This window comes from Colwellia sp. 5_MG-2023, from assembly GCF_030547795.1.
Classification (GTDB): domain Bacteria; phylum Pseudomonadota; class Gammaproteobacteria; order Enterobacterales; family Alteromonadaceae; genus Colwellia.
Genome location: NZ_JAUOPW010000016.1, coordinates 1 through 89,003, shown reverse-complemented (window position 1 = coordinate 89,003; position 89,003 = coordinate 1). Strand labels below are relative to the sequence as shown.

Annotated in this window: 80 protein-coding genes; 44 read left to right on the top strand and 36 right to left on the bottom strand. The window is 36.2% G+C overall.

Annotation, left to right across the window (positions count from 1 at the left end):
• Nucleotides 1-251: 251 nt before the first annotated feature.
• Both Q4496_RS11805 and yegQ read right to left on the bottom strand, forming a co-directional pair.
• Nucleotides 252-500: a YfhL family 4Fe-4S dicluster ferredoxin gene (locus Q4496_RS11805; protein WP_215971964.1), complete on the bottom strand. Its 249-nt coding sequence runs from the start codon at nucleotides 498-500 to the stop codon at nucleotides 252-254.
• A 3-nt stretch (nucleotides 501-503) separates the two neighbouring features.
• On the bottom strand, nucleotides 504-1,910 hold the full coding sequence (gene yegQ, locus Q4496_RS11800; protein WP_303602621.1) for a tRNA 5-hydroxyuridine modification protein YegQ: 1,407 nt from the start codon (nucleotides 1,908-1,910) through the stop codon (nucleotides 504-506).
• Nucleotides 1,911-2,156: 246 nt separating this feature from the next.
• Between yegQ and Q4496_RS11795 the strand changes: the two genes are divergently transcribed.
• The 3 genes from Q4496_RS11795 (at nucleotide 2,157) to Q4496_RS11785 (ending at nucleotide 6,424) form a co-directional block, all read left to right on the top strand.
• Nucleotides 2,157-2,999 carry an HDOD domain-containing protein gene (locus tag Q4496_RS11795; RefSeq protein WP_215971966.1) on the top strand — a complete coding sequence of 281 codons (843 nt, stop codon included), beginning with the start codon at nucleotides 2,157-2,159 and terminating at the stop codon, nucleotides 2,997-2,999.
• 255 nt (nucleotides 3,000-3,254) lie between these two features.
• The gene (locus Q4496_RS11790) at nucleotides 3,255-5,465 is read left to right on the top strand and encodes a patatin-like phospholipase family protein (protein ID WP_215971967.1); all 2,211 of its coding nucleotides are present in this window, start codon (nucleotides 3,255-3,257) and stop codon (nucleotides 5,463-5,465) included.
• Nucleotides 5,466-5,545: 80 nt separating this feature from the next.
• The gene (locus Q4496_RS11785) at nucleotides 5,546-6,424 is read left to right on the top strand and encodes a D-hexose-6-phosphate mutarotase (protein WP_303610494.1); all 879 of its coding nucleotides are present in this window, start codon (nucleotides 5,546-5,548) and stop codon (nucleotides 6,422-6,424) included.
• Between the two features lie 269 nt (nucleotides 6,425-6,693).
• On the opposite strand, the gene mutH is transcribed toward Q4496_RS11785, so the two are convergent.
• Complete coding sequence (gene mutH, locus Q4496_RS11780) at nucleotides 6,694-7,383, bottom strand: DNA mismatch repair endonuclease MutH (RefSeq protein WP_303610493.1); 690 nt, start codon at nucleotides 7,381-7,383, stop codon at nucleotides 6,694-6,696.
• A 138-nt stretch (nucleotides 7,384-7,521) separates the two neighbouring features.
• On the opposite strand from mutH, the gene rppH reads away from it, so the two are divergent.
• The 5 genes from rppH (at nucleotide 7,522) to Q4496_RS11755 (ending at nucleotide 12,990) form a co-directional block, all read left to right on the top strand.
• On the top strand, nucleotides 7,522-8,049 hold the full coding sequence (gene rppH, locus Q4496_RS11775; RefSeq protein WP_215971970.1) for an RNA pyrophosphohydrolase: 528 nt from the start codon (nucleotides 7,522-7,524) through the stop codon (nucleotides 8,047-8,049).
• 78 nt (nucleotides 8,050-8,127) lie between these two features.
• Nucleotides 8,128-10,446 (top strand): phosphoenolpyruvate--protein phosphotransferase, encoded by a 2,319-nt coding sequence (gene ptsP, locus Q4496_RS11770; RefSeq protein ID WP_215971971.1) that lies wholly within the window; start codon nucleotides 8,128-8,130, stop codon nucleotides 10,444-10,446.
• Nucleotides 10,446-11,237: a sulfite exporter TauE/SafE family protein gene (locus Q4496_RS11765; RefSeq protein WP_215971972.1), complete on the top strand. Its 792-nt coding sequence runs from the start codon at nucleotides 10,446-10,448 to the stop codon at nucleotides 11,235-11,237. Before ptsP ends, Q4496_RS11765 begins: the two co-directional genes overlap by 1 nt.
• 41 nt (nucleotides 11,238-11,278) lie before the next feature.
• Nucleotides 11,279-12,139 (top strand): prolipoprotein diacylglyceryl transferase, encoded by an 861-nt coding sequence (lgt, locus tag Q4496_RS11760; RefSeq protein WP_215971973.1) that lies wholly within the window; start codon nucleotides 11,279-11,281, stop codon nucleotides 12,137-12,139.
• Nucleotides 12,139-12,990 (top strand): thymidylate synthase, encoded by an 852-nt coding sequence (locus tag Q4496_RS11755; RefSeq protein ID WP_215971974.1) that lies wholly within the window; start codon nucleotides 12,139-12,141, stop codon nucleotides 12,988-12,990. Before lgt ends, Q4496_RS11755 begins: the two co-directional genes overlap by 1 nt.
• Before the next feature lie 150 nt (nucleotides 12,991-13,140).
• On the opposite strand, the gene nagB is transcribed toward Q4496_RS11755, so the two are convergent.
• Entirely contained in the window at nucleotides 13,141-13,947 is an 807-nt protein-coding gene (gene nagB, locus Q4496_RS11750) for a glucosamine-6-phosphate deaminase (protein WP_215971975.1), read from the bottom strand.
• Between the two features lie 336 nt (nucleotides 13,948-14,283).
• Between nagB and Q4496_RS11745 the strand changes: the two genes are divergently transcribed.
• The 5 genes from Q4496_RS11745 to Q4496_RS11725 all read left to right on the top strand — a co-directional run bounded on the left by Q4496_RS11745 (nucleotide 14,284) and on the right by Q4496_RS11725 (nucleotide 18,495).
• Complete coding sequence (locus tag Q4496_RS11745; RefSeq protein ID WP_303602627.1) at nucleotides 14,284-15,093, top strand: crotonase/enoyl-CoA hydratase family protein; 810 nt, start codon at nucleotides 14,284-14,286, stop codon at nucleotides 15,091-15,093.
• A 268-nt stretch (nucleotides 15,094-15,361) separates the two neighbouring features.
• Nucleotides 15,362-15,859: a YcxB family protein gene (locus tag Q4496_RS11740; RefSeq protein WP_303610492.1), complete on the top strand. Its 498-nt coding sequence runs from the start codon at nucleotides 15,362-15,364 to the stop codon at nucleotides 15,857-15,859.
• 428 nt (nucleotides 15,860-16,287) lie between these two features.
• Complete coding sequence (locus tag Q4496_RS11735; protein ID WP_252727368.1) at nucleotides 16,288-16,878, top strand: 1-acylglycerol-3-phosphate O-acyltransferase; 591 nt, start codon at nucleotides 16,288-16,290, stop codon at nucleotides 16,876-16,878.
• Nucleotide 16,879: 1 nt separating this feature from the next.
• Nucleotides 16,880-17,230, top strand: coding sequence for a ribonuclease E inhibitor RraB (gene rraB / locus Q4496_RS11730; RefSeq protein WP_303610491.1), 351 nt, complete (start codon nucleotides 16,880-16,882; stop codon nucleotides 17,228-17,230).
• Nucleotides 17,231-17,376: 146 nt separating this feature from the next.
• Nucleotides 17,377-18,495, top strand: a complete 1,119-nt coding sequence (locus Q4496_RS11725) for a beta-ketoacyl-ACP synthase III (RefSeq protein WP_215971979.1) — start codon at nucleotides 17,377-17,379, stop codon at nucleotides 18,493-18,495.
• A gap of 94 nt (nucleotides 18,496-18,589) precedes the next feature.
• On the opposite strand, the gene Q4496_RS11720 is transcribed toward Q4496_RS11725, so the two are convergent.
• The 10 genes from Q4496_RS11720 to leuS all read right to left on the bottom strand — a co-directional run bounded on the left by Q4496_RS11720 (nucleotide 18,590) and on the right by leuS (nucleotide 30,086).
• Nucleotides 18,590-19,786 carry a serine hydrolase gene (locus Q4496_RS11720; protein WP_215971980.1) on the bottom strand — a complete coding sequence of 399 codons (1,197 nt, stop codon included), beginning with the start codon at nucleotides 19,784-19,786 and terminating at the stop codon, nucleotides 18,590-18,592.
• A 158-nt stretch (nucleotides 19,787-19,944) separates the two neighbouring features.
• Complete coding sequence (locus Q4496_RS11715) at nucleotides 19,945-20,793, bottom strand: septal ring lytic transglycosylase RlpA family protein (protein WP_252727369.1); 849 nt, start codon at nucleotides 20,791-20,793, stop codon at nucleotides 19,945-19,947.
• A gap of 131 nt (nucleotides 20,794-20,924) precedes the next feature.
• Entirely contained in the window at nucleotides 20,925-22,040 is a 1,116-nt protein-coding gene (gene rodA / locus Q4496_RS11710) for a rod shape-determining protein RodA (RefSeq protein WP_215971982.1), read from the bottom strand.
• Nucleotides 22,030-24,003, bottom strand: a complete 1,974-nt coding sequence (gene mrdA, locus Q4496_RS11705; protein ID WP_215971983.1) for a penicillin-binding protein 2 — start codon at nucleotides 24,001-24,003, stop codon at nucleotides 22,030-22,032. Before mrdA ends, rodA begins: the two co-directional genes overlap by 11 nt.
• Before the next feature lie 114 nt (nucleotides 24,004-24,117).
• The gene (gene rlmH, locus Q4496_RS11700) at nucleotides 24,118-24,588 is read right to left on the bottom strand and encodes a 23S rRNA (pseudouridine(1915)-N(3))-methyltransferase RlmH (RefSeq protein WP_215971984.1); all 471 of its coding nucleotides are present in this window, start codon (nucleotides 24,586-24,588) and stop codon (nucleotides 24,118-24,120) included.
• Between the two features lie 17 nt (nucleotides 24,589-24,605).
• Nucleotides 24,606-24,929, bottom strand: coding sequence for a ribosome silencing factor (gene rsfS / locus Q4496_RS11695; RefSeq protein ID WP_303610490.1), 324 nt, complete (start codon nucleotides 24,927-24,929; stop codon nucleotides 24,606-24,608).
• A 116-nt stretch (nucleotides 24,930-25,045) separates the two neighbouring features.
• The gene (nadD, locus tag Q4496_RS11690; protein WP_215971986.1) at nucleotides 25,046-25,717 is read right to left on the bottom strand and encodes a nicotinate-nucleotide adenylyltransferase; all 672 of its coding nucleotides are present in this window, start codon (nucleotides 25,715-25,717) and stop codon (nucleotides 25,046-25,048) included.
• Nucleotides 25,718-25,792: 75 nt separating this feature from the next.
• Nucleotides 25,793-26,857 carry a DNA polymerase III subunit delta gene (gene holA / locus Q4496_RS11685; protein WP_215971987.1) on the bottom strand — a complete coding sequence of 355 codons (1,065 nt, stop codon included), beginning with the start codon at nucleotides 26,855-26,857 and terminating at the stop codon, nucleotides 25,793-25,795.
• Between the two features lie 36 nt (nucleotides 26,858-26,893).
• Nucleotides 26,894-27,442, bottom strand: a complete 549-nt coding sequence (gene lptE, locus Q4496_RS11680; RefSeq protein ID WP_252727370.1) for an LPS assembly lipoprotein LptE — start codon at nucleotides 27,440-27,442, stop codon at nucleotides 26,894-26,896.
• Between the two features lies 1 nt (nucleotide 27,443).
• Nucleotides 27,444-30,086 (bottom strand): leucine--tRNA ligase, encoded by a 2,643-nt coding sequence (gene leuS / locus Q4496_RS11675; protein ID WP_215971988.1) that lies wholly within the window; start codon nucleotides 30,084-30,086, stop codon nucleotides 27,444-27,446.
• 212 nt (nucleotides 30,087-30,298) lie between these two features.
• On the opposite strand from leuS, the gene Q4496_RS11670 reads away from it, so the two are divergent.
• The 14 genes from Q4496_RS11670 to Q4496_RS11605 all read left to right on the top strand — a co-directional run bounded on the left by Q4496_RS11670 (nucleotide 30,299) and on the right by Q4496_RS11605 (nucleotide 46,950).
• Nucleotides 30,299-30,784 carry a hypothetical protein gene (locus Q4496_RS11670; protein ID WP_303610489.1) on the top strand — a complete coding sequence of 162 codons (486 nt, stop codon included), beginning with the start codon at nucleotides 30,299-30,301 and terminating at the stop codon, nucleotides 30,782-30,784.
• Between the two features lie 118 nt (nucleotides 30,785-30,902).
• Nucleotides 30,903-33,296 carry a Lon protease family protein gene (locus tag Q4496_RS11665; protein WP_215971990.1) on the top strand — a complete coding sequence of 798 codons (2,394 nt, stop codon included), beginning with the start codon at nucleotides 30,903-30,905 and terminating at the stop codon, nucleotides 33,294-33,296.
• Nucleotides 33,297-33,542: 246 nt separating this feature from the next.
• Nucleotides 33,543-34,001, top strand: a complete 459-nt coding sequence (locus tag Q4496_RS11660; RefSeq protein ID WP_215971991.1) for a thioredoxin family protein — start codon at nucleotides 33,543-33,545, stop codon at nucleotides 33,999-34,001.
• Nucleotides 34,002-34,591: 590 nt separating this feature from the next.
• The gene (gene xdhA / locus Q4496_RS11655; protein ID WP_215971992.1) at nucleotides 34,592-36,052 is read left to right on the top strand and encodes a xanthine dehydrogenase small subunit; all 1,461 of its coding nucleotides are present in this window, start codon (nucleotides 34,592-34,594) and stop codon (nucleotides 36,050-36,052) included.
• Nucleotides 36,045-38,441, top strand: coding sequence for a xanthine dehydrogenase molybdopterin binding subunit (xdhB, locus tag Q4496_RS11650; RefSeq protein WP_303610488.1), 2,397 nt, complete (start codon nucleotides 36,045-36,047; stop codon nucleotides 38,439-38,441). The genes xdhA and xdhB overlap by 8 nt, the downstream gene beginning before the upstream one ends.
• Nucleotides 38,442-38,485: 44 nt before the next feature.
• The gene (xdhC, locus tag Q4496_RS11645) at nucleotides 38,486-39,376 is read left to right on the top strand and encodes a xanthine dehydrogenase accessory protein XdhC (protein WP_215971994.1); all 891 of its coding nucleotides are present in this window, start codon (nucleotides 38,486-38,488) and stop codon (nucleotides 39,374-39,376) included.
• Between the two features lie 70 nt (nucleotides 39,377-39,446).
• A complete protein-coding gene (allB, locus tag Q4496_RS11640; RefSeq protein ID WP_215971995.1) occupies nucleotides 39,447-40,817 on the top strand; it encodes an allantoinase AllB in 1,371 nt (456 codons plus the stop codon).
• 85 nt (nucleotides 40,818-40,902) lie between these two features.
• The gene (gene alc / locus Q4496_RS11635; protein ID WP_303610487.1) at nucleotides 40,903-41,955 is read left to right on the top strand and encodes an allantoicase; all 1,053 of its coding nucleotides are present in this window, start codon (nucleotides 40,903-40,905) and stop codon (nucleotides 41,953-41,955) included.
• A gap of 19 nt (nucleotides 41,956-41,974) precedes the next feature.
• The gene (gene uraD / locus Q4496_RS11630) at nucleotides 41,975-42,475 is read left to right on the top strand and encodes a 2-oxo-4-hydroxy-4-carboxy-5-ureidoimidazoline decarboxylase (RefSeq protein WP_215971996.1); all 501 of its coding nucleotides are present in this window, start codon (nucleotides 41,975-41,977) and stop codon (nucleotides 42,473-42,475) included.
• Nucleotides 42,476-42,482: 7 nt separating this feature from the next.
• Nucleotides 42,483-42,827, top strand: a complete 345-nt coding sequence (gene uraH / locus Q4496_RS11625; RefSeq protein ID WP_303610486.1) for a hydroxyisourate hydrolase — start codon at nucleotides 42,483-42,485, stop codon at nucleotides 42,825-42,827.
• Between the two features lie 5 nt (nucleotides 42,828-42,832).
• The gene (locus tag Q4496_RS11620; RefSeq protein ID WP_303610485.1) at nucleotides 42,833-43,339 is read left to right on the top strand and encodes an ureidoglycolate lyase; all 507 of its coding nucleotides are present in this window, start codon (nucleotides 42,833-42,835) and stop codon (nucleotides 43,337-43,339) included.
• 54 nt (nucleotides 43,340-43,393) lie between these two features.
• On the top strand, nucleotides 43,394-44,680 hold the full coding sequence (gene guaD, locus Q4496_RS11615) for a guanine deaminase (protein WP_303610484.1): 1,287 nt from the start codon (nucleotides 43,394-43,396) through the stop codon (nucleotides 44,678-44,680).
• Nucleotides 44,681-44,862: 182 nt separating this feature from the next.
• Entirely contained in the window at nucleotides 44,863-46,050 is a 1,188-nt protein-coding gene (locus Q4496_RS11610) for a urate hydroxylase PuuD (protein WP_215971999.1), read from the top strand.
• 273 nt (nucleotides 46,051-46,323) lie between these two features.
• Nucleotides 46,324-46,950, top strand: coding sequence for a TetR/AcrR family transcriptional regulator (locus Q4496_RS11605; RefSeq protein WP_303602638.1), 627 nt, complete (start codon nucleotides 46,324-46,326; stop codon nucleotides 46,948-46,950).
• Between the two features lie 266 nt (nucleotides 46,951-47,216).
• Here Q4496_RS11605 and Q4496_RS11600 read toward each other — a convergent pair whose 3' ends face one another.
• The 6 genes from Q4496_RS11600 to Q4496_RS11575 all read right to left on the bottom strand — a co-directional run bounded on the left by Q4496_RS11600 (nucleotide 47,217) and on the right by Q4496_RS11575 (nucleotide 56,120).
• Nucleotides 47,217-48,518, bottom strand: a complete 1,302-nt coding sequence (locus tag Q4496_RS11600; protein ID WP_303610483.1) for a nucleobase:cation symporter-2 family protein — start codon at nucleotides 48,516-48,518, stop codon at nucleotides 47,217-47,219.
• Nucleotides 48,519-48,570: 52 nt separating this feature from the next.
• Nucleotides 48,571-49,446, bottom strand: a complete 876-nt coding sequence (locus Q4496_RS11595) for a 5'-methylthioadenosine/S-adenosylhomocysteine nucleosidase (RefSeq protein ID WP_303610482.1) — start codon at nucleotides 49,444-49,446, stop codon at nucleotides 48,571-48,573.
• A gap of 268 nt (nucleotides 49,447-49,714) precedes the next feature.
• Nucleotides 49,715-50,836 carry a purine nucleoside permease gene (locus tag Q4496_RS11590; RefSeq protein WP_303610481.1) on the bottom strand — a complete coding sequence of 374 codons (1,122 nt, stop codon included), beginning with the start codon at nucleotides 50,834-50,836 and terminating at the stop codon, nucleotides 49,715-49,717.
• A 121-nt stretch (nucleotides 50,837-50,957) separates the two neighbouring features.
• On the bottom strand, nucleotides 50,958-53,372 hold the full coding sequence (locus tag Q4496_RS11585; protein ID WP_303610480.1) for a TonB-dependent siderophore receptor: 2,415 nt from the start codon (nucleotides 53,370-53,372) through the stop codon (nucleotides 50,958-50,960).
• Between the two features lie 293 nt (nucleotides 53,373-53,665).
• Nucleotides 53,666-54,637, bottom strand: coding sequence for a hypothetical protein (locus Q4496_RS11580; RefSeq protein WP_303610479.1), 972 nt, complete (start codon nucleotides 54,635-54,637; stop codon nucleotides 53,666-53,668).
• 10 nt (nucleotides 54,638-54,647) lie between these two features.
• A complete protein-coding gene (locus tag Q4496_RS11575) occupies nucleotides 54,648-56,120 on the bottom strand; it encodes an adenosine deaminase (protein WP_215972006.1) in 1,473 nt (490 codons plus the stop codon).
• Nucleotides 56,121-56,689: 569 nt separating this feature from the next.
• On the opposite strand from Q4496_RS11575, the gene Q4496_RS11570 reads away from it, so the two are divergent.
• A complete protein-coding gene (locus tag Q4496_RS11570) occupies nucleotides 56,690-58,129 on the top strand; it encodes an NCS2 family permease (protein WP_215972007.1) in 1,440 nt (479 codons plus the stop codon).
• Between the two features lie 275 nt (nucleotides 58,130-58,404).
• Here Q4496_RS11570 and Q4496_RS11565 read toward each other — a convergent pair whose 3' ends face one another.
• Genes Q4496_RS11565 through ybeD form a run of 4 tightly spaced genes read right to left on the bottom strand, consistent with a single transcriptional unit; the run spans nucleotide 58,405 to nucleotide 61,717 of the window.
• The gene (locus tag Q4496_RS11565) at nucleotides 58,405-59,679 is read right to left on the bottom strand and encodes a sodium:proton antiporter (RefSeq protein ID WP_215972008.1); all 1,275 of its coding nucleotides are present in this window, start codon (nucleotides 59,677-59,679) and stop codon (nucleotides 58,405-58,407) included.
• Between the two features lie 45 nt (nucleotides 59,680-59,724).
• Nucleotides 59,725-60,744, bottom strand: coding sequence for a lipoyl synthase (gene lipA, locus Q4496_RS11560; RefSeq protein ID WP_215972009.1), 1,020 nt, complete (start codon nucleotides 60,742-60,744; stop codon nucleotides 59,725-59,727).
• Nucleotides 60,722-61,417 carry a lipoyl(octanoyl) transferase LipB gene (lipB, locus tag Q4496_RS11555; RefSeq protein ID WP_303495488.1) on the bottom strand — a complete coding sequence of 232 codons (696 nt, stop codon included), beginning with the start codon at nucleotides 61,415-61,417 and terminating at the stop codon, nucleotides 60,722-60,724. Before lipB ends, lipA begins: the two co-directional genes overlap by 23 nt.
• A 36-nt stretch (nucleotides 61,418-61,453) precedes the next feature.
• Nucleotides 61,454-61,717: a DUF493 family protein YbeD gene (gene ybeD, locus Q4496_RS11550; RefSeq protein ID WP_159821267.1), complete on the bottom strand. Its 264-nt coding sequence runs from the start codon at nucleotides 61,715-61,717 to the stop codon at nucleotides 61,454-61,456.
• Nucleotides 61,718-62,011: 294 nt separating this feature from the next.
• On the opposite strand from ybeD, the gene Q4496_RS11545 reads away from it, so the two are divergent.
• Nucleotides 62,012-63,325 carry a DNA recombination protein RmuC gene (locus tag Q4496_RS11545; protein WP_215972010.1) on the top strand — a complete coding sequence of 438 codons (1,314 nt, stop codon included), beginning with the start codon at nucleotides 62,012-62,014 and terminating at the stop codon, nucleotides 63,323-63,325.
• A gap of 51 nt (nucleotides 63,326-63,376) precedes the next feature.
• Here Q4496_RS11545 and Q4496_RS11540 read toward each other — a convergent pair whose 3' ends face one another.
• On the bottom strand, nucleotides 63,377-64,717 hold the full coding sequence (locus Q4496_RS11540) for a sodium-dependent transporter (RefSeq protein ID WP_215972011.1): 1,341 nt from the start codon (nucleotides 64,715-64,717) through the stop codon (nucleotides 63,377-63,379).
• 168 nt (nucleotides 64,718-64,885) lie between these two features.
• Between Q4496_RS11540 and Q4496_RS11535 the strand changes: the two genes are divergently transcribed.
• The gene (locus tag Q4496_RS11535) at nucleotides 64,886-65,542 is read left to right on the top strand and encodes an MBL fold metallo-hydrolase (RefSeq protein WP_215972012.1); all 657 of its coding nucleotides are present in this window, start codon (nucleotides 64,886-64,888) and stop codon (nucleotides 65,540-65,542) included.
• 1 nt (nucleotide 65,543) lies between these two features.
• Complete coding sequence (locus tag Q4496_RS11530; protein ID WP_215972013.1) at nucleotides 65,544-66,374, top strand: ion transporter; 831 nt, start codon at nucleotides 65,544-65,546, stop codon at nucleotides 66,372-66,374.
• On the opposite strand, the gene Q4496_RS11525 is transcribed toward Q4496_RS11530, so the two are convergent.
• Entirely contained in the window at nucleotides 66,375-67,250 is an 876-nt protein-coding gene (locus Q4496_RS11525; protein ID WP_303610478.1) for an MYG1 family protein, read from the bottom strand. It abuts the gene before it with no gap.
• Between the two features lie 164 nt (nucleotides 67,251-67,414).
• Here Q4496_RS11525 and Q4496_RS11520 point away from each other — a divergent pair, with 164 nt between their 5' ends.
• Nucleotides 67,415-67,966 carry a TrmH family RNA methyltransferase gene (locus tag Q4496_RS11520; protein WP_303610477.1) on the top strand — a complete coding sequence of 184 codons (552 nt, stop codon included), beginning with the start codon at nucleotides 67,415-67,417 and terminating at the stop codon, nucleotides 67,964-67,966.
• Nucleotides 67,967-67,985: 19 nt separating this feature from the next.
• On the opposite strand, the gene Q4496_RS11515 is transcribed toward Q4496_RS11520, so the two are convergent.
• Together Q4496_RS11515 and Q4496_RS11510 are read right to left on the bottom strand one after the other, a co-directional pair.
• Nucleotides 67,986-68,909 (bottom strand): hypothetical protein, encoded by a 924-nt coding sequence (locus tag Q4496_RS11515; protein WP_303610476.1) that lies wholly within the window; start codon nucleotides 68,907-68,909, stop codon nucleotides 67,986-67,988.
• Between the two features lie 186 nt (nucleotides 68,910-69,095).
• Nucleotides 69,096-69,551: a YaiI/YqxD family protein gene (locus tag Q4496_RS11510; protein WP_215972017.1), complete on the bottom strand. Its 456-nt coding sequence runs from the start codon at nucleotides 69,549-69,551 to the stop codon at nucleotides 69,096-69,098.
• A 115-nt stretch (nucleotides 69,552-69,666) separates the two neighbouring features.
• Here Q4496_RS11510 and Q4496_RS11505 point away from each other — a divergent pair, with 115 nt between their 5' ends.
• From Q4496_RS11505 to Q4496_RS11460, 10 genes are all read left to right on the top strand, one after another.
• A complete protein-coding gene (locus Q4496_RS11505) occupies nucleotides 69,667-70,035 on the top strand; it encodes an MGMT family protein (protein ID WP_215972018.1) in 369 nt (122 codons plus the stop codon).
• A 461-nt stretch (nucleotides 70,036-70,496) separates the two neighbouring features.
• Nucleotides 70,497-71,276, top strand: coding sequence for a DUF3450 domain-containing protein (locus Q4496_RS11500; RefSeq protein WP_215972019.1), 780 nt, complete (start codon nucleotides 70,497-70,499; stop codon nucleotides 71,274-71,276).
• A gap of 38 nt (nucleotides 71,277-71,314) precedes the next feature.
• A complete protein-coding gene (locus Q4496_RS11495) occupies nucleotides 71,315-72,625 on the top strand; it encodes a MotA/TolQ/ExbB proton channel family protein (protein ID WP_252727378.1) in 1,311 nt (436 codons plus the stop codon).
• Nucleotides 72,625-73,149 carry a MotA/TolQ/ExbB proton channel family protein gene (locus Q4496_RS11490; protein WP_215972021.1) on the top strand — a complete coding sequence of 175 codons (525 nt, stop codon included), beginning with the start codon at nucleotides 72,625-72,627 and terminating at the stop codon, nucleotides 73,147-73,149. The genes Q4496_RS11495 and Q4496_RS11490 overlap by 1 nt, the downstream gene beginning before the upstream one ends.
• A gap of 12 nt (nucleotides 73,150-73,161) precedes the next feature.
• Nucleotides 73,162-73,566 carry a biopolymer transporter ExbD gene (locus Q4496_RS11485; RefSeq protein WP_215972022.1) on the top strand — a complete coding sequence of 135 codons (405 nt, stop codon included), beginning with the start codon at nucleotides 73,162-73,164 and terminating at the stop codon, nucleotides 73,564-73,566.
• Nucleotides 73,567-73,569: 3 nt separating this feature from the next.
• Nucleotides 73,570-74,187, top strand: coding sequence for an energy transducer TonB (locus Q4496_RS11480; RefSeq protein WP_215972023.1), 618 nt, complete (start codon nucleotides 73,570-73,572; stop codon nucleotides 74,185-74,187).
• 2 nt (nucleotides 74,188-74,189) lie between these two features.
• Nucleotides 74,190-75,479, top strand: a complete 1,290-nt coding sequence (locus Q4496_RS11475; protein WP_215972024.1) for a hypothetical protein — start codon at nucleotides 74,190-74,192, stop codon at nucleotides 75,477-75,479.
• 422 nt (nucleotides 75,480-75,901) lie between these two features.
• Nucleotides 75,902-78,223 carry a PKD domain-containing protein gene (locus tag Q4496_RS11470; RefSeq protein ID WP_215972025.1) on the top strand — a complete coding sequence of 774 codons (2,322 nt, stop codon included), beginning with the start codon at nucleotides 75,902-75,904 and terminating at the stop codon, nucleotides 78,221-78,223.
• 179 nt (nucleotides 78,224-78,402) lie between these two features.
• The gene (locus tag Q4496_RS17990; RefSeq protein WP_215972026.1) at nucleotides 78,403-79,125 is read left to right on the top strand and encodes a DUF1456 family protein; all 723 of its coding nucleotides are present in this window, start codon (nucleotides 78,403-78,405) and stop codon (nucleotides 79,123-79,125) included.
• Nucleotides 79,126-79,557: 432 nt separating this feature from the next.
• Complete coding sequence (locus Q4496_RS11460) at nucleotides 79,558-79,965, top strand: putative zinc-binding protein (protein WP_215972027.1); 408 nt, start codon at nucleotides 79,558-79,560, stop codon at nucleotides 79,963-79,965.
• A 65-nt stretch (nucleotides 79,966-80,030) separates the two neighbouring features.
• Here Q4496_RS11460 and Q4496_RS11455 read toward each other — a convergent pair whose 3' ends face one another.
• The 3 genes from Q4496_RS11455 to Q4496_RS11445 are packed head-to-tail and all read right to left on the bottom strand — an operon-like array spanning nucleotide 80,031 to nucleotide 82,626.
• The gene (locus tag Q4496_RS11455; RefSeq protein ID WP_215972028.1) at nucleotides 80,031-81,179 is read right to left on the bottom strand and encodes a hypothetical protein; all 1,149 of its coding nucleotides are present in this window, start codon (nucleotides 81,177-81,179) and stop codon (nucleotides 80,031-80,033) included.
• Between the two features lie 47 nt (nucleotides 81,180-81,226).
• On the bottom strand, nucleotides 81,227-81,526 hold the full coding sequence (locus Q4496_RS11450; RefSeq protein ID WP_215972029.1) for a DUF3301 domain-containing protein: 300 nt from the start codon (nucleotides 81,524-81,526) through the stop codon (nucleotides 81,227-81,229).
• Between the two features lie 47 nt (nucleotides 81,527-81,573).
• Nucleotides 81,574-82,626: a DUF3549 family protein gene (locus tag Q4496_RS11445; RefSeq protein WP_215972030.1), complete on the bottom strand. Its 1,053-nt coding sequence runs from the start codon at nucleotides 82,624-82,626 to the stop codon at nucleotides 81,574-81,576.
• 92 nt (nucleotides 82,627-82,718) lie between these two features.
• Here Q4496_RS11445 and Q4496_RS11440 point away from each other — a divergent pair, with 92 nt between their 5' ends.
• Complete coding sequence (locus Q4496_RS11440) at nucleotides 82,719-83,558, top strand: pseudouridine synthase (protein WP_215972042.1); 840 nt, start codon at nucleotides 82,719-82,721, stop codon at nucleotides 83,556-83,558.
• Nucleotides 83,559-83,636: 78 nt separating this feature from the next.
• Here Q4496_RS11440 and Q4496_RS11435 read toward each other — a convergent pair whose 3' ends face one another.
• The 4 genes from Q4496_RS11435 to tal form a co-directional block, all read right to left on the bottom strand.
• Nucleotides 83,637-84,026, bottom strand: a complete 390-nt coding sequence (locus Q4496_RS11435; protein ID WP_215972031.1) for a hypothetical protein — start codon at nucleotides 84,024-84,026, stop codon at nucleotides 83,637-83,639.
• Between the two features lie 288 nt (nucleotides 84,027-84,314).
• Complete coding sequence (locus Q4496_RS11430; RefSeq protein WP_215972032.1) at nucleotides 84,315-85,124, bottom strand: alpha/beta fold hydrolase; 810 nt, start codon at nucleotides 85,122-85,124, stop codon at nucleotides 84,315-84,317.
• A 165-nt stretch (nucleotides 85,125-85,289) separates the two neighbouring features.
• Entirely contained in the window at nucleotides 85,290-85,463 is a 174-nt protein-coding gene (locus Q4496_RS11425) for a DUF3545 family protein (RefSeq protein WP_215972033.1), read from the bottom strand.
• A 157-nt stretch (nucleotides 85,464-85,620) separates the two neighbouring features.
• Nucleotides 85,621-86,589, bottom strand: coding sequence for a transaldolase (gene tal / locus Q4496_RS11420; protein ID WP_215972034.1), 969 nt, complete (start codon nucleotides 86,587-86,589; stop codon nucleotides 85,621-85,623).
• Between the two features lie 231 nt (nucleotides 86,590-86,820).
• On the opposite strand from tal, the gene yaaA reads away from it, so the two are divergent.
• Nucleotides 86,821-87,594: a peroxide stress protein YaaA gene (gene yaaA, locus Q4496_RS11415; RefSeq protein ID WP_215972035.1), complete on the top strand. Its 774-nt coding sequence runs from the start codon at nucleotides 86,821-86,823 to the stop codon at nucleotides 87,592-87,594.
• Between the two features lie 14 nt (nucleotides 87,595-87,608).
• Here the strand turns inward: yaaA and Q4496_RS11410 are convergent, their stop codons facing one another.
• Entirely contained in the window at nucleotides 87,609-88,373 is a 765-nt protein-coding gene (locus Q4496_RS11410) for a hypothetical protein (protein ID WP_303610475.1), read from the bottom strand.
• Nucleotides 88,374-89,003: the final 630 nt, after the last annotated feature.

Sequence of the window (89,003 nt, the reverse complement as noted above, 5' to 3'; positions counted from 1 at the left end):
CTATGTTATTGAGGTGTATTGTGAACAGGCGACTGAAGTCGCCCCTACTACAAAACACCCAATGCAAGAATCGGTTATCATCACCGTAGGGGCGAATTTATTCGCCAAATACAGAAAACGTCCTACGCAAGAATTGATTACCATCACCGTAGGGGCGAATTTATTCGCCTAATAATGAGGTGTAATATAATACCTATGTTATTGAGGTGTGTTGTGTTCAGGCGACTAAAGTCGCTTAATTAACAATAAAATTAAGCAACATGCATCTTGATAAATTTAGCTAATAACGCGTCTTCGCTTTCAACGTGATTAGGATCAGGCTTTACACAATCTATAGGGCAAACACTGACACAGGTTGGCTTATCATAATGACCTACGCACTCTGTACATTTATCAGTATCAATTTCATATATGTGTTCACCTAATGTTATTGCTTCATTAGGGCATTCAGGGTCACACATATCACAATTGATACAACTGTCTTCAATATATAATGCCACTATTTATTCACTTACTTGGTTTTGGGCGAAAGGATGTCTTGTTGTACCACCATCAGTTAAGTAGCGCATAATAATGCCAAAGGTTAAATCTAATTCGGTATTTAGTGCAATAGCTACTTTATGACCTGAGCCTTTTGCATCGGTTATTACCTCACCTGTTTTACTGTTTATCATGTTCGTTAAAGTAAAATTGATATTACCCTTTGGTGTCATTAATTCTAACTTATCGCCGATGAGAAATTTATTTTTAACGTCAATTTCAATTAATCCTGAATCTTCGTTTCTTCCTAATACTTCGCCAACAAATTGTTGTGTATCACTTTTTGAATACCCATAGTCATAATTTTGTGTGTCTGAGGGACGGTGACGTTTTAAAAAGCCTTCGGTATAACCTCGATGAGCTAAATGTTCTAACTCAGAATTTAAATTAGTATCAAAAGGCTTGTTGGCCATAGCATCATTAATAGCTTGGTTATAAACTTGAGCAGTTTTAGCACAATAGTAAAACGACTTAGTTCTACCTTCTATTTTTAATGAATGTATTCCCATTTTTACTAAACGCTCGACATGCTCAACAGCGCGTAAGTCTTTTGAATTCATAATATATGTGCCGTGCTCATCTTCAAATGCCGGCATATATTCACCAGGACGGCCTTCCTCTTGAAGTAATACTAGGTCGTCGACTGGCTGATTTTGAGCATGTCCTTGCTCAAGTGTAATAATATTATTGTTTGGTGTGTATATTTCTGGCGAAGGAGCTACTGCAATAATGTCACCTGTTTCAGTTTCTTTTGCTTTATGTGTGTCATATTTCCATCGACATGAATTGGTGCAGGTGCCTTGGTTTGGATCACGTTTGTTAATATAACCCGATAATAAACAACGGCCAGAATAAGCCATACATAAGGCGCCATGCACAAAAACTTCAAGCTCCATTTCAGGACAGTGTAGGCGGATATCTTCAATTTCATCAAGCGACAACTCACGCGATAGTATTACCCGTTCAACCCCTTGTTGGTGCCAAAACTTTACAGTAGCCCAATTTACCGCATTCGCTTGGACAGACAAATGAATAGGCATGTCTGGAAAGTTTTCACGTACCATCATTATTAAACCTGGATCTGACATGATCAAAGCGTCTGGCTTCATTGCAATGACAGGAGAGATATCTTTTAAAAAAGTTTTTAATTTACCATTGTGAGGCGCAATGTTATTAACCAAATAAAACTTTTTGCCTAATGCGTGTGCTTCATTAATGCCTATTTGAATGTTTTCGAGAGAGAACTCATTATTTCGAACTCGAAGAGAGTAACGTGGCTGTCCAGCGTAAACAGCGTCAGCGCCATAAGCAAAAGCATATCGCATATTTTTTAAACTACCCGCAGGGGAAAGCAATTCAGGTCTTAGCATAAAATTTAATTAGTTTGATTTATGTACAGAATAAATGGGGGCGCATTATAAAAAAAAGTGTGAATACGGACAATCCAAAACAGGGATAAGTATGTTCTAGAACAAAGAAAATGGTTAAATACTTATTAATTGACCTATCGACTATTATAAGTGAAAAATATTTAGTCAAAAAAAGTAAATAATCCATTGAGTTAAAGAAAATTGTGCTATGTTAAAATGATAGTGTAAATATAAAGAGGATTTCTTATGGCGGCTGAAAGTGCGTTATACACGATTTTAACGGAAAAAATCAATCAAGAGGCGTTGGTATTACCTACATTGCCAGAGGTTGCATTTAAAGTCAGACAGGCGGCTGACGATCCTGATGTTAATTTACATTACATGAGTGACATTATCGCGAAAGATCCTGCGCTTTCTTTAGGCTTAATAAAAGTAGCTAATAGCGCGTTATTAGGAAGAACGGTTAAGGTTGAGAGTGTGTCTCAAGCCGTAACTCGTATTGGGCTGCGTCAAATTAAGGGTATTGCTACGGCGATGGCACTTGAACAAGTGTTTGTTTCTAAAAATGAAGTTGTAGCTACTTACATGAAAAAGTCTTGGGAAAAAACAGTTGATGTCGCTTCTGTATCAATTAGTTTAATGGGAATTTATCTTGAAAATAATAAGCATACGGCATTAAATTTAGATACGCTTACCTTAGGCTCTTTAGTACATAATATTGGTGTTTTACCTATTTTAACTGAAGCTGAGCAATATCCAGATACCTTTGCTAATCCGACATTTTTACAGCAAGCTATTACTAAGCTTTCAGGTAAAATTGGTGGAGAAGTCACACGTGCATGGGGATTTTCTGCAGAGTTAACTGAATTAGCGGAAAGTTGGGGGGATTTAACTATTTTACCAACCGAGATTCATTATCTAGATTTTATTCGAGCTGGTGCTATTTATCACAATATTTTTAAGAATAAAGCAACGCAAGAAGTCTTATTAACGAGTTATGTGAAAAAAGGTATTTTACCTGATATTGCGTTTATGGATACTGAAGACTTTAAAGCAAGGTGTGCCGACGTTAAATCAATGTTTATCTAACGTTATTGATTATTTATTGTCATCAAGCCTGACTTTTCATGCAGGGTTTATTATTGCTCATTCTATAATAAACCTTCTATTGTTCAACAGTAAGTTCTTGCCTATAGCGGTGAGTTATATTTCACATTGAATTTAACTCGCGCTTAGTTTACCAATATTAGCTTAATTTTAATCCTACTTTTAATTAAAGGTGAACAGAAAGAAATAACACTGTATATTTGTAACGTCTCCATTCCTCATAACCTTTTTAACTTTATGCGACTTACTTTTCTTTTTCTAATTTTCTGTATTACGTTAACAAGCCCATTACTTTATGCAGAATCACGTCCTAAAATTGGTTTAGTTCTCAGTGGGGGCGGTGCTAAGGGAGCTGCTCATATTGGCGTGCTAAAGGTTATTGAGAAAAATAACATTCCTATTGACTATGTTGTTGGTACCAGTATTGGTGCTTATGTTGGCGGCTTATATGCACTAGGTTATAGCGTTGATGAAATCGAAAATACTATGCTCAACCTGCCTTGGGAGCGGAGCTATTCTGATTATATTCCTCGAGCGTTTTTATCATTTGAAAATAAAAACTTAAGAGATAAATATAATATTCCCATGCGAATAGGGATTCGTGATGGGCAATTAAAGTCATCCAATGGTTTTTTGCTAGGGCAATCAGCAGATAGTTTATTGAAATTGTCAACTAATGTAGTTGCGAAATTTGCGAGCTTTGATCATTTGGCTATTCCTTATCGTGCCATTGCTTCAGACTTAGTAACAGCTAGAGCGGTGGTGATTAATAAGGGAAGTATTACAAAGGCGATGCGAGCATCTGCCGCTGTTCCTGGTGTCGTAGAGCCAGTAACTATTGATGGTAGATTATTAGTTGATGGTGGTATTGCTAATAATATGCCTATTGATGTTATCAAAGCGATGGGGGCTGATATTGTTATCGCCGTAGATATTGGTTCAGCGTTATTTCCAAAAGAAAATATTAATAGCACGTTTGATGTATTTAACCAGTTATCAACCATTATCACGAATAATACCACTCAGGCTCAAATGCGGTATTTATCGACTAGCGATATATTAATCCGTCCAAAAATTGACTATTTAAGCACCACAGATTTTTCAATTATGACACAAGCGCTTGAGCTAGGTGAGCAAGCAGCATTACAAAGCGAAGCCGCGTTAAAACTGTTAGGTGTTAGTGAGCAAGAGTACTCAACGTATCAACAAGAAAAAAAGCAAAAAGCCCTTACTTGGTTTAATACTTTTACCCAACCTATTACGAGCATTGAATATCAGAATAACTCAACCGTGAGTCAGGCTATTATTGAGGAAAAGTTGGCGATTAATATCGGAGATATTGTTAGTAAAGAGCAGTTGCAATTAGCTATTGAACGAATTTATTCCTTAGATAAGTTTGAGTATGTTGATGCTGAATTTCTGGATCTAGCTGAAGGGAGGCAACTGATAGTGACCACCCGTGCTCAATCTTGGGGGCCTAATTACCTACACTTAGGTTTTAAATTAGAAAGTGATTTTAAACAAGGCTCTGTTATTGATCTTGATTTAGCTTATATTTTAAATGATGTGACGCCGTATGGCGGTATGTGGATTAATGAAATAAAGTTAGGTTGGGAGTCATTATTGGCAACAGAGCTTTATCAACCATTATCGGAAAACCAACATTATTTTGCTAGAACAAGAATCCAATATAGTCAGGATAAATGGGAAGCGACAGATGATAGAGTTGAGCTCATTAATAAAAATTATTTGGCTAAGTTAGGATTAGGTTTTGATTACTTAAATGATGGTGTTATAGAGCTTGGCTTCCTTGGCGAAACAGGAAAACTTGCGTTTGAAAATCATCAAGGAGGATCACTTGATTATGAATCTTATGGTGCTTACTTATCATTTAGTTATGACAGTTTAAATAGTATTAATTTCCCTACCCATGGTAATAAATTATCTGTGAATATGTTTTGGCGCAATGATCATTATCAAGACATTGAAGGGACTGAGCCTAAAGATACATCATTAGAAGTGCAGTTAGACTGGCGTGGTGCTTTTAACGTTAATAATCATTCTTTTGTTAGCATAGCGTCATTTGCAACGGTTAATAATGATAGTGACTTTACTGTGCATGTTACTGAATTAGGCGGTTTTTTGAATCTGTCTGGTTATCAAAAAGATGCCTTAATTGGGGCACACAAAGTTTTTGCTGCTGTTGTTTATCAGTATGATTTAGGGCGAGAACTTTTTGGAAAAGCAAGTTTACCGTTATATTTAGGCGCTAGTTTTGAAACCGGTAACGTGTGGGAAGTGAGTGAATCAATTGCCATGGACGACTTGGTACGTTCTGGTAGCTTATATTTGGGGACAGATACTGATTTTGGTCCCGCTGTTTTTGGTTTTGGCTTTGCTTCTGGTGGTGAAAATACGGTGTTTTTATCATTAGGTAAAAACTTTTAAGTTTACCTTCCGTTTATCGTTAGTTTTATTTTGGACGCGCTGACATATTAATATATAGAAAAAAATAAGGTATTTATATAGTGTTATTAGTTAAAAACGAATTTGGCCAAGTGCTTGAAACCAAGTTAGCTCAAGATTTATCTGTATTAGCTATTGAGCATACAGTCGTTAAAGCAAAGATTAGTTTATATGGTGGCCAAGTACTGAGCTGGCATCCTGATGGTGAAAAAGAAGTTTTTTGGCTATCAAAAGATTCCCTTTTTGAGCAAGGAAAAGCAATTCGTGGCGGTATACCTTTGTGTTGGCCTTGGTTTGGCGCGCATCCAAATGATAATGCTCACACTGCCGGTAATCATGGCTTTGTGCGAATGCAGCAATGGCAAGTCGTTAGTATTGATATTAGCGAGCAGGGGGTTGAAGTCACCTTGAGTTGGCAGGGAGAAGCAATGAACGAGCTATGGCCAAATGCTTGTCAATTAAAACAAGTATTGTTTTTTGGCCGTTCGTTTAAGCAAACGTTACAAATGACTAATCTTGGTGATGCCGATGCATACTACACTGGTGCTCTGCATAGTTATTTCCGGGTGAGTGCTCCTGCAGAAATAAAAATAGCGGCGCTAGGGCAAGCTGATTATTATGATAAGTTAACTGAACAGTTATGTAAGCCACAAGTGTTAAAAAATGGTGTAGGCCCTGTTGACCGTATTTACCATAGCAATAAAGATCTGAGTCTAGTGGATTATGCTTGGGGCCGAACGCTTGAGCTGAAATCACAAAATACAAAGCAGTGGGTTTTTTGGAATCCAGGTGTTGAGGCAGCTAATAAAATGGCCGACGTTCACCCTAATGGGGAACAGGAGTTTGTTTGCTTAGAAGCAGCAACCACTGAAATGCAATTGCTCCCAGCGGGGGGAAGTAAAACAATTACCCAAGAGATATCAATTGTAAACCATGAGTAATTATTGTTTTTATTGCTTGATACTTAATCATTCAATTGTTCATCAATCACTCATCCTTTGTTCGTGGTTTGTTCATTTTGTAGGTCACCAGTTCCGTCATTCCGTTGGTGTCTTAATACGGAATCCCATGCGTGTGGTTGAATAGTACTTAGAATACTGGATCATATAAACTACACAGCATAACGTTTGAGATTCTGAATCAAGTTCAGAATAACGTTGATTATTTAGGATGACGGTAGTTGCTCAGGATATAGCGCATTACACTAAAATCAAACATCAATATTGATACGTAAGTTTTTATTTAATAGCGCTTGAGTGAAAGGAATCTTTAAATAAAAGCCACGAGGTAAGGTCATAAATGGTTTGCCATGGCGATTATAAGCTTGTGTTTTCGCTTTAGCGTTGGCAGCTTTTGGTCTAAGTTGTAGTACTTGCCCATGTTTACCATGAATATTTTCAACATCGCCTAAAACGATCATATCGGTTAGCTCTTGCCAGTCCATTGCTAATAATTGTTCTTCTTCAGCAGAAGGCGACCAAAGGAAAGCGCTGCCAATTCGGCGCTCTGCTAAAGGAATTTTTTTGTTGTCAGGGGTGTCACAAATGATAGGAACCCATAGAACTTTTGATAATTTTTGCTTAAGCCAACAATTTTGCCAATTAACGCCGACTAAACCTGTTAAAGGCGCAACACAAACAAAAGTCGTTTCAAGTGGCTTACCTTGACAGTTTATAGGCAAGGTTTTCAATTCAATACCAAGTGTAGGAAAGTCAGGTTCAGGTTTTGAGCTTGCGCTGGCGCCAAGTACATGTTCAAGCAATAATCCTATCCAACCTTTGTTCCGTTTTAAATCTACAGGTATTTCAATTTTCGCATCATAAGCAACTTCTGCGAGGGTTAAGCCAGCTAAGTTATGCACTCTTTCAAGTAACTCTTGTTCAGAAGCGGGAATATTCATGTAGTATTAATCATTAATGCTTGGTAAATAAAAAGCCATTATCTTGCTATTAGGTAAAAAAATCAAAGTAATCATTTGCTCCATTGGCGTTATTATGGTTGAATCTACACAAGTATTTTTTAGTTTTCAGGAGTTCCTGTGATCGATGCCGAAGGCTACCGAGCCAATGTCGGCATAGTAATAATTAATAGCAGGGGACAAGTATTTTGGGCTAGAAGGTTTGGGCAACATTCATGGCAATATCCACAAGGTGGTGTTGATGAAGGTGAAACTGCTGAGCAAACCATGTTTCGAGAGTTATATGAAGAAGTAGGATTAAAACCAGAACATGTTAAAATTGTTGCTTCAACTAAACACTGGCTAAAGTATAAATTACCAAAACGTTATATAAGGCACGATAGTAAACCTGTTTGTATTGGGCAAAAACAGAAGTGGTTTTTATTAAAATTAACTGCACCTGAATCATCGGTCAATTTACTACATAGCTCTCATCCTGAATTTGATGATTGGCGTTGGGTGAGTTACTGGTATCCAGTTCGACAAGTAGTGTCATTTAAGCGCGATGTTTATCGTAAAGTTATGAAAGAGTTTGCCGTACAGGCTTTATCTTTTTCATATGAAAAAAGGCCTGATAGGCGGCCTAATCGAGGTAAACGCCAAGCGTAATTATTACTATGAGTTATTTTATTAAAAGCCTACTTACGTGGGCTTTTTTATTCATTTTATACGTTCAATAAGGAAATTATGTTAACCACGCTACGTCGTATTGTGCTTGAGTTTAGTCAAGAAATGCAGCTGCAAATAGCATTAGAGCGTATGGTTAGCCAAATCAAAAATTCACTAAATACTGACTGTTGCTCAATTTATTTAGCTGACCACGCTCAACAACACTTTTTATTAATGGCTTCCGATGGCTTAGCACAAAAGTCGTTTGGGCAAACCGCGATAAGGTTTTCTGAAGGCTTAGTTGGACTAGTAGGACAACGAGAAGAGCCAATAAATATTGCCGATGCGCGAAATCATCAACATTTTATGCATGCCCCCGAAGTTGAAGAAGATGATTTCAATGCTTTTCTAGGCACACCTATTATTCACCGACGTAAAGTGTTGGGGATCCTTTCTATTCAACAAAAGCATGCGAGGAACTTTACAGAAAATGAGGAAGCCTTTTTAGTTACGTTAGCCGCTCAATTAGCTAATGCGCTAGCGAGTGCTGAAGTGAAAAATCTATTTACGGAATCAGAAAAAAGTAAAGATGTAAAACAGTTGTTGGGTATTGCTGGTGCTCCAGGGATAGCACTGAGCGAGATTATTGTACATCAGCCTAAGGTTGAGCTTGCTACGCTAGCATTACAAAAAGTGAGTGTCGCTCAACAAAGTAAACAAGTGCTGCGTTTTACCACTGCGGTTAATAAAACCAAAGCTGACTTTGAACAGCTGAGTCAAAAATTAAGTAATATTATTACTAATGATAATTTAGCTATTTTTGATGTTTACATACAATTGCTTGACCAAGCTGATATTAGTCAGGGCGTGATAAAAAAAATCAATGAAGGCTGGCAAGCAGAAAGCGCTCTTAAGCTTATCATTGATCATTATGTGACTCAATTTGAAGCAATAGATGACAGTTATTTAAAAGAGCGAGCTACCGATATTCGAGATTTAGGTAATCGCTTATTACTGAATTTACAAAAGAAAAAATCATTAAAAGTAAAATTGCCTAAAGCCTTTATTTTGCTGGCGGAAGATGTAACGGCTTCTATGCTGGCTGAATATCAACATAAAGGTTTAAAAGGCATTGTATCTTTGTCTGGCTCAGCTAACTCTCATGCTGCTATTTTAGCGCATGCGCTTGAATTACCGGCAATAATGGGAATTACAAACATTCCAATTGCTCAGTTTAACCATCAACAAGCTATTGTTGATGGTTATAGTGGTGAATTGTTTATTAATCCTGATGATGCATTGATAAGTGAATATCGGCATTTAATTGCTCAAGAAAGTGAATTGATCAGTAAAATTCAGCAAGAGGTTCATCTACCAACTATCACGCAAGATGGTCAAGCTATAGAGCTACAATTAAATGCTGGTTTGTCTGCCGGTTTTGAACGACCAGAAAATTTAGGTAGCTTAGGTATAGGTTTATATCGAACAGAAATACCTTTTATGGATCGGCATTATTTTCCATCAGAGCAAGAACAAACGAATTTATATGAACAAACATTAAAAGAGTTTTCTCAAGCAACTGTTACCATGCGTACGTTAGATATAGGTGGAGATAAATCGTTACCTTACTTCCCTATTACCGAAGATAATCCTTTTCTAGGTTGGCGTGGGATCAGGATTACCTTAGATCACCCTGAAATATTTTTAGTTCAGGTGCGTGCCATGATTCGGGCTAATCATCAGTATAATAATTTAGCAATTATGCTACCGATGATTTCAAATGTTAATGAAGTAGATGACGCTATTCGTTTAATTAATCAAGCGCATTTAGAAGTGGGTATTGAGATAAATAGCGAGCGGCAAAGTGATATAACTTATAAACATGGCAACGACATGCAGATTAAGGAGCTTCCGCGTCCCAAAATAGGTATCATGTTAGAAGTGCCTTCTGTGATATTTCAACTTGAAGAGTTAGCTCAACGAGTTGACTTTTTCTCTGTTGGTAGTAATGATTTAACACAGTATTTACTTGCGGTAGATCGTAATAATGCTCAAGTGGCTGATTTACACGATGCTTATCACCCCGCGGTACTTAGAGCATTGTATACGATTGCCAAAGAGTCTAAAAAGTATTCAATACCGTTAAGTTTGTGTGGGGAGTTGGCTGGTGAACCTGCGGGTGCCTTGTTATTATTAGCAATGGGTTTTGATAAACTCAGTATGAATGGACATAATATAGCGCGTATTAAATGGGTTATTCGCCATGTTGATTTTCAAAGAGCAGAATTGATTTTATCTCACACCTTAAAATTGATTACTGCGAAGCAAGTGCATACATACTTAAATGAGCAACTTGAACAATTAGGTTTGGGCGGTTTTATTCGCGCTGGATTGTAATGTTTCTAATTTTTATTAGCTGTTTATTCCTTGGCGCTATTACCGGCTTTTTAGCTGGACTATTAGGTATTGGTGGCGGTTTAATTGTAGTGCCTGCTTTAGTTTACTTATTACCTCAACTAGGTATTAGTAATGAAGTGATCATGCCAATGGCGTTGGCAACCTCGTTATCGACAATTGTGATTACTTCATCTAGTGCCACATTGGCGCACCATAAAAATAGAAATATTCCTTGGAATATAACGAAACCACTGATGTTCATTGTCGCTTTTGGGGCCTTAGTAGGGGCTTTTATTGCTGATCATTTGTCAGCTCAAGCATTAACAAGCTTTTTTGCTATTGCGGTTGTAATACTTGCCTCCTATATGTTGCTATCTATTCGGTTGCAGCGCTATAAAGAAATGCCGTCAAAGATTAAGTTACAATTTATTAGTTTACTCACCGGTGTTGTTGCGAGTTTAATGGGCATGGCAGGTGGGGCTATTTTAGTGCCAATTTTAACGTACTTTGGCACGCCATTAAGACATTGTATCGGTATTGCTACTGTATGTGGCGTTATGGTGGCGTTATTTGGCTCTTTGGGGTATATCATTTCAGGATTTGGTAATGAATTATTGCCAGCTTGGAGTCTTGGTTATGTTTATTTACCTGCTTTGAGCGGAATCGCGCTAACATCTTCATTATTTGCGCCTGTTGGCGTAAAATATGCCGCTAAGGTGCCTGTACAAACTTTAAAAAAATTATTTGCCATTTTTCTTATTATTGTGGCAATGAAAATGATGTTAACTTAACTTTCTTCGCATTTTTAAGCGAAGCTTTATTTGGATAGAAAATGACAGACCAGTTTTTACAATTTCCCATTATTGACCCTATTATTTTTAGTATTGGGCCGGTTGCTCTTCGTTGGTACGGCATGATGTACTTAGTCGGGTTTTTGGGTGCAATGTTTATTGCAAATAAAGCCGCAGATAAAAGTGGTGGCGAGTGGACTCGTGAACAAGTAAGTGATTTATTATTTTATGGCTTTCTTGGTGTAATTTTAGGTGGGCGAATAGGCTATGTATTTTTCTATCAATTCGACTACTTTTTAGCCGAGCCATTGTACCTTTTCAAAATTTGGGCTGGCGGTATGTCATTCCATGGCGGATTGCTCGGTGTTATTGCTGCGGTGTACCTATTTGCACGTAAAACCAATAAAGCATTTTTAACCGTAGGTGATTTTGTTGCACCGCTTGTACCTATTGGTTTAGGTATGGGACGTTTAGGTAACTTTATTAATGCTGAATTATGGGGAAGACAAACTGATGTACCTTGGGCTATGGTGTTTCCAACCGACCCATTACAATTACCACGCCACCCATCACAATTGTATGAATTCTTCCTGGAAGGTGTTGTATTATTTGCTATTTTATACGTTATTACACGTAAGCCTAGAAGTTTAGGTTTAGCTTCAGGCGCTTTCTTAATTGGGTATGGTGTGTTTAGAACCATTATTGAATTCTTTAGAGAGCCAGACGCTCATTTAGGCTTATATTTTTCTTTTATTACTAAAGGGCAAATTTTAAGTCTACCGATGATTTTAGGTGGAGTTTTGATTATTTATTTGGGTTACTTAATTCAAGAAAAAGAAGCAATATCTAATACAAAGCGTACAGGAAGCAAAACAACATCTGCTAATAAAGGTAAAGTATAATGCGTGCATATTTAGATTTGTGTCAACGTATTGTTGACCAAGGTACTTGGGTTGAAAATAGTCGAACCGGGAAGCGTTGTTTAACCGTTATTAATGCTGATTTGGAATACAATGTTGCCGATAACGAATTTCCGATGATAACGACCCGAAAAAGTTTTTTTAAATCGGCTATTGCTGAATTTCTTGGCTATATTCGTGGCTATGATAATGCGGCTGACTTTAGAAAACTAGGTACAAAAACCTGGGATGCGAATGCTAATTTAAATGATGCTTGGTTAAACAATGTTCATCGTAAAGGTGAGGATGATATGGGGCGTGTTTATGGCGTTCAGGGGCGAGCTTGGGCTAAACCTGATGGTGGCACTATTGATCAGCTCCAAAAAATAGTTGATAACTTGAGTCAAGGTATCGACGACCGTGCTGAAATCCTGACGTTTTATAACCCTGGTGAATTTCATATGGGGTGTTTAAGGCCTTGCATGCATACTCACAATTTTTCAGTATTAGATGGCACACTTTATTTAACCAGTTTTCAACGTTCGTGTGATGTACCTCTAGGACTAAACTTCAACCAAGTACAGGTATTCTTTTTCTTGGCTATCATGGCGCAAATTACAGGATTAAAGCCTGGTATTGCTTATCATAAAATAGTAAATGCACATATTTATGAGGATCAATTAGCCTTGATGAAAGAGGTGCAGCTTAAACGTGAGCCGTTGCCGTTACCTAAATTGATTATAAATCCGGATATTAAATCGTTAAAAGACTTAGAAACCTGGGTCACAATGGATGATTTCTCAGTGGAAGGTTATCAGAGCCATGAAGCAATAAAATATCCGTTTGCTGTATAAGCGATATTTTTAACCTTAAGCTATTTTGTTCTCTATATAAAATTGTTTACTTAATTAAACAGGTATAAAAAAACCGACATAATGTCGGTTTTTATTGTTAATGTAGGTAATTATCTAAGCTAATATCATCTTAAATGAAAACTATCTAAACTAATAGTTGTGATATAAACCAAACTCTTCATTTACTTTAATATTTTGATTATTTGCCCAATGGTAATATTCTTGATCTTCTAGCTTACTTGCTGCCGCTTTATCTAATAATACAATGGCGTTTTCATGCATTTGCAAAGCTGAAGCTGGGCACATAGCTGAAAGTGGGCCAGCTACCATGTCTTTTACTGCCTGTGCTTTACTCTCACCTGTTGCCATTAACAGGACATATCTCGCATCTAAAATAGTTGCAATACCCATGGTCATAGCAAGTGTTGGTTGAAATTCATCTTTATCAAATAAACGAGAATTATCAGTAAGGGTTTGTTGTGTTAATGTTTTTATTCGTGTGCGTGACGCTAGACTTGATGTTGGCTCATTAAAACCAATATGTCCATTTGCACCAATGCCTAAGATTTGTAAATCAACACCATTAGCCTGTTTGATTTTTTCTTCATATGCTAAACCTTGCTCTCTAGGGTTTTCACCTTGGTTACAAGTAGGTAAAAAGGTATTGTCTATATTAATATCAACATGATTAAATAAATTTTGATTCATAAAGTGACGATAGCTTTGTGCATTATCAGCATCAATACCCAAATACTCATCTAAATTAAAACTTGTTGTATTTTTAAAACTTAACTCACCTGCTTTATATTTATTAACAAGTTGTTGATAAAGGCTAATCGGAGTGCTGCCTGTCGCTAGGCCTAACACAGGATTTTTTTTCTTAGTAAGTAATTCAGCTACCCATTCGGCAGCATTAACGGCAACTTGTTGTGCATCGTCAAAAATAATAACTTGCATGTTATTTCCTTAGAAAAATTAAACTATTATCCCTTAGAGGGTATACCAAGGGCAGACGTCTGAAATAGTAGACATCTGAAAGTATCAGTAATCATTGCATGTTATTTATTTTTAACATTATCAACCTGAGGCTGTTTTATTGTTGCAATGACATTAATCTAGGTGCGTTTAGTAACTTTACCACAAAATTATCCGATATATTGGTAAAGTTCAGGAAAAAAATGCACATTTTTGATCTGAAAATTACCACGTAAGGCTAAATAATCTTGCCTTGTGGTACTACCAGTTTAATTATGGCACACTCAAGAAAAGATTAACTTGGAGATGGTAAATTTTATGACTAATGCAAGAGTGAAATTTAACGTTGAGCAAAACATTGCTTATGTCACTTTAAATAGAGTGGATAAACATAATGGTTTAGATAAACCAATGATACTTGAACTAGTGCAAGTAGCGAAAAAAATTAATAAAGATCGTGCTATTCGTTGTGTCATTTTACAAGGTGCAGGTGCTTCATTTTGTGCTGGATTAGATTTTAATTATGTTGCTAAAAACCCGTCAATGATTGGTAAGTTCTTTTTCAAACTGCCTTGGCGCAAAGATAATATGTTTCAACGTGTAGCACACGTTTGGCGAGATTTATCAGTGCCTGTTATTGCGGTTGTGCATGGTAATTGTTTTGGGGCGGGGATGCAGATCATATTAGGTTGTGATTATCGTATAGCGACTCCTGATGCAAATCTATCGATTCTAGAAATGAAATGGGGATTAATTCCAGATATGAGTGGTATGGTCACGTTATCTCGATTAACTCGCCTAGATATAGCCCAAGAATTAACAATGACAGGACGATTTTTCTCAGGTGTTGAAGCCGAGCAATATGGTTTAGTTTCAAAAGTTAGTGAAACGCCTATCATTGAGGCGAAAGCGTTGGCTGAAAAAATTTGTCAACAAAGTCCTGATGCTATTGCTGCTGCAAAATATTTATTTAAAAAGACTTGGAAAAAAGATACCAGAGCGGCATTATTTTGGGAAAGAATAGTTCAGTTACGATTGTTAGGACGAAAAAACCAAAAGATAGCAATGAAGAATGGTTTATCTAAAAATGAAGAGCCAAAGCCATTTGTTGATCGTAGTAGTTTTTAACATTTTAGCTAAATATATAGTTTTGATGACACAGTATACATTAAAGGTCGTCTTTTGACGGCTTGCACAATACGCGCGTATATCATTGGTTCTATTGGCTTTGGAATGACTCTAAAGTAGCCCGCTGGCCTGGTTCTTGTACATTAACTATGCTCTTGAGTAGAGAATAGATTTAATCTAGTTGATATAACTATGAAACTTTAATTACCTTCATTACTTCGTGAAAAATTTCTGTTAGAATTATTTTTATTTATTGTTAGTTTTTTTAATGAAACCATTTCCTTCTTTTACAAGTAAATTTATATTAGATAAAGCATATTTTAATGAGTGCTATAGTGAGTCAAGCACATTAGAGCTTTCTGCTAAGACCTTTTTAAAATCAGGTGTTTTAATGTCATTTGGTTTAATTATTTTGATATTTACCCCAGTAAATGCGTATGCTGCTTGGTTTGTTGTAGCATTGGGGATACTTGAAGCGCTAAGTTTATACTATAGTCAACCTTGGTGGGTTGTTAGACAAATGCTTAGTAAAGCCTCTAACAGCGAAGTGACATTAACGGTTGATGAACAAGGTGTTCTTAGTGAGTCTTTTTATCATACCGGTCGAATATTATGGCAAGACGTTACTACCATAACAGAAACTGACTTAGGGTATGTTTTGCACTTTAAGGCAGGAAAAAATACAGGGAAAAGCTACTTATCTAAGTCTCATCTATCAAGTGATGCCCAATCTTATATTAAAATTAAAATGGCAGAAATTACTTAAATGCCACATTAGTTAACCTTAAGTTTATTAACTTAAGGTTAACTAATCTTAATCGTATTCTTTTCTCTCTAGTTATTTGCTCTCTAAAGCGATCCCTCCTAAGAGTGTTTTTTATGCGCTTATAGAAAGTGAACTTATTGCTATGCGCTAAAATTCTATCTTGTCTTTACTTTGTTTTTATTAATTTTATATTGGAAAATTACGTCTTTGATCGCTATCTTGAAGATAGTAATTGTTTTATTGAGTATGGCAACTTGCTATACTCGCCACCTCAAATTTTGCTAGGAATTCCTTTATTGTTAACTCTTTTTCGTTTTATTTTGATGGCTTTTATCTTTCTATTTATTTGCATTGTTTCTTGCTCGTATTGTTTGATAAGGCCTTTTCATCGAAATAATGTTTACCATACGTCTAAATATTTAGGCAAGATGAGTAAGTTATTAGGCTTTGATGTTGAAGTAAGAATTCCTGAGTCAGTTAAGGCTGTCGGCCCTGCTATTTATGTGGCTAATCATCAAGACAATTATGATATATTTACCGTCGCTAATGCAGTGCAACCAGGTACGGTCACGCTAGGTAAAAAAAGTTTAAAATGGATCCCTTTTTTTGGTCAAATGTACTGGCTAACAGGAAATATATTAATTGACCGTAAAAACTCGAATAAAGCGATGGGCACAATGAATGTTACCGTCAAAAAAATCATTCGAAATAAACTTTCTATTTTGATGTTTCCTGAAGGTACTCGGAGTAAAGGGCGAGGGCTTTTACCTTTCAAAACAGGGGCTTTTCGTACGGCAATGCAAGCTAATGTTCCTATCATCCCTATTTGTGTTAGCAATCAAATAGGAACAATTAAATTGGGCCGTTGGAATAATGGGAAAATTCTTATTGAGCTATTAGAGCCTATTGTTATTCCTAATGATGATAGCGTCAGTGCACGTAATATCGCTGAGCAAACACACGCATTAATGAAAGAAAAAATTAGTCAACTTGATAAAGAACTAGCAGAAGGTAAATAAAATGATTGATAAAGAATTAGAAGGTTGGTTGGAGCATACCGATGCACTTGTAGGTGAGTTACTATCAGATGGAACAAACGAAGAGGTATATCATACTATTGAGCATCATTTTGCTAGTGAGAATTTTGATTTACTTGAGAAAGCCGCGATAGCTGCATTTAAACTTGGATTAGAAATTGAAGAGCCAGAAGAAGCTGAGCTTGAAAATGGCGACAAAGTCTTTGCCTTTGATGTTGTAACCGAGCAAATGCTCAATGCTGAGTTACTACGAAAAGAAACCAAAGCGATGTTTGAATTAGCACAGAAATGCAACGTAGACTATGACGGCTGGGGCACTTACTTTGAAGAGTAAGCTTTTATTATCTAAGATAATTTATCTTTATATATAATTATCGCTATATCGGAAGAACTTTTTAATAAGTAGGCGAATAATCGACAAAACCTATCAAATAAAATACACTAGTGGTCATACCTTCTTTGTAAGTTTGAGAGAATTTTATGTCTGTTGTAATTAGTGGGACGGGGTTATTTACTCCTCCCGAAAGTATTTCCAATGATGAGTTAGTCACTTGTTTTAATCGTTATGTTGATCACTTTAATAGTAGTAATAAACAAGCTATTGAAAGCGGTGATATTACTGCGCTAGCTCATTCGAGTAGCGCTTTTATTGAAAAAGCTTCAGGTATCAAAAGCCGTTATGTTATGTCTAAGTCAGACATATTAAATATTGATGTTATGAGACCGACATTTGTTGAACGTCCCAATAACGAATTATCCTTACAAGCCGAAATTGGTGTTGCTGCAGCGAAACAGGCTATGGCTGCAGCCAATAAAACCGCGGCAGATATTGATCTTATTATTGTTGCTTGTGCTTATACACAGCGCTCTTACCCTGCTATGGCGATAGAAATACAGCAAGCGCTAGGCTGTTCAGGTTGGGGATTTGATATGTTGGTTGCTTGTTCTGCGGCAACCTTTGGGATTATCAATGCGGCTAATGCTATTCGTAGTGGTACAGCTAAAACCGTATTAGTGATTAACCCTGAAATACTGACACCACAAATTAACTATCGCGATAGAGATAGTCACTTTATTTTTGGTGATGTTGCTACTGCATCTATTGTTGAAGACTCTTCTACTGCGACAGGAGAGCATCAGTTTAAAATCATTGCAGAGCAGCCTATTACACAATTTTCAAATAATATTAGAAGTAATATTGGTTACATGAATCAATGTAGCCCTGACACTGAGAATGATGTGGATAAATATTTTATTCAGCAAGGTCGAAAAGTATTTAAAGAAGTACTGCCGATGGTATCGAACCTAATAGCATCTCAAATGGATAAGGTTGGCTTAGCACCAGAAAATATTAAGCGTCTTTATTTACACCAAGCTAATATTAATATGAATAACTTTATTGGTAAGAAGGTCTTAGGTCGCGATCCTACTCCTGAAGAAGCTCCTATTATTTTAGATGAGTATGCTAATACAAGTTCGGCAGGTTGTATTATTGCTTTGCATAAGCATCATGATGGTTTCAATTCTGGAGATAAAGCAGTGTTATGCTCTTTTGGTGCAGGTTATTCAGCGTGTTGTTTAATCTTAGAGTATGTTTAAAGACAGTGTAAAATGAAGTAGACATTAAAACAAAAAAACCACAGGTTATATATTACCTGTGGTTTTTTTTATGTAAATTATTTAAGTAACGTTTTTATTCAAAAAACTGTGCAAAGAATAATTTAATGTAATCAACAACTTTAGAAAAGAAACTACCTTCATTAACTTCTTGTAGCGTAACCAGTGGGTATTGTGCAATCTCTTCATTTCCTAACTGTAGGAACAATTTACCAACAACTGTGCCTTTAGCTATCGGCGCTTTCAATTGTTGATCTAATTCAAATGTTGCTTCTAAATTCTTACGTTGACCACGAGGGATAGTAATAGGAATATCCATGGTTATGCCTAAATCTACTTCTTTCTTGTCACCCATCCAAATACGGTTAGTGGCAAACACTTCACCAGCTTGATATGGCGTGAATGTTTCAAAGAAACGGAAACCATAATTAAGTAACTTTTTACTTTCTACTTTACGTGCACGCTCGCTTTCAGTACCCATTACTACGGTAATAAGACGCATGTTGCCTTTTGTTGCCGAGGTGACTAGGCTATAGCCAGCATTTGATGTGTGGCCTGTTTTCATGCCATCTACATTTAAGCTTTTATCCCATAACAATGAGTTACGGTTATATTGCTTGATATTGTTGTATGTAAAAGACTTTTGTTTATAAAGAGCATATTCATCAGGTACGTCACGAATGATTGCACCTGCTAAAGTTGCCATATCGCGAGGTGTAGTCATATGTGATGAGCTATCTAAACCATGACTATTCTCAAAAAATGAACTCGACATACCTAATTGCTCAGCATGAGCATTCATTAAATCGGCAAAAGCACCTTCACTACCGGCAATGTGCTCTGCCATAGCTACACAAGCATCATTACCTGAAGCAATAATAATCCCTTTATTCAACAGTTCAACTGAAACTTCTGTGCCGACCTCAATAAACATTTTTGATGAGTCAGGGAAGTTTTTTGCCCAAGCATTTTCGCTGATTGTTACCTTATCATCATTGGATATGTTACCGCTTTTTAACTCTTTTCCTATGATATAACTTGTCATCATTTTGGTTAAACTGGCAGGTGCTAGTTGCATATCAGCATTGCTTTGAGCAATAACTTTGCCTGTAGTGAAATCCATTAAAATATAGCCTTTAGCATTAATTTGTGGTGCTTCAGGAATAATTGTTATTGCATGACTTATCGATGAAAAAGCTAAAGTCGTTCCAAGTAAGGAAGTTGATATTACTTTGAAAAAATTACGTATGATATTTTTTGATTTTATAGGCATAATTATTTAATGTTAGGTTCGATAGAGTGATGAATTAATATAAAGCTAGAGGAAAGTATAACAGCTCTAATTTACATGGCTATGGTTGATATTAAGTAAATTGTAAAAATCGATTTACAATTAGTATTAATATCTTAACGGTTGCATTATTTTGTCTATTATAAAGCCTTTAAATAGGCATTTGGGTAGCTACCTTTTTTTAGTTCTAGCAAGAGGTTATTTAAGGTTGTTGTATTCGCTATAGGGCCTATTTGAATGCGATATATACCGTTTTCTTTAGGAAATTTAACTGTTTGAGAATATTTAGCTGAGATTTCTTTCGCTATTGTTTGTGCAAGTTCATGCTTACTCGTAGCAAAGACTTGAATATGATCTTTTTCTTTCGTTAGTGACTTTTCAAGTAAATGGTCAGCAATGGTTTTACTGACGACTGGCTTGGCTTCAGCTTCTTTTTTGGGGATAGGTGGGCTCATTGCTGTTACCTTCTCTCCAAATTCAGTAATCGCACTGATTTTTACTTCTGCAGTCCCACTTGTTAGCATATCAAGCTTATAGGCTGCACTGTAGGATAAATCAATAATACGATTTTGATGAAAAGGTCCACGATCATTGACACGAACAATAACTGATTTATTATTCGCAAGATTAGTGACTTTAAGATATGTCGGTAAAGGCAAATGTTTATGTGCTGCACTCATGGCATACATATCATAAATTTCGCCATTGGAGGTTAAATGACCATGAAATTTATTACCGTACCAAGAAGCGGTGCCGATTTGTTCAAAATTTTCTGCACTAGGTAATACTTTATAATTGATACCACGTACTTGATAGTCTTTATTCCCCCCTCTACTGTATGGCTCGGCACGTGCAATAGCATCTTGTTGTTCGCTTTGGTTTGGCAGTCGAGTTGGGATACTATCGTGTTTATCTTGATAACGGCCATTACTACAGGATGCGACGAGAAGCACCGAAATAATTAAGAAAAGTGTTTGTAGAATTCTCATGAATTGACTCATTGTATAAAACGTTTGATTGTTATAGTTGCAGTATATTTATTATGGTTTTAGTAAAAAGTAATATCTTATGTTCGCTGTTAAGCTATGTTGATAATAAATTAAGACGAAATAACTGAATATTATACATGAAATCGCCTATGTGTACTGATAGCCATAAGCATGCCAAAACCGGCGAGCAAAGTCACCATTGAAGTACCTCCAAAACTAACTAAGGGAAGTGGTACGCCAACCACTGGTAATAAGCCTGATACCATACCTATGTTTACAAAGACATAAACGAAGAAGGTTAAAGTTATGCTACCGGCTAATAACTTTGTAAATGCATCTTGAGCATGCGTAGCAATCCATAACCCGCGCATTACAATAAGTAAGTATACTGCGAGTAATATGCCGACGCCAACTAAACCAAACTCTTCGCTGAAAACGGCAAAAATAAAGTCGGTATGTCGTTCAGGTAAGAATTCGAGTTGTGACTGTGTACCTTGTAACCAGCCTTTACCGGTAACGCCGCCTGAGCCAATTGCTATTTTAGATTGAATAATATGGTAGCCTGAGCCAAGCGGGTCTTGTTCAGGGTTTAAAAAGGTCATTACGCGTTGTCTTTGATAATCTTTCATCAAAAACATCCATAAAATAGGAGCAAAAGCTGAGCCTAAACCAACACATACACCAATGAGTTTCCAGCTTGCACCAGCAAGGAATATGACAAAAATACCTGAGCTAGCGATTAATAATGATGTGCCTAAATCAGGCTGCTTAGCAATCAAAAGCGTTGGCATTAATACTAAAATAAAAGCGAAAAACATCGTGGTTTTTTTTACGGGAAGACTTTCTTGGCTAATAAACCAAGCAATCATAATAGGGACAATGAGCTTCATTATTTCAGATGGTTGAAACTTCATAAAACCTAAATCTAACCAACGCTGTGCCCCTTTACCTACATGGCCAAAAAGTAATACGGAAACGAGTAATAATATTCCTATTACAAAAACAGGTACTGCCCATTTTTTATAGGAGAGGGGAGGAATTTGAGCAACGGCTACCATAACAACTAAAGCAACGCCTAATCGAATCGCTTGACGGTAAACTATGTCTATATCTTGCCCGCCAGCACTGTAGACAATAAATAACCCTAGTGCCATAAGTGATAATATGCCGAGCAGTAAAACTAAATCGATATGCAATTTTTGCCATATACTATAGGTTTGTTCTTGCGCTTCGTTATTATTCCGCATGACTAGTGCTCAAATTGTGTTGTAATGGCGAGTGAGTATGGTGATGAGCAACATCATCTGTATCGATAGTTGAACTTCCATAGCTAGATGCAATTTCTCTGTTGCCAAAGTACTGATCCATAATTTGTCTTGCTACAGGGCCTGCATTGGTGCCACCGCCACCTTTTGAAACGTTTTCTATTGCCACTGATACGACTATTTCAGGTGCATTATAGGGAGCAAAAGCGATAAACATTGCGTTGTCTCGTTGATTTTCTTTTGTTTTTTCTGCATCATATTTTTCGTCTTGTTTAATACGCGCAACCTGTGCTGAACCGGTTTTTCCTGCGGCATCATATTTTGCACCTTTAAATGGTGCATGAGCTGTTGCGCTAATTTCTTGAACTGTTCGGTGCATAGCGTTAAGTATTAAGTCCCAATGCTTGTCATTTTTTAGTACTAAAGGTGCTTGCTCTTCATAAATGACTTCTTCTTCAATATCTGAGTCTCTGCTGCGTTCTTTAGTTGATTTAAGCAAGTGTGGTACTCTGCGTTTGCCGCGATTTACTAAGGTTGTTAATGCTTGGGTTAATTGTAATGGGGTAACGGTCCAATAACTTTGTCCAATACCAACCGACAAGGTTTCACCTGTATACCAAGCTTTATTGTAGCGAGCACGCTTCCATTCGACACTAGGCATGATACCGCTACTTTCTTCATGTATATCAATGCCAGTGTAATCTCCAAAACCAAAGCGTTCCATCATGGTACTAATTTTGGTGATACCGAGCTTAAAAGCTAAATCAAAAAAGTAGATATTACAGGATTGCTCAATTGCTTTATTTAAGTCAACCCAGCCATGGCCCCACTTTTTCCAATCACGGTATTTATTAGGTAAACCTTTAAGTTGATACCAGCCAGGATCCCAAACTCGGGTTTCAGGTGTAATAATACCTTCTTCTAACCCTGTTAATGCTAAGAAGGGTTTTACTGTTGATGCTGGCGGGTAACCTTGCACACTTCTATTAATTAGGGGTAAATCTTTTGAATTACGTATTTTATTCCAATCTTTAGTGCTAATACCATGGACAAATAAATTACCATCGTAACTAGGGTTAGAGTACATTGCTAAAATATCGCCTGTACGTGGATCCATCGCAACTACCGCACCACGTTTTCCTGCCAGAGCACGTTTAGCGATCATCTGTAACTCAATGTCGAGTGTTAACGTTAAGTCCTTACCTGGTGTTGGCGGTTTATAATCTAATGTTCGAATAACTCGACCTCGACTATTTACCTCAACTTCTTGATGGCCGATGGTACCGTGCAGTATATCTTCATAATATTTTTCAATACCTAGCTTCCCTATGCCATGCGTTGCTGCATAGTTTTCAGACTTGCCATCAATTTCAAGTTGATTAGCATCTTTACGATTTATGCGTGCTACATAACCTAAGTTATGTGTTGTTAACTTACCAAAAGGGTAATAACGTTTTAGCCGAGCATCGACAAAAACACCAGGGAATTTATGCTGATTTACGGAGAAAAGGGCAACTTGTTGCTCGCTTAAGCGAGGGTGTAACTCTATTTGTTTGAAGCGGCGTTTACGTTTAACCGATTTGAAAAAGCTTTTTTTTCTATCATCACTTATGTTAAGTAACGTACTAATTTCGTCGATACTCTCTTGTAAATTTTCAGTTTGCTCAGGTATAACTGCTAGGCTGTAAACTGGTTTGTTATCAGCAAGAATGACACCATTTCGATCATAAATTAGACCGCGATTCGGGGCAACAGGTAATAGTTTTATTCGATTAGAGTTAGAACGTGTTTGGTATTTTTCGAATGAATTTACTTGCAGTGAATAAATATTATTAAACAATATTAATATAAGTATTAATACACCCATAAATATAATAAAGGTACGGCGAGCAAATAAGTTTGCTTCTGCGCTATGATTACGCATCGTAATACGACGTTTAGCCACAATTATTTCCTTTAAGCCATACTATTTTAGCAGCGAATATATTTTTATTAGCACACTTATTGTAAATAATATTATAAAGAAAGCTTTGTTCAGCTATACAATAAGTCGTCACAGCTATTCTCTATGATAAGGGTGATTAGTATTAACGCTCCAAGCGCGATACAAGCTTTCAGCAATGAGAATTCTTACCATAGGGTGTGGTAAGGTTAATGACGATAAAGACCATTTTTGTTCACTGGCTTTGATGCAAGCAGGAGATAAGCCTTCTGGACCACCTACCAATAATGCGACATCTCTACCGTCAAACTGCCAACGTTCAAGTTGTTTGGCAAGTTGTGGCGTATCCCAAGGTTTACCTTCCACCTCTAAAGTGACTATTCGGTTTCCTTTGGGAATAGCGTTGAGTAACTGCTCACCTTCTTTTTCTAAAATACGGGCAATATCTGCATTTTTGCCACGCTTTCCTGCTGATATTTCGACTAACTCAAATGGTAAGTCACGAGGAAAGCGACGAGAATATTCGCTAAAGCCCTGAGTGACCCAACTAGGCATTTTGGTGCCGACGGCATATAAAGTTAGTTTCATTATTAAGCCCAGCTAAATTATTCTTCTGCCCATAACTGTTCTAAATTATATTTATCGCGTTCTTCATCTGTCATCACATGAACGATAATATCGCCTAAATCAACTAATGACCATTCACCAACATCGTTACCTTCTATTCCTCGAGGAGCATAGCCAGCAGCGCGACATTCCATTGCAACAGATTGGGCGATGGATTTTACGTGACGCTTTGAGTTACCTGAGCAGATAATCATATAGTCAGCAAAACTTGCTTTATTAGTAATATGAAGAGAAACAATATCTCTTCCTTTCATATCATCAAGTTTTTCTATAACAAATTTATTAAGTTCTTCAGTTTGCAAGGTTGTTCTTCCTAGAGTTAGGTTTATTGTTAAGCTCGGTATTAAAGCACCGATAATAGCTGCGTTAAAATACGCACCATATAAGTTGGTAATAGTAACACTTTTTGATGAAGCCGTTAACGATAAAGCATATTTTTGTTGATTAAATCTAATACTTTTGGATTTAATAACTTTTGGCAGCTCTGTTTATTAATTAAACGTTGTCTTATTTCACTAGAAGAAAGGTTGATATTTAAGTGTTTTTCATTGTTTGGTAGGCTGCAAGGGAGTAATAAAATACCGCCATATTTTTTTTGTTTCAATGCATGTACATCCGAAACTTGGTGTTCATTGAGTAGTATTTGAGTCGCGTGGTTGATGTTCTCTAGTTGATAGTTTGGTCGGGTATTTACCACTAAATGACAAAGCGATAATATTTCTTGATACTTATGCCATTGCGTAAAAGTTAATAAAGAGTCTAGGCCCATGATGAAATATAAACGTGAATTGGGATATGATAATGCTAATTCTTTTAAAGTATCGACAGTATAAGAATAGCCACTACGGTGTAATTCGCGTTCATCACAACTAAAGATAGATTCACTTTCACAGGCTAACTTTACCATGGTAGCTCGTTGTTTGGCGCTGACATTAGGCGTTGCTTTATGAGGGGGAATGCTTGCAGGAATAACTAGCACTTTATCTAATGACAAATGCTCCGCGACTGCCTTGGCGGGTAAAGTATGACCAAGATGAATGGGGTTAAAGGTACCACCTAAAATGCCAATATCATTCACTGTTCTTTGCACTCACATTTGCTGTATTTATCATCTTTTACTCTTTATCTTCTTTATTCTACTTAACTAGCTTAAGTTAAATGTAGATTAACCATATTCATAGTTCAGTGAAAAGTGCTGAGTAGTCTCGCCGTGATAAAGTGTGATACATAGATCTGCTAATAATATAAAAGCGTTAAATTCACTGCTTGTTTTACTGATTAAATCAATATCGGCCAGTCGTGACACCGCTCGTTTGGCATTTTTCAAGCTTATATGTGTTAGTGCATGCTGATATAAAGGTTTACGTTTATCCCAAATACGATATTCTTTATATAAGTCATTGAGTGGTGTTCCTTGTGCTAACTTACTTAGCATGGTGTATAACTGGCTAACTTCTTTGTGAAAGACCCAAATTATTTGTCCGGTAGCTGCGCCTTCCTGTTGTAACTGATCCAACATCACAACGCACTTTTTGCAATTACCTAGTAATAATGCATCAATAATTTGAAATGGATTAAACTTAGCCTGTTTGGTGACTAGTTTTTCTGCTTCATTTAAACTAATTAGTTGATTATTAGTCGGGAATAGTAGTGAAAGTTTCTGCAGCTCTTGTTCTAGAGCGGGTAAATTTCCCTCGCATAGCTCAATTAATAATGAGGATAACTCAGGAGCTAGGTTAATATTTAGATTTCTTGCTTGCTGTTGTAGCCATCGAGGTAGGCTTTTGGTATCAATATCATATATTGGCAGGTAGCAGCCTAGTTGGGTGAAGGTTTTAAACCATTTTTTATTCGCACTAGGTCCATCAAGTTTAGGGCCATGAAAAATAAACACGACATCTTGTAATGCGACATTTTTTTCAATCACTTCACTCAATGCAAGTAAGCTTTTATTACCATGATCTCCAATCTTAACCGTAGTTAACTCTACTTCAATAATACGTTGGTTAGAGAATAAGCTCATTGATTGATATTCATCAATAAGCTGCTGCCAATCAAAACTATTATCACTAGTAAAGCGAATTACTTCACTAAAACCTTGTTGCAAGGCATGATTTCTAATTGTTGCTAAGCTATCATTTTTTTGCCAAGGCTCATCCCCAAAAACCAACCACACCGGTTTAAAGCCTTGTGTTAGTGTTTGCTGTAGTTGGTTGTGGTAAATCTTCATGGATGCCTTGTTTTAAATTAGCGAAAATTGTCGATGCTATCGTTGAATTCTTGCCATATCTCGTAAAATTTTATCGGCAGCAGACTTTCTCATTTCGCTTAACAATAGTGATAACTCTCGAGATTTTGCTAATGCTAGATTAGGATCATCTTGGTAGTCTCGGTTTAATTCAAAGCTGAAGTTTTGAGGCTCTTCAGGTGCTTCACCATCTGCAGAGCCAAATTGTAACTGATAATGAACTGTGTAAATGAGTTCATATTCAGCTACTTGACCGTTTTGAAATACTGATAAGGTTCTTCTATCTAGCGTATCAGAGAGTATGCGCAGTTCAGGCTTTTGTGCACTTTTATATTTTAGTACATTAACCTGGTTGCGCGAAAGGTGTTGTTTTAACAAGCGGGTCAACTCCCCATGTACATCACTAGAGCTTACGTATAAGGTTTGCAATTCATCACTAAGCAAATAATCACCACGCAGATGGAAGCCACAAGCGCTTAAAAAGCTAGTGGACAATATTACAAGAAAAATACAACTCCGTTGCTTAATAGCCCGACGGCTTACATACTGCATTAGTGAAAAATTCATCTTAGTTAGCCACTATATTCAATAATTTACCAGGTATATAGATAACTTTGCGAATAGTGTTACCTTCAGTAAATTTCAGTACATGTTCATTGTTTAAGCCTAGTGCTTCAACGGTCTCTTTAGTCGCATCAGCAGCAACGGTAATTTTTGCACGTAATTTACCATTTACTTGAACAATAATTAATTTCTCATCTTCAACTAACGCGCTTTCATCAACTACAGGCCATTGTGCATTTTCAACCGCGTTGTTGTTATCAACCTCGGTTTGTTGCGTTAATTGGTTCCATAGGTAGTGACACATGTGTGGTGTAATAGGTGTTAACATAATAACTACCGCACGAAGCGCTTCAAGCATTACTGCTTTGTCTTCATCAGTGGTCATTGGTGCCTTAGTTAAATGGTTCATTAACTCCATTATGGCAGCTATTGCCGTATTGAAAGTATTACGACGACCTACATCATCCGTTACTTTAGCAATTGTTTTATGTAGTTCACGACGGAGTTTTTTCTGGTCAGCATTCAAGTTAATATTATCGACTGCTGTTGACTCTCCATTTATCTCAATGAAGTCATGTACCAGTTTATAAACACGCTTAACAAAACGGTGTGCTCCTTCAACGCCTGAATCAGACCATTCTAATGTTTGCTCTGGTGGTGAGGTAAACATAATAAATAAACGCACAGTATCTGCGCCGTATTTATTAATAACTTCTTGTGGGTCAATACCGTTATTTTTAGACTTTGACATTTTACTCATGCCAGCAGAAATAACGGGTTTTCCATCAATATTACTAATGGCAGAGGTTACTTGACCTTTTTCATCACGCTCAACGGTTACATCGGTAGGTGCAATCCATTCTTGTCCGCCATTATCAGCTTCTCGATAATATGTATCTGCTAGCACCATGCCTTGACATAATAATTTTTTGTAAGGTTCGTCGCAATCAACTAAACCAACATCGCGTAGCAATTTATGGAAAAAACGAGAATAAAGTAAATGTAAAATAGCGTGCTCAATACCACCAATATATTGATCAACTGGCAGCCAATAATTTGCTTTAGCTGGGTCGATCATTTGAGTATCATCATTTGGTGAGCAATAACGTGCGTAATACCATGAAGATTCCATAAAGGTATCGAAAGTATCAGTTTCGCGTAAAGCTGGTTCACCATTGAAGGTCGTTTTTGCCCATTCAGGATCATCTTTAATAGGTGATGTAACGCCATTCATAACTACATCTTCTGGTAAAACAACAGGTAATTCATTTTCAGGCACTGGCACTGACTCACCATTTGCAAGGTTAATCATTGGAATTGGTGTACCCCAATAACGTTGACGCGATACACCCCAATCACGTAGGCGGAAGTTAGTTGTTACTTTTCCTTTGTTTTCGCTAGCTAACTTCTCGCTTATTGCAGTAAATGCTTGTTCAAAATTCAGTCCATCAAACTCGCCAGAATTAATTAGAATCCCTTTTTCTGTAATCGCTGCTTTTTCTATATCGTCTTCCGCTTCTCCATTTTCTGCTGAAGTAGTCACCACCTGAATTATTTCAAGACCATACTTTTTAGCGAATTCATAATCACGTTGATCATGACCAGGAACCGACATTACCGCACCAGAGCCATAATCCATTAGAACAAAGTTAGCTGCCCAAACAGGGACTAATTTACCTGTAAGCGGGTGAATAGCTTTAAATCCAGTATCAACACCTTTCTTTTCCATCGCAGCCATGTCAGCTTCTGTGGTTTGGTTGCCTTTACATTCTTGAATAAAGTCTGCTAATGCTGTATTGCCTTTTTCTGCATTATTTTTTGCAGCAATTAGTGCTAATGGGTGCTCAGCAGCTAAGGCGACATAAGTAACGCCCATTAAGGTATCAGGACGTGTAGTGTAAATATCAAAGCTTTCTTGTTTACCTTCAACTAAGCCATCAACTTGAAAGGTCATATCAACGCCTTGTGAGCGACCAATCCAGTTACGCTGCATCGTTTTAACTTGCTCAGGCCATCCTGTTAGTTGATCTAAGTCATCAAGTAATTCTTGTGCGTAATCGGTAATTTTTATAAACCATTGAGGAATTTCTTTCTTTTCAACGATTGCGCCAGAGCGCCAACCGCGGCCGTCAATGACTTGTTCGTTTGCTAATACGGTTTGATCAACCGGATCCCAATTTACCGTGGCATTTTTCTTATAGACTAGGCCTTTTTCATACAGCTTAGTGAAAAACCATTGTTCCCAACGATAATAATCTTGTTTACAGGTTGCTAATTCTCGGCCCCAGTCATAGCCAAAACCTAAAGATTTTAGCTGGTTGCGCATATAGTCAATGTTTTGATAAGTCCATTTTCCTGGTGCGCTTTTATTTTTAATCGCGGCATTCTCAGCAGGTAAACCAAAAGCATCCCAACCCATAGGTTGCATTACATTTTTGCCTTGTAGGCGTTGATAGCGAGAAACTACGTCACCTAAGCTGTAATTACGTACATGTCCCATATGTAAACGGCCACTAGGGTATGGGAACATGGCAAGGCAATAGAACTTTTCTTTGCTGTCATCTTCAACAGCTTTAAATGTATCGTTTTCAGTCCAAAATTTTTGTACTGATGCTTCAATCAATTGGGGATTATAAATGGCTTCCATTAGGGGGTCTCTAACGCTATTTTAGATGTTATTGTAGGGTGTTTAATCTGCTTGGATTATAATAAAAAACAGGTGGAACACGCAATAAACTTGAGTTTAAATTATCGTGATAGAATACCTTATCTAGCGTGCTAACAACAAGCTTATATTGGCAATTTTGTCTATACTGTTAGTAAGTGTATTCATAAATATAATGAGAAAAGGAAAAGGTAATGGCAAATCAAAAAGACTATCTTGTAGAAATTTACCAAGATCTCAGCAATTGGCTGGAAGAAATGACTGAGTCACAAAAGCCAAAAGTTATCGAATTAGTGAAGCAAGCGAAATTATATGCCAAGGCAGCTGAAGAGATGTCAGAGGAAAAAGTAAATCAATTTACAGATAACTTAAAACACGATTTACATGATTTTTATTTGCAAAATCAATCAGAGGCTAAGGATTCTACTTATTTAGGATTACTCAATGAAACACTATGGTCGACGCTTGCTCAATTAACCGATAAGTCGCAAGTTGAATGGGCTGAATTAGTGGAAGATTTTGAGCATGATGGATTATACAAAGTGGGTGATTTTATTGGTTTTGGTGAATTGGCTTGCCAACAATGTGGTGATAAACAGCATATTGTGCATTTTAGTGAAGTGACGGAATGTGTTAAATGTGGTGGAGAAAGCTTTACCCGTTTACCATTAGATCCTTAAAGTATCTTTAAGCTAGAGTAAGCATTTATATTGTTAGCTAAGCGGTTAACTAGTACACTAACGCTATAGCTTTATCTCGCTTGCTCTATTTTAAAAAGTAATATTCTCAAGGACATACATGATAACAACACCTGCTTTGCAGTGTAAAATTACTGCTGAACAACTTAGCTCTACTCTATCTGCCAAACTTTTCTCTCAAAAAAAAGATGCTAGCGAAATAAAACAAATTTTTGTCGGCCACGAGCGGGCTAAAGAGGCATTAGATTTTGGTCTTTCAATGTCGTCTGTAGGCTTTAATGTGTTTGCTATGGGAGAACATGGCATAGGAAGACAAACATTAATTAAGCAGTTATTAGCTAAACTAGCAAAAGAACAAGCGACTCCAGTTGAGTGGTGTTACATCAATAATTTTGATGAAAGTCATGCACCTTATAAACTTTATGTTAACCCCGGTGATGGTAAACAGTTGTTGTCACGCATGAATAAGTTTATTGATGAATTAATGGATTTATTTCCTGAAATTTTTGATAACCCAGGCTATCAACGATATAAGTCTGCTATCGATCGTGATTTTAATAAAAAATATGATGAAGCTATTTCTACTGTTGAAAAAATAGCGCTGAAAAACAATGTTTCCTTATATGAAGAAAATGGCGAAGTAGGTTTTGCTCCTTTAGTTGATGGTAAGCCATTAAATGATAAAGAATTTGCTAATATTAATGAAACTGAAAGAGCTCAGTTTTATAAATTGCTGGGCGAATTAGAAATTGCACTGGCTGAACAATTAATTGAGTTGCCATTATGGAAACGTGAATCATCAGATTTATTACGTAAACTGAAAATTGAAACGGCAGAGCAAGCAATAAAACCCTATTTACAAGAACTAGAACAAGAGTTTAGTGAAAATGCAGGGATATTAAAATACCTCAGCAAGGTTAGTAATCATGTCGTTGATGTATCGTTAGAAATTCTAGTCAATAATGAAGATGATGCACCTAATGATAAAGAACTGCGTAAACTTATGGTTGAACGCTTTTTACCCAATTTATTAGTGCCTAGAAATGAAACTGATGGCGCACCTGTTGTCTATGAGCAAAACCCAACATATCAAAATTTATTTGGTCATGTAGATTATTCTAGCTTTCAAGGCAGTACTTATACTAGTTATCGATTAATTCGTCCTGGCGCATTACATAAAGCGAACGGTGGTTATTTATTACTTGATGCTGATAAGTTATTAACACAGCCTTTAGTATGGTCTCGTCTTAAGCTGGCGTTGAAAACTGGGCAAATAACAATAGAGAATCCTTACTCAGAGTTAAGCCAACCAGGTTCGTACAGTTTACAGCCTGAAAAAATACCGCTAAGTGTAAAGGTTATTTTATTAGGTGATGCTGAAATCTATTACACTCTGCAAGATTACGATCAAGAATTTACCGAATTATTCCGAGTATTAGCTGACTTTGATCGTCATTTAGAGAAAACAGATCATAACTTAATTGCTTTCGGTAATTTGATTCGTCAACGTGCATTTCAACACAATTATCCTGAAATTGATGATGAAGCAGTACTTGAGCTTGTTCGTTACTCGTTAAGACGAGCTGAGCACCAACATAAAATTTCTGCCAATATTGTGCAAGTAAATGACTTATTAGATGAAGCGAACTATTGGTGGAATAAAAGTGGTGCAAACGGTACTTTAAAGTCTGAGCATGTTGCTATGGCATTAGCAGCTAAAAAACGTCGTACAGGAAGATTAAGCGAAACTTGGCTTGATGAAATTAAAGAGCAACAAGTACTAATTAATACGGAAGGTGAGTTCATTGGAAAAGTAAATGGCTTAACAGTATTAGAAATTGGTGATAGTGTTTTTGGTACTCCTGCACGTATCACGGCAACCGTTTATGCTGGTAGCCAAGGTGTAACTGATATTGAGCGTGAAGTTGATTTAGGTAAATCTATTCACTCTAAAGGTGTTTTGTTGTTAACAGGGTATTTAGGGCATAAGTATGGTCAAAGTTTTCCTGTCGCTATTTCGGCTAATATTGCCATTGAACAATCTTATGGTCATATCGACGGGGATAGTGCCTCAATGGCAGAGCTGTGTGCATTGATTTCAGCGGTTACTTTATTACCAATCGATCAAAGCTTAGCGATTACGGGCTCTATTAACCAGCATGGCGAAGTGCAATCAATTGGCGGCGCTAATGAAAAAATAGAAGGTTTCTTTCAACTTTGTAAAGATAAAGGATTAACTGGCAAACAAGGCGTTATTATCCCCAAAACCAATGTTATTAACTTAATGTTAAATAACGAAGTTATACAAGCGGTTGAGCGTGGTGAGTTTTCAATTTATGCAGTAGAAACGATTGATCAAGCATTAGAGTTATTAATGAAAAACACGGCAGGCGTAATGAATAGTACAGGTCGTTATCCTCGACAATCAATTCATGGCTTAGCTTTAGAAAAGCTATCTCATTTTGCTCAACTGTTAGAAGGTGAAGAGGAATAACTTTTTCGTTATTTTAAAAGCCTAAAGTCGTCATCTTGAACTTGATTCAGGGTCTTAATTACGGTGTGTGTACTCTATGAGATTCTGTATTAAGTGATCTACGGAATGACGACTGATTTGTTATCTTAAAATTTGAACAACACATACTTTACAACTAATTTTTTTATAAGCGAGTATCCTTTCTTTATTCACACCGTACTAAATATTGGGTATAGTCGTTAAATTACTCATTTTAAAAGTAACCTTATGTTTAAAAAATTAATTTTATTGTGTGCTTTAAGTATGCCATTGCTAGGTTGTGTCGCTAATGCACCGTTTTCGGGCGGTATTACAACTGATGTACTGTTGAACGATTATGATAAATTTAGCGAGCAATACAAAGCGTTTACGCCAACAGCGCAAGATATAGCATTAATGCAAAAGTTAAAAGGCAAAGAGCTTATTGTATTATTTGGAACATGGTGCCACGACAGTGAGCGAGAAGTGCCAAAACTAATTAAGTTACTTGAAGAGTCTAAAGTAAAGCTTGCAAGTATTAACTATGTAGCTGTGGATTACGATAAACGTGATGCTGGCGGTATAGCAGAGGCGAACGATTTACAATACACCCCTACGTTTATTGTTAAACAAAATGGTAAAGAGCTAATTCGGGTAATTGAAAAGCCAACGGGGTCATTGGCGCAAGACTTAACTCAGAGCTTGTAAATGCTACTTGCTCATATCACTCCTGTAACTTTCTCGTGATCCTGAACTCTAAGTCGTCATTCTGAGCTTGATTCAGGATCCCAATCGTTATGCTGCGTAGTTGATGGATTCGTTATCCTAACTACTATTCAACCATACTATTAGGGTTCCGTATTAAGTGATCTACGGAATGATGACTGATTTGTCACCCTGAACTCTAAGTCGTCATTCTGAACTTGATTCAGGATCTTAATTACGCTGTGCTAACCTCATGGGATCCCGTATTAAGCGACTTACGGAATGACGATTTTTTTGTTCACCCTAAGCTTTAAAACCACCTTAATACCGACTATATTTTTATTATAGTGTCACTAAATTAACATAATCTTATTTTATAAATAACAATAAATATAGGTGCTACAAATGTGGTGTTTACTACTATTTGTATATTTTTCATTGTGTTAACTTTAATGAGAATAACAATAATAATAGTGTTTAACTAATTGATAGGGTATAAGTGAAAAATTGACACTTGTGTCAGTTTTTTACTCTGGTATATTTAGACCATTACCGCTTGTCTCGAAAAGTAACAAGGAATTACGGAAAAGATTATGATAAATAATACCGTTCGTTTTTTATTTAAAAATAACGTTGTCAGTATAGAGAATATAGACCCTAATATAACTGTTTTACAGTATCTACGTGAAATACAGTTTAGTACTGGTAGTAAAGAAGGTTGTGCTTCTGGAGACTGTGGTGCTTGTACTGTCGTTGTTGCTGAGTTAGATAGTGACAACACGGGGCAACTTCATTATAAATCAATTAATTCATGTATTACTTTTGTCGGTAATTTACATGGAAAACAATTGATTACGGTAGAAGATTTAAAAGAGAACAATAACTTACATCATGCTCAGCAAGCACTGGTTGATAATCATGGCTCTCAATGTGGCTTTTGTACACCCGGCTTTGTTATGTCTTCTTTTGCTTTACATAAGCATAATCAAACACCAAGTCGTGGGGAAGTACTAGAGGCGTTAGCGGGTAATTTATGCCGTTGCACTGGCTATCGTTCAATTATTGAAGCTGCTATTACCTCAAGTGTTGGTAGTGATGAAGACTCTTTCGCTAAACATTACCAAGAAACTGTTGCAACGCTTACTGAGCTACAAAAGTTACCAGCACCTAGCTTAGCGGGTAATGGTCATCAGTATATTTCTCCTTTAACTATCGATGAATTGGCATATGAGTTAACTGTAGAGCCCGAATCAACATTAGTGGCTGGTGGTACAGATTTAGCCCTTTCAGTGACTCAAAATTTAGCAACCATTAATAAGCTGGTTTATGTCGGTAATGTTGATGAATTGATGAACATAGAAGAAACAGAGTCTGAAATAGTGATTGGCTCAGCACTGCCATACAGTAAATTCATCGATACATTACACCATTATTATCCTGATTTAGGTGACATGATTGAGCGTATTGGCTCTAAGCAAATACGTAACACAGGTACATTAGGTGGCAATATTGGTAATGCATCACCTATTGGTGACATGCCACCAGCATTAATTGCTCTTGGTGCCACCATGACATTACATCTTAATGGTGTTGAACGCACAATACTGGTGGAAGATTATTTTGTTGATTACAAAAAAACAGTGCTTAAACCATCGGAATTTATCAAATCAATACAAATTCCTAAGCCTGCAGTAGGTCAAACTTTGAAGCTTTATAAAATATCTAAACGTATTGATGATGATATTTCAGCGGTACTAGCAGCCTTTTTTATTGAAGAGTCAGCGCAAAAAATCACTACTGTTCGCTTAGCTTTTGGTGGCATGGCTGCCACACCTAAACGAGCATCTTTGGCTGAAAAAGCACTATTAGGTAGCAGCTTTACTAAGGAATCTGTTGAACAAGCAAAAGCCGCATTATTAACTGATTTTAATCCAATGTCTGATGTACGCGCATCAGATAAGTATCGCATGAAAGTTGCGCAAAACCTGATTGAAAAGTGCTACCTAGAGCTGCAAAGTCATGTGATAGAAACACGGGTGGTGAATTATGCGTAGTCTTATTGATGTAGCAAAAGCGAATACAAACAAAGTACATAAAAATACTGATGCAAACCTTGTTAATGGACAAGAAAATGTTGGTTTAGGTGGTGTCGGTCGGTCTAAAAAGCATGAAAGCGCAGAGAAGCATGTTGCTGGTGAAGCTATTTATGTCGATGATCGACCTTCATTACGCGGTGAATTACATGCCGCGGTTGGTCAATCTACTCACGCTCATGCGAATATTCTTTCGATAGACTTATCTGCCGTAAAAAAAGCCGAAGGTGTGGTTGCGGTAATCACTGTTGACGACGTTCCTGGTCATACAGATATTGGTCCGGTATTTCCTGGTGATCCTGTTTTAGCTATTGGTAAAGTAGAGTTTGTTGGCCAACCTATTTTTGCGGTGGCGGCCACTAGTTATGACTTAGCACGTAAAGCGGTCAAGTTAGCAAAAATTGAATACCAAGCGCTTGAAGCCGTATTAACTGTAAAAGATGCTTTAGCAAAACAGAACTTTGTTCGCCCGCCATTTACGATGAAGCGGGGCGACTCTGACGTTGCTATTGCTGACGCGGAACATCAATTATCAGGCGAGATCGTTGTTGGTGGACAGGAGCATATGTACCTTGAAGGTCAAGTGTCTACTGCGGTACCAACAGAAGATGGTGGCATGGAAATATTTACTTCATCACAGCATCCTAGCGAAGTACAAAAATTAGTCGCTGAAGTGTTAGCTATTCCATTAAATAAAGTTTTAGTGGATATGCGCCGCATGGGTGGTGGTTTTGGTGGTAAAGAAACGCAAGCTGCACCTTGGGCATGTATTGCCGCCTTACTTGCCAATGAAACCAAACGACCTGTTAAATTCAAGTTAGGTCGTATGGATGACATGATCATGACGGGCAAGCGTCACCCCTTTGAAAATAACTACCGGGTTGGCTTTGACAACAATGGCCAAATTAAGGGAATTAATATTGAAGTGAATGGTAATTGTGGCTATTCACCTGATTTATCTGATGCAATTGTTGATAGAGCAATGTTTCATTCAGACAACGCTTACTTTTTAGATCAAGCAACCGTTACAGGTAATCGATGTAAATTAAACACGGTTTCTCATACCGCTTACCGTGGTTTTGGTGGGCCTCAGGGCATGATGACCATTGAAATGGTTATGGATGATATTGCTCGTCATCTAGGTAAAGACCCGTTAGAGATTCGAAAAGTAAATTTGTACGGTGATATTGAACGTAACATGACTCATTATCATCAAAAGGTAGAGCATAATAATTTATCTGAAATAATTGAGACACTTGAAGCAAGCTCTGACTATCAATTACGTCGTCAAGCCATTACAGCGTTTAATGCTAATAGTCCTATTTTGAAAAAAGGCATCGCCTTAACACCGGTAAAGTTTGGTATCTCATTTACAGTGCAGCATTTAAATCAGGCTGGCGCACTCGTACATATTTACACTGATGGTACTATCCACTTAAATCATGGCGGTAGTGAAATGGGGCAGGGTCTCAATACCAAAGTGGCACAAATTGTTGCCGAAGAGTTTAAAGTAAATGTGGATACTGTGGCTGTTTCTTCTGCCCGTACTGACAAAGTACCCAACACCTCTCCAACGGCAGCATCTTCGGGAACTGACTTAAATGGTAAAGCCGCAGAAGCTGCAGCTAAAATTATTAAACAACGTTTAATTGATTTTGCTTGTGAAAAATATCAAGTTTCAGCATCGCAAGTTATATTTGAAAACAATAATATTGTGGTAGGTGAGCAAACGTTTAGTTTTGCAGAGTTTTGTCAGATTGCTTATATGGGCCGAGTATCTTTATCTTCTACTGGATTCTATAAAACGCCTAAAATTCATTTTGATCGCGCCACAGCTAAAGGTCGTCCGTTCTTTTATTATGCAACCGGTGCGGCAGTATCTGAAGTGATAATCGATACGTTAACAGGTGAATATAAAACGTTACGTACCGATATATTGCAAGATGTAGGGCATTCAATTAACCCTGCTATTGATATTGGACAAATAGAAGGAGCGTTTATTCAAGGTATGGGGTGGTTAACCACTGAAGAGTTGATGTGGAATGAACAAGGTCGTTTGCTGTCAAATAATCCGGCTACTTACAAAATACCTGCGATTAATGACACACCGCAAGATTTCCGTGTGACCTTGATGCCTGACGCGCCTAATCGCGAGCATACTATTTATAACTCTAAAGCCGTAGGGGAGCCGCCGTTTATGTTGGGCATGTCGGTTTGGTGTGCATTGAAAGATGCTATTTCAAGTATTGCTGATTATAAAATTAGTCCTGAACTTGATACGCCAGCAACCCCAGAACGCGTACTTTGGGCTGTTGAAGCAGTAAAATCACAGTCGTCAGCAATAGCTTAACGTGTTGATAAACGTGATGATTAGCGAAGGACGAGAGACGTAGTATGACTATTTCCACCAGTAATAACTGGAACAATGCAGTATATCAATTGAGTAAACAAGGCCAAGCTTATGTTTTAGTAACCCTTGTCGGCGTATCAGGCTCAACACCGAGAAATAGTGGCACTAAAATGGTGATTAGCAAAGATGACATTTACGACACTATTGGTGGTGGGCATCTTGAGCATAAAACAATTAAGTATGCACAAAAAATGCTAGCTGTGGGTAAAAGTGGTCAACATTTAGAGCACTTTCAATTAGGTAGTAATTTAGGACAATGCTGTGGTGGTAATGCCAGTGTATTGTTCGAATGCTTTGCCGCTGTCGGCGTTAATATCATGCTGTTTGGTGCTGGTCACGTTGGAAAAGCGTTAATGCCAATACTGACGCAATTACCGTGTCATATCACCTGGGTTGATAGCCGCAATGAACAGTTTCCAAATAATATTGATACTTTTCAGAATGTAAGACAAGTGGTAAGTGAAGAGCCTGAACGTGAAGTGGCCAATATGCCAGAAAATAGTTATTACATTGTGATGACTCATAATCATCAAATGGACTTTGACATATCGCAAGCTATTTTAAAGCGAGCGGATTTTACCTATTTAGGGTTAATTGCTTCTGATACTAAGTGGCGTCGTTTTCAGCAACGTTATAAACACCGTGACATTGATCCAATACAAGTGGCGCGAATGAATTGCCCAATAGGATTGAAAGCAGTCAGTGGAAAGTTACCAATAGAAGTTGCTGTTTCTATCGCAGGCGAAATTATCAATACTTATCAAGCTCAAAAAGCGCATCAATTAAATGAAAATACATCAAAAAGTAGTAAGTCGCCATCAACACAGCAAGGTGTTCATTGGCAAGAAATTAAGCAGTTACTTACTGCGCAATAGTTACTTAGATTTACATAACAAGCAGTAATTTTTTATTAGTAATATGATCAGTTTAAACAGGAGTAGCAAAGTGTCTCATTTTGCCCTACAAAGTAAAAACGTAATAGTAAGCACTAACAATGGTGAATCTTCAATGATTCCTGCTTGTGTAGAAATTAAAAATGAGCATATTTATGCTATCCATCCGTATGGACAAACGTTACCGTGTGAAGTTTTAGATTATGCTGAATACGTTATTATGCCGGGGTTAGTTGACTCTCATGTACATATTAATGAACCCGGCCGTACAGAATGGGAAGGCTTTAATACGGCAACACAAGCGGCTGCCGCCGGCGGAATTACCGCGCTGGTTGATATGCCATTAAACTGTATACCTGTTACTACTACTAAGGCTGCCTTTCAAGAAAAACTCGACGCTGTTGAAGATAAATTATGGGTTGATTGTGGTTTTTGGGGCGGTGTGATTCCACAAAACATTGCTGATTTAGACGAATTGCTTAATGCTGGTGTATTGGGTGTTAAATCGTTTTTGATTGACTCGGGTATTGAAGAATTCCCTAATGTATCAGCAACAGATATTCGTGCTGCAATGCCTATTTTAGCAAAACATGATGTACCTTACTTAATTCATGCAGAGCTAGACTGTGGTGGTTTTAATGACGTTGAAATAACCAAGAAATATAATAGTTTTCTTGAGTCGCGCCCTAAAAAATGGGAAAACGATGCGATATCACTAATGGTAGATATGGCGCGTGAATCTAAGCAGAAAGGAGATAATTGTAAGGTACATATTGTGCATTTATCTTCGGATGAAGCGTTAGATACTATCGCGCAAGCTAAAAGTGAGGGCTTACGTTTTACAGCAGAAACCTGCCCACATTATTTAACCATTGCGTCTGAAAATATTCCTGATGGTAAAACCTTATTTAAATGTTGTCCTCCTATTCGTGAAAACCAAAACCGTGAACATTTATGGCAAGCAATTAGTGATGGTCGTTTAAGTTTTATTGTTTCTGATCACTCACCTTGCACACCTGAATTAAAGCATATTGATACCGGTGATATTGAAAAAGCATGGGGTGGTATTTCAGCGCTACAATTCGGTATTTCATTAATTTGGACTGAAGCCAAAGAACGTGGTTTTAGTTTAATTGATATTACTCGCTTGATGTCGACCGAAACGGCAAAATTTGCTGGTTTAGACTCAGTGAAAGGGGCAATAAAAGTAGGTAATCATGCCGATTTTTTAGTATTTGATCCCAATGTTGAATTCACTATTACTAACGAAATGATTAAGCATCGTCATAATATAACACCATACGCGGGTAGAAAAGTGACAGGTCAGGTACAGCATACCTTTGTACGTGGTCACCATGTTTATCAACAAGATCAATTTATCAACACACCCAAAGGCCGTCCGTTACTTAAAGGGAAACTTTAAGCTGGTAGCTAACTATACTAACGTCAGCAATTAACCTTGACGATACGTGTTAACGATTAAAAATTTTAAGTAGGAACAACAAGCAATGATGCTAGATATAAATACACAAGAGCAGAACAAATTAATAGGTGCTTCATTAGCATTAGTTACTCAGTTGAAAACTAACTGTGTTGACTTAGCCAGCGAACGGGTTGGCGGTGAAACATTATCGTGTAGCGATGACTTTTTTGCCGGCATGGAAAACTTGCTTAAACCGGGTCGAGGTATTTTTATCGATGGTAAGTTTACTGATCGTGGCAAGTGGATGGACGGTTGGGAATCTCGACGCAGCTATGGCCGTGACAATGGCAGAGAATTCGACTGGTGCATTATTCGTCTTGGTATCAAAGGAGTAATACGTGGTTTTGATATCGACACTAATTATTTTCGTGGTAACGCGCCTCAAACAGTGTCAGTAGAAGCTTGTGTAAGTGATGTTCAACCTAATGAAGATACGGTTTGGCAGACTATTTTAACTGAAGTAGCGGTAAATGCTCACAGTCAGAATATTTTTGAAATTAATAATAATACCGCTTGGACGCATGTGCGTTTAAATATGTTTCCTGATGGTGGTATTGCACGTTTTCGTGTTTATGGGGAAGCCGACGTTAACTGGAAAAATTTTGTTGATGGAGAGTTAATTGATTTAGCCTACATTAAAAATGGTGGCAAAGCGCTGCTTGTTAGTGACATGTTCTTTAGTGATAAAAATAATCTTATTATGCCTGGTCGTGGTAAAGATATGGGCGATGGTTGGGAAACTAAACGACGCCGTGATCCGGGGCCAGATTGGTCAATTGTAAAACTTGCGGCTAAGGGCAGTATTGAAAAAGTCATTGTAGATACCTGTCACTTTAAAGGTAACTTTCCGGATACCTTTACTTTAGAAGGCATGGTAACTGACAGTGATGATTTTACTGATGGTAAGCAAGCAGACAAATGGCAACCTATTATTGCTAAAACTAAATTGTACGCACATCGCGAACATCTGTTTTTAAATGAAATTATACCGGCAAACACTGAAAAGTTTACCCATGTACGTTTAAATATATTTCCTGACGGTGGTATTTCTCGTATGAGAGTGTTTGGGAAAATCTAACTTAGCGATAGGGTAAAATATGAATATAGAAGAATTAAATACCTTGTCTGTTGAGCAAGCAACGCATGCTTTTATGCAATGTTGCACAGCTTCTGCTTGGGTTGAAGCTATGGTGAAGGCAAGGCCTTTTAGCGACAGTAGAGCAATTGCGACGCAAGCAGATTTAGTATGGCAAAGGTTAGAAGAAAAAGATTATTTAGAAGCCTTTGAAGGTCATCCTCAAATCGGCAATGTGGCAACTTTGCGAGCGAAATACGCGAATACAAAAGAATTAGCCAGTGGTGAACAAAGTTCAGTAAATCAAGCAAGTGAGCAAGTGCTCGTTGATTTAGCCAAGGGTAATGCTGATTACTTAGATAAGTTTGGTTTTATTTTTATTGTTTGTGCTACAGGTAAAAGTGCTGCAGAAATGCTAGCTTTGTTACTCGAGCGCTTACCCAATAATAGAGCAACTGAATTAGCAAATGCAGCGGAAGAGCAGCGTAAAATTTTCCACCTTAGAATTGATAAACTACTATGAGTCAAAAATGATGAGCCAAATAACAACGCATGTTTTAGATACTACCCGCGGACTACCAGCACAAAAATTACCTATTAGCCTTTTTGCGCAAACACCAGATGGTTGGCAAGAGCTTGCTAAGGGAATAACAAATACCGATGGACGCATAACTGATTTATTAGCTAATGATGTTGTGCTTCCAGCGGGCGTTTATCGTATGCACTTTGCAACCAAAACTTATTTTGACATGAACAATGAACAAGGTTTTTACCCTTTTGTTGATATCGTTTTTGAGCTTGATGGTAGCAACACGCATTATCATATTCCATTGCTATTAACTGCGTTTGGTTATTCAACATACCGTGGTAGCTAAAACAAATGACTAACAATATAAAAATACTGACGCCACAACCATTAACAAAAGATGCTTTTACAGTGTTTGGTGATGTAATTGAAGCTAATTCAGAGGCAAATAACTTTGCTATTAATGATGGCTTTACTCAGCGTTATCATGATCTAGCAAAAATTGATGTAAATGATAATAACGGGCATCCACTAATCAATATTTTTCGTTCAACTCCTTTGGTGCAACCAATTGCTATCAAAATGATGGAACGCCACCCAAAAGGGAGTCAGGCATTTATTCCTATGGGAAGCAATGATTATTTAGTGGTTGTTGCACCAGCAGGAGAGTTTGATGTAAATAGCATGAAAGTTTTTCTTGCTAAATCTTATCAAGGCGTTAATTACCATAAAGGAACTTGGCACCATTTTTGTTTAGCATTAGGCGGAGAAAGTGACTTTTTAGTGGTTGATAGAGGCGGCGAAGGCGATAACTGCGATGTACTTGAACTCGATGGTTCATTGGTCATTGCCAATACATAAATACATAGTGTGACACACAAACAAGTAAGACGTTATAAATCAAGGTGAGAATAAATGTTAAAAGTATTTCGTGGAGAATTACTGCACTTTTTGGCTGATCCTGCCAAAGTCCCTCTACAAGAGAGCTATCAATATATAGAAGACGGATTACTAGTTATTGAAAATGGCTTGGTGGCAAAAATAGGTGAATTTGCTGAATTGTTTTCGACCTTGCCTGCTGATATTGAGATTACTCATTACCAAAAAGGGTTAATCATACCGGGCTTTATTGATACGCATGTGCATTATCCGCAAACCGAAATGATTGCGTCTTATGGTGAACAATTACTTGAGTGGCTAGAAAGTTATACTTTTCCATTTGAACGTCAATTTTCAGATCTTGAGCATGGTAAGAAAGTTGCGGAGTTCTTTTTAGATCAGCTGCTTGATGCAGGAACAACAACAGCTTTAGTATTTGGTACTGTGCATAAAGAGTCGGTTGAAGCCTTTTTTACCATTGCTCAGCAGAAAAAGCTGCGCATGATTTGTGGTAAGGTATTAATGGATCAAAATTGCCCTGATTATTTATCAGATACCGCACAAAGTGGCTATGATGACAGTAAGGCATTAATCGAAAAATGGCATAATACTGACCGCTTACAGTATGCCATCACTCCGCGCTTTGCTCCTACTTGCTCAACAGAGCAATTAAATAAAGCTGGGCAATTATTGGCTGAAAATCCGAGTGTTTATTTACACACTCATTTAAGTGAAAATAAAGCTGAAATTGCGTGGGTAAAAGATCTTTTTCCTGACAGTGATGGTTATTTAGATGTCTATGATCAAAGTAAATTATTAGGCCGTCGCAGTGTTTTTGCTCATGGTGTTCATTTACATGACAGTGAATGTCAGCGTTTAAGTGAAACAGATTCAGCAATTGCTTTTTGTCCTAGCTCGAACCTATTTTTAGGCAGTGGTTTATTTAATCTTAAGCAAGCACAAACGCATAATGTGAATGTTGGACTGGGCTCTGATATTGGTGCAGGAACAACCTTTTCTATGCTAAGTACAATAAATGAAGGGTATAAAACACAGCAACTACGTGGCGATAAACTTGGCCCATTTCAATCGTTTTATTTAGCAACATTAGGTGGCGCGATTGCCTTAGATCTTGAAGGCACTATTGGTAACTTTACTCCGGGGGCTGAAGCTGATTTTGTTGTGCTTGATTGTCATGCCACTCCCTTAATGGCTAGACGAATGAGCCATTGCAAAAACTTATCTGAAAAACTCTTTATTTTAAGTATGTTAGGTGATGAACGACACGTAAAAGCAACTTATATCATGGGGGAAAAAGTTTAATTATCGGTTTTAGTTATCATTACTCTTTATTATATTCCTATAAATTAGCGCTATCATAAGTTGATTATAAACCAAGTTTAAATGAAGAGATAAAAATACAAAGCAAGCGTTATATAACGCTCTGTTCACAATAAAAACACTTATTTTAATAAGAAGTGTTTACATAAAAAATGAGGAAGTTTATGGATCCGTATATTAATGAATGGTTAAACCTAATTATCAGGTTTGCTCATCTTATTACTGGTATCGCTTGGATAGGTGCCTCTTTCTATTTTGTTTGGTTAGACAATCATTTAGAAACACCCCCACAAGAAAAAATGGATAAGGGTATTGGCGGTGATTTATGGGCCATTCATGGCGGTGGTTTCTATGAAGTAGCTAAATATAAGCTTGCCCCACCTAAAATACCAACTACGTTACACTGGTTTAAATGGGAAGCCTATACTACGTGGATTACTGGTTTTTTATTATTGTCACTGATGTTTTATGTTGGTGCAGAATCATACTTAATTGACCGACGGGTTGCCGATTTAACACAATTACAAGCGATTGTATTAGGTCTTGGCTCTATTGTGGTTGGTGTCGGTATTTACGAATTTTTAGTACGTACTAAGTTAAGAAATCATGGCATTGTTTTAGGTTTGATTTTAATTGCCGTCGCAACGGCTTTATCTTATGGTTTAACGCAGATATTTAGTGCACGTGGTGCCTATATGCATATGGGGGCAATCATAGGCACTATTATGGCAGGTAATGTATTTTTCGGTATTATGCCGTCGCAACGAGCTTTAGTTAAAGCGGTTGAAGAAGGACGTGCACCAGATCCTAGCTATGGATTAAATGCCAAAGTTCGCTCAACACATAATACTTATACAACACTGCCTATCATTTTTATTATGATATCAAATCATTATCCGATGACTTATAACCATAGTGCTAATTGGCTGGTATTAATCGCGATTATTTTAATTACTGCCTCAGTGCGACAATATTTCGTATTACGTCATTTTGGTAAGCAAAAGCCCTTAGTGTTGGTTGGCTCTGTGGTCGCAACGATTGTTTTAGCTTTTCTAATCGCGCCTAAATCAGTTGAGTTAAACGAAGCACAAAAACAATTAACGGTAAGTGATACACAAGCAATGCAAATTATTGAACAACGTTGTAGCGCTTGTCATTCAAATAACAACACTGATGATATGTTTAAAACGGCACAAGCAGGAATTGTGTTTAATGATATTAATTCAATTAAACAATGGGCACCACGTATAAAAGCTCGGGTTATTGATGCTCAAGATATGCCTTTTATGAATAAAACTAACATGACAAAAGATGAGCGGACTCGTTTAGCTATTTGGTTAACTCAAAAATAAAGGAAGTTAAGCTAGGCAAGCTTTGAATAGTGAAAAAGTAAAATAATAACTGAAGTTGTTGATCTTGGTTGAAAAATACCAATATTTATTATCTAATAATTATTGGTTTGAACAGGTTATTTAAAGCTATTTAAATTATATTGTTTTTAACCAGTGATTATTTATAACAACTTATTTATAACCAATTGTTTATAAATAAAATTTACTAAAGTTGTGTGTTAGGACTCGTTTTTTTAACATTTGTTTACTCGCGATTTTTAAATAGGGATTTTTGTGAAAAAAGTGAAAGAAACAGAAGGGGCTATTCGACAAAAGAATAAAGCTCTTATATTTAAAGCTGCTAAAAAAGAGTTTGTTACTCATGGCTTTAAAGGTGCATCGATCAAGCGTATTGCAGAGCGGGCTGGGATTGCTCGTGCTAATATTCATTACTACTTTAAAGATAAAACCGATTTGTATCAGCAAATTTTAAGTAATATTATCGAAGTTTGGAACAGAGATTATGATACGTTAAATGCGAGTAGTGAGCCAAAAGCCGCGCTTAGTGCATATATTAGATCTAAAGTGATGCATTCTAAAAATGATCCCGATGCCTCTCGAATATTTGCTAGTGAATTAATTCACGGCGCACCAGTTCTACATGATTACCTGAATAATGATTTTAAAGTATGGTTGCACAGTAAAGTTGTCGTTATTGAGACTTGGATAAAAGAAGGTTTGATTGATGATGTTAACCCGCATCATTTGCTATTCTTAATTTGGAGTTCTACACAACATTATGCTGACTTTAATGTGCAAGTTGTTGCTGCACTTGATAAGCGTGTTATGGATGACGATGATTTTGAAGCCATTGTTGCTACATTAACGCATGTTATTCTTAAAGGTTGTGGCATCAGTTAATGTTGTTTTTTAAGCTGCTTAACTTCTAATGCTTCCTGTCCTTGCTTTATAAACTCAGCGATATTTAATCACTGAGTTTCCATTGAACAGTCGTTTTATACCAATCTCACTAACTATGTGATCATTTCTACTTGCTAAAATCACCAACTACATCGTTATTTATTTAATAATTAGCACAACTAGTTATTGAAATAAACGCCTTGTATTTGGCAATTTTTTCTACGTATAAATTTGTTCACTTAATTAATGAAACTGGTATTAGCTCACTATTCAGTATCCGTAATAATATCGGCATTTGGTAGTACTACATTCAACAATAAGGCAATAATTGAACCAGTCGTTATCCCTGAAGCTAAAATAACTTTGAGAAATTCAGGTAAGTGACTTAATAATTCAGGACGAACAGTGACTGCCATACCGGTAGCAATGCTGACAGCGATAATCATGCCATTTCGTTTCGTATGTTGAGTGGTAGATAAAATATTCACCCCTGCAGTAATAATCATGGCAAACATAACTAAGCCTGCACCACCTAATACAGGTAGAGGTATAGAGACAATCATAGCCCCTAAAACTGGGAATAAACCTGCCAGAACTAACATTGCACCTGTAATAGCAACCACATATCTACTGGCAACGCCTGTCATCCCAACAATACCAACATTTTGTGAAAAGGAAGAAAAAGGCGTCGTTGAAAATACCGATGCTAGCGCTGAACCTAATCCATCACATAAAATACCACTTGATAGTTTTTTTCCGGTTAATTTAGTTTTTGTTACGTTAGACAGTGCAAGAAAATCTCCGGTAGATTCCACTATTGTTACTAGGTAAGCGATAGACATTCCAATAATACCGCTAATTGGAAAGCTTAAACCAAAATGGAAAGGACTGGGTAAGGCAAATAATGGCGAACTTTGTACTGGCTTAAAGTCGATTACCCCTAAGGCTAAACAAACAAGGTAACCGACAAGCATGCCAATAACGACAGCAGCGGCAGATAAAATACCTTTACCAAAGATAGATAATGTAACCACGGTTGCTAAAACTAGCAAACCTATGGCTAAATTAGACAGCGAAGCATAGTCATCTTGGCCTACTTGACCACCAGCAAACCAATCAATTGCTACGGGTACTAATGATAGACCTATTAAAGTCACCACTGTGCCAGTAACAATAGGCGGGAAAAATTTTCTAATTATTGGCATAAAAAAACTGCCAATGATCATTACAAGTGACGCAACCAAAGCCGAGCCTAAAATGCCTTCCACACCATATTCAAAACCAATCGCGATAGAGACACCAACAAAGGTAAAACTCGTGCCCATAACACAAGGTAATCGAATACCAACAGGACCAAGCCCTTTACATTGAATAATAGTTACCACGCCCGAAATTAGCATTGCTGCGTTAACTAGGACAACAATATCCGCTACAGGAAGCTTTAACACTCCGCCAATAACTAGTGGGACTGTAATAATTGCACTTAGTGCAGCAAGTAAATGCTGTGCTGCGAGTAATATGGATGTCCCTAGTGGCGGTTTATCTTCAACGTTATATAAAATGTCCATAATGCCTACTTGAATTGTTATAAAATGAATGTTTTTTTATAGGATTTCCGTTTTATAGTGTTGCTATATAATGCTTTACTGTATTTAGAACGAATTGCTGACAATCTTGCGCGGTTGAAGGATCATACTTTCCGCCATTAGTTAGATTATTTGATAACACACGAATACTTAGCATTGGAATGTTATATTCACTGGCAATCATTGCAGCGGCAGCGCCTTCCATTTCTTCCGCGCTGGTACCGAAATTTTTATGGAACCAGAGAATTCTATCAATTTCATTATTCCAAAAGTTAGCTGAGCCGATTGTACCTTCGACAACCTTGCCTCTTTTATATAAGCCTTTGACGGCGATAGCTGAATTTAATAGTGTTGGGCTACCCGCATAAAAACGTATTTTCTCAGCATCTTGGGCACCAGAGTCCTCTCCAGCACTACCTTTTGATGCCATAATATCCATGGGTATCCACGAAAATGGATCTGAGCTTTGGCCGTTTTTTTTATGTGATGTTTTAAAGTTACCAATATTTACGGTTCTTTTACCTAACACTATATCTCCAACCATTAGCGCAGGATCATGTCCGCCTGATGTTCCTTGGTTAATGATGGCTAAAGGCCTGTATCTCTCTATGGCAATAGCTGTTGCTGCGGCAGTATTTTCTAGCCCTTTGCCTGTTTCTGCGACGATAACAGGGTAGTTATCTAATGTGCCAATATAAAAAGTAAAATAACCTGAGTATTCTATTCGAACATTTGACAGTCTTTTAGCTAGATACTCGGCTTCAATTGGCATTGGTGCTTCAATTAAAATTGGTTGTGGTGCTAACACTGCACTTTCTGTAATCGTACTTTTCATTGTTGTTGCGTTAGCATTCAGTTGAATGAATAGCGCTGTAAACAGTAATATGAATTGGGTAAGTAGTTTATTCATAGGGCAGTCCTTAATGGGGCGGTAGCATAATGCTTAAAAATAAATAAAGATGAACTATTTAAACTTTTAATTTATATCAAAGCACATTGCGCGACATGGTTTACGCTAATTTATGTCCAACTGATATTGTTGTACCGTTGAATAGTTGCATTGACGAATAATATAAAGACAGCAATAGTTAGACTTATTCATTGCTGTCTTTATTGTTGCATCAGGCGATAGAGTTTATTAATTACAGAATTTACTCATTAGCCTGAGCTTAGTTAGTCTATTTCGTTTGATAAGGAGGAGTCTCTTTATATACAGACCAATTAGCGACTATATTGTCAACGACTATACTGCCGACAGAATAAGCAGACTCTAAAGACGATAACATGCCAGCAAAACCCTCTTCACCACTTTCCATTGCTAAGTTTTCAGCAGCAGTTAAACTGTCTGGTGGCATACTGTAATTACTTGCCGTGCGAAGTACCATAAAGCGGTTTTTATCTGCCTTTCCGGCGCTATCTAAATAAGTTAATGCTTGGTAACTACCCGTATCTTCCATACCTGAAGTAACAAAGTTCGCTTGATCGTCACTCCAAAATTTTGTCCATGAATTAGCCCATTCATTAAGTAATTTACCATGCCAGAATGTAGAAGCAGCCATGTGATCACCTTTTAATACAAAGGGCGGTAATTGAGCTTTAGGGTAGTTAACATACTTAGCTCTTAATTTTTGCATTGCCGGGTAATCAGTCAGTGGAGTGTTTTTAGTTAGTTGATAGGCCCATTCAGCAAGCTCACCATTTATTTTATAGACTTCACCAGCAGGCTGATGTTTAGTGTCTGACACTGTTTCATCTTTATATGGCCCATGTGAAAAAAGAGGAAAGTATCCGGTAGCCCAGTCTTTAGGTGCTTCGCGAGCGTCTATTTGATGTGCTAAATCACCATCAACTAACCATGTTGCCCATACTGCAGAGCCAATGGAAGCATCATGAGGATCAACACCTGCAATACCAGCGACTAACCAATAGGCTTGAGTAAGGTCAAAGCGAGGGTCTAAGCCCAAAGCCATAATAGCAGCAGTTGCACGCGCTGTGCCCATGCCCGTTACCATACCTAAAACACCTGTTTCTTCATTTAAGTATAAGTCGTGAAATCCTTGTGGAAATTCTAATTTTGTATTTAACGCTTGTCCTTTTTTCCATAGCTGAAATTCACCGGCTTTATCGCCCGAATCTTCACCAATTTCAAACATGTTAACAACAACAACTTTTACTTGAATTGGCTTAGTTTCTTCTATGGTTTGCGTGGCAGAATTTTGTGTAGCTGTTTTTACTGCACTGCAGCTAGATAGGGTGAACATTAAACCGAGTAAGGTTATTGGAACTAATAAATACTTCATTGGGTCTCTCTATGATAAAGATAAAATAACAGGAATATGTTTGCTTTATATAAACTTAAAAAAGACTCATATTCATATACTGAGTATGAGTCTTTACGACATTTTTGTGAGCTAGCTAATTTTAGAACTTGTAGCTGAATTTTGCTTGAACATGTCGTGGAAGTTCAGGTAATACTACTTGTCCACCAAATAGATCTGGGAAGTTAGAACGGTAGTATTTTTCATCGGTTAAGTTTTTAACGGTAAAACTTGCAGTCCAAGTTTCGGCATCATAAAACACACCAGCATTCATTAATGTATATGAAGGTAGTTCTACTGCTTGTGAGAAACCTGAGTAAGTTGAGCTGGCATTAACCACACTAGCATTTGCGGCAAAGCCATTTTGGAAATCATAAGTTGCGGTCACGCTGTATATATCTTCAGGCATACCCGCTTTACGTCCGCCTTCTTCATCACCAACTAATGTTAAACCAATAACATTACCACCATAGATAAGAGCCGGATCACTTAAGTTAACTAAATCTTCAGCACCTAAGAAGCCAAACTGACCGCCATCTTGTATGGCTGTTAAGTTATAAACTTTAAGATTTGTATAACCTGCACTTAACACAAGTTGTTCGTTAAATACCCAGCGTAATTCAAATTCTGTTCCTTCATTACGCGTAGTGGCGTTAGTGGTTATTGACTGAGCATTAAAATCAGTACGTTCTTGCTCATAAAATGATAATGCAAAGTATAAGCTGTCATCTAAAAAGCTACCTTTTACACCATATTCAGTTAATTTTGAAACATCAAAAGCACCACTTTCTAACTGAGCAACACCAATTTCTGCCCCTTGACCTGCAACCAATGTTCCTTGTTCAGCTAAAGTAATATAAGGAACTAAGCCAAAGTCTGACTTATATGAAATACTGGTATTCCAAGATACACCATCTTCTGTTTTACTCGCGTCAGTAGTATTAGATGTATCGTATGAATCAGCAGAGCCTAATAATTTATAATCCAGTCTGGTTGTTTCAATATCTATAGTGTCGTAACGAAGACCTAATAAGACATTTAAGCCCCAATCCCAACTTAAATTTGACATAGCGGCAATACCGTAATCGGTATAACTTCCTATATCATAATTATCATAATCTTTATCAATTCTTGTCGCGAGTAAACGACGATCTAATGCAGTTGAAGGCATGGTTAGATCACGACGGTTAAAATACTCATTAGTAAAATCATCAGCATGTTTAAAGTTGGTGTATCGAACTGAAGGTGATATTTGTACTTGTGCGATCAATGAATCGAATTCATATTCATTTGAAAATACGAGTTTATTTTCGACAACATAACTATCATGTTTTTGAGCAAAGCCGTATGCGTTTTCATTGATATTGTCGTAGGCATCATAAAATAGTTGGTTTTTTATTTCCCAACCACTATCGGTGTAATAAAACATATCTAAGTATAATGTAGTAGCAATGTTCGCTAATTGATCATCAGCTGCAGTTAATACTTGGTTATGTGATAATGTTGCTGTACCTACATTCTCTAACATCATCGCTTCAGTTACTTCAGCGTCATTAAAAGAAGTTGCTGGTACATAAAAAAAGCTATTACCGGCTAAGTTAACAGCACCATATTCTTGGTGTGAAATAGAGCCATCACCATTAGTATCTAAAGGTTTCGATGTACCAGTAGTGTAAGTACCGTTATCAATAAGGTCTTGTGTTAAACGGTTCCAACCTGCAACTTGATTACCATCGTATTTATGGTACATGCCACCTACTTCAAAACGGAAATTATCGGTAATGTCGCCATTAAAAGAGGCTTGAAATATAGTTTGATCCGTACCCGAGTTATCATAGAAACTACCTGAGTTTTCAATTTCACCATACAGATAGAAGCCCATTTCTTTCCCTGCTATTTTGGCAGGGCCACCAACTTCAGCTGTTATGACACTTTTATCCCAGCTACCTGTTGTGATAGAAAATTCACCTTTATTCTCATCTAAGTATTGTCCGCCAGTGGCACGAGAAGACTTAGGGGTAAAGTTTAAATAACCACCAATTTTTGATGGGCCATGAATTGGAGAAGCAGGGCCTCTAACAATATCAACACTACTTGATGCACCAATAGGGGTCGGGAAGTTACCCGGGTTATCAAGACGTTTAACTCCTCTGAAGTAGTTTTCACCAGGTGTACCACGAACATCTAAAGAGCCAGCGACGCCAAAAAACGATTGTGTAAATGTACCAGGTGAAAATGCAACTAACTCATCAAGATCAGTGATAGCAAAACGTTCCATTTGCTGATTACTAATTGTTGATACCGAGCGTGGCGTTTCTAGTATTGATTCACCAAAACCAAAAACAGATTCAACTGCTTGGCCAGGTAAGCTTCCTAGGGAACCTCTTACTTCTATTTTTTCAATATTCTCATCAACTTTTTTAGTTTCTTCATCTGCTGCGAATACATTCGAAGTTAAGCTAAGACCTAATGCAATTGCAGAAGCAAGGTAAGTGGTTTTGTAGTTACGTAGTGTCATGTCAGAGTGTTTCCCTTAAAATTTGTTCAGAACGCTAATTCAATTATTAGCAGTATTTATTTTTTATTATTATATGAACTAATAAAGCAGAATTAATGCCAAGTAGTTGACTTAAGTGTCAGTTTTTTATCCCGCTTTAATCTATTGTTTTTATTGTGTTTTATTTTCTTTGTGAAATTTTTTATGGGTAATGAACAATTGAGGGAAATTTATACAGCACTAGATTGGAGCAATTGCACCAACTTATGCTGGTGCAATTGTTTTGATAACCGTTAATTTATAAAAGGGGATTACTATTTATAGTCGCCATTAAGGTAGCGATAAAAAGCAGGATTGACCCAAACATCCTCGCTTGAAAGCGAAACGTTCATTTTTGCTTGAGATAAGGTGTTATTAATTTTCTTAAGTACACTATCTACATTAGGGGGTAATACAAGTGTTGAAGCGATAAACCCATCGGCTTGCAGCGATATCCTTTTTACTGCAATAAAAGAGGCTTGTGGATGAAAAGTACGATAAAACGGTTGCCACCAAGCATCAATAATTAAGCCCGTTTGACCTTCACTATTTTTTTTGGCAAATTGATTGATTAGCGGCATGAAAGTATTTTGTTCAGCTTGATTAGCGAAGTTGAATCTTAAATCATACTCTTGCGCTGTTCTAATGTTTGATGTTTTTTCCTCTGTTTTAGTATCTTGCCAATTTTCACGAATGTTGAAGGCTGAACTTTTTGCGATTAATTGCCAGGTGAAGTCAACATTGTTAACGGTTAATAAACTAATGAGTTGCTTTGCATGCACCAAAGAACTATGACCGTAAAGGATTACATTGTCACCTGAGTCACTCGATGTCGCCATTGTTTGAGCTTTAATGTTATAACCTTCAACTATATTTTCAGCTAATAGCTGATTCAATAATGATGTCAGTGACGTAGGTACTGTTGGGTAATCAATTGTTAACGGCTTAAGAGCAGCACAATTTTCTAATGCAGTGCTTTGTTGTAATTGATTAACCTCTTTTTGGGGGAGACAACCTAGTTTAGATAATAATATAGCTGACTTTTCTTCTTCGCTATTATATTCAGTGCTGCCTGTTATTTTTTGTGATGCTTTATTTTCTTTAAGAGTAATGGTCTCAGATACTTCTGTTAATTTTGCTGCAGCCACTACCTGTGAATATGGTTGTTTGGCTTGTACAGTCGTAAATGAAAGTAAGGTAAAACATAAGCTAACAATTAGTTTGTTGTAGTGCAGTCTCTTGTACATATAAAAGATCCTAATTGATAGATTTGTTTAGTTGTGGGTATTGACGACGAATAAATTCATTTAAGACTGCTGGTTTAGTTAAACTATCAACACCATCCTTTTTAAAGCTTTGCTCAAACGATTTTATATTTTGGTTAAACTTATCACTAACTTGTTGCTTGTCTGCAATATTCAAAAAACTATATTCAAGCGAATTTTTACTCAATTTTAGAACTTCCTGCCAAGATAAATTAAACGATTTAACCGCAACAAAAAACTCATCAGTTAAGTTTGAATGAAACATACCTCTATCATCTGTTGATAAAGCAACCGGTATTCCAGTGCGCAAGTATTCAGGGAAGGGATGATTTTTAAAATCGTCAATATATTCTAATAATAAATTACTAATCAAATTAATTTCAATTAAGTAATGGTTATGACGCATTAACAGTAGCGTTTGGGGATCACCTAATAAATTAACACCATGGCCAATTCTATCTGCGCCCAATAGTAAGGTATCTCTAATATGGAAATTGGGTTCATCAACTTCGCCTGCATGAATGGTTAATGCAATGGCTGGATATTGTTGTCTTAATTCACGTAAAGTCGATAAAAACCTTAGTGGATGGCCTTTTCCATTATCTTCTCTGCCGACCATGTTAATACCAACATAAATGTCTCTATGTTTATCAACAAACTTATAAATATCGGTTAGTTGTTGTTCTGCAATAGGTGAAAATCGTAAAAGTTGATAGATCAATTTGACTGTGACACCTGTTTCCTTCGCATCTTTTTGAGCTAATCGTTGTTTAAGAATTGTTAGGGCTTTTTCTTGTGTTTGTGGCTTACCGTCAGGCGTCATAAAGGCAGATACATTGAATTGACTTTCAAGATAAATAACACCTTCATCAGAAAATGATTTCATATTACGAACAAACAATTCAGCAGCGATATATGGGTTACTGGTTAGCTCATTTAAGCGTTGCCAGTGAGCTTGAAAAAACTCATCACGTCCTTCAAAATCTTTATCTAACCATAAGCTTTGCTGCCATGCTTCTTTCTCGGAAGCTGTTAATGATGACAAAGCTTTATAATTTTTTTGCTCACATTTACTTAGCTGATGATACGTATGGGCACTTATATTAACGAACGTTAGCATAGGAGAGCTGAAACCAAATGCATTTTGACCATAACCTTGGCATAAATTTAATGCGACTTTGGTGTAATAACTGTAGCCACCATTAAGTTCACTATTGGTGGCGATTTCGTACCACCAACGAGGAAAGTTACTACCACTAGAGTGTTGATGTAAATCAGCCCCTTTAGGCATATTATATAGAAATTGATATAGTTGCTTATCTGTTGCTTTGCTTTTGAAGTCATCAAACCATTTATCATTATTTTGGTTTACTTCAGCCCATGATTTAGCTGAGCTTTCTTGACAAAGTATTAATTGTGCAGTGAATAATATTACGCTAGCTAATATTTTTAATGATGGATGCATATTTTTCCTTTAATTATTTTTTAAGGCACTATACCTTGGTTACTTACTTATATTGGGCACGGTATAGTATTTAATTTGCGAGCACCGGATAGTATTCGATAAGTTATCACGTGTATAAATGTTTATAGGTGATTTAATTTCATGCTACAAGTTAATATTATTCATTCGTTTGCGCGACAAAAATGTTGACATGTTTGTCAGATTTTGTGACTTTGTTGTGATTACTTAGTGGGATAAGCAATGGTTATGTCTTAAGTTGTGTCGATTACTACTCTCACAAGTAGATACTTCACCCGTCATGTTACATGAGTCATGAGCATTTATTAATAAGTAGTCATTGCTTAATCAGATTTTATTTCTTAGTGCCATCTGAATTGGTTTGCTATGTAGCACTTTAACGAGTATTTATAAATTATTGATTTTTATTTCGGTTACTAAGAAGATAGTTATACTCAGATTCATTTATATAATGATCCTAAACTAAAATTACTCTTTTATAATTATCCTTGCAATAAAAAATCACTTTAAAAATAAAATATTCTTTACAAATAAATAAGAGAATTGTAGTTATGGAAAAAGTTAGTAACACTAATGAAAAACAAGTAAAAAGTGTCGGTTTTTTAGAGCGATGGTTTAAATTATCTTCCCATAAAACTACAGTCAAAATAGAAGTTATGGCAGGTTTTACCACCTTCGTAACTATGTCTTATATTATGTTTTTAAACCCCATAATTATGTCTAAGTCTGGCATGCCCTTTGATGGGTTATTTTTAGCAACATGTCTTGGGGCTGCTATAGCGACAATCTTAATGGGGATGTACGCAAACTGGCCGGTAGGCCTTGCACCAGGTATGGGGTTGAATGCATTTTTTACCTTTACTGTCGTTGGTAGTATGGGATACAGCTGGGAAATTGCATTAGGAGCAGTGTTCCTTTCAGGTGTGCTCTTTGTGTTAATGAGTGTTACTCGGCTTAGAGAATGGATGCTAGAGAGTATCCCGATGAGCTTACGGTTGGCGATGACTGCTGGTGTTGGGCTCTTTCTTGGTTTTATTGGTTTACGTTTTACCGGCCTAGTTGTTGCTGATCCTGATAATATTGTAGCGATTGCAGACTTAACTCATTTTGGCTTTGGTGCTTTTGGGCCAGAAGCACCAGCATTAGGATTTTTAAGTTTTTTACTTATTTCTATTCTTAGTTATCGTAACGTTTTTGGTGCTGTATTAATTGGTATTGCCGTGACTACATTGGTTGCATTTATAATGACTTGGGTTTTACCAACAGACTTTTTTGTTGTTGCTGAAGCGGCTAAATCATTTGCTCCTACTTCAGGTTTTATGAGCTATAACGGCTTGTTAGCTATTCCTGATTTTGCAGCGCTTGAACCTATTTTGTGGAAAGCTGATATTGCTGGCGCTTTTCAAGTTGCGTTAATCCCTGTGATCGTTACCTTCTTATTTGTTAATATTTTTGATACAGCTGGAACTCTTATGGGGGTTGCTGAACGCGCCAATTTACAGGATGAAAACGGTAAAATCCAAGGATTGAATAAATCTTTAAAGGCTGATTCTATCTCATCAGTTATTGGTACTGCCTTTGGTTGTTCGCCAGTTACTTCTTATGTTGAATCGGCTGCGGGGGTTTCTGTTGGTGGTCGTACAGGGCTTACTGCAGTAACCATTGGTTTGCTATTTTTTGTCGGCATGTTTTTCTTACCACTTGCACAAATGCTACCGGGATTTGCTGTCGATGGTGCACTTATCTATGTCGCTATGTTGATGATGAGCTCTTTAAGAGGTCTAGATTGGGATGACTTAACAGAGTATGCCCCTGCCGTGTGTACAACAGTGATGATGGCATTTACCTTCTCTATTTCAAACGGTATCGCCTTTGGTTTTATTACTTATACAGTGCTTAAGTTGGGGGCAGGTAAGTCTAATGAAATATCGGGTGGGGTATGGGCGCTAACAGCATTGTTTGTAGCGAAGTTTATGTTTTTACAACACTAAATAAACCGATTTCCAGTTGATGTTTTATTTGAGAGTATTATTGTTTACATAATGTTAAAACGGTAGCGATATATTAAGTAGTCGCTACCGTTAGTTATATTAATTTACTTTTTCGTTAATCGCTTACTTATCAGCATGGCACTAAGTTTTATAATCTTCTAAACTAGGCTCATCGCTAATTTTTATCTAAAACTCTCTGTTTAATTATGTTGCTGTGTTATCAACAAAGCTACTTAAAGTAAAGCAGTGGTATGTGCTTTCTACATCTTCGAGTTTTATTCTTTTTCAGCTTTCTTTGCTCTATCAATCAAGGATGTAATTGTTGAGCCTTGAATAAGAATAGAAAATACAACAACAGAGTATGTCATCACCATAATAAGTTCTCTGACATCTATTTGTTTATCAGGAATAACTAATACACCTGGCGGGATAGAAAGTGCCATAGCTAATGCTAAACCACCTCTCAATCCACCCCAAGTGAGTATCCTTACTGACCAAGGGTTGTAGCTACGGTAACATTTAAAACCAATATAAGAAGTAAAAATACTAAGGTAGCGTGCGAGTAGTACTAAAGGAATGGCAATAGCCATTAAGATCCAATCTTCGGCATGAAATTTAAATAGCAGCATAGATAGACCAATTAGTAAGAATAGTACACCGTTTAAAAACTCATCCACTAGTTCCCAAAAATGATCCAGATGTTCCTCACTTTCTTTTGAAAAGCCAACAAATCTTGTCCAGTTACCTATCATAATACCCGATACAACCATTGCTAGTGGTCCTGATACATGAATAATATCGGCAAATACATAGCCAGCCGTAGGTACGCCAATTGTTAATAGTAATTCCATGGAGTGATCATTAGTCGCACTGATTAAATAATGAAAAAGTAAACCTAATAAAAATCCGTAAATAATGCCACCAAGCGCTTCTTGAGCAAACAATAGCGACACACTGCCTAATGTAGGTGTTTCTTGACCAAAAGCAATGGTGAATAGCGTGACAAAAATAACTAACCCAAAACCATCATTAAAGAGTGATTCTCCTTCAATTTGAGTGGCAATTCGTTTAGGAGCCGACAGTTTTTTTACGATGGCGAGCACAGCAATAGGGTCGGTCGGTGAAATCAATGAACCGAATAATAGGCAATATACCAAATCTAAATTAATACCGATTAATTGACAAATAGCATAGAGAGAAAAACCGATGAAAAAGGTAGAAAAAAGTGTTGCACCTAACGCTAATACGGTAATTTCCCATTTTTGATCTTTAAGGTTAGGCAATTTAATGCCTAACCCACCAGCAAACAATAGAAATCCGAGTATCCCTTTAAGTAAAAAATCTTCAAAGTTGATACTTGTCATCGTTTCAGTTGCTACTTGCTTTAGATTGAACCATTCATTTTGACCAAAAAATAGTATCAATAAGGACAAAATCATCGATCCTGCGGTAATAGCAATAGTCGTTTGCATTTTACCTATTTTACTATTGATGAAGGCGATGAGCATCGCTGCCGCCGCAAGAAAGCAAAGCGTATAGTAGACAGACATAGTGTTCTCGTTATGGTGCTATAAGATAAAAGTCTAAATTAATATTTATTTAACTTCTTCACCGGCTGCTTGTTTATCAGCATGATATGAAGAGCGAACCAGTGGGCCACATGCGGCATGAACAAAACCCATTTTTTTAGCTTCACGTTCAAACATGGCAAAATCATCCGGATGCACATAACGCTCAACGGCTAAATGATCTTTACTTGGTTGTAGGTATTGTCCAATGGTTAACATGGTTACACCGTGATCACGTAAATCTTGCATAACCGCTAAAATTTCTTCATTAGTTTCACCTAAACCCACCATTAAGCCAGATTTAGTAGCAACAGTAGGATTAGCTTCACCAAAACGTTTAAGCAGATCTAAAGACCACTGGTAGTTAGCGCCGGGACGAACTTTAGTATAAAGACGTGGCACATTTTCCATATTGTGGTTAAATACATGAGGAGGGTGCTGATTTAATATTTCGAGTGCCTTGTCCATTCTGCCGCGAAAATCAGGTACTAATATTTCAACTTTAGTCTCTGGCGCTTGCTCACCGATTTCTTTTACACAATCAGCAAATTGTTGAGCACCGCCATCACGTAAGTCATCTCTATCAACAGAGGTGATAACGACATATTTTAAGCCCATATCTTTAAGGCTATTAGCTAGTTTCTTAGGCTCATCACTATTAGGTGCTAATGGGCGACCGTGACCAACATCACAAAATGGGCAACGACGTGTGCAAATATCACCCAAAATCATAAAGGTTGCTGTGCCGTGGTTAAAACATTCCGATAAATTAGGACACGAGGCTTCTTCACAGACTGAATGAAGGTTATTTTTACGTAAATTAGCTTTAATACTATCGATACGTTCACTTGAACGTGGTAATTTAATACGTAACCAACTCGGCTTACGCAGCATAGTTTCTTTAGTTGAACTAACAACTTGGATAGGGATATGCGCTAACTTATCAGCATCACGTAGCTTTGTACCAGGCGCCATTCTTGATGATTTTTTTACCGCAGTGTTAACTTCTATTATTTTGCTGTCGCTAGTTGGCATGTTGTTGCTCATAATTGCTCGGTAATCCTGTTTGGTAACTTACTTCGTCAGTTTCTAACAAAGCGATTAAATGTTTAACTAATGCATTACAAGCATCAGTCATGTTTTGTGGACCTTCAATGTCAGATGTTTGGATCATTTCAAGGCCAGCATAACCGCATGGGTTTATACGTAAAAAAGGTGATAGATCCATGTTCACATTGAGTGCTAAGCCATGAAAAGAGCAACCTTTTCTAACCCTTAATCCAAGAGAAGCTATTTTTTTATCATTGACGTAGACACCCGGTGCGTCAGGCTTTGGATATGCTTTGATATCAAAGTCGTTAAGTGAAGCAACGATTCCGTTTTCAATTAACGTGACTAATTGCCTAACGCCTATTTTTCTACGGCGTAAATTTATCATAAAATAAATAACTTGCTGTCCTGGGCCGTGGTAAGTCACTTGACCACCTCGGTCAACTTTGACAACTTCGATATCGCCAGGCATTAGCAAATGTTCTTCTTTTCCTGCCTGTCCTTGTGTGAAAACTGGGGGATGCTCGACCAGCCAAAGTTCATCACTTGTTTGGTCATCACGATTATCAGTAAAATTTTGCATAGCATGCCAAACTTTACTGTAATCCATAGTATTTAATTGTCGAACAATTAAGTTATTTTTGTTTACTGTTACGGTAGAGTCGGACACGACAAATCTCACAGAAAGTTAAAGTACTTTGTACTTTTATAAAACGTAACGCACTTGCTCTATTGCATTTAACGTTTCGTAAATTTTTTCAATATGTTCTTTACTGGTAACTCTTACCGGAAGAGATACAGCATGATAATTGCCTTTAGAGCTTGGGGTTATTCTAGTGGTATAGTCACCAGGAGTATGCTTCTGTAATTCTGCAATAATTAAATCGGGCAGTTCGTCACAGGCAACACCCATTACTTTAAAGTTCAATACTGTGGGAAAATCTAATAATTCGTCGAAATGGGTTTTCATGTTTTTCTCTACAAAAGGTAATAGGATCAATTAGTAACTTGAGTTGTATTCGTTGTTACTTTGCTACTTAATAATAATTGCAATATTTTATCATTAATTGAGGTAAAAGTGCTATTAGCGTTTATGCTTTATTATAGCGATGTGTAATATCTTGTTTACTGCAAACATGACTTCATTCTGATCTGCTTTATTCAATACTTAAGATATACCAAAAAGGATCAATATAAATAACTAGCAGCTAAGTAAAACTTATGCTTAAATGACTGTTTATATTTACAGTGCACAAGGTTTTTAATGTTATTATTTTTGCAGCAAGCAGAAATTGCAGAGCTTGCTATTTATCTCACACTTATTGTTTTGCTTTTATCGTTACTGTTTGTTTTTAGACAAAATTTAAAACAAAATCATCAAATTTCCCAAATAAGTGCCATGCTTGAATTAGCTTCATCTTCACAAAATAGCGCGCTTATACAACTTTTCGACAAACAACAATTGCAGTTGTCTAGCGCTTTTGACCAACAGATGGCTGATCTTAGATTGAAGTTACTAAGAGAGTTAGGAAGTCAAAAAGATCAACTTAATCAAACGTTAAGTCAAAATCAAAATCAAACGTTGGATCAACTAATTAGTCATTTAAATAAAACCACGCAGGCTAATAGAGAAGAGTTGAGCAAATCATTAATACAAAGCAGTGAGCAAATGACTAAACGTATTGATGTGTTAACGAATGCGACCGATAAACGTTTACAAGAAATTAGCGGTCAAGTAGAAAAGCGGCTTGCAGAGGGCTTTGAAAAAACAACTAAAACCTTTAGTGATATTTTGCAGCGTTTAGCCTTGATTGATGACGCACAGAAAAAAATCACCGAATTATCAACCAATGTGGTTAGCTTACAAGAGGTGTTAAATGATAAACGCTCTAGAGGGGCATTTGGTGAAGTACAACTAAGTGGTTTAATTCGCAATGTGCTACCAGAGCAAAGTTTTAAGCTTCAGCACACGTTATCAAATGGAAAAATTGCCGATTGTGTATTGTTTTTACCTGAGCCTACTGGAAACGTAGTTGTAGATGCTAAATTTCCACTAGAAAGTTATCGTAAAATGATGGACTTTGAATTAGCAGAGTCAGATCGTAAAGCCGCACAACGACAATTTAAAGTTGATATTAAAAAACATATTAACGATATTAGTGACAAATATTTAATTGATAAAGAAACTGCTGACGGTGCAATTATGTTTATTCCAGCAGAAGCTATTTTTGCTGAGATTCACGGACACCAAAGTGATTTAGTTGATTATGCTAATAAAAAGCGTGTTTGGCTAGCTTCTCCTACAACACTTATGGCAATACTCACCACGGCACGGTCAGTATTAAAAGATGAAGCAACTCGAAAGCAGGTTCATATTATTCAAGCGCATTTATCTGATTTAGCCAAAGATTTTGACCGTTTTAAAGGTCGATTTGCTAATTTAGCAAAACATATTGATCAAGCGGCTGTAGATGTGAAACAAATTCATACGTCGGCAGATAAAATTTCTACTCGATTTGAAAAAATCGAGCAGGTCGAATTACAAGATTCAGAGCCCCCTTTGATTAAAAAAAGTTAGTGCTTACTACTTTATTAAAAACTCAGATTAAAGGGGGGGCAATTTTTTATATTAAAATGCGACATTAACAAAAACAATTAATAGTAGAACAGGGCAAATATAACGTAAATAAAAGCCAAATAGCTTTAACTTTATATTACTGTTTAATACCGCAATGTCGGTGATTTTATTACCTCTATTCCAAATCCAGCCAATAACAATGAAATAAAACAGCGACATTAATGGTTGTAAAATAGTTGTAAGGGCTTGTACAACTAACCCGAATAAGACATCAAAAAAGGCAACTAATGTCATACTAGCAACTAAAACAGCACCAGAAACTAACCAAGTTGCGTGATTACGGTTAAGTTTTCTATCTTCCACTAAATACGACACAGGTACTTCCGTTGTTGAAATGGTTGAAGTTAGTGCTGCAATAGATAATAAAGTAAAGAAACTAAACGCAACAATTAAGCCTGTAGTACCCATAGATGAAAATAACGAAGGTAAAATTTGAAATATAAGCTGGCCTTCACCAATTAAGTGACCATTGTTAAAAACATCTTGTCCGGCATGTTGTGCAACGAATAAAGCTGGAATAATAAGTAACCCGGCTAAAAAGGCGATAAAAGTATCAAGTGCGGCAATAGAGACAACTAACTTGCCAATATTCTCACCTTTTTTCATATAAGAGCCATAGACCATCATGCCACCTACGCCAATTGACAATGAGAAAAATGCTTGCCCCATGGCTGATATAATTAATGTCGGGCTAGTTACTTGTGAAAAGTCAGGGATTAGATATAAAGCAACACCGTCAGCAGCGCCTTCTTGCTGTAGAATGTAAATAATAAGACCAATTAGCATCATAAGTAATAAAGGCATTAAACGACTGGACCATCTTTCTATGCCGGCATGAACACCTTGGTGAATTATTGCTGCTCCTAATAAAATAAAAACGGGCGTGAACATTACATTACGTAATGTACTTGATGTTGATAACCAAGTAGATAAATCAGAAAAACCTACCAGTTCAAATAAAGCACTTAAGGCATGAGCAAGCATCCAACCGGCAACAATACTATAAAAGCTAAGCATCATCATTGCGCCGACTAGGCCAATAATACCGGCTTTTCTACCTAGTTTATTAAAACGTTTACCACAAGCTTGAGCAAGTGCACTGACAGGATTTTTTTGTGCTTGGTTACCAATATAGACTTCAGCATAGAGTGCTGGTAAGGCTAATAGCAAAGTAACAATAAGATAAACAAATAAAAAAGCACCACCACCATTATTAGCGGCTTGAGTAGGAAATCCCCATATATTGCCTAATCCAATGGCAGATCCAGCAGCAGCTAATACAAAGCCAATACGAGAATGAAATGAATCACGAGAAGTGTTAGAAATCGACATAGAATATAAATTGTTTTGAGTAATACATATATTAACTTGTGAGCTTACCTAGTATGAGCGCTAAGGGGAAGTGATAATCATCCTTGTCGGTGATTAATGCTACTTTCCAACAAAATAATTTATGCTATCATTTGCAAAATTTTGAATTAGTGTTGAGATCCAACAAATATGCTTCAGTATCAAATCATTCCTGTAACGCCTTTTCAGCAAAACTGTACTCTATTTTGGTGTGATGAAACCAAGCAAGCTGCTGTGATTGATCCTGGAGGAGACATTGATAAAGTGATTGATGCCATTGATAAGCACCAATTAACCTTAAATAAAGTACTCTTAACTCATGCTCATATTGATCACGCTGGCGCAACTCATGCACTAGCTACACATTATGGTGTCGAAATTGAAGGACCACATAAAGAAGACCAGTTTTGGATTGACTTGATTGAAGAACAAAAGCAACGCTTTGGTTTTTCATATGCAGAATCTTTCATACCTAATCGATTTTTAGATCAAGGTGATAGAGTGACCTTTGGTAACATTACCTTAGAAGTTTATTTTTGTCCTGGACATACACCTGGGCATGTTATTTTTTTTCATCGAGAATCTAAATTAGCGCAAGTAGGCGATGTGTTATTTCAGGGATCCATAGGTAGAACAGATTTCCCTCGTGGAGATAAGGCTACTTTGATTAACTCTATTAGAAATAATATTTTTCCATTAGGTGATGAGGTACGATTTATTCCTGGTCATGGTCCAATGGGAACGTTTGGACAAGAGCGACGTACTAATCCATATGTAAGTGATAAAGCTGTAGGAGTGAATAGATAGTATGAACAGTTTTATTTTTAGAGCTCAACGACGTTTAAAGATAATAGACTCGAGTAAATTATTTCAGGGCGTTGTTATTGCCGTTATTTTGCTATCTGCATTATTGATTGGCGCAAAAACACATAATTTATCCGCGAATGCGATGGCTGTACTGACGCTATTAGATTTATGTATTACTATCTTTTTTGTTATTGAAATAACCATTCGTTTTTTTGCTCATCAAGATAAAAAGCAATTTTTTCGTAGTGGTTGGAATGTATTCGACACCTTTATTGTTATTGGAAGTTTAATTCCACTTGGCGGATCGGGCGTACTATTAGCTAGGTTGTTAAGAGTTTTCAGGGTTTTACGTTTAGTTTCAATGGTGCCAGAGTTAAGGTTACTGATTAATTCGTTGCTTAAAGCCATTCCTCGTATGGGCTACATCGCTTTACTAATGTTTGTTATATTTTATATTTATGCCGCCGTGGGAAGCATGTACTTTCATCAAATTAATGAAACATTATGGGGTGATGTGTCTATTTCTATGTTGACGTTATTCCGAGTTGCTACCTTTGAAGATTGGACTGACGTAATGTATGAAACGATGGCAGTCCATCCTTTTAGTTGGATTTATTATTTAACTTTCATCTTTCTAACTGCCTTTATTTTCTTAAATATGATGGTTGGTACAGTGCTTGAGGTGATGAGTCAAGAACATGAGAATCATCGAGCAGAGCAGCATGGTGAAACAGGTGATGGTGGTGAGCCTGCAAGTCGTGCTCAAATTGATAAACTTGAGCAAGAGTTAGCAGAAATTAAACGCTTGATAGTAACAACACAATCAAAATAATTATGGCGCTTCTTCAAGCGCCATTGCTGCCATTTTCATGGTACCTTCAAAAGATTTGGTACCTGCGATGAACAAGCCATTATGGCAAAACATGGCATCACTAATACCGGTTACAGCCTGAAGTGCTTCATCAGCTAGGCCGGCCCAAGCTTTGGGCAAAGGTTTTCTATCATCAAAGGAACCAAGCTCAGCTGGTACGGTTTGAATTCGCCACTGGCCAGTTTCTGATGGGTAAACAATATAGAGTGCTTCATCTGAAAGTGCGTGTACAGTTCTTTTCCATGGTGTATATTTTTCTAAAACAATAACTCTTGGATCTACTGAATTTTCAATAGCGTTAGCGACTATTTCTTTGGCATTGATTCCACTACTTGCAGAAGCAATAAAGCGTGTTAAAACACGTAATGCAAAATCAACAGCTTCATTAAAACAGTCATCAAAGTGACTATCTTCTTGCCAAGTTGGATTAAACATTGAAATAGTTTGGCTAAGGCTAATTCCTGTGGATACACCTTTAACATGTCCGCAATCTATAGCATCAATGGTTGATACAAGTTCGGCATCTACGGAATTGGCAACATCTTGGTTACCTTGGCAAATTTCTAAACCATATTTTTGCCAAATTAATCCAAAAGAAGAATATGGAATACCGTTGTTACGTTCTCCAGCTCCTCCACGTTGGTGATGATCAAAACGATTTGTGTCAGGATTATATTCACCACCCACATCAATCACAATATCGGCTTTACTAATAATAGCTAAATCACGGGTTCGTATCAGATTAAAAGAAGAAAAAATCTTTTTTAGGGCTGCAACACTGAAAACGTCATCAGCATGAAAATTACCATTATGGGTTACTATCGTTTTATCATTCATTTGTTTGGTATCATTTTAGAAAGGAATAAGAAGCAGCTACATGTTTGTGGCTTAATTTTAACTATTGATAAGTTAAGCTATAGGCGAATTCTATATGAAGATAACTAACAAAAATAGCCTAGATAAGTTAAAATTCGTCGCAGTTTATTATAAGAGCCAGAAGTATGTCGTTAGAAATACAACTTAGTAAAGAAGATTTAAGAAAAAAGAAACCTACGCGTGATGAATATTTAAAGAAAGCTAAAACCCCTGTTGTATTGGTATTAGATAATGTTACTAATAGCTATAATATAGGCTCATTTATTCGTTTAGCAGATGCTTTTGCTATTGAAAAAATCATTGTTTGTGGTGCGTTAACTATTTCAGATGAAAAATTAAGAAAAGCCTCTAGAAATGAAGCTAAATGGGTATGTATTGAGTACAGTGATAGTACAGCATTAAGTATACAATCGTTAATTAATAGTGGTTACACCATTTTTGGTGTAGAACTATGTCATGAGTCAGTCGATTATAAAAATGTTTCTTATCCGTCTCCTTGTGCATTAGTTTTGGGGAATGAGCGTAAAGGTGTTAGTGAAGTAGCACTAAAGTTAAGTCATCAGCAAATTCATATTTCTATGTTTGGTATGGGGAATTCTTTGAATGTATCTACTGCGGGTGCCATTATTTTAGCTGAATGTACAAGTCAAATTCGTCATGAAATGCAAACTCAATAGTGTGAGTGCTAGATATAAGTTAATTATTTTTTTTCTGCTTTTGCTCGGGTGAAAGTGATAATAAGTCTAGCCAATTAACAATAATATTTTTATTGTTAATATGAGGATAAAAAGCTTTCTCAATTTCACCTGATGCTCGTAATATATTTAACCCTTTACGAAGCGCCTCATAAATTTTTGAACTGTTAGCAATATTTTTCGATACTACAAAATGCCGAGACTCTGTAAATGCTACTTTTATTCCTTTGATAGGCTCTAAAATTAAGCCGTTGCAGTTAAAAACAATTTTTTTATTGCCAATCATAATTAACTCACCAAAATACAAATCACCTCGGCCATATTTAATCATATTGCACATGTTTTCTGTTTTTGTCGTATACAGGTGGGTGAGTTCTAGATTTTTTATTGCTGCTTGATCAAATATCCAATTTTGGGATGTTATAACTATGTAATCTCGTAGGGTTTGTAATGATGTAATACCTTTTGATTTATTGATATTAATGTGTTCTTCAATTTCTTTTCGTTTATCAGGAAGTGCAAAGAAACCTTTTTGAAATTCACCCTCTGCAAATATAGGTGGGGCAGTATAAAAATGTTTTTGAGATATTTGTGATAACCAAATTGAATCACCAGGTATTGCTATTCTACCTTTATAAGCTTCGAATAAGCTTCTTGAATAATTTGGCATCGAATTAAAGGACAAGGTTGCATTAAACCCACCAAGCTGTAGAGCTTTACAGATCAACATTATTTGCGTTGAAGCTTTCGTAGCATAGTCATTTTGATAACTGTTAATATCAGTACATTTTTTATTTCCTAGCCATTTTTTATAATTAGTTATCTCATGAGGCAAGCCACTAATGACTATCTCTTGCGCATAACTAGCGAAGGTAGAAAAAATGAGAAGTAGATGAAATATTAAGTATAAAGTGACTTTATGCATTACTTATTCTAATTATATTTGTAAATTTAATGATAATGTAAATAAAAAGGGTTATTAACATGACTTCTTCTTGAAAAGCACTCAACAGATGCAATTAGTTTTTGTAGCTCTTACCTATAATTCTTTTTAAGTCGTAAATAAACCCTGTGTATAACACTTTATATGTTTATTTATGTGTTGCAATCATTATTGTGACTTTTGATAACGCATTAAAATTTTATCTAAGTGATTAGCAAAGCTTTGACGATCACTTTGATTTAACGCTGATGGTCCTCCTGTTTGAACACCACTAGCACGCATGGTATCCATAAAATCACGAATATTTAATTTAGATTTTATATTCTCTTTGGTAAACAGCTCACCTCTTGGGCTTAAAGCTATGGCCGATTTACTAATAACTTCGTCAGCTAAAGGGATGTCTGACGTTATTACTAAATCATTTATATTGATTCTTTTTACAATTTCATCATCAGCGACATCAAAACCTGAGTTGACTTGCATAAAATTAATAACACGTGATGGTGGTATACGAATATGATGATTAGCGACCAGTGTCGTTTCAATTCCAGTTCGTTCAGCCGCTTTAAATAATATTTCTTTTATTACAACTGGACAGGCATCTGCATCAACCCAAATTTTCATAAATGCTCCCCAATCTTATTATGCATGCTGTAGCAATAATTATGTATATTGATATGATAACGTATTATTCAAATATGAGTATAGCGCTCATTTTAAGTCAATAATAAAGAAATAAATGGCTACCACTGAATCAATTAAACCGCATTACGAGCAAATTTGGCAAACAGTACAGTTAATTCCTAAAGGAAAAGTTGCTTGTTATGGCCAAATCGCTGATCTCGCTGGCTTACCTGGTAGGGCAAGATTAGTAGGTAAAGCCTTAAGTAAAATACCTAAAGGAGGCTGGCAAGGAAAATTAGTACCTTGGTATCGTGTTATTAATTCACAAGGTAAAATTTCATTTCCAATAAATAGTCCATATTTTTTAGAGCAAAAGCAGCTTTTACAAGGTGAAAATATAGTTGTTCTGGGCGTAAAAATTAAGCTGAAAGATTTTCAATGGCAGCCTGACTATACAGAACTACTATTTTTGTTGAAATTTTAAAACATTCAAACCTGGTTAAAATATACATATTTGTTTGAATAACACCCAAAAATGACTTGTTTAGAGGTTTAATTACAAGATTTAGCCAAGAGGAACGTGTTTTTAATAGCCGAATAGTGTAAATAAAGTTGACTTAGTACGAATGAATTAGTAAAACATATATAGCAAAAACAAATGTGTCTATTTTAGGCCTTTTTGCTCAAGTAATAATCAAAAAAGACCATATATGAATCTAAAGCATCTATTAATCCAGATATTTAATGATGATTTTGTGATATTTTTTATTTATTACTCGAATAAATAAATAACTTTATAACTACCACCTTGACAGTTTGTTTGTCATTTGGGATTATTGATAGGTTGTATAAAAAAAAGTTACAAATAATAAAACGACAGATTTTTATATTTGCGGTAACAAAAATCTTTGTTATCAAAATTTAAATAGCAATTGGTTGGGAACTATGTCCAAAGTAAGTAAGAAAAGCCTCATCGCTACGGCAATGGTAGGCGCACTAGCATTAACAGGTAGTAATATCGCTGCTGCTGATGCATTAACAGATCTTCAAAAAGCTGAAGCTACAATATTTAAGCAGTCAGCTAAATCACAAGCCAAAATCAACACTATTTACGAACAAACGCAAGAACTTCTTGCTGAATACCGTAATACCGTTGATGAAGCAGATGTTTTACGTGGTTATAATGATCATGTTCAACGTATGGTTGATGATCAAAAAGCAAATATCGCATCATTACAAAAGCAAATTGATGGTATTGATAAAATTAAACAAGGTGTTGTGCCATTGATGTACAAAATGATCGATACCTTGGAAAAATATATCGAACTTGACGTTCCAATGAACATTGAACGTCGTAAAGAGCGTGTTGCTAATTTACACAACGTAATGTCAAATTCAAATGTTACTACTTCTGAGCAGTTCCGCTTAGTACTTGAAGCATATGAAATTGAAGCAGGTTACGGCACAATCTTTGATGCTTATCAAGCAGAAATGGATTTTGGTGGTACAACCTTAACAGCTGATTTCGTTCATATGGGCAGAATCGCTTTTGTTGCACAATCTCTAGATGGTAAACGTTCTTGGTTATGGAATAACCAAAGTCGTGCATGGGAAGAATTAGGTGATGAATATTTAAAACCTATTAAAGATGCTATCGCTATGGCGCGTAAGCAACTTCCACCAGATTTAGCTAAATTACCAGTATTTGCAGCAGGAGCAGAATAATGAGAAAAGTTATTAATTTTGTAACGCTAGCAGTAGTAATGTCAGCTGGTTTTGTTGCAACAACACAAGCGAATCAGTTAGATGATTTACTAAAACAAGTTAAATCTGATCGTATTTCAGAAGCTAAACTTGATAAAAAACGTGAAGCTGAATTTACGTCAGCACGTGCTGATAAACAAGCACTTTTAAATAAAGCTAAAAAAGAACTTGCGAATCAAAATGCGCGTAACGCACGTTTAACAAAAGAATATGCAGATAACGAAATTGCATTAGCACAAAAAGAAGTTGAACTTGATAATGCTACAGGCACATTAGGTGAAATGTTTGGTGTTTCTCGTGCTGCAGCTGCAGGCGCTTATGGCCAAATTGCTACTTCTATCGTAAGTGCAGAATTCCCTGGCCGTGGCGAAACGTTAAACCGTATCGCGAATGCTAAAGAAATTCCTGCTTTAGAAGATCTTGAAGAGTTATGGTTTGCTTTACAAACTGAAATGACTGAATCAGGTAAAGTTTCTAAGTTTACTGCTGAAGTAACAAACTTAGATGGTTCTAAAACTACTCAAACGATTACTCGTATCGGTACATTTAACCTAGTTTCTGCAGATGGTTACTTAACTTATAACGATGAAGTTGGTCAGGTTCAACCGTTAGCTAAACAACCAGCAGGTTATATTTCTGATACAGCATCTGGTTTCTTCAACACTAGTTCAGGTTATGCTGGTGTATATGTGGATCCTTCACGTGGTGGTATTTTATCACTAGAAACACGTAAGAAAACACTTGAAGAATTCTTCCATGAAGGTAAAGAAGTTGGTTACGCTATCACGGTTCTTTTAATCATTGGTTTATTGATTGCGCTTGAACGTATTATCGTTTTAGGTAGTATTACTTCTAAGATTAAATCTCAAGAGAAAAATCTTGATACACCAAATAGTAACAACCCATTAGGTCGTTTACTTCAAATTTATCATGATAACAAGTCAGTTGATGCTGAAACATTAGAGCTTAAACTTGATGAAGGTATCTTACGTGAAACACCTAAAATTGACCGTGGTGTTAACTTAATCAAAATGTTTGCTGCTATAGCTCCTCTAATGGGTCTATTAGGTACAGTAATCGGTATGATTATGACTTTCCAAACAATTACATTGTTTGGTACTGGTGACCCGAAAATTATGGCGGGTAACATCTCTCTAGCATTAGTTACAACAGCATTAGGTTTGATTTGTGCATTACCACTTATTCTTATCCACTCAATTGTTGCAGGTAAAGCGAAAAGCGTTTTACAAAAACTAGACGAGCAAAGTGCAGGCTTAATTGCTGCGATTGCTGAGAAGGAGTCTAAATAATGTTATTCCTGATAGAGCTTTGGGAATCTGTCAGGGGTTTTATTGCAACTGGCGGTAACGTACTGTACGTTGTTGCCTTTGCACTCTTATTGATGTGGATAATGATGATAGAACGCTATTGGTTCTTATCAGCAATCTACCCAACAATGAAGAAAGATATTGTTTCTCGTTGGGATGCACGCTCAGACACAACGTCTTGGTATGCACATCGTATTAGAGAGACTTGGATTTCCGAAGCAAACGAACTGCTTGAACAACGCATGGTAACTATCAGAACATTAGTGGCAATGTGTCCATTAATTGGTTTGTTAGGAACTGTAACCGGTATGATTGGTGTGTTTGAAACAATGGCACAACAAGGTACAGGTAATCCGCGATTAATGGCCGCAGGTATATCGCAAGCAACAATTCCGACTATGGCCGGTATGGTAGCAGCGTTATCTGGTGTGTTTTTTAGTTCAAGACTAGACGCTCAAGTTAAACTAGCAAAGGCTAAACTGGTTGACAGTTTACCTCATCACTAGAGAGATATTTTCATGGCACGTAAAAAAATTCGTGAGGACGAAGAAGCGGTAATTGATATGACACCGATGCTCGACATCGTATTTATCATGCTGATCTTCTTCATTGTAACCACTTCTTTTGTTAAAGAAGCAGGTATTGAAGTAAACAAACCTAAAGCAGCACAGCAAACTAAGCAGAAAAATGCCAATATCTTTATAGCAATTAAAGATAACGGTGAAATTTGGTTAGATAAAGGCCGTGTTGACATCGAACGTGTTGGTGCAAGGATTGAAAAATTACTTGCTGAACAACCGACCGATGTAATTATTATCCAAGCTGATAAAGACGCTAAACATGGCGTTGTTGTTAAAGTAATGGATGCAATTAAAGAAGCAGGAAGTGATCTTAGAATCTCTATTGCTGCAGCGAAGGGGTAGAGAATGGGACGCTTTTTAGTATCAATACTACTAGGCGCTGTAGTTACCTTTGGTCTATTTGCTTTTATGGCTTTCCTTGTATCTAGCGGTGATAGACACAAGGATGAGGCAAAAGAGAGTATAATCGTAGAAGTGAATACTACACCGCCAGAGTCTTCAGCAGAAACACGTCGTCGTGTTCCGCCACCGCCACCGCCGCCGCCTAAAGCGCCGCCAAAGCAACAGACTCCTGAGCCTGAAGCAAGTAACGACACTGGTGGTTTGCAGTTTAATATGCCAGGATTACAATTATCTGGCGCATCAACAGGCTTATCTGCACCAGGTGCAGGGTTTGGCCGTGACGGTGATGCAACACCAATTGTACGAATAGAGCCTAAATACCCTATTCAAGCAGCTCGTGATGGTAAAGAAGGTTGGGTTAAGCTTTCATTTACAATCAATGAGATTGGTGGTGTTGAAGATGTTACAGTAATTGAAGCTCAACCTAAGCGTGTTTTTGACAGGGAAGCGAAACGTGCACTTAGAAAGTGGAAATACAAGCCAAAAGTTGTTGATGGTAAACCATTAAGACAAGAAGGTTTAACAGTGCAATTAGACTTTAAAATGGACGGAGGGAGTTAATTATGTCGAAACAATTTACCCTTGAAAGTATGTCTTTTAAGAAAGTATCAACTTCTTTAGTTGTTGTTGCTTCTCTATTGATTGCGCAAGTGCCATTTGCTGAAAATGCTAATGCGGCTGCTGCTCAAGAAGAGAAAAAGAAACGTCCTACGCAGCTTGTTGGTCAATCTGTTGGTAAAAAGGTACAAAAAGCTTTTGAGGCTTATACAGCTGATGATATTGATGGTGCTTTAGTTATCTTAAAAGATATTGAAGCCAAACAAGATTATGATAAAGCCTATGTTTCTCGTTTTATTGCTGTTATGTATGCCACTAAAGGTGACCATGAAGAAGAAGCAATAAAATACCTTAAGATGGCTGTAGCTCCTGATATTTTAAATGAAGGAGATCATGGTGAAGCTTTAAAGTTATTGGGTGATTTGCAAATGCAAACCAAAGACTATAAAGGTGCTTTAAGTAATTACTATACTTGGATGGATTTTACCGGTAAAAATGATGGTGACACTTGGGTTAAAATAGCTCAAGCAAATTATGAGTTAAAACAATTGGATAAAATGATTGTTCCTGCTGATAATGCAATCGCCGCATTTGCTGATAAACCTAACCAAAACCCTTATATATTAAAATTAACTTCTTATTATGAGCGTAAAAAATATAAAGAAGCGATTGATGTATTAGAAACGGTAATTTTAATTTTTCCTGAAAATAAAACCTGGTGGACACAATTACCAATGTTTTATTTACTTGTGGAAGATTACCCTAAAGCATTACAAACACTTGATCTAGCTTATAAGCAAGGGTTTCTTGATAAAGAATCTCAGATTAAAACATTAGCAAGTTTATATTCTTCTAATGAATCACCTTATAAAGCTGCTTTATTATTAGAGAAGCATATTGCTTCAGGTTTAGTTAAAAGAGACGACAAGAACATCTCAACTTTAGCTAACGCTTGGCATGCTGCACAACATGTTAGTACTGCTGCCAAATATTATGGTGAGCTAGCTAAGATGACTGGTGAAGCACAGCATTATAGCAAGCAAGGCATGTTGTTGAAGCAAGACGAGCAATTTGCTAAAGCAATCCAGGCTCTAAATAAAGCCATTGATCTAGGTATTAAGAATCAAGGACGCTTGTATATGAGCATAGCTGAATCATATTTTTATCTTGAAAAGTATAAACAAGCTTATGCTGCTATCAATAAAGCTATAAAAGACCCTAAATCGCGTAAAGCGGCTAGTAGTTGGAAAGGCTTCATTGTAGATACAGCTAGACGTAAAAATGTTTCAATCTAATTAATATATTGTAACTTTTAATCAAAAAACCAGTACTCTTTAAAGGGGACTGGTTTTTTTATGTTTAATGATAAGTGCAGCAATAGTAAAAATTTAATTAGATCTTAATAATATAGCTAAATTTTATATAATACTAATGTCGATAATTCATAGTTTATATTGGCAATAGCAAACGGATTAATTAGTCGACCAGTTTAACCCAATCTCTTGTGCATAAGCTTTTTACTCTTTCTATATCCCTTATGAAGTTGTTCCATCCCTTTGAACACTGTTCAACAATATATATTCCTGTGTGGAGATAATTAGAGACGGAAATAATAAAATAAATTGTTACAAATTATTCGACTCACTAAAATAAATATATTATTCTGATTCAGTCTTTTATTCTAACAACAAAAACCGCCCATCCAGAGGAATATATTTTGTCATTTAATAAACTTGTCAATATAAGTAAAGCTTGTGCTTTTGCAATAGCCTGCTTAAGTATTTCTGTTTCAGCGTATGCAGATTCAGATGTTTTTTCAGACACTATTGTCACCATTAACCCAGAAAGTAATATAACTAAGGTTACCACTGAATTGTTAACCTTGAGTAATCAAGTACCGGAAGAGTTTGATGGCTTACCTGAGAACTCTTCTTTATCTCTAATTAAAGATTATCAATTATTTACTGGGCAACATGTTGTTGAATGGGAAGTAACAAACCCAGATATGGACGATACAATAACACTAAAGCAAATCGTTTATGTTACGCCATTTGTTAGTTTACCTGCTACAGGTAAAATTGCACTAGAATCACCAGTAATTGATGGGGTTGCTACTTCAACATTTGATGTTATCCCCAATTTATCAACCACCAATATTAATCAAGACGAAGATATTATTATTACTTTTAAATTGAGTGGTACAGCCCTAACCAATAAGCTTGAAAACATATTAATAAATAATCATGGTGGTTACGATCCGGATGAAAAAACATTAACTATCGAGTTATCTATTAACAGTGACACAAGTAAAGTGGATGCACGTGATTTTAAATTCACTATGCAAAGTTATCTATCTCCATTACGGACATCTAAAGAAGCTAAAACCTCTGAATATGATTTTTATAATTTTAATGATATAACCGGTTGGGAAGATGGCGATATATTGAATGTAGAAATTGTTGAGATTATCAATGGTGCTATTGACAATGAAAATACAACAACAACTTTCACCATAACGGATGAAAATTTACCACCTGTTATTTTAGACTTTTATGCCTATACACCACAATGTTATGAACGCCCTGTGTCAGCTGTAGAATCGGACAAATCAGCGAAGGTAACCTGTGCTCAACAAAGTAGTAGAGATGTCGTTTTTAATGAAAACGAATCGGAAAATATAGTGGTTTTTATAGAAGGTTATGACCCTAACGGGGATAGCGTTAAGTTTGATATTTTGTTTAATGATAGTAACTCGGTAGGCTACCAAAATGAAGATAATTCGAGTACCTACTTCAACAATTATCATTACGTTAACCTTAGCGAGTATGGTAATGTGATTAACGTTGCGGCTAAACTTGAAGAAGAGAATAGAACTGACCCTCTAACAGCGATTTCAGGCCTTACTTTATATATAAGTACTCAAAATGATGATGTTATTTTAGATAGCGATAAAGATTCTGATGGCGATGGTATTAATGATTCTGCTGAAGGTGTTACTGATAGCGATGGCGATGGTATACCTAATTATTTAGATAATTCATCAGACCGTTCTACTTTAGCTCTTGTACTAGGCGAAGAGCCGATGAGAACTGAACCTGGTATACAGTTAAGCTTAGGTCCTATTAATTCTTTAGCGCTTGGGCAAGAAGCAAGTGGGGCGGCAGTGAATCCGAATGACCTCACTGACTATTTAGACAATGGTCAGCCAGTTGATCCTGATGATATTACTGATGAAGTTGGGATTGAGGAAAATTTGGATCTTTCGACTGGTTTTCTATTTATTGAGTTTATTGCGTCGAACTTAGCTCAAGCAGGAGACTCTGTTGCTGTTGTTGTGCCATTACCAGAAAGTAGTAAAATCCCTGTTAATGCCATTTATGCAAAATTTTTAACCCCTCGAAGTATTTATAATGATTTTATATTTAAATCTTTTGAAGTTGATGCTTATAATGAAATTCATTCTGCAGCACGTATAGACTCTATATGTCCTAGTTATTATGATACAAGCTGGAAAAAGGGCCTAACACAAGGACACGAATGTATTCGTTTAATTATTGAAGATGGTGGACCTAACGACGCTGACGGAGTAGCGAATAAACAGGTTGAAGATCCAGGCCTTTTGGCTGCATTAGCTAACACTGCACCGTTAGCAAGAGCTGTTGCAACTTTAGTACTTCTTAATGGCGGGGAGGAAGGTAAAATTGATGGTTCATCATCGTTTGATAGTGACGGCGACGCACTTACTTATACTTGGACGCAAATAGAAGGGCCAACATTAACAATTAAATCCGAAGGTAGTATATTAAGCTTTACAGCGCCTGTAGTTAACGCCTTAACGCGTGTAAGCGTACAATTAACCGTTAACGATGGTACTGTTGACAGTAATACGACTGTTGTTTCTTTTTATATTGAAGCTGGAGAGGCAGAAGCTATTGATGATAGCACTACGAATACATCAGGCGGTGGTGGATCTTTCACCTTGTTCGGATTATTCGCTTTATTGATGATTGTAGTAAGAAGAAAAGTATCGATTAATTAATGTGTTAACATTTTTCGTTAATTTAAATAAATGCCATTCATTGAAAGTGAGTGGCATTTTTTAATTGTAATGATTATCCCCCTAAGTTTAATAAATTCCATTATTTTATTAGTAGCTTAAAACTGCTAAAATAGATTTATCTCATACTGTGTATTCACACTTTTTTATTAGGAAATACTTTGAACAATAATGATGTTCTTCGCCGGTTACGCTACACTTTTAACTATAATGACAAACAGATGATAGCGATTTTCTCATCAGCAGGATTGATGGTTACTAGAGAGCAAGTAAGCCAATGGTTAAAAAAAGATAATGATGCTGATTTTGTAAGCTGTCAAGATGTCGAATTAGCTTCATTTCTAAATGGATTTATTAATGAAAAACGCGGTAAAAGAGAAGGGGCTCCAGCAACACCTGAGAAACGTTTAACAAATAATATTGTTCTTACTAAATTAAAAATCGCTCTTAATTTAAAAGCGGAAGAATTGATTGAATTATTAGCAAGTGTTGATTTTCGCTTAAATAAACCTGAGTTAAGTGCTTTTTCAAGAAGAGTTGATCATCAACATTACAGAGAGTGTAAAGATCAAGTTTTACGTAATTTATTACAAGCTATTGATAAGAAGCATCATGTTGCTAGAACAAGTAAAATTGAAAATAATAGTGCTGATAAGAATACACCTTTAGGCGGTAAGTCTCAAAAGAATAAGTCACATAATAGCAACACCCCAAATAATAACTTTAAAGCTAAAAATCAAAACAATGAAACATGGGTTGATGGTGCAAGACCGAATGCTAGTGCAATATATGAAAACCCTAATAGTAAAACAGATCAAGCAAAGCCTTCTCGTAAAGTATTAAAGTTAAAACCAGAAGATATTTACAAACAATCTAAGAAGTAAGCATATCTTTATAATATCCCAATATTATGTAAGTTACGGTTTCAATAGAGTGAATTAAACCATAAATAAGGCTATATCTAACCGATTAGCCTTTAAAAGTTAACTTAATATATAAATCCCATAGTCATCAAGTTATATAAGTACATAGCGCGCTTAGGGAGCATCATAACGTTTCTTCTTAAACTTTTTAATACTTGTTGAGTAGTTAGTGGTAAGTCACCTCTATTTATTAAAGTTAAAAAGACCAATTTAAAGTATCTTAAATCGAGAACAGGTCAAATAGATTAATTCATAGTTGATTGCTCTAAAGGTTGATATAAATCAAAACCAACTTTTTCGGCCTTGTTAGAATCAGAAAGTCGCGTTTTATATGGTGTTTAGACTCAGTTATATAATAACCGCTATCTATTCCTAAGCAAGGAGATTAGTTCCATGTCAGATAATCCAAAAAAAAATCCAACAATAAAACAAGGAAAACCAATAGTATATGCCTGCTCTGGGTGTTCTAATTTAGCCGAAATGGCTCATAATATATCGTTAAACCTTGATGATGATGGTATTGCCGAGATGTCGTGTGTTTCAGGTGTTGTCGGAAAAGTTATTCCTATGATGGAGCTGGCAAATTCTGGTCGCCCAATTATTGCTATTGATGGTTGTGATTTATCTTGTACAAAAGCATGTCTTGAATTGAGTGGTTTACATGCAGATTACTATTATCAAATTAGTGATTTAGGCTTTGAAAAACGCAGTAAATTAGATGACTCATTGACAGATAATGCTATTGCAATAAAAAGTATCTATGAGCAATTATTTGATAATGGAATAGGCTTTCAGCTTTAAATGAGCGCTAAAAGCCCCTTTTAGCAACAACACACAATACGGTGTTCTTAATTAATTGTTCTAATTTAGTATTCAACCCAGTGTGAATACTGGTTATTTGTTCCTAATGCTGCTTGACTGCCTTTTAATGAAAAATTATAACCACATAAAGTGAAGTTGCCACGAAATGCTAAAGCCTGAATAAGCTCTTGACTATCAAGAGGGGAAAAACTAGCAAAATAGTTAGAATTAATCCCATTACTCTCTTCCACTTTCACTGACAATGTACGTATTGGCTTTCCTTTATTAAAGCTAATTTCTTTACAGCTTTCATCTCCTTGTGCTGTTAATTGTGACCATAAAAGTGAATTTTCAACTTCATCAGCTTGCCAATTAATACTAATGCCAGAGTGCTCCGATAAATATAAGGTATAGTTATCGGGCATAGGAAGAGGGTGACTTCTTAAAATAGAAGGCAAAACACTAACTTGCTCTTTATTGTTATTTTGATTTATTAATGTTTCGTCCGCAGAGTCTAAGTAATGAATTAGCCATGAAGTACTAACACCAATTAAGGTTATGCCGATGATAGCCACTATAATTAATTGTGCTTTTCTATTGTTTAATAGGTTTAAGCGAATCAATTCACCAATATCAGTTTGCTTATTAGCTTGTCTATGATGAGAATAATTATCATCTTCAATTTTATCTGTTTGATTATACTCTTGACTACTATCATTATGGGTTTGTGAGTAATAATTGTTAGATGAAGTATCACTAACAAGTGTAGGTTCAATGCGATATTGTGATTGTGCACTCTTGTGGCTATTTTGTCGATATTCATTCATATCAACTGGGCCATAGTAACCCAATATATAGCTATGTTTGTTAGTGCTTTGATAAGTCAATAATACCGCAGAGCAAAGAGTTGGAAGAATGAGTAAATAATAACTGCTGCTCTGCTGAGATATGATAATAATGATGCCTACTAATAAAAAAGTTAAGCAGGGGGCCAATAACCACTTTTTATTGAGTTTCGCATCATGTAAGCGTCGCAGGCTTGTTAACCCAAGTATTAGAGAAAACATTACCAACAATATTAGCGGTATAATAATACTATTGCTAAAAGCAGATACTAGCATGACAAATAAAACATACACACCAATAGAAATAGTAAAAAAACGTGTTCTATTATCAAGACCGTGTAAACAAAAAAGTGACTTTAAAAACTGCACTATACCTTCCTATATAATTAGAGTTGGAATTGAAATAATTGATTTTATTAAACTCGATAAGGAGGAACATCAACATTATCTAATTTTAATCCATATAAACTCAATGTAGCATGATTACTGGACTCACCGTCGCCGCTAAACTCTATATCAAATAAGCTAAACCACACAAGACCATGTTTCTTATTAAATGTTAACCGGCTTGAACGTCTGGCAATAGCAATAAATTGTAACTGGCTTTGTTCACAATACCGAGTAGCATGAATAAGGGCGGCTTCAGCGACTTTTCTTAGGTAAATAAAGTACCAAAAAATTAAGCAGACAACTAATAAGTAGTAAATATTTTCCATAGTGTGTAGATATACCTTAAATCGTAAAGCCGAATAAATTGCTTTATTTAGTTAAATAGTTGGCCAATTGCTTGCGATAATGCATTGCTTCTATTGGGTGAACGCATACATTCAAAAACAATGGGACGAATTGATGGTATTGCAACCAAGTCTTTAAATATACTATTGAATAGAGCTTGATCTTCACATGCAATAAGGTGCTCAAAATAAGTAATCAACATCTTAGCGTCTGCAAGTACAGTCCAACAACGACCAGAAAGTGTAATTAATAGCTCAGCAGCGATTTTATCTTGTGCTAGCAGCATATTAATAAATTGTTCAACGTGAATATGGTGGCAATTACTCGCTAAACTACGAAGTAAATGTTGTTGTGTTTGAAGGAGGTTATCATTATTTTCGTTATTCTCTTTCATTAATGCTATGTTTTTTTCTAGTAAACTTATTAAAGTATTCAGTAATGCTGCAGGTAGACTTTCATTTTCTAATGCTCCACATAATGGAAATAATACTTCGGTAGGAAGGTGAGGTAGAGCATTTATCAGTTTTTCGCTGTTCTCTTTCTCATTTATACGCACGGCAAAGTCGGTAATACCCTGAACACCTACTACTTGCCAATTATCCCAACCAGATTCACCTGAAAGGTAAGTTAAAAATGGCGATAAATATTCACTCGGTGTTTGTTTTAGTTCAAAATTAATTTTACTGTTTAATGTAGCTAATTTGTACTGTGCAGGAGTATACAAGTAAGGATTACTTTTTAATAACTCTTCTTGTTTCTCATTAGCATCTTGCATTAAATTACTACCAAGAGCTTCAATGATAATAGCAATAAAATGGTTTCTTGCTCCTTGATTTAGTAATCCACGTTCATCAAGAGGAAATTTTAATAGCCATAAATATGGTTGAGGTGATTTTTTCTGCCAAAAAGCAATAGCAATACAAGCATGACCTTGTAAAGGCGTTGGGTATGGTATTTGATTTAGTTCTATTTTTTCAAATTGTTCTTTTGAGATTTTTTCTATTTTTCGACCAATATCATAAAGACGAAACTGAGAGTTCGATGAATGCAAAAGCTGTGAAATAGTATCTATAGTATTCATAAGGAGAATTAGTAAGCCAAAGTAAAGAAGGATTGAGTCTGCTCGCCATTATAGAGATAATGCGTTTATCTAGCAAAATTTAAAATGTGACTATGCCTTTACAACTTAATAAGCCAATTTCTGAAATAAGCGATCAAAAACCTGTTTTAACTATTCTATACCAAGATGAATATCTTATTGCCGTTGATAAACCTGCAGGGTTATTTGTACATCGTAGTTTTATGGACAAGAATGAAATCTATTTTGCTTTGCAGTTAGTTCGAGATCAAATAGGTAAATACGTTTATCCTGTACACCGATTAGATAGACCGACATCTGGTGTTTTGTTGTTTGCTTTAACGCAAGAGGTAGCTCAAAAAATGAATGAAGCTTTTGCTAGTAAATCAAATGAAGTGAACATTCGGGAAAATAGTACACAAGAGGCATATACCAATACAGAGTTAACAAAAACTTATTTTGCTTTAGTACGTGGGCACTTAGCAATGTTTGAGCACGATACCTTGATAGATCATGCGCTTAAGGAAAAACTAGATAAAATTGGTGATAAAAATGTTAGACGAGATAAACCCGCGCAATTGGCACAAACTAATTATCGCGTAATAAAGCAAGCAAGTTTACCAATTTCATTGGGGAAGTTTGATAGTGTTCGGTATTCTTTAGTAAGGTTAACACCAATTACAGGGCGTAGACATCAAATTCGACGTCACCTTGCACACTTACGTCATCCTATTATTGGTGATATAAATTACGGAGATAATAAGCAAAACCCGTTTTTTACGAATCACTTTGGTTTTAAGCGTTTAATGCTTATCGCTAAGTCATTAAGTTTTCTTCATCCTATTACTCATGAGAAAGTAATAATTAATGCTGCCTTCGATCAGCAATGGCAGTACCTTTTTAATACACTCGATTGGTCAGATGACATAAGTTAGATGGCTGCGATGTTATTTTATATATCACAGATTCTTTAACTGATTTTAATAGATGTCAAAATTGAAGTAGCTGCAGTTTTAGTTGGGGGCACTAATATTAATAGCATTAATATCTTGTGATATAAGCTGAGTATAGATATTTTCAGTTCTAACATTCGTTGTATCTGAATTTTTATCACCTCTTATTTTAACGGTATAATTCGAAAAATAAGGGCCATAACTAGCTCTTTCTTGCTTTAAGGCTAATATCATTGCTTGATCTTCTGGAATAGGTCTATTCAAAACCGACATCATTAACTCGTGATCAGAGCTTATTGATTTTTTGTTTGTACTTTTATTGATAGGTGTAAATTGGGTATGAGAAAAGTGCTTATTCATACGACTATTGTCATAACGATTGTCTGCAAAATTATTATTATTTACATTTTCCGTGGTACTACACGCAAATAAAAATAAGCACAAAAGCATACAAGTACTACTTTTAATAGTGCGTAAACTCAAACAGGGTAAACTTAAATAGTACATAACAAACCTTCACAGCAAAATAATCTCTATAACTATGTAAAGGCAAGTGTTATGCCAACTGAATTTTTGACACGGGAGCTCTATATTTTTTATATTTTAAGTTGTTGAAATAAAATAATAAAAAAAGTGTTTTTTTTGAGGCATAAGAGAGTTATTCTAAATAAAATCACTCTCTATAATAGGAGGGAAGTGCTAGCGTCAATTTTTTGATGTGTTAATTGCTTAGCTAAATTATTCTACTTTATTCATATCTATAATGCTTTTGATTAGGTTCGCTGTATTTTCAGGTTGTTCCAAGGGGAACATATGGCTTCCGGGAGTTGTGATTACATTAATACTTTTATTTAATTTAGCAAATTTCTTGAAGAATATATGAGGACATACATCTGTTTTCTCTGCGTATATTAATGTAGCAGGGATGTTAAGCTTGTTTTTATAACTCGATAAGTTATCTGCCAAATTTCTGAAAATATCAGTTTCTACTTGGGCTGAGAAAGCTAATTCTAATTGACCATTTCGTTCAACAATGCCATGTTTAACATAGTCGTTTAAGCAGCGTTCATCAAAATTTTTAAATAATCTTTTACTTGAGAATAACTTTGCAACATCGGTATCTAATGGCCAATGTGTTCTTCTTATTTTGGATTTACCCGAAGGGCTATACTTGTCAATAAAACGAGTATTCTTAACAAGTTTCATTCCTAAAGCGGTAGCGCCGGTTATTACAGGTGGATCTAACATAATTAAGCCTTTGAATAAGGCTGGTTGTTGGCAAGCTGCAATGAAAGCAATGACTCCACCAAATGAATGACCTACATTGAATACTTGTTCTTGATTATGTAAGGCTAATTGCTGTTTCACAAAGTTAATCAGTTCATCCACTAAGGGTTGCCAGTTATTTTCAACGGGATATCTTTCATCATGACCATATTTTTCATGTGATATGATTTGATATTCTGTTGGTAAATAATTAAATAGTGTTTGGTAGCTGCCGGCAGGAAAGCCATTCGCATGAACAAAGTTAATAAGTGTTTTTGACATATTACTGTAACTAGCCGTTTTTAATAATAAACTATTAAGAAGTTAAACGCTTGTTTGAATATTGTCAATCATCATTTTGATAGGAAACTACTTGTTGTAGAATTAAATGTTAAAAACCTGACTAAGTCAGGTTTTGATATTAAACAATTTTAATAGAAAATTTAGCTAAAACTCTTCTAACATATACTCCAGAGAGTCCTCATATATTAGTAATTCTTTTTCGAGTTGGAATTTATCTCTTAATTGTTCAATTTCTCGCCACTTCCTTTTATTTGTCGCTACATTTTTTCCTTTTGCAGGTTGACTAACTGATGCTAAAACTTGGTTTAAATTATCCATAAAAGTACCCCTTAATAGATTTTCTTTAAAAACATAGATCAATTGCATCTTTTTAATATCATACTTTTTAAGTGCTTAAAATAAAAAATGCACATTTTTTAATAAAAATGTGCATTTTAAATAGTCGTATCGGTTGATTTTACATCATTGATTCTTTTTATAGCATTTGTGCTAATTGTTTTTCAAGCTTCACTTGATCAATAGCAAAATTACGAATCCCTTCACTTAGCTTTTCAGTCGCCATTGCATCATCATTCATTTGCCAGCGCCATTCTTGTTCAGTTAATGGTGTTTCAGTAGATCCTGTATCATTAATGTTGTTAGCACTAAGTTTCTGTTCAACAGGTGCATTGTTGTTGGCTAATTCATCCATCAATTGAGGACTAATAGTTAACCTATCACAACCAGCAAGTGCTAAAATTTCCCCCGTATTTCTAAAACTCGCGCCCATAACAACAGTGTTATAACCTTTACTCTTGTAATAATTATAAATATCAGTAACAGAAATAACCCCTGGATCTTCATCACTAGGGTATTCAGTGCGACCAGTATCTTTTTTAAACCAATCAAGTATACGACCAACAAAAGGTGATATCAGATAAACACCGGCTTCCGCGCAAGCTCTTGCTTGTGCAAAACTAAAGAGTAATGTTAGGTTACAATTAATGCCTTCTTTTTCAAGCTGCTCCGCGGCTTTAATGCCTTCCCATGTTGAAGCTAGCTTGATCAGAATACGATCATTACTCACACCTGCTTCATTGTACATTGCTATTAATTTGTGAGCTTTAGCAATAGAGGCCTTTGTATCAAAAGATAATCGAGCATCTACTTCAGTGGAGATACGGCCAGGGACTGTTTTTAAAATTTCTAGACCAATTAATACTGATAACCTATCTGCTGCATCAATAACTTGCTGATTTTTATCATTAGATTGCTCTTTTGCCCAAATAACAGAATCAGATAATAAATTTTTATATAATGGTAATGCAGCTGCTTTTAATAATAATGATGGATTAGTAGTAGCGTCTTGTGGTTGAAATTTAGCTATAGCTTCAATATCACCAGTATCGGCAACGACAGTGGTCATTTGCTTTAATTGTTCAAGTTGAGAAGATAAGTTTGTCATGAATACGACCTATAGGTTGCTAAAATTAATTAATGGATTTGTATGATTAAATGTTACTACATAAATTCTGTTAATGTACCCCTTTACGGTGTAAATACTTAGCAAATATTCAATTGTTACTGATTTTCATACTGATCCTATTATATATTGTAATTGCTCCTTCTTACTTGAATTAAAGCTATGTTATCATTTGCTTTAATATGTTTATAAAATAATCGAAACGGAAATGTTATGCTAATCATTGTTTCTCCTGCAAAAAAATTAGATTTTGAATCCCCTTTAGCAACCACTAAAACGAGTCAACCAAGCCTACTTGAGCATAGCGAACTATTAATTGAGCGTTGTGTTAAGTTATCTTCAGATCAAATAGCCTCATTGATGAAGTTAAGTGATAAATTGGCAGGGTTGAATGCCGCAAGGTTTGGTGAATGGTCCCAACCCTTTACTACTGAGAATGCACGCCAAGCGGTCTTAGCTTTTAATGGCGATGTTTATAGTGGTCTTGATGCTCCTTCGTTTAGTGATGCTGACTTTGATTTTTCACAGAAACATTTACGAATATTATCGGGCCTGTATGGATTATTAAAACCATTAGATTTAATGCAAGCATATCGATTAGAGATGGGAACCAAACTTGATAATTGTCGCGGTAGCAACTTGTATCAGTTTTGGGGAAATATAATCACAGATGAGTTAAATGAAGTTTTAGCAGAGCAAAATAGTGATATTTTAATTAACTTAGCTTCTAATGAATATTTTAAAGTTGTTAATAAAAAACTATTAAATGCAAAGATCATCACTCCACAGTTTAAAGATTGGAAGAATGATCAATATAAAATTATTAGCTTTTATGCGAAAAAGGCGAGAGGTTTAATGGCTCGTTATATTATTCAAAATCAAATCACAGACGTTGAACAGCTAAAGAGCTTTGATTTAGCCGGATATCAATACAGTAGTGATTTGACTCAAGGTAATGATTTAGTGTTTACAAGAAAGTCAGTATAAAATTATTTATAGCCTTATTCTTCATTTGCTTTAGCTATATCTGCTTCCAATGCACCACCAGCAATTGCAGCAGCGGTTGCTGATTCTTGAGAGATCCCCGATTTTACTGCTGTTGATATAATTTCACGTGCTTTATTGCCACTAGATGAATTTACAGCAATACTAACAACCTCAGTATTATCGGGTGAAATCCTTAACGTGTCTCTAACAATACTAACCACTTGTTCGGGTAAGGCTTTAATTGCTACAGCAAGAATATCCAATATTTTTTCAGGGTAACTTTGCATTGTTGAGTCTACAATATGTTTAGCCATTATTGGCTCTGTAGTTATAGCAACACGGACAATATTTTCTAGTTTAGAAGGTTTATGTGAAACCGCTGCATTGACTATTTCAACAGCATAGGCAGGCTCTTCTGTCATTGCAAAGCTTATAATATCTTCAATGCTAGCAACATTAGATCTTAATATAATATCAATAACATCACTCGTTAATGCCGGCTCTGCTCTTATAGCACCACATATAATTTGTTCGTATTCTTGAGGATATTTCGCTACAGCTATTTTCAAGACTGAAGCTATTTGTTCTGGATAACTCCTAAGTAAAGCATTAACACTTCTTTCGACAGCCATTTCAGAATTAATCTGACGGTGGATAAGTTGATCAAACATCGTTGATAAAACTGCTATTTGTCGAGTTTGCTTTAAACTATATGCAGTACTATTAGCAGCAAATGAAAAAAGAAAACCAATTAAACATAACAGAGGTAGTAACTTCATAGTGGGGTTCCAATTGATTAATAAAAATTTCTCATATTGTTCCATCAACTTATATAAGCGAGAATACATTCAATGACACAAGTAAAAATAGTGTGATTGATATCTATAAAAGCCCAAAAGTAGCAGGAAGTCCATACTTTAGTCTAATAAAAATGCATTTAGTTCAATATATCTTCGAACGAATAAAAGTTTAAAGAAAAGTCTTGACCCTTTTTTAAAAATCTCTACAATGCGCTGCAGTTCCAAGGGGTTCAGGCAAAACGAATCATCAACGGGCTGTTTTAATAAGTTATCTACTTTCATTTAATGCTAAATAGTTAACTTAACGTTTATTTTTGATTTAAGTAATGAAGTGTTTAAGAGTTTGCAAAAACTTTTAAAAATATCAAAATAAAATGTTGACATTAAAACTCGGAAGCGTATGATACGCATCCTGCTTCGGGGCAACAGCAGCGAGCAACACGGGTTAAGCTAGAAAACAGTTCAGCTTAATTTGTTAGGTGAAGAGCGAATGCGACTCTCATCTATATCGATTAACCTAGTTACTCGATATCTTCTTTAACAATTAGTTATCATGCAATTTGTGTGAATACTCACATTAACTTGTTTTTACATAGTTCTTCTTTCTTA

Excerpts from the sequence above, each read along its gene's own strand:
- yegQ (WP_303602621.1), bottom strand. The coding sequence starts at position 1,910 with ATGCTAAGACCTGAATTGCTTTCCCCTGCGGGTAGTTTAAAAAATATG.
- Q4496_RS11795 (WP_215971966.1), top strand. The coding sequence starts at position 2,157 with ATGGCGGCTGAAAGTGCGTTATACACGATTTTAACGGAAAAAATCAAT.
- Q4496_RS11790 (WP_215971967.1), top strand. The coding sequence starts at position 3,255 with ATGCGACTTACTTTTCTTTTTCTAATTTTCTGTATTACGTTAACAAGC.
- mutH (WP_303610493.1), bottom strand. The coding sequence starts at position 7,383 with ATGAATATTCCCGCTTCTGAACAAGAGTTACTTGAAAGAGTGCATAAC.
- ptsP (WP_215971971.1), top strand. The coding sequence starts at position 8,128 with ATGTTAACCACGCTACGTCGTATTGTGCTTGAGTTTAGTCAAGAAATG.
- Q4496_RS11765 (WP_215971972.1), top strand. The coding sequence starts at position 10,446 with ATGTTTCTAATTTTTATTAGCTGTTTATTCCTTGGCGCTATTACCGGC.
- lgt (WP_215971973.1), top strand. The coding sequence starts at position 11,279 with ATGACAGACCAGTTTTTACAATTTCCCATTATTGACCCTATTATTTTT.
- Q4496_RS11755 (WP_215971974.1), top strand. The coding sequence starts at position 12,139 with ATGCGTGCATATTTAGATTTGTGTCAACGTATTGTTGACCAAGGTACT.
- nagB (WP_215971975.1), bottom strand. The coding sequence starts at position 13,947 with ATGCAAGTTATTATTTTTGACGATGCACAACAAGTTGCCGTTAATGCT.
- Q4496_RS11745 (WP_303602627.1), top strand. The coding sequence starts at position 14,284 with ATGACTAATGCAAGAGTGAAATTTAACGTTGAGCAAAACATTGCTTAT.
- Q4496_RS11740 (WP_303610492.1), top strand. The coding sequence starts at position 15,362 with ATGAAACCATTTCCTTCTTTTACAAGTAAATTTATATTAGATAAAGCA.
- Q4496_RS11735 (WP_252727368.1), top strand. The coding sequence starts at position 16,288 with ATGAGTAAGTTATTAGGCTTTGATGTTGAAGTAAGAATTCCTGAGTCA.
- rraB (WP_303610491.1), top strand. The coding sequence starts at position 16,880 with ATGATTGATAAAGAATTAGAAGGTTGGTTGGAGCATACCGATGCACTT.
- Q4496_RS11725 (WP_215971979.1), top strand. The coding sequence starts at position 17,377 with ATGTCTGTTGTAATTAGTGGGACGGGGTTATTTACTCCTCCCGAAAGT.
- Q4496_RS11720 (WP_215971980.1), bottom strand. The coding sequence starts at position 19,786 with ATGCCTATAAAATCAAAAAATATCATACGTAATTTTTTCAAAGTAATA.
- Q4496_RS11715 (WP_252727369.1), bottom strand. The coding sequence starts at position 20,793 with ATGAGAATTCTACAAACACTTTTCTTAATTATTTCGGTGCTTCTCGTC.
- rodA (WP_215971982.1), bottom strand. The coding sequence starts at position 22,040 with ATGCGGAATAATAACGAAGCGCAAGAACAAACCTATAGTATATGGCAA.
- rlmH (WP_215971984.1), bottom strand. The coding sequence starts at position 24,588 with ATGAAACTAACTTTATATGCCGTCGGCACCAAAATGCCTAGTTGGGTC.
- holA (WP_215971987.1), bottom strand. The coding sequence starts at position 26,857 with ATGAAGATTTACCACAACCAACTACAGCAAACACTAACACAAGGCTTT.
- lptE (WP_252727370.1), bottom strand. The coding sequence starts at position 27,442 with ATGAATTTTTCACTAATGCAGTATGTAAGCCGTCGGGCTATTAAGCAA.
- leuS (WP_215971988.1), bottom strand. The coding sequence starts at position 30,086 with ATGGAAGCCATTTATAATCCCCAATTGATTGAAGCATCAGTACAAAAA.
- Q4496_RS11670 (WP_303610489.1), top strand. The coding sequence starts at position 30,299 with ATGGCAAATCAAAAAGACTATCTTGTAGAAATTTACCAAGATCTCAGC.
- Q4496_RS11665 (WP_215971990.1), top strand. The coding sequence starts at position 30,903 with ATGATAACAACACCTGCTTTGCAGTGTAAAATTACTGCTGAACAACTT.
- Q4496_RS11660 (WP_215971991.1), top strand. The coding sequence starts at position 33,543 with ATGTTTAAAAAATTAATTTTATTGTGTGCTTTAAGTATGCCATTGCTA.
- xdhA (WP_215971992.1), top strand. The coding sequence starts at position 34,592 with ATGATAAATAATACCGTTCGTTTTTTATTTAAAAATAACGTTGTCAGT.
- xdhB (WP_303610488.1), top strand. The coding sequence starts at position 36,045 with ATGCGTAGTCTTATTGATGTAGCAAAAGCGAATACAAACAAAGTACAT.
- xdhC (WP_215971994.1), top strand. The coding sequence starts at position 38,486 with ATGACTATTTCCACCAGTAATAACTGGAACAATGCAGTATATCAATTG.
- alc (WP_303610487.1), top strand. The coding sequence starts at position 40,903 with ATGATGCTAGATATAAATACACAAGAGCAGAACAAATTAATAGGTGCT.
- uraD (WP_215971996.1), top strand. The coding sequence starts at position 41,975 with ATGAATATAGAAGAATTAAATACCTTGTCTGTTGAGCAAGCAACGCAT.
- uraH (WP_303610486.1), top strand. The coding sequence starts at position 42,483 with ATGATGAGCCAAATAACAACGCATGTTTTAGATACTACCCGCGGACTA.
- Q4496_RS11620 (WP_303610485.1), top strand. The coding sequence starts at position 42,833 with ATGACTAACAATATAAAAATACTGACGCCACAACCATTAACAAAAGAT.
- guaD (WP_303610484.1), top strand. The coding sequence starts at position 43,394 with ATGTTAAAAGTATTTCGTGGAGAATTACTGCACTTTTTGGCTGATCCT.
- Q4496_RS11610 (WP_215971999.1), top strand. The coding sequence starts at position 44,863 with ATGGATCCGTATATTAATGAATGGTTAAACCTAATTATCAGGTTTGCT.
- Q4496_RS11600 (WP_303610483.1), bottom strand. The coding sequence starts at position 48,518 with ATGGACATTTTATATAACGTTGAAGATAAACCGCCACTAGGGACATCC.
- Q4496_RS11595 (WP_303610482.1), bottom strand. The coding sequence starts at position 49,446 with ATGAATAAACTACTTACCCAATTCATATTACTGTTTACAGCGCTATTC.
- Q4496_RS11590 (WP_303610481.1), bottom strand. The coding sequence starts at position 50,836 with ATGAAGTATTTATTAGTTCCAATAACCTTACTCGGTTTAATGTTCACC.
- Q4496_RS11585 (WP_303610480.1), bottom strand. The coding sequence starts at position 53,372 with ATGACACTACGTAACTACAAAACCACTTACCTTGCTTCTGCAATTGCA.
- Q4496_RS11580 (WP_303610479.1), bottom strand. The coding sequence starts at position 54,637 with ATGTACAAGAGACTGCACTACAACAAACTAATTGTTAGCTTATGTTTT.
- Q4496_RS11575 (WP_215972006.1), bottom strand. The coding sequence starts at position 56,120 with ATGCATCCATCATTAAAAATATTAGCTAGCGTAATATTATTCACTGCA.
- Q4496_RS11570 (WP_215972007.1), top strand. The coding sequence starts at position 56,690 with ATGGAAAAAGTTAGTAACACTAATGAAAAACAAGTAAAAAGTGTCGGT.
- Q4496_RS11565 (WP_215972008.1), bottom strand. The coding sequence starts at position 59,679 with ATGTCTGTCTACTATACGCTTTGCTTTCTTGCGGCGGCAGCGATGCTC.
- lipA (WP_215972009.1), bottom strand. The coding sequence starts at position 60,744 with ATGAGCAACAACATGCCAACTAGCGACAGCAAAATAATAGAAGTTAAC.
- ybeD (WP_159821267.1), bottom strand. The coding sequence starts at position 61,717 with ATGAAAACCCATTTCGACGAATTATTAGATTTTCCCACAGTATTGAAC.
- Q4496_RS11545 (WP_215972010.1), top strand. The coding sequence starts at position 62,012 with ATGTTATTATTTTTGCAGCAAGCAGAAATTGCAGAGCTTGCTATTTAT.
- Q4496_RS11540 (WP_215972011.1), bottom strand. The coding sequence starts at position 64,717 with ATGTCGATTTCTAACACTTCTCGTGATTCATTTCATTCTCGTATTGGC.
- Q4496_RS11535 (WP_215972012.1), top strand. The coding sequence starts at position 64,886 with ATGCTTCAGTATCAAATCATTCCTGTAACGCCTTTTCAGCAAAACTGT.
- Q4496_RS11530 (WP_215972013.1), top strand. The coding sequence starts at position 65,544 with ATGAACAGTTTTATTTTTAGAGCTCAACGACGTTTAAAGATAATAGAC.
- Q4496_RS11525 (WP_303610478.1), bottom strand. The coding sequence starts at position 67,250 with ATGAATGATAAAACGATAGTAACCCATAATGGTAATTTTCATGCTGAT.
- Q4496_RS11520 (WP_303610477.1), top strand. The coding sequence starts at position 67,415 with ATGTCGTTAGAAATACAACTTAGTAAAGAAGATTTAAGAAAAAAGAAA.
- Q4496_RS11515 (WP_303610476.1), bottom strand. The coding sequence starts at position 68,909 with ATGCATAAAGTCACTTTATACTTAATATTTCATCTACTTCTCATTTTT.
- Q4496_RS11510 (WP_215972017.1), bottom strand. The coding sequence starts at position 69,551 with ATGAAAATTTGGGTTGATGCAGATGCCTGTCCAGTTGTAATAAAAGAA.
- Q4496_RS11505 (WP_215972018.1), top strand. The coding sequence starts at position 69,667 with ATGGCTACCACTGAATCAATTAAACCGCATTACGAGCAAATTTGGCAA.
- Q4496_RS11500 (WP_215972019.1), top strand. The coding sequence starts at position 70,497 with ATGTCCAAAGTAAGTAAGAAAAGCCTCATCGCTACGGCAATGGTAGGC.
- Q4496_RS11495 (WP_252727378.1), top strand. The coding sequence starts at position 71,315 with ATGTCAGCTGGTTTTGTTGCAACAACACAAGCGAATCAGTTAGATGAT.
- Q4496_RS11490 (WP_215972021.1), top strand. The coding sequence starts at position 72,625 with ATGTTATTCCTGATAGAGCTTTGGGAATCTGTCAGGGGTTTTATTGCA.
- Q4496_RS11485 (WP_215972022.1), top strand. The coding sequence starts at position 73,162 with ATGGCACGTAAAAAAATTCGTGAGGACGAAGAAGCGGTAATTGATATG.
- Q4496_RS11480 (WP_215972023.1), top strand. The coding sequence starts at position 73,570 with ATGGGACGCTTTTTAGTATCAATACTACTAGGCGCTGTAGTTACCTTT.
- Q4496_RS11475 (WP_215972024.1), top strand. The coding sequence starts at position 74,190 with ATGTCGAAACAATTTACCCTTGAAAGTATGTCTTTTAAGAAAGTATCA.
- Q4496_RS11460 (WP_215972027.1), top strand. The coding sequence starts at position 79,558 with ATGTCAGATAATCCAAAAAAAAATCCAACAATAAAACAAGGAAAACCA.
- Q4496_RS11450 (WP_215972029.1), bottom strand. The coding sequence starts at position 81,526 with ATGGAAAATATTTACTACTTATTAGTTGTCTGCTTAATTTTTTGGTAC.
- Q4496_RS11445 (WP_215972030.1), bottom strand. The coding sequence starts at position 82,626 with ATGAATACTATAGATACTATTTCACAGCTTTTGCATTCATCGAACTCT.
- Q4496_RS11440 (WP_215972042.1), top strand. The coding sequence starts at position 82,719 with ATGCCTTTACAACTTAATAAGCCAATTTCTGAAATAAGCGATCAAAAA.
- Q4496_RS11435 (WP_215972031.1), bottom strand. The coding sequence starts at position 84,026 with ATGCTTTTGTGCTTATTTTTATTTGCGTGTAGTACCACGGAAAATGTA.
- Q4496_RS11430 (WP_215972032.1), bottom strand. The coding sequence starts at position 85,124 with ATGTCAAAAACACTTATTAACTTTGTTCATGCGAATGGCTTTCCTGCC.
- Q4496_RS11425 (WP_215972033.1), bottom strand. The coding sequence starts at position 85,463 with ATGGATAATTTAAACCAAGTTTTAGCATCAGTTAGTCAACCTGCAAAA.
- tal (WP_215972034.1), bottom strand. The coding sequence starts at position 86,589 with ATGACAAACTTATCTTCTCAACTTGAACAATTAAAGCAAATGACCACT.
- yaaA (WP_215972035.1), top strand. The coding sequence starts at position 86,821 with ATGCTAATCATTGTTTCTCCTGCAAAAAAATTAGATTTTGAATCCCCT.
- Q4496_RS11410 (WP_303610475.1), bottom strand. The coding sequence starts at position 88,373 with ATGAAGTTACTACCTCTGTTATGTTTAATTGGTTTTCTTTTTTCATTT.